This is a genomic window from Advenella alkanexedens (assembly GCF_019132845.1).
GTDB classification, from domain to species: domain Bacteria; phylum Pseudomonadota; class Gammaproteobacteria; order Burkholderiales; family Burkholderiaceae_B; genus Advenella; species Advenella alkanexedens.
In genome coordinates this window covers 1-115,343 of the sequence record NZ_JAHSPR010000006.1, presented here as the reverse complement: position 1 = coordinate 115,343, position 115,343 = coordinate 1, and the positions used below count along the sequence as shown (strand labels likewise).

100 protein-coding genes and 5 tRNA genes (1 of these 105 running past the window's edge) are annotated in these 115,343 nt (G+C 51.6%); 62 read left to right on the top strand and 43 right to left on the bottom strand.

What is annotated here, in order from left to right:
• Positions 1–610, bottom strand: partial view of a class I SAM-dependent methyltransferase gene (locus KU392_RS09570; RefSeq protein WP_217735163.1) — the 5' portion only. It extends 692 nt beyond the left edge of the window; 610 of the gene's 1,302 nt are visible here — the first part of the coding sequence; it begins with the start codon at positions 608–610; its stop codon lies off the left edge, out of view.
• A 104-nt stretch (positions 611–714) separates the two neighbouring features.
• On the bottom strand, positions 715–2,796 hold the full coding sequence (locus tag KU392_RS09565) for a TonB-dependent receptor domain-containing protein (RefSeq protein WP_217735162.1): 2,082 nt from the start codon (positions 2,794–2,796) through the stop codon (positions 715–717).
• A 244-nt stretch (positions 2,797–3,040) separates the two neighbouring features.
• On the opposite strand from KU392_RS09565, the gene KU392_RS09560 reads away from it, so the two are divergent.
• Both KU392_RS09560 and KU392_RS09555 read left to right on the top strand, forming a co-directional pair.
• Positions 3,041–3,331 (top strand): hypothetical protein, encoded by a 291-nt coding sequence (locus tag KU392_RS09560; RefSeq protein WP_169293742.1) that lies wholly within the window; start codon positions 3,041–3,043, stop codon positions 3,329–3,331.
• A gap of 51 nt (positions 3,332–3,382) precedes the next feature.
• A complete protein-coding gene (locus KU392_RS09555) occupies positions 3,383–3,598 on the top strand; it encodes a hypothetical protein (protein WP_169293743.1) in 216 nt (71 codons plus the stop codon).
• An 18-nt stretch (positions 3,599–3,616) separates the two neighbouring features.
• On the opposite strand, the gene rnhA is transcribed toward KU392_RS09555, so the two are convergent.
• Both rnhA and KU392_RS09545 read right to left on the bottom strand, forming a co-directional pair.
• Entirely contained in the window at positions 3,617–4,075 is a 459-nt protein-coding gene (gene rnhA / locus KU392_RS09550; RefSeq protein ID WP_169293744.1) for a ribonuclease HI, read from the bottom strand.
• Positions 4,068–4,862 carry a class I SAM-dependent methyltransferase gene (locus tag KU392_RS09545; RefSeq protein ID WP_217735161.1) on the bottom strand — a complete coding sequence of 265 codons (795 nt, stop codon included), beginning with the start codon at positions 4,860–4,862 and terminating at the stop codon, positions 4,068–4,070. The genes rnhA and KU392_RS09545 overlap by 8 nt, the downstream gene beginning before the upstream one ends.
• 51 nt (positions 4,863–4,913) lie before the next feature.
• Here KU392_RS09545 and gloB point away from each other — a divergent pair, with 51 nt between their 5' ends.
• The 4 genes from gloB (at position 4,914) to dnaQ (ending at position 8,983) form a co-directional block, all read left to right on the top strand.
• Positions 4,914–5,696: a hydroxyacylglutathione hydrolase gene (gloB, locus tag KU392_RS09540; RefSeq protein WP_169293746.1), complete on the top strand. Its 783-nt coding sequence runs from the start codon at positions 4,914–4,916 to the stop codon at positions 5,694–5,696.
• 8 nt (positions 5,697–5,704) lie between these two features.
• On the top strand, positions 5,705–7,366 hold the full coding sequence (locus KU392_RS09535) for a lytic transglycosylase (protein ID WP_246587412.1): 1,662 nt from the start codon (positions 5,705–5,707) through the stop codon (positions 7,364–7,366).
• Between the two features lie 103 nt (positions 7,367–7,469).
• Entirely contained in the window at positions 7,470–8,252 is a 783-nt protein-coding gene (fabI, locus tag KU392_RS09530) for an enoyl-ACP reductase FabI (RefSeq protein WP_169293747.1), read from the top strand.
• 26 nt (positions 8,253–8,278) lie between these two features.
• Positions 8,279–8,983 (top strand): DNA polymerase III subunit epsilon, encoded by a 705-nt coding sequence (gene dnaQ / locus KU392_RS09525; RefSeq protein WP_169293748.1) that lies wholly within the window; start codon positions 8,279–8,281, stop codon positions 8,981–8,983.
• On the opposite strand, the gene KU392_RS09520 is transcribed toward dnaQ, so the two are convergent.
• Positions 8,980–9,522, bottom strand: a complete 543-nt coding sequence (locus tag KU392_RS09520; protein ID WP_169293749.1) for a GNAT family N-acetyltransferase — start codon at positions 9,520–9,522, stop codon at positions 8,980–8,982. The genes dnaQ and KU392_RS09520 overlap by 4 nt on opposite strands.
• Before the next feature lie 130 nt (positions 9,523–9,652).
• Here KU392_RS09520 and KU392_RS09515 point away from each other — a divergent pair, with 130 nt between their 5' ends.
• The 4 genes from KU392_RS09515 (at position 9,653) to KU392_RS09500 (ending at position 12,606) form a co-directional block, all read left to right on the top strand.
• Positions 9,653–9,997, top strand: a complete 345-nt coding sequence (locus tag KU392_RS09515) for a protein tyrosine phosphatase family protein (RefSeq protein ID WP_169293750.1) — start codon at positions 9,653–9,655, stop codon at positions 9,995–9,997.
• An 18-nt stretch (positions 9,998–10,015) separates the two neighbouring features.
• On the top strand, positions 10,016–10,477 hold the full coding sequence (locus KU392_RS09510) for a universal stress protein (RefSeq protein ID WP_169293751.1): 462 nt from the start codon (positions 10,016–10,018) through the stop codon (positions 10,475–10,477).
• A 145-nt stretch (positions 10,478–10,622) separates the two neighbouring features.
• Positions 10,623–11,129, top strand: coding sequence for a peroxiredoxin (locus KU392_RS09505; RefSeq protein WP_169293752.1), 507 nt, complete (start codon positions 10,623–10,625; stop codon positions 11,127–11,129).
• A gap of 79 nt (positions 11,130–11,208) precedes the next feature.
• Positions 11,209–12,606, top strand: coding sequence for an MFS transporter (locus KU392_RS09500; RefSeq protein ID WP_217735160.1), 1,398 nt, complete (start codon positions 11,209–11,211; stop codon positions 12,604–12,606).
• A 139-nt stretch (positions 12,607–12,745) separates the two neighbouring features.
• Here the strand turns inward: KU392_RS09500 and KU392_RS09495 are convergent, their stop codons facing one another.
• Together KU392_RS09495 and bioB are read right to left on the bottom strand one after the other, a co-directional pair.
• Complete coding sequence (locus KU392_RS09495; protein WP_169293754.1) at positions 12,746–13,603, bottom strand: DMT family transporter; 858 nt, start codon at positions 13,601–13,603, stop codon at positions 12,746–12,748.
• 29 nt (positions 13,604–13,632) lie between these two features.
• Positions 13,633–14,619, bottom strand: a complete 987-nt coding sequence (gene bioB / locus KU392_RS09490) for a biotin synthase BioB (RefSeq protein ID WP_217735159.1) — start codon at positions 14,617–14,619, stop codon at positions 13,633–13,635.
• Between the two features lie 213 nt (positions 14,620–14,832).
• Here bioB and KU392_RS09485 point away from each other — a divergent pair, with 213 nt between their 5' ends.
• The 4 genes from KU392_RS09485 to KU392_RS09470 all read left to right on the top strand — a co-directional run bounded on the left by KU392_RS09485 (position 14,833) and on the right by KU392_RS09470 (position 18,785).
• Positions 14,833–15,645: a YoaK family protein gene (locus tag KU392_RS09485; protein WP_217735158.1), complete on the top strand. Its 813-nt coding sequence runs from the start codon at positions 14,833–14,835 to the stop codon at positions 15,643–15,645.
• A 139-nt stretch (positions 15,646–15,784) separates the two neighbouring features.
• Positions 15,785–17,242: a cardiolipin synthase gene (gene cls / locus KU392_RS09480; RefSeq protein WP_343212437.1), complete on the top strand. Its 1,458-nt coding sequence runs from the start codon at positions 15,785–15,787 to the stop codon at positions 17,240–17,242.
• A 23-nt stretch (positions 17,243–17,265) separates the two neighbouring features.
• A complete protein-coding gene (locus tag KU392_RS09475; protein WP_169293757.1) occupies positions 17,266–17,814 on the top strand; it encodes an NUDIX hydrolase in 549 nt (182 codons plus the stop codon).
• On the top strand, positions 17,814–18,785 hold the full coding sequence (locus tag KU392_RS09470; protein ID WP_169293758.1) for an adenosine deaminase: 972 nt from the start codon (positions 17,814–17,816) through the stop codon (positions 18,783–18,785). Before KU392_RS09475 ends, KU392_RS09470 begins: the two co-directional genes overlap by 1 nt.
• Positions 18,786–19,017: 232 nt before the next feature.
• Here the strand turns inward: KU392_RS09470 and KU392_RS09465 are convergent.
• From KU392_RS09465 to queA, 15 genes are all read right to left on the bottom strand, one after another.
• Positions 19,018–19,094, bottom strand: a tRNA-Asp gene (locus KU392_RS09465).
• A 39-nt stretch (positions 19,095–19,133) separates the two neighbouring features.
• Positions 19,134–19,209 (bottom strand) — tRNA-Glu (locus KU392_RS09460).
• 82 nt (positions 19,210–19,291) lie between these two features.
• Positions 19,292–19,368: transfer RNA gene (locus tag KU392_RS09455), tRNA-Asp, on the bottom strand.
• A gap of 39 nt (positions 19,369–19,407) precedes the next feature.
• Positions 19,408–19,483 (bottom strand) — tRNA-Glu (locus tag KU392_RS09450).
• An 89-nt stretch (positions 19,484–19,572) separates the two neighbouring features.
• Positions 19,573–19,648 (bottom strand) — tRNA-Ala (locus KU392_RS09445).
• 174 nt (positions 19,649–19,822) lie between these two features.
• Positions 19,823–21,391: an apolipoprotein N-acyltransferase gene (lnt, locus tag KU392_RS09440; RefSeq protein WP_169293759.1), complete on the bottom strand. Its 1,569-nt coding sequence runs from the start codon at positions 21,389–21,391 to the stop codon at positions 19,823–19,825.
• Between the two features lie 3 nt (positions 21,392–21,394).
• Positions 21,395–22,291 (bottom strand): CorC family transporter, encoded by an 897-nt coding sequence (locus tag KU392_RS09435; protein WP_169293760.1) that lies wholly within the window; start codon positions 22,289–22,291, stop codon positions 21,395–21,397.
• 123 nt (positions 22,292–22,414) lie between these two features.
• Positions 22,415–22,891, bottom strand: a complete 477-nt coding sequence (gene ybeY / locus KU392_RS09430) for an rRNA maturation RNase YbeY (protein WP_169293761.1) — start codon at positions 22,889–22,891, stop codon at positions 22,415–22,417.
• Between the two features lie 23 nt (positions 22,892–22,914).
• A complete protein-coding gene (locus KU392_RS09425) occupies positions 22,915–23,940 on the bottom strand; it encodes a PhoH family protein (protein WP_169293762.1) in 1,026 nt (341 codons plus the stop codon).
• The gene (gene miaB, locus KU392_RS09420; RefSeq protein ID WP_169293763.1) at positions 23,940–25,376 is read right to left on the bottom strand and encodes a tRNA (N6-isopentenyl adenosine(37)-C2)-methylthiotransferase MiaB; all 1,437 of its coding nucleotides are present in this window, start codon (positions 25,374–25,376) and stop codon (positions 23,940–23,942) included. The genes KU392_RS09425 and miaB overlap by 1 nt, the downstream gene beginning before the upstream one ends.
• A 221-nt stretch (positions 25,377–25,597) precedes the next feature.
• Positions 25,598–26,539, bottom strand: coding sequence for a protein translocase subunit SecF (gene secF / locus KU392_RS09415; protein WP_217735157.1), 942 nt, complete (start codon positions 26,537–26,539; stop codon positions 25,598–25,600).
• A gap of 77 nt (positions 26,540–26,616) precedes the next feature.
• Positions 26,617–28,491, bottom strand: a complete 1,875-nt coding sequence (gene secD, locus KU392_RS09410) for a protein translocase subunit SecD (RefSeq protein ID WP_217735156.1) — start codon at positions 28,489–28,491, stop codon at positions 26,617–26,619.
• A gap of 66 nt (positions 28,492–28,557) precedes the next feature.
• Positions 28,558–28,905 (bottom strand): preprotein translocase subunit YajC, encoded by a 348-nt coding sequence (yajC, locus tag KU392_RS09405; protein WP_169293766.1) that lies wholly within the window; start codon positions 28,903–28,905, stop codon positions 28,558–28,560.
• A gap of 53 nt (positions 28,906–28,958) precedes the next feature.
• Positions 28,959–30,098, bottom strand: a complete 1,140-nt coding sequence (gene tgt / locus KU392_RS09400) for a tRNA guanosine(34) transglycosylase Tgt (RefSeq protein ID WP_169293767.1) — start codon at positions 30,096–30,098, stop codon at positions 28,959–28,961.
• 50 nt (positions 30,099–30,148) lie between these two features.
• Complete coding sequence (gene queA, locus KU392_RS09395; RefSeq protein WP_217735155.1) at positions 30,149–31,207, bottom strand: tRNA preQ1(34) S-adenosylmethionine ribosyltransferase-isomerase QueA; 1,059 nt, start codon at positions 31,205–31,207, stop codon at positions 30,149–30,151.
• 190 nt (positions 31,208–31,397) lie between these two features.
• Between queA and upp the strand changes: the two genes are divergently transcribed.
• The 4 genes from upp to KU392_RS09375 all read left to right on the top strand — a co-directional run bounded on the left by upp (position 31,398) and on the right by KU392_RS09375 (position 33,333).
• Positions 31,398–32,033, top strand: coding sequence for a uracil phosphoribosyltransferase (gene upp, locus KU392_RS09390; protein ID WP_217735154.1), 636 nt, complete (start codon positions 31,398–31,400; stop codon positions 32,031–32,033).
• A 164-nt stretch (positions 32,034–32,197) separates the two neighbouring features.
• Positions 32,198–32,515, top strand: a complete 318-nt coding sequence (locus KU392_RS09385; RefSeq protein ID WP_169293770.1) for an ElaB/YgaM/YqjD family protein — start codon at positions 32,198–32,200, stop codon at positions 32,513–32,515.
• Positions 32,516–32,539: 24 nt separating this feature from the next.
• Positions 32,540–32,932, top strand: coding sequence for a phage holin family protein (locus tag KU392_RS09380; protein ID WP_169293771.1), 393 nt, complete (start codon positions 32,540–32,542; stop codon positions 32,930–32,932).
• Entirely contained in the window at positions 32,929–33,333 is a 405-nt protein-coding gene (locus KU392_RS09375; RefSeq protein ID WP_169293772.1) for a hypothetical protein, read from the top strand. The genes KU392_RS09380 and KU392_RS09375 overlap by 4 nt, the downstream gene beginning before the upstream one ends.
• On the opposite strand, the gene ubiD is transcribed toward KU392_RS09375, so the two are convergent.
• Entirely contained in the window at positions 33,290–34,834 is a 1,545-nt protein-coding gene (ubiD, locus tag KU392_RS09370; RefSeq protein WP_169293952.1) for a 4-hydroxy-3-polyprenylbenzoate decarboxylase, read from the bottom strand. The two genes, KU392_RS09375 and ubiD, sit on opposite strands and share 44 nt — an antisense overlap.
• Positions 34,835–34,997: 163 nt before the next feature.
• On the opposite strand from ubiD, the gene KU392_RS09365 reads away from it, so the two are divergent.
• A complete protein-coding gene (locus tag KU392_RS09365; RefSeq protein ID WP_169293773.1) occupies positions 34,998–35,852 on the top strand; it encodes a lytic transglycosylase domain-containing protein in 855 nt (284 codons plus the stop codon).
• Here KU392_RS09365 and KU392_RS09360 read toward each other — a convergent pair.
• Positions 35,846–37,036 (bottom strand): pyridoxal phosphate-dependent aminotransferase, encoded by a 1,191-nt coding sequence (locus KU392_RS09360; RefSeq protein WP_169293774.1) that lies wholly within the window; start codon positions 37,034–37,036, stop codon positions 35,846–35,848. The genes KU392_RS09365 and KU392_RS09360 overlap by 7 nt on opposite strands.
• A 169-nt stretch (positions 37,037–37,205) precedes the next feature.
• Here KU392_RS09360 and KU392_RS09355 point away from each other — a divergent pair, with 169 nt between their 5' ends.
• The 4 genes from KU392_RS09355 (at position 37,206) to KU392_RS09340 (ending at position 42,252) form a co-directional block, all read left to right on the top strand.
• Positions 37,206–38,117 (top strand): hypothetical protein, encoded by a 912-nt coding sequence (locus tag KU392_RS09355; protein WP_217735153.1) that lies wholly within the window; start codon positions 37,206–37,208, stop codon positions 38,115–38,117.
• 136 nt (positions 38,118–38,253) lie between these two features.
• Positions 38,254–40,560 (top strand): NADP-dependent malic enzyme, encoded by a 2,307-nt coding sequence (locus tag KU392_RS09350; protein WP_169293776.1) that lies wholly within the window; start codon positions 38,254–38,256, stop codon positions 40,558–40,560.
• Positions 40,561–40,582: 22 nt separating this feature from the next.
• Positions 40,583–41,767 (top strand): patatin-like phospholipase family protein, encoded by a 1,185-nt coding sequence (locus KU392_RS09345; protein WP_217735152.1) that lies wholly within the window; start codon positions 40,583–40,585, stop codon positions 41,765–41,767.
• On the top strand, positions 41,764–42,252 hold the full coding sequence (locus KU392_RS09340) for a barstar family protein (protein WP_169293778.1): 489 nt from the start codon (positions 41,764–41,766) through the stop codon (positions 42,250–42,252). The genes KU392_RS09345 and KU392_RS09340 overlap by 4 nt, the downstream gene beginning before the upstream one ends.
• 54 nt (positions 42,253–42,306) lie before the next feature.
• Here the strand turns inward: KU392_RS09340 and KU392_RS09335 are convergent, their stop codons facing one another.
• Positions 42,307–43,044 (bottom strand): 16S rRNA (uracil(1498)-N(3))-methyltransferase, encoded by a 738-nt coding sequence (locus KU392_RS09335; RefSeq protein WP_217735151.1) that lies wholly within the window; start codon positions 43,042–43,044, stop codon positions 42,307–42,309.
• Positions 43,045–43,261: 217 nt separating this feature from the next.
• Between KU392_RS09335 and tkt the strand changes: the two genes are divergently transcribed.
• The 5 genes from tkt to pbpC all read left to right on the top strand — a co-directional run bounded on the left by tkt (position 43,262) and on the right by pbpC (position 55,940).
• Complete coding sequence (tkt, locus tag KU392_RS09330) at positions 43,262–45,316, top strand: transketolase (RefSeq protein ID WP_169293780.1); 2,055 nt, start codon at positions 43,262–43,264, stop codon at positions 45,314–45,316.
• Positions 45,317–45,332: 16 nt separating this feature from the next.
• Entirely contained in the window at positions 45,333–46,343 is a 1,011-nt protein-coding gene (gene gap / locus KU392_RS09325; RefSeq protein WP_169293781.1) for a type I glyceraldehyde-3-phosphate dehydrogenase, read from the top strand.
• Between the two features lie 164 nt (positions 46,344–46,507).
• The gene (locus KU392_RS09320; RefSeq protein WP_217735150.1) at positions 46,508–47,707 is read left to right on the top strand and encodes a phosphoglycerate kinase; all 1,200 of its coding nucleotides are present in this window, start codon (positions 46,508–46,510) and stop codon (positions 47,705–47,707) included.
• A gap of 121 nt (positions 47,708–47,828) precedes the next feature.
• Positions 47,829–53,690, top strand: a complete 5,862-nt coding sequence (locus KU392_RS09315; protein ID WP_217735149.1) for an alpha-2-macroglobulin family protein — start codon at positions 47,829–47,831, stop codon at positions 53,688–53,690.
• A 3-nt stretch (positions 53,691–53,693) separates the two neighbouring features.
• Positions 53,694–55,940, top strand: a complete 2,247-nt coding sequence (pbpC, locus tag KU392_RS09310) for a penicillin-binding protein 1C (protein ID WP_246587411.1) — start codon at positions 53,694–53,696, stop codon at positions 55,938–55,940.
• 26 nt (positions 55,941–55,966) lie between these two features.
• Here the strand turns inward: pbpC and KU392_RS09305 are convergent, their stop codons facing one another.
• Positions 55,967–56,839, bottom strand: coding sequence for an NAD-dependent epimerase/dehydratase family protein (locus tag KU392_RS09305; RefSeq protein ID WP_246587410.1), 873 nt, complete (start codon positions 56,837–56,839; stop codon positions 55,967–55,969).
• Positions 56,840–56,942: 103 nt separating this feature from the next.
• Between KU392_RS09305 and KU392_RS09300 the strand changes: the two genes are divergently transcribed.
• A complete protein-coding gene (locus KU392_RS09300) occupies positions 56,943–57,767 on the top strand; it encodes a carbon-nitrogen hydrolase family protein (RefSeq protein ID WP_169293785.1) in 825 nt (274 codons plus the stop codon).
• A 96-nt stretch (positions 57,768–57,863) separates the two neighbouring features.
• Here the strand turns inward: KU392_RS09300 and cydX are convergent, their stop codons facing one another.
• From cydX to KU392_RS09280, 4 genes are all read right to left on the bottom strand, one after another.
• Positions 57,864–57,977 (bottom strand): cytochrome bd-I oxidase subunit CydX, encoded by a 114-nt coding sequence (cydX, locus tag KU392_RS09295; protein ID WP_217735147.1) that lies wholly within the window; start codon positions 57,975–57,977, stop codon positions 57,864–57,866.
• Positions 57,978–58,001: 24 nt separating this feature from the next.
• Positions 58,002–59,138: a cytochrome d ubiquinol oxidase subunit II gene (gene cydB / locus KU392_RS09290; RefSeq protein ID WP_217735185.1), complete on the bottom strand. Its 1,137-nt coding sequence runs from the start codon at positions 59,136–59,138 to the stop codon at positions 58,002–58,004.
• A 23-nt stretch (positions 59,139–59,161) separates the two neighbouring features.
• Complete coding sequence (locus KU392_RS09285; RefSeq protein ID WP_169293954.1) at positions 59,162–60,715, bottom strand: cytochrome ubiquinol oxidase subunit I; 1,554 nt, start codon at positions 60,713–60,715, stop codon at positions 59,162–59,164.
• A gap of 91 nt (positions 60,716–60,806) precedes the next feature.
• Positions 60,807–61,223, bottom strand: coding sequence for a DUF2946 family protein (locus KU392_RS09280; protein ID WP_302890966.1), 417 nt, complete (start codon positions 61,221–61,223; stop codon positions 60,807–60,809).
• A gap of 284 nt (positions 61,224–61,507) precedes the next feature.
• Between KU392_RS09280 and fba the strand changes: the two genes are divergently transcribed.
• The 7 genes from fba (at position 61,508) to KU392_RS09245 (ending at position 68,592) form a co-directional block, all read left to right on the top strand.
• A complete protein-coding gene (fba, locus tag KU392_RS09275) occupies positions 61,508–62,572 on the top strand; it encodes a class II fructose-bisphosphate aldolase (protein WP_169293789.1) in 1,065 nt (354 codons plus the stop codon).
• 160 nt (positions 62,573–62,732) lie between these two features.
• On the top strand, positions 62,733–63,614 hold the full coding sequence (locus KU392_RS09270) for a phosphoribosylaminoimidazolesuccinocarboxamide synthase (RefSeq protein WP_169293790.1): 882 nt from the start codon (positions 62,733–62,735) through the stop codon (positions 63,612–63,614).
• A gap of 13 nt (positions 63,615–63,627) precedes the next feature.
• A complete protein-coding gene (gene purE / locus KU392_RS09265) occupies positions 63,628–64,131 on the top strand; it encodes a 5-(carboxyamino)imidazole ribonucleotide mutase (protein WP_217735146.1) in 504 nt (167 codons plus the stop codon).
• Positions 64,132–64,161: 30 nt separating this feature from the next.
• On the top strand, positions 64,162–65,346 hold the full coding sequence (locus KU392_RS09260; RefSeq protein WP_217735145.1) for a 5-(carboxyamino)imidazole ribonucleotide synthase: 1,185 nt from the start codon (positions 64,162–64,164) through the stop codon (positions 65,344–65,346).
• The gene (locus KU392_RS09255; protein ID WP_169293793.1) at positions 65,347–66,369 is read left to right on the top strand and encodes an L-threonylcarbamoyladenylate synthase; all 1,023 of its coding nucleotides are present in this window, start codon (positions 65,347–65,349) and stop codon (positions 66,367–66,369) included.
• Between the two features lie 54 nt (positions 66,370–66,423).
• Complete coding sequence (locus tag KU392_RS09250) at positions 66,424–67,611, top strand: M20 aminoacylase family protein (RefSeq protein ID WP_169293794.1); 1,188 nt, start codon at positions 66,424–66,426, stop codon at positions 67,609–67,611.
• A 42-nt stretch (positions 67,612–67,653) separates the two neighbouring features.
• The gene (locus tag KU392_RS09245) at positions 67,654–68,592 is read left to right on the top strand and encodes a 2-hydroxyacid dehydrogenase (protein ID WP_217735144.1); all 939 of its coding nucleotides are present in this window, start codon (positions 67,654–67,656) and stop codon (positions 68,590–68,592) included.
• A gap of 57 nt (positions 68,593–68,649) precedes the next feature.
• Here KU392_RS09245 and KU392_RS09240 read toward each other — a convergent pair whose 3' ends face one another.
• The 3 genes from KU392_RS09240 to KU392_RS09230 all read right to left on the bottom strand — a co-directional run bounded on the left by KU392_RS09240 (position 68,650) and on the right by KU392_RS09230 (position 71,047).
• On the bottom strand, positions 68,650–69,498 hold the full coding sequence (locus tag KU392_RS09240; protein WP_217735143.1) for a hypothetical protein: 849 nt from the start codon (positions 69,496–69,498) through the stop codon (positions 68,650–68,652).
• An 18-nt stretch (positions 69,499–69,516) separates the two neighbouring features.
• Entirely contained in the window at positions 69,517–69,867 is a 351-nt protein-coding gene (locus KU392_RS09235; RefSeq protein ID WP_169293797.1) for a nucleotide pyrophosphohydrolase, read from the bottom strand.
• Positions 69,868–69,952: 85 nt separating this feature from the next.
• Positions 69,953–71,047 (bottom strand): NAD(P)-dependent alcohol dehydrogenase, encoded by a 1,095-nt coding sequence (locus KU392_RS09230; RefSeq protein ID WP_169293798.1) that lies wholly within the window; start codon positions 71,045–71,047, stop codon positions 69,953–69,955.
• 210 nt (positions 71,048–71,257) lie between these two features.
• Here KU392_RS09230 and queE point away from each other — a divergent pair, with 210 nt between their 5' ends.
• The 12 genes from queE (at position 71,258) to KU392_RS09170 (ending at position 82,088) form a co-directional block, all read left to right on the top strand.
• Positions 71,258–71,890 carry a 7-carboxy-7-deazaguanine synthase gene (queE, locus tag KU392_RS09225; RefSeq protein ID WP_217735142.1) on the top strand — a complete coding sequence of 211 codons (633 nt, stop codon included), beginning with the start codon at positions 71,258–71,260 and terminating at the stop codon, positions 71,888–71,890.
• Positions 71,890–72,603 (top strand): 7-cyano-7-deazaguanine synthase QueC, encoded by a 714-nt coding sequence (gene queC / locus KU392_RS09220; protein WP_217735141.1) that lies wholly within the window; start codon positions 71,890–71,892, stop codon positions 72,601–72,603. The genes queE and queC overlap by 1 nt, the downstream gene beginning before the upstream one ends.
• The gene (gene queD / locus KU392_RS09215; RefSeq protein WP_169293801.1) at positions 72,603–73,061 is read left to right on the top strand and encodes a 6-carboxytetrahydropterin synthase QueD; all 459 of its coding nucleotides are present in this window, start codon (positions 72,603–72,605) and stop codon (positions 73,059–73,061) included. The genes queC and queD overlap by 1 nt, the downstream gene beginning before the upstream one ends.
• A gap of 66 nt (positions 73,062–73,127) precedes the next feature.
• Positions 73,128–73,547, top strand: coding sequence for a GNAT family acetyltransferase (locus KU392_RS09210; protein ID WP_217735140.1), 420 nt, complete (start codon positions 73,128–73,130; stop codon positions 73,545–73,547).
• 89 nt (positions 73,548–73,636) lie between these two features.
• Positions 73,637–74,590, top strand: coding sequence for a 3-hydroxyacyl-CoA dehydrogenase family protein (locus tag KU392_RS09205; RefSeq protein ID WP_217735139.1), 954 nt, complete (start codon positions 73,637–73,639; stop codon positions 74,588–74,590).
• A 263-nt stretch (positions 74,591–74,853) separates the two neighbouring features.
• Positions 74,854–75,657: an OmpA family protein gene (locus KU392_RS09200; protein ID WP_217735138.1), complete on the top strand. Its 804-nt coding sequence runs from the start codon at positions 74,854–74,856 to the stop codon at positions 75,655–75,657.
• Positions 75,658–76,046: 389 nt separating this feature from the next.
• A complete protein-coding gene (locus KU392_RS09195; protein WP_169293955.1) occupies positions 76,047–77,024 on the top strand; it encodes a cytochrome-c peroxidase in 978 nt (325 codons plus the stop codon).
• A 276-nt stretch (positions 77,025–77,300) separates the two neighbouring features.
• Positions 77,301–77,903 (top strand): glutathione S-transferase, encoded by a 603-nt coding sequence (locus KU392_RS09190; protein WP_169293805.1) that lies wholly within the window; start codon positions 77,301–77,303, stop codon positions 77,901–77,903.
• Positions 77,903–78,838: a LysR family transcriptional regulator gene (locus tag KU392_RS09185; protein WP_169293956.1), complete on the top strand. Its 936-nt coding sequence runs from the start codon at positions 77,903–77,905 to the stop codon at positions 78,836–78,838. The genes KU392_RS09190 and KU392_RS09185 overlap by 1 nt, the downstream gene beginning before the upstream one ends.
• 95 nt (positions 78,839–78,933) lie before the next feature.
• Positions 78,934–80,124 (top strand): CaiB/BaiF CoA transferase family protein, encoded by a 1,191-nt coding sequence (locus tag KU392_RS09180; protein ID WP_217735137.1) that lies wholly within the window; start codon positions 78,934–78,936, stop codon positions 80,122–80,124.
• A gap of 15 nt (positions 80,125–80,139) precedes the next feature.
• Positions 80,140–81,075: a hydroxymethylglutaryl-CoA lyase gene (locus tag KU392_RS09175; protein ID WP_217735136.1), complete on the top strand. Its 936-nt coding sequence runs from the start codon at positions 80,140–80,142 to the stop codon at positions 81,073–81,075.
• A 29-nt stretch (positions 81,076–81,104) separates the two neighbouring features.
• Positions 81,105–82,088 carry a Bug family tripartite tricarboxylate transporter substrate binding protein gene (locus KU392_RS09170; RefSeq protein ID WP_371808391.1) on the top strand — a complete coding sequence of 328 codons (984 nt, stop codon included), beginning with the start codon at positions 81,105–81,107 and terminating at the stop codon, positions 82,086–82,088.
• 84 nt (positions 82,089–82,172) lie between these two features.
• On the opposite strand, the gene KU392_RS09165 is transcribed toward KU392_RS09170, so the two are convergent.
• Both KU392_RS09165 and KU392_RS09160 read right to left on the bottom strand, forming a co-directional pair.
• Positions 82,173–83,666, bottom strand: a complete 1,494-nt coding sequence (locus KU392_RS09165; protein ID WP_169293808.1) for a CoA-acylating methylmalonate-semialdehyde dehydrogenase — start codon at positions 83,664–83,666, stop codon at positions 82,173–82,175.
• Between the two features lie 16 nt (positions 83,667–83,682).
• On the bottom strand, positions 83,683–84,891 hold the full coding sequence (locus KU392_RS09160; RefSeq protein ID WP_169293809.1) for an ABC transporter substrate-binding protein: 1,209 nt from the start codon (positions 84,889–84,891) through the stop codon (positions 83,683–83,685).
• Positions 84,892–85,011: 120 nt separating this feature from the next.
• On the opposite strand from KU392_RS09160, the gene KU392_RS09155 reads away from it, so the two are divergent.
• The 6 genes from KU392_RS09155 to KU392_RS09130 all read left to right on the top strand — a co-directional run bounded on the left by KU392_RS09155 (position 85,012) and on the right by KU392_RS09130 (position 90,286).
• The gene (locus KU392_RS09155; RefSeq protein WP_169293810.1) at positions 85,012–85,935 is read left to right on the top strand and encodes a LysR family transcriptional regulator; all 924 of its coding nucleotides are present in this window, start codon (positions 85,012–85,014) and stop codon (positions 85,933–85,935) included.
• A gap of 18 nt (positions 85,936–85,953) precedes the next feature.
• Positions 85,954–86,613 carry a dienelactone hydrolase family protein gene (locus KU392_RS09150; protein WP_343212436.1) on the top strand — a complete coding sequence of 220 codons (660 nt, stop codon included), beginning with the start codon at positions 85,954–85,956 and terminating at the stop codon, positions 86,611–86,613.
• Between the two features lie 22 nt (positions 86,614–86,635).
• The gene (locus KU392_RS09145) at positions 86,636–88,291 is read left to right on the top strand and encodes a L,D-transpeptidase family protein (protein ID WP_246587408.1); all 1,656 of its coding nucleotides are present in this window, start codon (positions 86,636–86,638) and stop codon (positions 88,289–88,291) included.
• A gap of 22 nt (positions 88,292–88,313) precedes the next feature.
• The gene (mepK, locus tag KU392_RS09140) at positions 88,314–88,880 is read left to right on the top strand and encodes a peptidoglycan L,D-endopeptidase MepK (RefSeq protein ID WP_169293812.1); all 567 of its coding nucleotides are present in this window, start codon (positions 88,314–88,316) and stop codon (positions 88,878–88,880) included.
• A 24-nt stretch (positions 88,881–88,904) separates the two neighbouring features.
• Positions 88,905–89,477, top strand: coding sequence for a GNAT family N-acetyltransferase (locus tag KU392_RS09135; protein ID WP_217735134.1), 573 nt, complete (start codon positions 88,905–88,907; stop codon positions 89,475–89,477).
• Positions 89,478–89,830: 353 nt separating this feature from the next.
• Positions 89,831–90,286, top strand: a complete 456-nt coding sequence (locus KU392_RS09130) for a MaoC family dehydratase (protein ID WP_169293814.1) — start codon at positions 89,831–89,833, stop codon at positions 90,284–90,286.
• Positions 90,287–90,466: 180 nt separating this feature from the next.
• On the opposite strand, the gene KU392_RS09125 is transcribed toward KU392_RS09130, so the two are convergent.
• Complete coding sequence (locus tag KU392_RS09125; protein ID WP_169293815.1) at positions 90,467–91,660, bottom strand: acyl-CoA dehydrogenase; 1,194 nt, start codon at positions 91,658–91,660, stop codon at positions 90,467–90,469.
• A 145-nt stretch (positions 91,661–91,805) separates the two neighbouring features.
• On the opposite strand from KU392_RS09125, the gene KU392_RS09120 reads away from it, so the two are divergent.
• Complete coding sequence (locus KU392_RS09120) at positions 91,806–92,705, top strand: LysR substrate-binding domain-containing protein (protein WP_169293816.1); 900 nt, start codon at positions 91,806–91,808, stop codon at positions 92,703–92,705.
• A gap of 22 nt (positions 92,706–92,727) precedes the next feature.
• On the opposite strand, the gene purU is transcribed toward KU392_RS09120, so the two are convergent.
• Genes purU through KU392_RS09095 form a run of 5 tightly spaced genes read right to left on the bottom strand, consistent with a single transcriptional unit; the run spans position 92,728 to position 96,505 of the window.
• Positions 92,728–93,579, bottom strand: a complete 852-nt coding sequence (gene purU, locus KU392_RS09115) for a formyltetrahydrofolate deformylase (RefSeq protein ID WP_169293817.1) — start codon at positions 93,577–93,579, stop codon at positions 92,728–92,730.
• A 1-nt stretch (position 93,580) separates the two neighbouring features.
• Positions 93,581–94,699: an NAD(P)/FAD-dependent oxidoreductase gene (locus KU392_RS09110; protein ID WP_169293818.1), complete on the bottom strand. Its 1,119-nt coding sequence runs from the start codon at positions 94,697–94,699 to the stop codon at positions 93,581–93,583.
• Positions 94,700–94,701: 2 nt separating this feature from the next.
• The gene (locus tag KU392_RS09105) at positions 94,702–95,223 is read right to left on the bottom strand and encodes a flavin reductase family protein (RefSeq protein ID WP_169293819.1); all 522 of its coding nucleotides are present in this window, start codon (positions 95,221–95,223) and stop codon (positions 94,702–94,704) included.
• A 34-nt stretch (positions 95,224–95,257) separates the two neighbouring features.
• Positions 95,258–95,890 carry a pyridoxamine 5'-phosphate oxidase gene (gene pdxH / locus KU392_RS09100; RefSeq protein ID WP_169293820.1) on the bottom strand — a complete coding sequence of 211 codons (633 nt, stop codon included), beginning with the start codon at positions 95,888–95,890 and terminating at the stop codon, positions 95,258–95,260.
• 54 nt (positions 95,891–95,944) lie between these two features.
• A complete protein-coding gene (locus KU392_RS09095; protein ID WP_169293959.1) occupies positions 95,945–96,505 on the bottom strand; it encodes a gamma-glutamylcyclotransferase in 561 nt (186 codons plus the stop codon).
• A 162-nt stretch (positions 96,506–96,667) separates the two neighbouring features.
• Between KU392_RS09095 and KU392_RS09090 the strand changes: the two genes are divergently transcribed.
• Positions 96,668–97,489: a tRNA threonylcarbamoyladenosine dehydratase gene (locus tag KU392_RS09090; protein WP_169293960.1), complete on the top strand. Its 822-nt coding sequence runs from the start codon at positions 96,668–96,670 to the stop codon at positions 97,487–97,489.
• Here KU392_RS09090 and uvrA read toward each other — a convergent pair.
• Positions 97,486–103,188 carry an excinuclease ABC subunit UvrA gene (gene uvrA / locus KU392_RS09085; protein WP_217735133.1) on the bottom strand — a complete coding sequence of 1,901 codons (5,703 nt, stop codon included), beginning with the start codon at positions 103,186–103,188 and terminating at the stop codon, positions 97,486–97,488. The genes KU392_RS09090 and uvrA overlap by 4 nt on opposite strands.
• A gap of 240 nt (positions 103,189–103,428) precedes the next feature.
• On the opposite strand from uvrA, the gene pdxA reads away from it, so the two are divergent.
• The 3 genes from pdxA (at position 103,429) to KU392_RS09075 (ending at position 105,878) form a co-directional block, all read left to right on the top strand.
• Positions 103,429–104,478 (top strand): 4-hydroxythreonine-4-phosphate dehydrogenase PdxA, encoded by a 1,050-nt coding sequence (gene pdxA / locus KU392_RS09080; RefSeq protein ID WP_246587407.1) that lies wholly within the window; start codon positions 103,429–103,431, stop codon positions 104,476–104,478.
• A 125-nt stretch (positions 104,479–104,603) separates the two neighbouring features.
• Complete coding sequence (locus tag KU392_RS14380; protein WP_256368576.1) at positions 104,604–104,732, top strand: hypothetical protein; 129 nt, start codon at positions 104,604–104,606, stop codon at positions 104,730–104,732.
• 216 nt (positions 104,733–104,948) lie between these two features.
• The gene (locus tag KU392_RS09075) at positions 104,949–105,878 is read left to right on the top strand and encodes a glycosyltransferase family 2 protein (protein WP_169293822.1); all 930 of its coding nucleotides are present in this window, start codon (positions 104,949–104,951) and stop codon (positions 105,876–105,878) included.
• Here KU392_RS09075 and KU392_RS09070 read toward each other — a convergent pair.
• Positions 105,875–106,354: a hypothetical protein gene (locus KU392_RS09070; protein WP_169293823.1), complete on the bottom strand. Its 480-nt coding sequence runs from the start codon at positions 106,352–106,354 to the stop codon at positions 105,875–105,877. The two genes, KU392_RS09075 and KU392_RS09070, sit on opposite strands and share 4 nt — an antisense overlap.
• A 146-nt stretch (positions 106,355–106,500) precedes the next feature.
• Between KU392_RS09070 and ettA the strand changes: the two genes are divergently transcribed.
• The 3 genes from ettA to KU392_RS09055 form a co-directional block, all read left to right on the top strand.
• Entirely contained in the window at positions 106,501–108,174 is a 1,674-nt protein-coding gene (gene ettA / locus KU392_RS09065; protein ID WP_169293824.1) for an energy-dependent translational throttle protein EttA, read from the top strand.
• A gap of 154 nt (positions 108,175–108,328) precedes the next feature.
• A complete protein-coding gene (locus tag KU392_RS09060) occupies positions 108,329–108,541 on the top strand; it encodes a glycine zipper 2TM domain-containing protein (protein WP_169293825.1) in 213 nt (70 codons plus the stop codon).
• A gap of 564 nt (positions 108,542–109,105) precedes the next feature.
• On the top strand, positions 109,106–115,343 hold a 6,238-nt coding region (locus tag KU392_RS09055; protein WP_217735132.1), incomplete at its 3' end, for an ESPR-type extended signal peptide-containing protein.

Sequence of the window (115,343 nt, the reverse complement as noted above, 5' to 3'; positions counted from 1 at the left end):
CGGGGTTGTCCACGAACAGGCCTGCCCCTTTGTTGGCCAATGTGCGCAGCAGTGTCATGCCGTTCTGGATGCCTTGTACCGAATCGCCCTTGGTTATTTTGGCGGCCTCATAAAGCACTTTTTGCAGGGCAGTCAGGCGGGCGGCACCGGGGTAACACATGTAGTGCAGGTACACCAGGCCTTGCGGCTCAAGTGATTGGTAAATCAGTTGAAGAATGCCGGCCTGGGCCTTGGGTGGCAGCCATGACCATGTGCCGTGGCTGACGATAAAATCAAATTTTCCGCTATTGTTTGCGGCAAAATCATCGAAACTGGCTTCAATAAAACGGATGTTTTCAATGTTCAGCGTTTTTGCCAATGCCTGGGCGCTGGCAATATGCTTTTTGTTGAAATCAATGCCGGTGAATTGTCCGGCAGGGTTGCAGGCCGCGGCAACCAGCAGGTTGAGGCCAGGCCCACAGCCCAACTCGCAATAGCGGTAAGGTTTACTGATATCCGGAACGGCACAGCCTAATGTCTGTATGGTGTGGCATAGCCATATCGGCTGCATTTCCTTGTGAAAATGAAGAGGATAGGAAACATCAATGATATAACCGTCACGGTGTTGCATTATTGGCTTCTTGATGGGTTGTGAAGTAGGAAAACATATCGCTAAAAACAAGGGGAACCTCGGGGGCATATCCGAAGTTCCCGGTTGTAAAAGCGGTTTTAAGGTTAGAAGCGGGCAGTCACACCCATGTAGTAGGTACGACCATTTCCGTCACCGTAATCGTCATCGGTTCTGGCGATATTATTGGTCAGGTTTTGAATGCCGGCACGCAAAGTCAGGTTTTTGTTAACGGCATAGTTAACGCCGATATCAAGTGTGGTGTTTGCATAGGCAAAATGGTTGCTCCCTGTATAGTCTACGGGTGGGGTATAAAGTTGTTTGCCAATATACTGTACCGATGCATAGGTGGACAGTTTTTCTGTGGCTTGCCAGTCAAGCAGGGCATTGGCGGTCCATTTGGGTGTCATGTTCAGCCAGCTACCGGTGGTTTTGTTTTTGGACTTGATCATGTAAGTGGCATTGCCGCTCAGTCTTAAGCCGTCTGTAATGGGAAGGCCAAATGAGGCTTCCAGGCCGGCGGTTTCTCCTTCTTCAATATTGAATTGCTGGGTGTACCAGGTGCCGTTGATATTACCCAGAAAGCCATTTTGGATCATATCTTTGATTTTGCTGTGGAAGTAGGTCAGGTCAAACGAGTAACCGGCTTGGTCAAAAGCAATACCCAGCTCATAGTTGGTGCTGACTTCAGGTTTCAGGTCTGGATTGCCAATCATGTAGCACTGGCCGCCGGTATAGCCCAAAGGACGCAGTGAAGTACAACCCATGCCCATGGAAGAGGTGCCAGAGGTGAGAGAACGCTCTTTCAGGTTGGGGGCACGAAAGCCTTTTGAAACGCCACCTTTGATGGTCCATGACTCGGTAGGATGATAAACCAGGTATCCGCGCGGGCTGACATGCAAATCAAATTCGTCTGACTTGTCACCACGTACCCCCAAGGTCAGGATCAGGTCGTCCCGCAGGAAAATCTGGTCTTCAACAAACAGTGACCATGCCCAGCCTTTGGGGTGTTTATCGGCGGTGATGGTATCACCACCCGGCAGCAGGACGCTAAGGATATTGCCAATATTGCTGGGGTTTTCAACTTCTTCCCGTTTGTATTGGGCACCTACGGTTAGCCAGTGTTCCACGCCAGCCGTGCTAAAGGGCATGTCAACCTTGAAATCGGCAACATGTTCTTTGGATTTTGCGCCCAATTGATCGCCTTCGCCCTTGTTCTCATAGCTGTTGGCGTACAGATCCAGTTTAGTGCGGATTTCACCGAAACGGCCTTCGTGCCCAATGCCAAAATAGGTGTGGCGCATGTCAGAGCCAAAAATTTCACTGGTAACGCCGTCTTGGGCTTCACGTTGCGTCAGGTCGGGGAACTCTTCAGCCTTGTTGCGCCCTACGGAGCCATCCAGATAGAAGCTGTGATTTTCATTCAGTTGCCAGTTGAGTTTGGCATTCATGTTCTGGTTGGCCGAGCCACTGGAACCACGGGGACCTGTATCGGGTTCACGGTTGGTATAGCTGCCGCCCAGCCGGATGCCCAGGCTTTCTGTAATCGGGCCGCCAATATTAAAGCTGTGAGAGTTGGTGTCGCCGGATTTGCCAGAGTCGGGCACGCTCAGGCTGTTCGTGAGTGAACCGCTCCAGACGTTATCGATTTTGCGGGTAATAATGTTAATGACCCCGCCCATGGCTTCAGAACCGTACAGGGTGGACATGGCGCCGCGCACGACTTCGATTCTGTCAATGGCATCGGGCGACAGCCAGTCAAGGTCCTGGGGAATGGTGTCAGGGCGATGTCCAAGCAGGTTGGAGCCGCCGATACGTTTGCCGTCAACCAGAATCAGGGTGTATTTGTCGGGCATGCCGCGAAAAGCGATTTTTGAACCTGCACCGGCAGGGGCAAAACCACCGGTTACACCGGGAATCGTGCCAAGCACTTCGGCAATACTGGCAGTGGGTTTACGGTCCAGTTCCTTACGGGTAATCACACTGACGCTGGCAGGCGCATCACGAATTTCGCTTTCAACACTGCTGGCAGAGGCGAAGATGGTCTCAAGCTCAACAGCAGCCATGTCATCAATGGTGCTGTTGTCCTGTGCGTAAGAAGAGGTGGCGGCCGTTGCCAACAAAATGGCACTGGCCAAACGGTTCAGTTTGAAAGAGGCGGACAGCCTGGAGTTTTGTGTATGACTCATGTTATGAATGCGGAAGCTCAATGTATTTAAGATTAATATTGATAATGATTATCATTAATTATATAACATAGTAATTAAAAAAGTGTAAAGATTTATCTGGAAAATGGTTTGCAGGATGTTGTTATTAGCCAAGGATGATGAGTGGCCCGGCCTGTTAAAATTTGTTTTGGCTGAACAGAAAGATCGTATTGTGCAAGCAGTTTTGCTACACTTGATGGCAGTCTAACCAGTTGAAAGGCATTTCATGAAACTAGCGTTGTTGCTAACGGTTCCCGTTCTGTTTGTGGCGGCAGGTTGCGCCAATCCGGTTAAAATTGTTCCTGCACTTACTGAAGATGAAAAACAAACCCTGACGTGCAAGGAAATAGGCAGGGAGTCCGACCGCCTGAATATTTTGCTGAATCAATTGCGTCATGGCAATGAGCCGCTGTTTGGTAATGATCCAGCCCAAATTCAACAGGCAGAACAGGCTGCGCAATGGCGCCTGAACCAGATTCGTGAGTTAAGTGTCCAAAAACTGTGTGTTTTTGGTTAAAGTTAAACCCGTTCGGATTAATTAATCCATTTGCCTTTTAAGGTTAAGTTAATGAAAAAAATGATTCTTCTTCCATGCCTGTTGTTGGCAGCCTGTGCCAATGGTCCGGTTGATGACAGTAAGGCTGCAGAATGTGCGCAGGTCCAGTCCCGGATTATCCAGCAGCCTGGTATTCCTGGGACCAGCAATTTCCTGTCACGAGCCCATGACAATGTCCGTGCGGATGCCGAGCGTGAACGTGCCCGACGCATGGGATGCCTTAAATAGGCCGGTGTCTGTTCAAAATCACTCTGCGGAGTGATTTTTTTTGGCCATCAGGACGCCCTCATTGGCCAGTTGGTCTGCGCGTTCATTGCCCGGGTCACCGGCATGGCCTTTGACCCATTTCCAGGTAATGTCATGCCGGGCCACCAGTTCGTTCAGTTCAAGCCATAAATCCATGTTTTTTACTGGTTTTTTATCGGCAGTTTTCCAGTCACGCCTGATCCAGCCGTCCATCCATTCGGTAATGCCTTTTTGCACATATTGTGAATCAATGTGAAGCAGGACCTTGCAGGGGCGCTTCAGTGCTTTAAGTGCCTGGATGACTGCGGTCATTTCCATTCGGTTATTGGTGGTTTCGGATTCCCCTCCGCAAAGTGTTTTTTCATGGTGTCCCTGTTTTAGCAATACGCCCCACCCACCAATGCCGGGATTGCCCTTGCAGGCACCGTCAGTCCATATTTCAACTATTTTTTTATCCATTTTCCGTATTGAACAATTGAGTGATATCTCTTTGGGTAATAATGGCAGGACGTCTGCTGGCCAGACTTTTTCTGCGTTGCTTTTTCTTGAGCAAGGGCCCGACAAGGTGCATGCCGCGAGCCCGTTTTTCGGCTGAAAGCACGTAGACGCCTCCGGTCACGGGCCACCAGCGGTCACCGGCCCTGTTCATGAAATCCCAGCGCTTAAGCCACTTCTCGGTTTGACAGGCAGGAGTATAGCAGCCGAAATGACCCCGATTGATGTCGAGGGATAATAATTTGAACCAGTCTTTCAGGCGACGGACCGAGACCATGTTGCGGTTGGGAATGGGGATCCATGGATTCATGAATGGCATGCCATTGCGAAGGCCCCACAGGCTGTTGGGATTGAAGCCGGAAATAACCACCCGGCCCTCGTAAACCAGTACCCGCTCCACTTCCCGTAGAATTTGATGCGGGTCTTGCGAGCACTCTAGAATATGTGGAAGAATAACCAGATCCAGGCTGCAGTTGGGGAAAGGCAGTTGGTCCAGGCGGCCGTGAATGATTTTTGGCTGATCGGTCGATGTTACATTTTTTTTGGATTCATCCGTTAAAATCGCTTTTGACCTGATCCGGTTGTTTCGCAGAAAATCCCATGCCGGCAAGCCAATTTGCAATGCATGGAAGCCAAATGCGTTGGCAACGATCTGATCAAATTTATCTGTTTCCCAGCGGATAACAGTTTGACCGGGATCAGTATTGAGCCATTGCGTAAGGTTTAAAATCTGCGGGTTGGTTTGTGTCACGCCTGCCTCGGGGTAAGTGTAGATATTTCTTGGAGCATTTAAGTATTGGATATGACCTGTAAAATTCAGCCCATCAGTGCCTTTAACGATAATTATATCTGGATAATTGTACAGGGGAACAATGCCGTGGTGATTGATCCCGGTCAGGCCGAACCGGTGCTGGAAGTGCTGCGGGCTCAAAACCTGGATTTGCGGGCCATTCTGGTCACCCATCACCATGCCGATCATGTGGGAGGAATTGCCGGTTTGCGTGAACACACGGGAGCCAAAGTGTTTGGTCCTGCCACAGAGTCCATTCCTTTTTGCGATGTGCCCTTGCAGGAAGGCGACAGGGTCGGCATAGACGGTTTTTCCTGGTCGCTCTCTGTCCTTGAGGTGCCCGGTCATACATTGGGTCATATTGCCTATTATGGCGATATCAATCCCAACGAACCCGTGCTTTTTTGTGGTGATACCCTGTTTGCGACCGGTTGCGGAAGAATTTTTGAAGGGAATCCCACGCAAATGTACCAGAGCATTGATAAATTCAGAAAACTGCCGCAAAATACGCGGGTATTTTGCGCTCATGAGTATACATTGAGCAATATTGAATGGGCGCTTGCAGTAGAGGGGAGTAATCCTGATTTGCAGCAGTGGTCACAAGAAGCACGCTTGATCAGGAACCAGCAAAAACCAACCGTTCCCACTACGGTCGGTCACGAACTTAAGACCAATCCGTTTATGCGGGTTGAGTGCGAGTCTGTTATTAATGCCGCACAGGACAAAGCCGGGCGCAGTTTGAATGCCCCCGATGAGGTATTTGCCGTGTTGCGCGATTGGAAGAATTCATTCTAGGGATACTCATGAAATTAGTTAAGCTTGCCGTTATAGCTTCAGTTGTTGTTTTAACCGGGTGTGCATCCTCCGGTAATTCTTCCAAAAATTATTCTTCCTCAAATGGGCAGCAAAAAGATGTTTGGGAAAGAATCCGCAAAGGGCTCAAGATGCCCGATCTGCAAGATGACAGGGTTGAATACTGGACCAATTACTATGCGGCCCGTCCTGCGTCCGTGCAAATAATGGCGCAGCGCTCAAGCAAGTATATTCACTATATTACCCAGGAACTGGAAAGACGCAATATGCCCACTGAACTGGCTTTGTTGCCGTTTGTTGAAAGTGCCTATAATGCGAAAGCGGTTTCCAGTGCCAAAGCGGCCGGTCTGTGGCAATTCATTCCAAGTACGGGCACGCATTACAACTTGACGCAAGACTGGTGGAAAGATGAAAGACGGGATCCTGTCCAGTCTACCCATGCCGCGCTTAATTATCTGTCATATCTGCACGGTTTTCAGGATAATGACTGGCATTTGGCTCTCGCCTCTTACAACTGGGGAGAGGGTGCGGTTAAGCGTGCCCGTGAGCGTAATGCCAGTACGGGGCTCGGTACCGATTACCTGTCCCTTAAGATGCCCAAGGAAACACGTGATTATGTTCCCAAGTTACAGGCTTTCGAAAACATCATAAGGAATCCCGCCCGTTATGGCATTAAACTGCCTCATGTGCCAGACCAGCCTTATTTCGAGAAAGTCAGCAACACGCATGACATTGATCTGGACGTTGCGGCCCGATTGGCCGAGATTTCCGTTGAGGAATTTCGTGAACTGAATCCATCGTTCCAGCGAAGTGTACTGCTTGATGAGCACGCTTCGCAAATTCTGCTGCCCAAGCATAAAGTGACTGCCTTCAAGCGTAACCTTAAAAATTACCAGGGAGAACTCTCGGCGTGGGAAGGCTATACCCCTGCTCCGGGCGAGTCCCTGGCAAGTATTGCAGACAAACACGGCATTTCCCTGGACAAGTTGAAGTCGCTGAATGGTTATGGATCAAAGCAGTCGGTTGCCCTGTCTTCCAGAACCCTGATGGTGCCACGCAATTCGGGTGCATCGGCGGGTATTACACCTAATGACATCATGGCGCCTGCCATTAACACGGCGGCACCGGCCATGCTGGCCAGCAACGATAATGTGGCAAGGCCCTCAGCCATGTCCCCAACGGTACCCGCCCGGGCTTCGGCACCCGTTCCTTCAGCCGTTTATACCAAAAAACCCGATGTGGCAGCGGCTTTGGCAGCAAGAAATATAGATCCTTTGGTTGATATTATCAATTCAGGTAATAATGCCAGCTTAACGGCGGGTGTACGTGCCGTACCCGTAGCCGCTTCAAAGGCCGCCATTCCTGCCACCGTTTCACGGCCGGCCGTGTATACACGGCCTGCGGTGGCCGCTGTCGCCCAAACCCCTGCCAAGCCTGCCGTGCGTACGGCTTCTTTAACCAAGCCGGCTCCAAAAGCCGAGGCGAAGAAAAAGGTATCGGCTCATAAAGTGGTCAAGGGAGACACACTTTACTCTTTGGCAAAACGTTATAATACATCGGTTCAAGATTTGAAAGCGTTGAATAACATGAGTAACACAGACCTGAAACCAGGGGCATCGTTACGTATTCCCGGAGCCGGAAGCCGCGGTTAGGCCCGGCCGAACCGCTAAATTTTCAAGATGAAAATTGCGTAATACTTTCAGGTTACGCAATTTTTTTATAATGATTCCATTTTGCAAAATAGGATAAGAAACAATGGGTTTTCTTGCAAATAAAAGAGTCCTGGTCACAGGCGTCATTTCCAATCGTTCCATTGCTTATGGCATTGCACGTGCCTGTCATCAGCAAGGTGCCGAGTTGGCATTCACCTACGTCGGCGACCGCTTCAAAGACCGTGTCACGGAATTTGCCGCTGATTTTGGCAGCAATATCGTGATTCCCTGCGATGTTTCCTCTGATGAAAACATTGATGCCGCGTTTGCCGAGCTGGCAAAGCACTGGGACGGCCTGGATGGCCTTGTGCACTCCATTGGTTTTGCACCCCGGGAAGCCATTGCCGGCAATTTCCTGGATGGCGTTACCCGTGAGAATTTCCGTATTGCCCATGATATTTCGGCTTACAGTTTTCCAGCCATGGCAAAGGCGGCATTGCCGTTGCTGCAGGCACGCAAAGGCTCTGTCCTTACCATGACTTACCTGGGTGCAGAAAAATCCATCCCCAATTACAATACCATGGGCCTGGCTAAAGCTTCTCTTGAAGCCAGTGTCCGTTATCTGGCCAGCGCACTGGGCGAGCAGGGTATCCGTTCTAATGCGATTTCCGCAGGCCCCATCAAGACATTGGCAGCCAGTGGCATCAAGGATTTTTCGGTTATTCTGAATTTTGTTGAAAAACATGCTCCCTTGCGTCGTAATGTGACTATTGATGACGTGGGCAATACTGCAGCCTTCCTGTTGTCAGAGTTGGCGGCAGGAATTACCGGCCAGGTGGTGCATGTCGATGCCGGCTTCTCGGCTGTTGTGCCAGGTATGGCTTAATTGTTTTTTCCGGGGTTGTATAAATAATGCGTCAGATTATTCTTGATACCGAAACTACAGGCCTTGATCCGGATCAGGGCGACCGGGTTATTGAGCTGGGGTGTGTCGAGGTCATTAATCGGGAGTTAACCGGGAATAACCTGCATCTTTATTTCAACCCCGACCGGGACAGCTCCCCCGAGGCTTTGGCGGTTCATGGCCTGACCACCGAGTTTCTGTCCCAACACAATCGATTCAGCGATGAGGCGCAACGCATTGCCGCTTATCTGGAAGGCGCTGAAATTATCATTCATAATGCCGCGTTCGATACTAAATTCCTGAATGCCGAGTTTGCCCGGGTAGGCATGCCTACGCTTAACAGCATTGCCGGTCTTATTACCGATACCCTGGCCATGGCGCGGGAACGATTCCCTGGCAAGCGCAATAACCTTGACGTGCTTTGCGAGCGTTTTGATATTTCCAACAAGCATCGTGTCTTGCATGGCGCCTTGCTGGACGCCGAGCTGCTGGCTGAAGTCTGGTTGGCCATGACACGAGGTCAGTTTGGTCTGCTGATAGATGAAACGGGTGAGCAGGGTACACAAAAAAAAATGACAGACATATTGGCACTGGATACCTTGATATTGCCGGTTATCAGGCCGTCAGATCCAGAGCTGCAGGCGCACCAGGAGTACCTGGATGCCCTGGATAAAGTAGCCGGAAAAACCTGTTTATGGCGTGAGCTCGCCTAATTCTCCTGTTGGGGCAGTGTGTGGCTGCCCTCGCCAATTTCACGTTGCATCAAGACTGTATCAATCCATCTGTTATGTTTGAAACCCGTGTTGGGCTGTATGCCTGTCAGGGTGAAGCCGTGACGCTTGTGCAGATTGATGGATGCCAGGTTTTCGGTGCCACCAATCACCGCGATCATCTGGCGCCAGGGGCCTAGTTCACAATGTCTGATGAGCGCCGCTAACAGTTGGCTGCCAATCCCTTTTTGTCCCATGTCATGGCGCAGATAAATGCTGTTTTCTACCGTAAAGCGATAGGCAATGCGCGGGCGGTATGCGGAGGCATAACAATAGCCAACCACTTCATTGTTGTAAAGGGCAACCAGATAGGGGTATCCGGCCGTAATGACTTTGTCATAACGCTGGCGCATTTCATTCACATCGGGAACTGTTTCTTCGAAGGTGGCCATGCCGTAAAGGACGTGATGTGCATAAATGGATTGAATGGCGGTTATGTCACTGGGCTGTGCGGGACGGATATGGCAGGTATCGGCTTGCATGATGAATCTGGCGGGAAAAGTGAAAAATAATTGTTTACAATCAAATAAACTAGCATAAAATCAGATAACCGGAAAGGATAAAGAGTACGATACTTCTATATCCTTCAAATAGTTGATTGAAGAGGAATTCATGTCTACACCATTTACACCGTTAAGTGATACCGTTGCCGTTGCACCCCAATTAAGCGCGAGTGATATGGCTGCCGTCAAGGCGGCCGGTTTCAATAGTGTTATTATCAATCGTCCCGATCTGGAAGGTGGCGACACCCAGCCGCTTTCAGCCGAGATCATCAAGGCCGGGCAAGAGGTCGGTCTTACCGTGGTGTACCAGCCTGTGGTGAGTGGTGCAATGACACAGGAAAACGTCAATCAGTTTCAAGAGTATCTGAAAACCTTGCCAACACCTATTTTGGCTTTTTGTCGTACCGGAACCCGTTGTACGCATCTGTACAATGCCGCCAAACAAACATCCTAGTTCAAAGGAGCTCACTTTATGTATAAAAAAATATTGCTGCCTATCGATGGTTCAGAAATTTCTGCTCAAGCTGCCAATTCCGGTATTTGTTTTGCCCGCCAAATTGGCGCTGAGATCGTTACCATTAATGTCACCCAGCCTTTTTCAACATTGATTGGTTTTGATGGTATGGCGGCTTCATATGCCATTTCCGATGGCGATTACGAAGAGGCTGCCAAAAAAGAAGCACAGGAGTATCTGAAGCCGGTCCTGGAGCGGGCTGAAACGGCAGGGGTTAAGGCAACATCAGTCATTACCTCCAATTACAGTGTGGCCGATGGCATTGTAGAGGCTGCCAAAGAGCATAATTGTGACCTCATATATATAGCCAGTCATGGCCGCAGCGGTTTGTCCCGGCTGTTGCTGGGTAGCGTAACGATCAAGGTGCTGTCTTTGGCGCATACCTCGGTTCTGGTCTATCGTGTCAAGGAAAGCAGCTAGTCCTTAAGTGGTCTTTTTGCAAATAAAACCGCCTTAAACCCTTAACCGGGATAAGGCGGTTTTTGTTTTCAGGGGCATTTGTTTTTTTTCAAGGCAGGTAGTGATACACTTTCCTTTCATATAGACTTTATTTCAAGGAGAAGTCATGATGATTAAAATTGGCGATAAAGTGCCAGACGGTACATTAACAGAGTTTATTGAAACCGCTTCCGAAGGTTGTTCTTTGGGGCCCAATGCATTTCAAGTATCGGACCTGGTCAAAGGCAAAAAAATTGCCCTGTTTGCAGTACCCGGTGCCTTTACGCCAACCTGCTCTGCCCAGCATCTGCCAGGATATATTGAACTGGAAAGCCAGCTCAAAGCCAAGGGGGTTGATGAAATCTGGTGTGTTGCCGTCAATGATGCTTTTGTGATGGGTGCCTGGGGTCGGGAACAGAATGCACAGGGTAAAGTACGCATGCTTGCTGATGGATCGGCAACATGGACCAAAGCCATGGGTCTTGAGCTTGATTTGACTGCCCGGGGTATGGGCGTGCGTTCACGCCGCTATTCCGCTGTATTGGAGGATGGTGTGGTTACGCTTCTGAACCTTGAGGAAGGCGGTGCTTATGAAGTGAGTGATGCAAAGACATTATTGTCCCAGTTAGGCTAGTTTATTGGTAATTTTTTAAGGTCCCTGCGTTGGCAGGGACCTTTTACTGTTCTGGATTGCGGATTGCAGGTGTCTGGGTATGATTTCACTGTTTTTGTCCTTTTTGTCGCTTTACACTGCAATTCTTTTCTTGTCTCTTGGTACGGGTTTATTCAACACGTACATTGCGCTCTTTCTTACGCAGAACCATGTCAGTGAGGTTTGGGTAGGCCTGCTGATGGCGGCCTATTATACGGGACTTGTTCTGGGGGCCCGCACCGGGCACCGGCTGATTGTTTATGTGGGACATATCCGGGCTTATGCCATTGCCGCTGCCATTGTGACAGTGATGGTTTTATTGCAGACCATTGTGTCAAATATTACGTTGTGGCTGCTTTTCCGGGTCATCGTGGGTATGGCCATGGTCACACAGTACATGATTCTTGAGAGCTGGCTGAGCGATCAGTCTGACTCGACAACGCGTGGCAGTATTTTTGCTTTTTACATGATTATGTCCAGTTCCGGGCTGGTATTGGGTCAGGCTTCAATTTCCATTTTTCCGTCATTGGATCATACGCCACTTATTGTGGTTGCCATTGCAATGGCTCTTTGCCTGATTCCTGTGGCCATGACACGCCGGGTTCATCCGGTTATTCAGTCTCAGGCACCTATCAAGTTGCCGGTGTTTATCAGATTGGTGCCCATGTCCTTGTTTATTCTATTCATGGCGGGTTGTATTACCGGTACGTTTTACAGTCTGGCACCGGTATATGGTATTAAATTGGGCCTGGATACCGACCAGATTGCCTTGTACCTGTCTGTCTGTGTAATGGCGGGCGTGTTGTTCCAGTGGCCAATGGGATGGCTGTCTGACCGGATTGATCGGGTCAAACTGATTGGCATTAATGTTTTCCTGCTAACCCTGGTGACGATTCCCCTGTATGGATATTGGTCGATACCCTTTCCGTTGCTACTGCTGTTGGCGGCTATTGTGGGGGTTTTGCAATTTACCATTTATCCACTGGCTACCGCTTTTGCCAATGATCATGTGGAGCCTGGTCTGCGGGTGGGCTTAAGTGGCGTCCTGTTGATGGTCTACGGGGTTGGTGCGGGTCTGGGGCCTGTTGTGGCCGGTAAGCTGATGGATGAAATGGGCTCGGGGATGTTCTACATTTTCACCTCCATTTGTGCATTTATCCTGACATTATTTATCAGTCGTCAAAAAGTATCCGGGAAATACCGGGTGCAGCCAGAGCCTTTTGTGCCCATGCCGGTTGATATTCAGCCTGCCCCGGCCGTCTTGGAACTTGATCCACGCGTCGATCTCAGTATTGATATTTCCGCTGATAAAGAGAAAATGGAAGAAGTTATCGAGCAGCTAAAAGCCGATGAGGAGCAGGAAAAGCTTGAGCAGGAACGACTTGAACAGGAACGACTTGAACAGGAACGACTTGAACAGGAACGACTTGAACAGGAACGACTTGAGGCGCTTGATTAAAAAAGTAAATCCCGCGGGTTGGCGGGGTTTGCCGGATTGTGTGAGAAGCCTTGCCGTTCAGGGCGGGAGATGCACGGTTAGCCTGTGCAGATCCCTGGCCTGTTGGTGGGGCGTCGGGCCAAGAACCTACTGAAGCGACTCAGGCAATAATCCAGTAATAAAGGCAGAATACGGCCAGGATGGCCAGCACAATGCCGATGGCATTGACCAGGCTGATCTTTTCCCTGAAAACCAGGGCGCCAACCAGCGTACCCAGGCTGATGACACCAATGTTCATGGTGGTAAAAACCAGGGTGGGGTTTTCGCTGAAGTGTTGGTGGGCCTTGATATAAAAAAGGATATTCCCAAAATTCAGGCAACCCAGCACCAGACCGCCAACAGCATGGCGCAGGTGCCATTGTGCCTTGCTGGCGAATAAGTAAAAAAACATAAGTAAGCCCGCCATGGCAAAGGCAATAAACAGTCCGGTAGGGAACGCAGTACCGGTTTTAGCCATTTGCTTGAACAGGATATCAATTACGCCGTAACCGAGCCACACCATTAACAGATACAGGACACTGCTGCGGGTTTGCCGCGCGGAGGCACCTGAGGCAGGTTTCCAGAGCAGACAAAACAGGGCAATGAAGGCGATGACCAGGCTGACGCCCCGTGGCAGCGACAGCGTTTCTCCAAAAATCGTGAATGAAGCGATAATCGGCAGGAACAGGGAAAGCCTTTGTGCGGCATCGGCACGTACAATGCCGGCAAATTCAACAGCCTTGAACATGGCCAGGAAAATCAGTGGCAACAATACGCCCAAGATGGCAAACAGCCCCCAGGGTAATGCTTGTATGCTGTCGCCCGAGAGCTTGGGTTGTAAAAGCAGCCAGCATAACGTAATGGCGGTTACATAGTTGAAGGCAATGGCCTGTTTGATGTCAACCGCGTGTTGGCGGGCTATTTTCAACAGGACGGATACCGTCACGCTGCATAAAATGCTTAGAAGTAGATAAATCATAATGTTTTCTGCTTGGGTGTGGCTTAATCTTAATGATGGTTTTGGGCGCCTGTCGCTTTCAGATTAAGCCGTTCCAGTAACTGTTGATCGGCCAGTGCCTGGGGGTTGCCACTGGTCAGCAGTTTTTCGCCGTAGAAAATAGAATTTGCACCAGCCAGAAAACAAAGTGCCTGAATGCCGTCACTCATTTGCTCGCGCCCGGCAGACAGGCGAACATAGGCTTTAGGCATGGTAATGCGGGCCACGGCAATCGTGCGGATGAATTCAAACGGGTCCAGGTCTTCATTATCAAATAATGGCGTGCCCTTGATTTTGACCAGGTTGTTCACGGGCACCGATTCCGGGTAAGGATCCAGATTGGCCAGTTGGGCAATCAGGCCTGCGCGTTCCCGGCGGGATTCTCCCAGCCCCACAATACCACCGCAGCACACATTGAGTCCGGCATTACGTACTCTTTCCAGGGTTTCCAGGCGGTCTTCATAAGTGCGGGTGGTAATGATTTCACCATAGAACTCGGGGGAAGTGTCAAGGTTATGGTTGTAATAGTCCAGACCTGCGTCACGTAATTGTTCTGCCTGACCTTCCTGCAGCATGCCCAGAGTGACACAGGTTTCCATACCCAGTTCCTTGACGGCCGTGATCATTTTGGCGATTTCGTCCAGTTGGTGGGGTTTGGGATTGCGCCATGCCGCACCCATGCAAAAGCGCTGGGCACCATTATCACGGGCCGATTTTGCTGCATTGACGACCTCTTCAAGTGGCATCAGTTTTTCAGCCTTCACTTCCGTGTTGTAACGCGCCGACTGGGGGCAGTAGGAGCAGTCTTCGGCACAGCCACCGGTTTTGATGGACAGCAGACTGGATAACTGGATCTCATTGGGCTTGTGGTGAGCGCGATGAATTTGCTGGGCCTGAAATAACAGGTCCATGAAAGGCAGTTCAAATAAACCGACAATTGATGTGACATTCCATACGGTATTTTGATGGGATGTGCCTGGTTGTGTTAATGTATCCATTTGCAGTTTTTCGCTTAAGTAATGATTCAAATTTACTTATCGTAAAGTCGCAAAGATAAATAAGCAATAATGTTAAATGGGTGTTGTTTTTGATATTTAACGTAAATTAGCTGCTTTATTATGTGTTTTGTCGTGTTTTAGTGTAATTTTGCGGTCTGGGCAAGACACGGTCAATATTTTTCAGTTTGTTTTTAAAAATTGTGTTTGTGGAACATGTCGTTCAAAGACTATTCGCGTCGTTTAAGTGGAAAAATAAGAACTAAAGATGCAAATTCATCACTTGCTTATTATTTGACATTTATTGCCGGGGCAATCAATGCTGGGGGTTTTTTGGCGATCGGGCAGTATACGTCGCATATGTCGGGTATTGTCTCGGGCATGGCAGACTCCCTGGCTTTGTGGAACTGGACGATCGTGCTCTCTGGCCTGGGGGCGTTCATGGCTTTTACGGCCGGAGCGGGTACGACGGCAATCATTATTAACTGGGCTCGGCATTCTTATTTGCGAAGCGAATATGCGCTGCCGATTTTGCTGGAAGCCATGATGCTGATCCTGTTTGGTGCCCTTGATGGCATGCAGTGGTATTACGATTGGCTCTGGACCTCGGTAACCGTTGCCGTGTTGTGTTATATCATGGGGCTTCAAAATGCCATCATTACCAAAATGTCCCACTCTGAATTCAGAACCACGCATGTGACCGGCATGGTGACCGATATTGGCATTGAATTGGGCAAGCTGTTTTATTGGAATCCCAATAAGAATGATCCCAAAAAACCCATTGTCAGGGGAGACCGGGCCAAGCTCAAATTGTTAAGCAAGCTGGTGTTTCTGTTTTTTCTGGGAGGGGTAACCGGTGCTTTCGGTTTCAAGCATTTGGGATTTACATTTACAGTGGTGTTGGCGTCCATCCTGGTTCTGATTGCCAGTGCGCCCATACTGGATGATCTTCATGCGGCAAGGGTTTTGTTGATGCGCAGGCGGCGTACAGAGCATGAACTGGGTAAAGGTGAAAAGCGTTCTGAATAAACCGCATGTGGCTTAATGGGTATGTACCCGTGGGCTTGATTGGATTATTCTGACCTTTGCACATGCAGGTGCAGTCGTCAATGCCTGTTAAACAAGGGAAAGCAGGAAGAAATCGAGTTGCCATCATAAGGGTGTCTAAGTGTCTTTGATTCCTCAGGAATTTCATGCTTTTATTATATACACGGTCTGGACCTTGTATATTGTCGCCATGGGCGGCTGGATTCTATTGCAGAAAAGATCACCGGTATCCACACTGACCTGGATTCTTACCCTTAGCTTTATTCCTGTCCTGGGATTCTTTATTTATTATCTGTTTGGTCCTAAAAAAATAATCAGGCACCGACTCAGCCGTAGTCGAAGCCGGCAGATTGTCGAACGGAATTATGCCATTTGGTCTCCTTTTATCCAGACCGAAGATTTTCCTGATGCCTATAAGTCAATGGCCCGGCTTATTTTCAATATTACGAATATCCCTTTGTGCCACTCCATGGATTACCGCCTGTTATCTGGCGGCGAAAAAACCTATGATGTGATTTTTGAGGCTATTGACAAGGCGGAAAAATATATTCTGCTTGAGTATTATATTTTTGAGAATGATCAAACCGGTCGGGCTTTGCGGGATTTGCTGACGAAAAAAGTCAAAGAGGGCGTAAAGGTATATTTGCTGGTGGATGCCCTGGGCTCTTCCCGGCTTACCCGTCGTTTCATGCGTGATTTTACCGAGGCGGGCGGAGCGTTGGGTTTTTTTCATAACATCACCTGGCGTCGCCTGTTTTCTCTGATCAATTTCCGCAATCACCGGAAAATCGTGATTTGTGATGGCCTGAGCGGTTTTACCGGTGGGGTCAATATTGCCGATATGCAGGACTTGAGAAAAACCCCCCACGCCTACCATGATGTGCATATCCAGGTGGATGGTCCGGTCGTAGCCTGGCTTGAAAGTGTTTTTATTGAAGACTGGCATTACTCAACCGGGGATCTTTCTTTGGTCAGGATCTTAAGAAAAACCGGGGAGAACGAGCCTGATGTAGAACGTGTGGTGACAGAACCATCCCAGGCTTATCGCATGCAGGTCATACCTTCGGGGCCCGACTCTGATTTTGCCCCCATTTTGCGGGTGATGCTGTCAGCCATGTACCGGGCCCGCAAACGGATTTATTTAACCACTCCTTATTTTGTGCCCGATGAAGCCTCGCTGTTTGCCCTGACATCCGCGGCCCTTAAAGGGGTGGATGTGCGTTTGCTGGTGCCTCGCAAAAGTGATAATCTGGTGGTCACACTGGCAACCCGATCCTGGTATGATGATCTTGTCAGGGCGGGGGTCCGGATATACGAATACACGCCGCGCATGCTGCATACCAAAACCCTGGTCATTGATGATGACCTGTCTTTTATTGGCAGCGCCAATTTTGATTATCGCAGTTTTTACCTTAACTTTGAGGTTTCGGTATTGTGTTATGAACCCAAGGCCAATGAGTTGCTGGCCCGTGAGTTTCATGAGTCCCTGCAGTCTTCAGAGGAAGTGGTGCTCAGGAAACAAAGTGTTGCCTATCGCCTTTTGATCTCTACCGCCCGTTTATTTTCTCCCTTGCTTTAATTTGAATTGAAAGAGTATTTTTTATGTCTGATATTGGTCTTGTGGAAACCCTGAAAGAAAGTCGTCCGGTATTTTCCGGGGCGGTGGTCAAGCTGTCGGTTGACACCGTTGAGTTGCCCAATGGCAAGCAGGCCACCCGTGAGGTGGTGCGTCATTGCGGTGCCGTGTGCGTACTGGCGGTGACTGCGCAAGATCAAGTGGTATTGGTCAGGCAATTCCGGCATCCTGTTGGTGATGTGCTGCTGGAAATTCCGGCCGGCAAGCTGGACATGGACGGTGAAAGCCCCGAACAATGCGCCTATCGGGAACTGGCCGAAGAAACGCCTTATACGGCACAATCCATGACCCTGATCCATAAGTTCTATACCGCACCCGGGTTTTGTGATGAGTTGATGTACCTGTACGAAGCCAGGAGTCTTACTGAAAACAGTGAATTGAAAGCGGATGAGGATGAGTTTGTGCAAACCGTTTTGTTAGGCCGGGAACAAATCAAGCAGGCTATTAAAGACAGGAGCATTCAGGATGCCAAAACCCTGATTGCCCTGCAAAGCTGGTTGCTGGGGGGCGAATAGTGAATACACAGGAACTCCGTTCATTTATCCGGGATCTGCCCAAGGCGGAATTGCATTTGCATATAGAAGGCACGCTTGAGGCCGACATGATTTTTGCCCTCGCCGAGCGTAACAAGGTTCGTTTGCCTTATGCGGATATCGACTCATTAAAAAAGGCCTACCAGTTTACCGATCTGCAGTCTTTTCTGGATCTGTATTATGCCGGTGCCGCTGTTCTGCAAACCGAACAGGATTTTCATGACATGACCTGGGCTTATTTGCAGCGTGCCGCGGCCGATGGGGTGGTGCATGCGGAAATCATGTTTGACCCGCAAACCCATACAAGCAGGGGGGTGGCCATTGAAACGGTGTTTGCCGGCTTGGCCAGCGCCTTGCGGCAGGGGCAAAAAGAACTGGGTATCAACAGCAGCCTGATCTTCAGCTTCCTGCGTCATTTAAGCCAGGCTGATGCTTTTGCCGCACTGGAGCAGGCTTTGCCCTTGCGTGAGCAATACGCTGATCTGTGGGTATCGGTGGGGCTTGATTCTTCTGAAGTTGGCAATCCGCCAGAAAAATTCCAGGAGGTTTTTGCCCACTGTAAAGCGCTGGGTTTCAGGTCGGTGGCGCATGCCGGTGAAGAGGGGCCGGCCTCTTATGTGCGCGACGCCCTTGACCTGTTGCAGGCCGAGCGTATTGATCATGGCGTGCGCAGTGAAGAAGACCCGATTCTGATGCAGCGCTTGCGGCAAGAACAGGTTCCCTTGACCGTATGCCCACTGTCCAATCTAAAGCTCTGTGTGGTGGATGACTTGAAAGAGCATAACCTGAAACGCCTGCTTGAACAGGGCCTTTGTGTCACTATCAACTCAGATGATCCGGCCTATTTTGGCGGTTATATACTGGATAACTACGTTGCCACGGCCCAGGCTCTTGATTTGTCTAAAGAGCAGCTGGTACAGCTTGCCGCCAATAGCATGGCAGCGCGTTTTTGAGTGGTGGATATGTGCTTCTAATATGCATTCCCACGTTAAATGGACTGAGTCCGGTACAATACCGGACTCAGGTTTTAGCTGCCTAGTTTTTAATTGTCCAACATTTGGGGGGCACTTCACTTATGCTTTATTGTTATGTGAACCGAGCGTGCTACTGAGATAGTGAAGAATTATTGCCGGACATGAAAAAAGCCCTTAGCTTAATCAAAGCTAAGGGCTTTTTGAAATTTTGTGGCGGAGCGGACGGGACTCGAACCCGCGACCCCCGGCGTGACAGGCCGGTATTCTAACCAACTGAACTACCGCTCCGCAGCGGTATGTGTAAAGTCAACATCAAACTAAAAAGTTTGGCGTCCCCTAGGGGATTCGAACCCCTGTACCCACCGTGAAAGGGTGGTGTCCTAGGCCTCTAGACGAAGGGGACAGGACTTTGTCTAACTGTTCTTAATGCTTCATATCGTGTAGCATTAAAAAGGCCCTGAAAAAGTCAGGGCTTTTGAATCTTTTGGCGGAGCGGACGGGACTCGAACCCGCGACCCCCGGCGTGACAGGCCGGTATTCTAACCAACTGAACTACCGCTCCGCAGCGGTATGTGTAAAGTCAACATCAAACTAAAAAGTTTGGCGTCCCCTAGGGGATTCGAACCCCTGTACCCACCGTGAAAGGGTGGTGTCCTAGGCCTCTAGACGAAGGGGACAGGACTTTAACTTAAAACTTACTACATTTTGATTGTGAGCGATAAAAACTGTTTCACAACCTGCTTCGCTAAACCTTTCCAAAGAAAGTTGGTGGAGATAAGCGGGATCGAACCGCTGACCTCTTGCATGCCATGCAAGCGCTCTCCCAGCTGAGCTATACCCCCAATTGAGTGACTAGCGAAGAATTAGAATTATGCCTATGTTTCTATCTTTGTGCAAGACCTTTTTGTTGCTTATGTACAAAAAAGCCACATTTTAATGATTGGCCTCTGAAAATGATGTTTTTTTGCCAAAAAATATTGTTTTTGTGCTTGCCAGAAAAATTTCTTGAGAAAAAATCAGGCTTTTTTTCTGATAAGCACACCCAAGGCAATGCAAAGCAGTGACAGAATAATAACCAGGCTATTGCCGGTACGAGCATAAAGCGTATAGCCTTGCGTTCCCTGTACCTGTACATCCAACACACCTGGAATGGCGGTAGGCAGCGCGGCAATCAAGTTGCCGTTGGCATCTATGGCTGCGGTGGTACCCGTATTGGTCGCGCGTACCATGGGACGCGCGGTTTCCATGCTGCGCATGCGTGCTATTTGCAAATGTTGTCCCAGGGCAAAGGTATTGCCAAACCAGGCCAGGTTACTGACGTTAAACATAATGCTGGCACCCGGGGAGCCGTCGGGCCGTGCAAACAGGGCGGGCAACAGCTCTTCGCCAAAAACGTCTTCATAGCAGATATTGGGTGCAAAAACCTGCTCTTCTACCACGAAGTTGTGTTGAAAAGCGGTGCCTCGGTCAAAATCGCCAAGCGGTATGCCAAGGGCGTGAACAAACCAGCGAAATCCGTAGGGGATGAATTCACCAAAAGGAACCAGGTGTTGTTTATCATAAACCGGCAGCTCCAGGCCGGACATCAAGGCCTCGGTGCTGGTGTTGCCATCAAGGGCGATGACACTATTGGTGAAGCGTTCACCGCGATGATCCAGGGTGCGCAAAGGAACGCCCATGAAAAAAACGCTTTGGGTGTGTTCGGCTATTTGGGTGACTGATTGCCAGAATTCCGGGCTCATCCGGTTTTGGAAGCCGGGGATGATGGTTTCCGGGAAAATGATGACTTTGGCGGGCGCTTCAGGGTCGGCGGGTTCCAGCAAGGCCAGGTCAAAATTTTCATACATGCTTTCCATCATCGTGTCGGGATGGAATTTGCGGTCTTGGGAAATATTCCCCTGGACCAGCCTGATTGAAATGGGGTTGCCATGAGGCTGGTGCCAGGATAGTTGTTTCAGTCCAACGCTGAGCATGAACAACCCGACGATAAATGCCAGGCAAAGAATTGATTTTTTTTGTTGCTGTTTGTGCAGGTAAACAAGGCCGGCAGCCAAGAGTGCGGATACCAGTGCTGCCATGAAACCGACACCGTAAACACCCAGGACGGGGGCCCAGCCGGACAGGGCACCGTCGGTGTGAGCATAACCCGTGCTGTTCCAGGGAAAGCCGGTAAAAATAAAACTGCGCAGCCATTCGGATAAGGCCTGGCAACCGGCCCAGACAAGTATGAAACTGGACAGATTACGGTTTGACAGGTAGCGGGTGACGCTGGCGGCCAGTATGGGATACAGGCTTAAATAGGCGGACAGCAGGAAGACGGCGGCAGCGGCCAGTGGCGCTGCCAGCGCGCCGTAGGTGTTCATGCTGATGAACAGCCAGTAAATACCCACGCAGAAATTGCTGATGCTGAACCAGGCGGCGGAGCCGGCCGCCTGACGTACGTTAGCCGCCCTGAAGACATGCCAGGCCAGCAGGGCCAGGGTGATGATTTGTATTGATGACAGGCTCCATGCAGGAAGCGGGGAGGCGGAAAAGCTCAGGGCATGCAAGGCGCCCGCGGCAAGCAATAAAAGCCGGTGCATCATGGTTTAGTTGTCTTTGTTGGTAACAGCGGAGGAGGTGGAGCGCCTGACATGCAGCCACAAGGCGCGTCGCGCATCGGCCCGCAAGACCCGGAACCTCAGGTTTTCGTAGTCGTGCGTGTCGCCACGTTGGGGAATGTGATCCAGTTCTGCTGCCAGCCAGCCACCAATGGTGTCATAGTCATCTTCGGGGATATGGCTGTGGATGGTTTGGTTGAAGTCGCTGATATCGGTGATGGCCATGACCCGCCAGGCATTTTCCGATTCAGGGAAAATGGTTTGCTCGGCTTCTTCATCGTATTCATCTTCAATATCACCCACAATTTGCTCAAGGACATCTTCCATGGTGATAAGGCCGGTAATGCTGCCATATTCATCGATGGCGATGGCAAGATGATTGCGGTTTTCCTTGAAGTCGCGCAACAGTTGATTGAGTTTTTTGGTTTCGGGCACAAAATAGGCAGGCCTGATCAGGTTGCGGATTTTAAGCTCGGGGTCATTGAAAAAGCGCAGTAAATCTTTGGCCAGCAAAATGCCAATGATATTGTCACGCTCATTTTCGTAGACGGGAAAGCGAGAGTGAGCCGTGTCGATAATGATGGGCAGCAGTTCCTGCACGGATAGCGAGGCATCAAGCATATCCATGCGTGAGCGGGGAACCATGATGTCGCTGACATTTTTTTCGGTGACCGAAATGGAGCCCAGAATCATCGTGTAAGAGTCATCGTCCAGGATTTCCCTGTCATGTGCGGCGCACAGGATTTCCTGGATATCTTCACGGTCTTCAGGCTCGTTTTGGCCAATGAAAGTTTTAAAACGCTGCAATAAAGAGCGTGCGGTTGATTTTTTGGCTGACTTCGATTCCGAGTCAGCCTCGCTGGAAGGATATGGATCTGTTGACATCTCTGGACGTCTAGTTAATGGGAATTTAAGCATAACTCAAAATGAAGATTTTTTGATGAAATTTCATCTTGTTCATTGAAAATGCCGGGATTCTCTTTTAAACGTCTTGTTTTTTGCCCCTTATCAACGTTCCAGATAAGGGTTTTCGATATGTAAACGCGTCAGGATGGCAACTTCCATGGCCTCCATGTGTTCGGCCTCATCGTGGTTGAGATGGTCGTAACCCAGCGCGTGAAGGGTGCCGTGAATCACCAGGTGGGCGGCATGGTGTTTGAATGGTTTGCCCTGTTCTTCAGCTTCTTTTTTCAATACATCAAGGCACAGGATAATGTCTCCGCGTGCCGTGCCTTCCGGGTCAACGCCGTATTCAAAAGTCAGGACGTTGGTGGCATAATCTTTGTCGCGGTAGCTGGCATTCAGGGATCGGCCTTCAGCGGTGTTTACCAGGCGCAGGGTCAGTTCGGCACGCTGGAATGCATCAGGGCAATCCTGGTTGGCGGCCTGGACGGCCTTCAGGGCCCAGGCACGCAGTTGCTGGCGTGACAGTTCCGGCGCATCCACGGCGTATTGGACGGTAAAGCTGAGAACGGGTTCTGGCATGATGGCTTTTAACGGTAAGAGGATTAACGGAGAGTGTGGCCGGAGAGCGCCTCTGATTCATCATAGGCATCAATAATGCGAGCCACCAGCGGATGACGGACCACGTCTTTACTGGAAAAGCGTGAAAAAGCAATACCTTCGACCGATTGCAAAACCTGCAGGGCATGGGACAGGCCGCTTTTTTGCCCTTTGGGCAGGTCAACCTGTGTCGGGTCACCGGTAATAATGGCCTTGCTGCCAAAACCAATGCGGGTCAGAAACATTTTCATCTGTTCCGGTGTGGTGTTCTGGGCTTCGTCAAGGATGACAAAGGCATGGTTCAGGGTGCGACCGCGCATATAGGCCAGCGGTGCGATTTCAATCGTTTGTTTTTCGAACAGGCGCTGTACTTTTTCAAAGCCCATCAGGTCGTAAAGCGCGTCATACAAGGGGCGCAGGTATGGATCCACTTTCTGGGCCAGATCGCCGGGCAGAAAACCCAAACGCTCGCCAGCCTCTACCGCGGGACGCGTCAGGATGATGCGTTGGACGTTTTCACGTTCCAGGGCATCAATCGCGCAGGCCACGGCCAGCCAGGTCTTGCCCGTGCCGGCAGGGCCGGTGCCAAAGGTAATGTCATTGCGCAGGACATTATTCAGGTACTGGCGCTGGCTGGGCGTTCTGGGACGCAGGTCACTGCGTCGCGTGCGCAGGATAATGGTGTCGCTTTCATCATCCAGTGGTGGCAGATCGTCTTCTTCTTTGGCTCGGGTTGATGAAGCGGGGGCCGCTTTGTGTGGAGAGGCTTTCTGTTCTACCAGGCCCAGCTGGATATCATCAATGGAGAGGTCTTTATGGCGGGCCCGCCGATGAAAAATCTCGATGCTATTGCCCGCCTTCAGGGCCTGCTCGCCTTCCAGGGTAATACGGTTGCCGTTACGGCCCAGTTTGACCCCCCATGCTTGGGCGATTTGCCGCAGGTTTTCATCCAGGGGGCCACATAGGTTGGCCAGTTGCATATTGTCACCATCAAGGGTGATGATGACCGGTTGGTTGCGTTTGACAGCCATTAGCTAACCTGCTCGCTGGTTACCACCTCGCCACGCAGTGAGTTGGTGTAGACATCGGTGATGCGTACATTGACGATTTGGCCAATGAGGCGTTTGGGTGCGGAAAAATTGACGATCCGGTTGTTTTCGGTACGTCCGGTCAGTTCATTTTTATCGCGGCGCGATTCGCCTTCGACCAGGACGGGCTGAATCGTGTTGAGCATGGCATGGCTGATGGCCTTGGCCTGTTTGTTGATTTGGGCCTGCAGGCGTTGCAGGCGCTTGAGTTTGACATCGTAAGGGGTGTCATCATGCAGGTCGGCGGCTGGCGTGCCGGGACGACGCGAATAGATGAAAGAAAATGAAGTGTCAAAATTGACATCTTCAATCAGTTTCATGGTGGTTTCGAAGTCGGCATCGGTTTCACCGGGAAAACCCACGATGAAATCGGAAGACAGGGTCAGGCCGGGACGTGCCGCATACAGTTTGCGGGCAATGGCCTTGAACTCAAGCCCGGTATAGCCGCGCTTCATGGCGGCCAGGATGCGGTCGCTGCCGGTCTGGATGGGCAGGTGCAGGAAAGGCACCAGCTTGGGCAGGGCGCCGTGCGCCTCAATCAGGCGGTTGGTCATTTCCTTGGGATGGGAGGTGGTATAGCGGATGCGCTCAATGCCCGGGATTTCATGAACGTATTCGAGCAACATGGCAAAGTCGGCGATTTCACCGCTGTCTCCCATGGTGCCACGGTAAGCATTGACGTTCTGGCCCAGCAGATTGACTTCCTTCACGCCCTGGTCTGCCAGGTCGGCCACTTCCTGCAGGACGTCTTCAAACGGACGGGAAATTTCTTCGCCACGGGTATAGGGAACCACGCAAAAACTGCAGTATTTGCTACAGCCTTCCATAATGGAGACGAATGCCGATGGGCCTTCGACGCGGGCGGGTGGCAAGGCATCGAATTTTTCAATTTCGGGGAAGCTGATATCGACTTGCGAGCGGCCGGTTTCGTGGCGTTTATTGATCAGGTCTGGCAGACGGTGCAGGGTCTGGGGACCAAAAACGACGTCAACGTAAGGGGCGCGGCGAATGATGGTGGCGCCTTCCTGGCTGGCCACGCAACCGCCTACGCCAATGACCAGATTGGGTTTTTTCTGTTTAAGCTGATTGGCGCGTCCCAGGTCGGAAAAAACTTTTTCCTGGGCTTTTTCACGGATTGAACAGGTGTTGAACAGGATGACGTCGGCATCTTCCGGATCGTTAGTCAATTCCAGACCCTGGTTTTCACGCAGGACATCGGCCATTTTGTCTGAGTCATATTCATTCATCTGGCAGCCGAACGTCTTGATGTAAAGCTTGCGGGTGCTGCCATCGGGGGCGGCCAGGGAAGACAGGGGGGATTCAACAGGCTTAACCGTTTCGGAGTTAAGGCCGGAGCGTTTGATATTGGTTTCTTGCATAGTTGGATACCGGTGCGGGTTTGAGCCCGGGGGCAAAAAAAGGAAAAGCAGATTGTACTCTTATTGTCGCCCTTTTTTCTATCTGTTTGTTTTTGCATTGAAAAATGAGCGCTAATTAAATTGCCCCCAAGAAACCGGTGATATGCGGTTGTTGGGGGCAATTTAACGGCTAAGTCTTTAGCTAACCCTTTTATTGAAGGGCAACTTAATGAAGCCTGGGCTTAGCCTTCCATGATTTCGGCAGCCGGGTCTTCTTTTTTGGGTACTTTCAGCATGTCTTCACGTTTGACGCCCAACCACATGGCAATGGAAGCGGCCACAAAGACTGAGGAATAAATGCCAAACCAGATGCCAATGGTTAAGGCCAGTGAGAAGTAATGCAGGGTGGGGCCGCCAAAAAAGAACATGGACAGCACCATCATTTGGGTAGAGCCGTGGGTAATAATGGTCCGGGAGATGGTTTGGGTAATGGAACTGTCAATGACTTCGCGAACGCTGGTTTTGCGCTGTTTGCGGAAGTTTTCACGGATCCGGTCCATGATAACCACCGATTCGTTGACCGAATAGCCCAGTACCGCCAGCACGCCGGCCAGTACGGGTAAAGAGAACTCCCATTGGAAAAAGGCAAAAAAGCCCAGAATGATCACCACGTCGTGCAGGTTGGCAATCATGCCGGCGATGGCGAATTTCCACTCAAAGCGGAAACCCAGGTACACAATAATGCCCAGGACCACAAAGAAAAACGCCTTCAGGCCATTGCTGAACAATTCACTGCCCACCTGTGGCCCGACGAACTCAACCCGGCGCAATTCGACACCGGGGTCAATCTGTTGGAGGGCTTGCATGACTTTTTCACTTTGTGCAGCTGAAGTGACACCTTCCTGAATGGGAAGACGGATCATGACGTCTTGTGACGTGCCAAAGTTTTGTACCTGGAAGTCGGTATAGCCCAGGGACGCGACCGATTGGCGGATCGAATCCAGTTCGGCGGGTTGCTGGTAATTGACTTCCATGACGGTTCCACCGGTAAATTCGATTGACAGGTGAAAACCGCGGGTAACGATGAAAAATACCGCCAGTACGAAAGTAATGGCACTGATCACGTTAAGGATCAGGGCATACTTCATGAACGGTATGGTTTTACGGATTCTGAATAATTCCATTTTAATTCCCGGCTCCTGAACCGCTCGGGTTCAGGAACATTGTTTACGTGTTAAGCCTTGCTTGCGGGTGAATGCCTTTATTTCTCTGCATTCGGTTTCCAGACAGTACCGATGGCCAGGGTCTTGAGCTTTTTACGGCTGCCATACCAAAGGTTGACCAATGCCCGGACACCCACGACGGAAGAGAACATGGAGGTCAGGATGCCAAGGGTATGCACCACGGCAAAGCCACGGATGGGACCACTGCCGAAGGCCAGCAATGCCAGGCCAACAATCAGGGAGGTCAGGTTTGAGTCAAGAATGGTTCCCCATGCCCGGTCAAAACCGGTATTGATGGCCTGTTGAGGTGACGCACCGCCTCGCAGCTCCTCGCGGATCCGTTCGTTGATCAGCACGTTCGCGTCAATCGCCATACCCAGGGTAAGGGCCAGCGCTGCAATACCTGGCAGGGTAAGCGTGGCCTGCAGCATGGAGAGCAGCGCCAGCAGCAGCAAGACGTTGAAGATCAGGCCCAGGGTGGAGAAAATACCAAAGAGATGATAGTAAATAATCATGAACACGGCAATCATGATGAAGCCGTACAGGGTGGAATCAAACCCTTTCTTGATGTTTTCCGCACCCAGGCTTGGACCAATTGTGCGTTCCTCGATAATGCTCATGGGGGCGGCCAGTGAGCCGGCACGAAGCAACAGGGATACGTCAGCGGCCTGCTGGGCAGTCATGCTGCCTGAAATCTCAACCTGTCCGTTGGGAATTTCACTGCGGATAACCGGAGCAGTCACAACTTGTCCACGATTGTTTTCAAACAGGATAATGGCCAGTCGTTTACCTATGTTGTCACGGGTGGTGTCGCGGAAAATACGGGCACCCTTATTGTCCAGGGTCAGGTTGACGGTGGGCTCCTGGGTTTGCTGGTTGCGGCCGGCCTGGGCGTTTTCCAGGTTTTCACCGGTCAGCAGAACCTGGCGACGAACCAGAATGGGACGGCCATCGCTATCCTTGAAAGACTCCAGTCCGAATGGCACTGTGCCACTGGCCAGGGCAGACAAGGCCGCGGGGGAATCGTCGACCATACGCAATTGCAGGGTGGCGGTGCGGCCAAGGATTTCCTTGGCCTTGGCCACATCCTGAATGCCGGGCAACTGGACAACAATACGGTCGTTGCCCTGCTGCTGGATAACCGGTTCGGCAACGCCCAATTCATTAATGCGGTTATGCAGGGTAAGAATGTTTTGTTTGAGGGCGGTTTGTTCTACCCGGGTGATCTCGCTTGGGCTGATTTGTCCGGTCAGGATGAATTTGCCATTGTCGACAGATTCGGTAAAGGTCAGTTCATTGATGCGGCTACGGAACGCGCCGATGGCTTTGTTGCGGTCGTTCTCGGATGCAAAAGTGGAGACAATGCTGGCGCCTGACTTGTTGACGGACTCAACCTCTATTTTCTGGTCGCGCAGAATGCTGCGGATGTCGGTGGTCAGGGTATCGTAGCGCGATTCCAGTGCGCCTTTCATGTCAACCTGCAGCAGGAAGTGAACGCCACCGCGCAAGTCAAGACCCAGGTACATGGGGTTTGCGCCAAGGCTGGTCAGCCAGTCGGGTGACCCGGACAGCAGGTTCAGGGCAACCGTATAATCGGGCTCTTGTGTATTGGTATTCAGACTGCGCTCAAGGATGTCTTTGGCCTTGAGTTGGTTGTCGGTGGAATCAAAGCGGATGCGGATGGTGCCAACCGGACCATTTTGCTGAAAATAAGAGCCCGTGTAAGGAATGTTATTCTGTTTGAGGATGCTGTCAACGCGGCTTAACAGCTGTTGATCGACCTTGAGTGTAACGTTTGCGCTAGAAACCTGGACAGCAGGTGATTCCCCGAAAAAATTCGGGATGGTGTAAATAATACCGATTACCAATGCAACCAGTACCATTAGGTATTTCCAGAGAGGATAGCGGTTCATGCCGTAGCCGTATAAATAGGTTGATTAAAAAAAGAAAGCCCTTAAAAAATTAAGGGCAGGGCAGCCTTACAGGGATTTGATGGTGCCTTTGGGCAGAATATTGGTAACGGCTCCGCGTTGCAGCAGGACTTCAACGGGTTTCTCGGCCAGTTCAGCCACTTCAATGGTAATGTAGTTATCGGTGACTTTGCTGACTTTACCCAGCAGACCACCCGAAGTAATGACCTCATCGCCTTTGGTCAGTGCTTCGACCATGGCTTTATGTTCTTTCTGACGCTTCATTTGTGGACGGATCATCATGAAATAAAGCACCACAAACATGAGGATGATTGGCAGAAAACTTGCCAATCCACCTGCAGCACCCTCGGGGGCGGCTTGAGCAATAATGAGTTGTGATAAATCTGTTGCCAGCATGGGGTAACTCCAAAAAAATAATTATATTAACGGGATATTGTAGCGGAACTTGATTATTCGATGCCTCTTGCGCGATCTTTTGCGAATTGTTCTTTCCATTGTGTAAACGTGCCGTTTTCCAGTGCCGTGCGTATTTCTTTCATCAGGTTAAGATAGTAATGCAGGTTGTGAAGGGTGTTCAGGCGGGCGCCGGTAATTTCATTGGCTTTTTGCATGTGGTGCAAATAGGCGCGGGAAAAATGGCTGCAGGTGTGGCAGTGGCAGCCCGGATCCAGTGGACGGGTATCATCCTTGTAACGGGCGTTACGGATCTTGATGTCGCCAAAGCGGGTAAACAGCCAGCCATTGCGGGCATTGCGTGAAGGCATGACGCAATCGAACATGTCCACGCCGTTGGCAACACCGTCAACCAGGTCTTCGGGGGTACCTACGCCCATCAGGTAACGGGGGGCATTTTCAGGCAGTTTGTGGGTGATGTGCTGCAAAATGCGCAGCATGTCTTCCTTGGGTTCACCCACCGACAGGCCTCCAATCGCATAGCCATGGAAACCGATATCGGTCAGGCCGGCCAGGGATTCGTCACGCAGGGATTCATACATGCCGCCCTGGACAATGCCAAACAGGGCATTGGGGTTTTCCAGTTGATTGAAGGTGTCCTTGGAGCGCTTGGCCCAGCGCAGTGACATGCGCATTGAGCGGGCCGCCTCTTCCAGGGTGGCCGGGCGGCCATCAATCATGTAGGGCGTACACTCATCAAACACCATGACGATATCCGAGTTCAGGGAGCGTTGGATGCGCATGGACTCTTCGGGCGTCAGCAGCAGTTTGGCGCCATCAATGGGCGAAGAGAATTTGACGCCTTCTTCGGTGATTTTACTGCGCAGATCGCTGAGGCTGAATACCTGAAAACCACCCGAATCGGTCAGAATGGGCTTGTTCCATTGCATGAACTGATGCAGTCCGCCATGCTTTTCAATGACTTCAGTGCCCGGACGCAGCCAAAGGTGGAAGGTGTTGCCCAGAATAACCTGGGAACCGATTTCCTCCAGTTCATGCGGCAACATGGCCTTGACGCTGCCGTAGGTGCCAACCGGCATGAACATGGGTGTTTGCACGGTACCATGATTCAGTGTAATGCTGGCGCGGCGGGCCTTGCCTTCGGTTTTTAACAGTTCAAACTTGAGTCCTGACATATCTTTTCAATATAAATAATTTTGATCGGGGTGGTGGGTGGGCCTTGGCTTCAGGCGCGGGGCGCAATGAACATGGCGTCGCCATAGCTGAAGAAACGGTATTGTTGAGCGATGGCATGTTGATAGGCCTGGCGCATGGTGTCAAGGCCGCACAGCGCTGAAACCAGCATAAGCAGGGTGGATTGGGGCAGGTGGAAATTGGTGAGGAGCCCGTCGATGACCTGGAATTCGTAGCCAGGGGTAATGAACAGACGGGTATCCGCCGAGTGGGCGATTGGGCATTTGGTCCCCGCGAGACCGCCCTGATGGGCGGCCGATTCCAGTGCCCGCACGCTGGTGGTGCCCACCGCAATCACACGCCCGCCCCTGGCCCGGGTTTGTAATATGGCATCAACGGTTTCCTGCCCGACGGTATACCATTCGGCATGCATGGTGTGGTCTTTTAATTGTTCAACCCGTACGGGCTGAAAGGTGCCGGCACCCACATGGAGGGTGACAAAGGAACAATTAATACCTGCGGCTTTTATTTGCTGTAATAGGGTATCGTCAAAATGCAGGCCGGCGGTTGGAGCGGCAACGGCCCCAGGTTCCCGGGCATATACGGTTTGATAGCGCTGCTCATCGGATGAGTCGGCCTCGTGCTGGATATAGGGGGGCAAGGGTGTTGCACCGTATTGATCCAGCAGGTCCAGCACATTGCCCGGAAAACGAATGTCAAACAGCTCACCCTCGCGGCCCAGCACCTCTGCCTTAAAGGCGTTCTCAAAGACCAGACGGGTTCCTGCCTTGGGGGATTTACTGGATTTGAGATGCGCCAGGGCACGGGTGGGTTCGGTAATACGCTCGATCAGGGCCTCGACTTTTCCTCCGCTTTGTTTTTGGCCATACAGGCGGGCCTTGATGACCTTGGTGTTGTTGAAAACAAGCAGGTCATCGGGTTTTAGCAGATTCACGATATCGGGAAAGGCAAGGTCGTGTAACCGGTCTTGCGGATCGATGTGCAACAGGCGGCTTTGTCCGCGGGAGGCAGGAGGTGTCTGGGCGATAAGCGCTTGTGGCAACTCATAATTGAAGTCGGCAACGGTAAGCGTATTGTTGATCTGATACATGAAAACAGCGAAGGTAGTTGGAAAAATATCGAAGGGCGTATTATCATTTCGGCATGGTTGCTGCCGGGTAAGGGGTTATTATAAAGCGAGTTTAACCCTGCGCCATTGAAATGAATGACCCGGCAAAGTTATGCCCTTTTTCAATACTGGCAGACTGAATATATTGTATTGTGAATCCATCGGAGAAATTATGGCCATCCACGAGATCCGGCACCCCCTTATCAGACATAAACTGGGCATTATGCGCAGTGCAGATCTGAGTACAAAAAGTTTTCGCGAACTGGCCCAGGAAATTTCAGCGTTGCTTACTTATGAGGCCACCAAAGACTTCCCGCTTGAAAACACCACCATCCATGGGTGGTGCGGTCAGGTTGTGGTAGAAAAAATTGCCGGCAAGAAAGTGACCGTCGTACCCATCTTGCGTGCCGGTATTGGCATGCTGGAAGGCGTTCTTTCTTTGATTCCGGGCGCCAAGGTCAGCGCGGTAGGCATTGCCCGCAATGAAGAAACCCTTGAGGCCGCCACCTATCTTAAAAAGCTGGTGGATGATCTGGATCAGCGGATTGCCCTGATTATCGACCCGATGCTGGCGACCGGTGGTTCCATGGTGGCTACCATCGACATGCTGAAGGCGGCCGGTTGCCGCGAGATTCGGGCGCTGGTGCTGGTGGCGGCTCCGGTGGGGATTGAGAAAGTGCTTGGCAAGCATCCTGATGTGGATATTTACACTGCCTCGGTGGATGAGGGCCTGAATGAAAATGGTTATATCATTCCCGGGTTGGGTGATGCCGGTGACCGTATTTTCGGTACCCGGCAGAAAGATTAAGGCCTCATCGGGCAAGCGGCTTTTATGGCGGGACGATGCGCCTGTTGCCTTGTTATTATTACAATGAAGCAATAAGTTGACACTTTTTTAAGTATTTTATATAGGGTGATGCCCAAAAAATCATATATGATGTTCCGAACCCCTTAACTTTTTGGAGAAAGCAAATGGCCGTACGAAAAAGTCTGGAGCAAACCGAAGAGCAATTGCTGGAAAGCTTGCGTAAAAGTATTGAAGATGCCGAATCCTTGCTGAAGGAGGCTGCAGGTGCCGGTGAAGAAAAAGCGCATGAGTTACGCGCAAGGGCGATGAATGCCATTCACAGGGCTACTGACAGTTTCAGGGAAACCCAGGAAAAAGCGATTGTCCAAAGCAAGGAAGCCGTACGGGTGACCGATGAGTACGTGCATGAAAATCCATGGCGCTCAATCGGCATGGTGGGTCTGGCCGGCTTGTTGTTGGGTGTTATCATTGGTCGTCGTTAAGCATTATTGAAGGGTATCGCCTTTATGACCGTCAGGCATGATCTGAAAAATGCGGTTGGCAGCCTGTTTAAAATCGCCGCCACCCGCATGGAGTTGTTTGGGCTTGAAGTGGCCGAGGAAAAAGAGCGTATGCTGGGCATGCTGTGGTTGAGCATGTTTGGTTTCGTTTTTTTTATCTTGGCCCTCATGAGCGCAACCGTATTGGTTGGCCTGTATTTTTGGGGTACCGAATACCGTTTTGTCGTGTTGCTGGGCTTGGTATTGTTTCATACCATGGCGTCACTGGCCTGCTTTTTCTATGTCCGTTCCCGTCTCATCAGGAAACACCTGCCATTTTCCGCAACGGTCAAGGCCTTGCAAGATGATGCGCAGTGTATGCGGGGCAGCACGGCAGTGGCCACAGAGGATCGTCCATGAACCGAAAAGAACGGGAATTGCACAAACAGTTGCTGGTTGCCCGGATAGACGTCGAGCGGGAAATTGCTAGCTTGAGTTTCAGGAAACTGAGCCTTTCGGCTTCTCCACGTGCGCTGAGGCAGCAATTGTTGCAAAGCGGCAGCCTGGGCTTATCCCGCATGACGGGCATTCCTTCTGGTTTGTTTGCTTACCTGGAAAAGAATCCACGTCTTAGCCTGTTGGTGGGTCGGTTTTTGTTGCGTTCCAGCAAAACCCGTTCAAAAGTGCTTAAGCCGGTGGTGCTGGCAGCGGTTTCCTGGTTTGTATACCATAAATTCCAGAGTCGGGAAAGCAGGGCGCCTTCCCGTCAACCGGCTTCTACAAGCCCAGATCCTTCCATAGAGAATCCACCCGGGTTTTGATATCCTCATCCATCTTGATGGGCGTGCCCCATTCGCGCTGGGTTTCACCAGGCCATTTATTGGTGGCATCCAGCCCCATCTTGCCACCCAGACCTGATACCGGAGAGGCAAAGTCCAGGTAATCAATGGGGGTGTTTTCCACCAGTAAGGTATCCCGGACCGGATCCATCCGGGTGGTTATGGCCCAGACGACCTCTTTCCAGTCGCGGGTGTCCACATCATCATCCACTACGATAATGAATTTGGTGTACATGAACTGACGCAGAATGCTCCAGACGCCAAACATGACGCGTTTGGCATGGCCAGCGTATTGCTTGCGGATGGAAACCACCGCCAAGCGATAACTGCAGCCTTCGGGGGGCAGATAAAAGTCGACGATTTCAGGCAGTTGTTTTTTGAGCAGGGGAACAAATACCTCGTTCAGGGCCACCCCCAATACAGCAGGTTCATCGGGTGGTTTTCCGGTATAGGTGGAGTGGTAAATGGGGTTCTTGCGCATGGTAATGCGTTCAACCGTAAAGACCGGGAACCAGTCCTGCTCGTTGTAGTAACCGGTGTGGTCGCCATAGGGGCCTTCCAATGCCATTTCATAAGCGGATTGTTTGGGGGGCGTCATGCCTTCGGGTACCGTGGGAGCCAGAACCCGTGGGTCGGATGAAGGAAGGATATGCCCTTCAAGCACGATTTCTGCCGAAGCGGGAATGGATAAATCACTGCCAATGGCCTTGACCAGCTCGGTGCGTGAACCACGTAGCAGGCCGGCAAACTGGTATTCGGACAGGCTGTCGGGAACGGGGGTTACGGCCCCCAGGATGGTAGCCGGATCTGCACCCAGGGCTACGGCAATCGGAAACGGTTTGCCCGGATTGGCCAGGGCGAAATCACGGAAATCAAGAGCGCCACCACGATGGGACAGCCAGCGCATGATGAGTTTGTTGCGGCCGATAAGTTGCTGGCGGTAAATGCCCAGGTTCTGGCGTTTGGCCAGCGGGCCTTTGGTAATGACCAGGCCCCAGGTAATCAGGGGGGCTACATCGCCAGGCCAGCAGGTCTGGATGGGCAGGCGGTTAAGGTCAACGTCATCGCCCTCAAGAATGATTTCCTGGCAGGGGGCGTGACGATGCATTTTCGGAGCCATGTCCCAAAGTGCGGATTTCAGCATGGAGACCTTGCCAAAAGCATCTTTCAGGCTTTTGGGTGCCTCGGGCTCACGCAGGGTGGCCAGTAGTTCACCAATCTCCCTCAGGGCACTGGTGCTGTCGGCCCCCATGCCCCAGGCAACCCGCTGGGGCGTGCCAAACAGATTGGTCAGCACCGGGATGTCCGATTTCTGGCCATTGTGCAGGGCATGATTGAAAAGCAGGGCGGGCCCTTCCTTGCGTAATACGCGATCGCTGATTTCCGTCATTTCAAGATGGGTGGAAACCGGTGTTTGAATGGCTTTCAGGTTGTTCAGTTTTTCGAGCTGACTGAGGAAGTCACGCAGGTCACGGTATTTCAATTTATTCGGCCTATCAGAATTTGGAAGACTTTTCATTATAGGATATCCGACGACGGTCGGTATGGGTGTTTGTCGGGTTTGGGATGCCGTGATATGGATATTTCATGAATGAATGAATTTTCGGGTTATATTTGGGGTTTTTCCCACTTGTTGGAAATGAAAGATGGCTTTGTTTGATCTCAGTCCTGAAACCCGCTCGGTTCGTCAGGGCATCGTTTCTTTTTTTCATGATTTTTTTCGCTTAATGGTCATGTATCTGGGCATTGCCGCAACGGTGCTGGTTGCGGCCATATTCATTTTGCCGTCAGCGCAAGACCGTTTTCAGCAGGTGCGGCTGGCGGTGCTGGCTGCACTTGAGCCGGATAACTCCATGGTGTCCGAGCAGGATTTCCGGAATTTGTTTGCGGTCAATGATCAATATGAACGCTCCAGGAAAGAGGTTTCTTCGGCTGTCGTCAGTGGAGAAGAGGCTGCCACCGAGAAGGGCTTTTTTGCCAATTTGACCATTGACCAGCCGCAGTTCAGCCTGCCGGGCGTGTCGGCCGAGCAGGCGCAGTTGTTAAGGGATTACATCGCCCGCAAATTCAAGGTGGCCCGTAACGTGACCGGTTCGCTGATCCTGACTGTTTATGAGGCGGCCCGGGAAAAAGACCTTGACCCCCTGCTGGTGCTGGGTGTCATCGCGGTAGAGTCACGATATAACCCTTTTGCCGAGAGTCATGTGGGCGCACAGGGGCTGATGCAGGTGCTGACACGGGTGCATGCCGAAAAATTCGATGAGTTTTACGGTGGCAGGCTGTCAGCCTTGAACCCGGTGGCCAATGTCCGGGTGGGTACCCGGATCTTGCGTGACTGTATCAAGCGTCGGGGCTCGGTAGATGGGGGGCTGGCCTGTTACGTTGGGGCAACCGGTCCGAATGGGGGGAGCGGTTATGCCGCCAGGGTGCAGGACGAGCGTAAACGGATAGCGCTTGAGTCCGGGATTCCCTTAGGAAAGAACCTGGGTCAGTTCTATTGATGCGCGATTGATTTTCTTGCCGCCAGTTTCTGCAGGAAAGGCGCCATGCGGGCAATCGCCTCTTTCAGTCGATCCAGCCCCGTGGCATAAGAGATCCGAATCATGCGGCGGGCGTGTTCCGGCCCGAAATCCAGGCCTGGAACAACCGCTACACCGGTTTCATTCAGCAGATCCCGGGCAAATGTTTCGCTGTCGTGCGCGTAATGACTGATATCGGCATAAATATAGAAGGCGCCATCGGGGACGACCGGCACTTGCAGATTCAGCCGTTCAAGTTCGGGAAGCAGATAATCCCTGCGCTCTTTAAAGGCCAGCCTGCGTTTTTCATAGATGGCCATAGCTTCGTCGGTAAAGCAGGTAATCGCGGCATGCTGGGCCAGGGTTGATGGGCAAATGCACAGGCTGCTGGCCAGTTTTTCCACGGCGGGTACGATGTCTTCAGGGGCGATCATCCAGCCCAGGCGCCAGCCTGTCATATGAAAATACTTTGAAAAGCTGTTAATAACGATGATGTCAGGGTCAATGGTCAGGGCTGAAACCGGATCATGATCATAGCTCAGGCCAAGGTAAATTTCATCCATGATGACCAGGCCATTGCGCGCTTTGACCGCCTGGATGATTTTTTTCAACTCCTGGTTGTCGACGGACGTGCCGGTGGGGTTGCTGGGTGAGGCAATCAGGACGCCACGGGTATTAGGGGTCCAGTTGGCCATGATTTTTTCAGCAGATAGCTGGAACCGTTCTTCTGCGGTACAGGGAATCAGGCGGGGGATGGCGCCGGCACAGATAATAAAGTTGCTGTTGGCCGGGTAAGCCGGATCTGGCATGAGTATTTCATCGCCGGGATTCAACGTGCTTAAACAGGCCAACGAAAGGGCGCCCGAAGCCCCAGACGTGATAATGACTTGTTCGGGTTTAACGCTGGCACCAAAACTTTTTTTGTAATAGTTGGCGATTTCCGCCCGCAATGGCGCAATGCCCAGTGCCGGGCTGTAACCGCTTAAACCGGCCTCTGCTGCATGGTTAAGGGTTTCCACAACGATGGCGGGGGCGGTGAAGTCGGGCTCACCGATTCCAAGACTGATAATGTCTTTTCCCTGTTCCTTCAGGGTTTGGGCTATTTTGGTGACTTCCATCGCCTGAAAAGTCAGGGCTTTTTCAACTCGTTTGGCAATACGTGACATGGCAAGCTCGGGGGTAAAAATAAAACTGCAGACACAAGCCGAAAAAGCGTGATTCGGCTGAATATAATAGTGGATTGTAGTTTGTGGGCGGCATTCCGTCATTCGTATCGATGGAATGGCACTTAAAATGTACGGGTTTATTTAATTGTTTTTAGGTGGCAATATCATTATGACCATGAATCGTCGTGCGTTTTTGAGTTTTGGCAAAAGGGCGGTCAGCCAGAGTCCGTGGCAGAATTTCTGTCAACGGGTTGCCCGTTCAGTCAAAGGGTCAATCCGGGATGAGGGGCAAGTGGATGGTTACGGGGCCGCTTCGGTCACCATCACCCGGTTGGCTGATGCGCTCCATTTGCAGGCCTTGTGTGCCGAGTATGATGTGGCCATGGTGCTTGATGGTATTGCCGTGCGGGAGAACGTGATTGGCCGTTCCTGCCTAAGCGTCAGGATTGATCCATCTCTGTCCCGGGTGGAGCCATTGGGTGATAACGCCTGCCTGGCTCAGCCGGCTGCCACCGCCGGCCAACTGCTGTCGTTGGGTTACCGGCAGTTTGAACAGGTGCCGGCTGATGTGACACTGGTACACTGGCTGGCAAGTCCCGAATATCATGATGTCAGGCCTGGTTATACTCATACCTCGGGGCTGGAGCGGATGCATGTCATGTTTGCGGACGGAAAAACGGCTGTTTTGGGTGGTTTTGGCGTCAATGATGAGTCCCCGCTGGCCATCCCGGTCTTGCAAAGAATTATTCCCAACCTGTTTGAGCTGTTGCGTGAAGATGATGTTGAGTGGAGTCTGGGTCTGGCAAGCTGGCCTTTCTCGTACAGGCTGGATGCGCTCAAGGCCTTGCATGCGGATATCAACCTGGCCCGTCTGTTTTTGGGGCATCGGGCAACGCTGGTTTGGGCCCAGGAAATGGTCCTTCGTAAAATGCCCGGGCCACCGGCAGCCATGCCGGGTAGCGTAATGTTAAGTGAGTCAGAGCGTGAGCGGTTGGTTCACTCGATTACCCATGTGGAGGGCAGGGTCAAGGGATTATTTGATCCATCCGGTGTGTTTTTGTATTTGGACGAGTGTCTTTGAACGAGCCAGAACCCGGCAGACGGGCATCTTTGGAGAATAGGCGCACAAATTGTATGATTCATCGTGCAATTCAGGCGTATTTTTCGTATGATAGAGTGCTCAATACTCATACACTAAGTCAGTACAGGATTCAAACATGGATGAAAGATTACGCGCGGCTGCTTTGGAATATCACAAAAAAGGCCGTCCGGGCAAGGTTTCCGTAACGCCAACCAAACAATTGTCAAACCAGCGCGATTTGGCGCTGGCATATTCGCCAGGCGTGGCGGCTGCTTGCGATGAAATCGTCAGCAATCCGGTCAATGCCATTCAATATACGGCCCGTGGCAATCTGGTTGGTGTTATCACGAATGGAACCGCCGTGCTGGGCTTGGGTAACATCGGCCCCCTGGCCTCCAAACCTGTCATGGAAGGCAAGGCTGTACTTTTCAAGAAATTTGCCGGTATCGATGTCTTTGATATTGAAATCAACGAGAATGACCCGGAAAAACTGGTCGAGATCATTGCCGGTCTGGAGCCCACTTTTGGGGGTATCAACCTCGAGGACATCAAGGCCCCTGAATGTTTTCTGGTAGAGAAAAAACTGCGTGAACGCCTGAAAATCCCGGTTTTTCATGATGACCAGCATGGCACTGCCATTACGGTAGTCTCGGCTTTTTTGAATGGCCTGAAGGTGGTTGGCAAGGATATCAAGAAGATTAAACTGGTTACGTCAGGCGCCGGAGCTGCAGCGCTTGCCTGCCTTGATTTGCTGGTTGATATGGGCTTGCCGGTTGAAAATATCTGGGTCTCGGACATTGAGGGCGTGGTTTACAAGGGACGCAAGGAGTTGATGGATCCTGCCAAGGAACGCTTTGCGCAAGAGACGCCATTGCGGACATTGGCTGAAATCATTGACGGTGCGGATGCTTTCCTGGGGCTGTCCGCCGGTGGTGTACTCAAGCCCGAAATGCTGTTGAAAATGAAAGAAAATCCGCTGATTCTGGCTTTGGCTAACCCCAACCCCGAAATCCTGCCCGAAGACGCGCATGCCGTCCGTGATGATGTGGTGATGGCAACCGGTCGTTCCGATTATCCCAATCAGGTCAATAACGTGCTTTGTTTCCCCTATATTTTCAGGGGAGCCCTTGATGTGGGGGCCACCACGATTACCCGTGGCATGGAAAAGGCAGTGGTGCAGGCCATTTGCAAACTGGCCCAGGAAGAGCCCAACGATGTTGTGGCTGCTGCCTATGGGGGTAACCAGCTTGACTTTGGTCCCGGCTACCTCATTCCCAAGCCTTTTGATCCCCGTCTGATCGTCAGGATTGCGCCTGCCGTGGCCAAGGCGGCCATGGAAGATGGCGTTGCCACCCGTCCCATTGAGGATCTCGAGGCCTACGCTGAACAGTTGCAGCAGTTTGTTTATCATTCCGGCTCTTTCATGAAGCCCATGTTCTCGCTGGCACGCTCCTATGTCCGTGACGGCGGTAAATCCCGTATCGTATTTACCGAGGGTGAAGATGAGCGGGTTTTGCGGGCGGTACAGGTTCTGATCGACGAAAAAATCTGCCGACCCATTCTGGTTGGCCGTCCTGCCGTGCTTGAACATCGCATCCGTCAATTTGGCCTGCGTATTCGTCTTGGTGAAGATGTTGATGTCACCAACTCTGAAAATGATCCCCGTTTCAAACAGTACTGGACAACTTACTGGGAAATGATGAATCGCAAAGGGGTCACCCAGGAATTTGCCCGGGTTGAAATGCGTCGCCGTTTGACCTTGATTGGTGCCATGATGGTCAAGCTGGGCGATGCCGATGGCATGATATGCGGTACGGTCGGTACTTATGCCAACCACCTGCGCCTGGTTGATCAGGTCATTGGCAAGGCACCGGGTGTCACGACTTACGGTGCCATGAATATCCTGCTGATGTCAGAGCGCACGGTAGCGGTGGCCGATACTCACGTTAATGCAGATCCTTCTGCGGCTGAAGTGGCTGAAATCACACGGATGGCGGCTGAAGAAATGCGTCATTTGCAAATCGAGCCCAAGGTTGCCTTGCTGTCCAGTTCCAACTTTGGCACCGATAACCCGATGTCCGGCTCCAAGATGCGTGAAGCCCTTGATATTATTCGTGAGCAGGAGCCCGGGTTGGAAATCGATGGTGAAATGCATGCGGATGCGGCGTTGGATGAAGACGTACGCAAGCGTCTGCTGCCTTCAAGCACTCTGTCGGGCAGTGCCAACCTGTTGATTTGTCCGAATTTGGATGCCGGCAATATTGCCTATAACCTGCTTAAGACATGTGCCGGTGGTAACGTGGCTGTGGGGCCGTTCCTGTTGGGGGTTAACGCGCCTATCCATATTCTGACCGCCAGCTCAACAGTGCGTCGTATTGTCAACATGGCGGCGCTAACGGTTGTTGATGCCAATACTCCCGGAAATAAATTCTCCAGCCTCTGATCATGCCGCCTCACCTCGGAAAATGCCGGTTGGACTGGTGTTTACCGGTGGCGGGGCCAAGGCAGCTTATCAAATAGGGGTGCTTTGGGCTTTGCTTGATATTCTTGATCCCCATCGCAGTCCCGGTTTCCGTAATCCGTTCCAGATCATCTGCGGCTCTTCTGCTGGCGCCATCAATGCCACTGGGTATGCCTGTCGGGCTGCTTTTCCGCACGCCTCAGTCAGGCGCCTGCGTCATATCTGGAGCAATATCAAAACCAGTCAGGTATACCGTTCCGACCCGGTGGGGGTTTTTGGGAATGCAAGCCGCTGGCTGTCTCTCTTGATGTTTGGCTGGGCCAGCCCGTTTATCAGGGCGCAAAGCCCCAAGTCTTTGCTTGATAACCGGCCTTTGGCGCATTTGCTGGGCCGGTTCATGCACTTTGACAATCTCAGGCATAATCTGCGCAATCATGACCTGTCGGCGCTGGCGATTACCGCAACCAGTTACACCACGGGGACTCATTTAACGTTTTACCAGTCCAAGCATACCATGCAGGAATGGCAGGGCTTCAGGCGAAAATCGGTTGCCTGTGAAATTGAGTTGCGTCATTTGATGGCCTCCAGCGCCATTCCGTTTGTGTTTCCGGCGCAATGCCTGTCTGTTCAGGCGCATACCGAGTGGTGTGGCGATGGTTCCATGCGACAGTTGGCTCCCATCAGCCCGGCCATTCATCTTGGGGCGGAAAAAGTGGTGGTCATCAGCACGACGGATCACAATATACAGGAAGCGGTTTCTTTTGAGCATTGCTCGGAGAACTATCCAACCCTGGCCCAATTGGGTGGGCATGCCCTGTCGGATATTTTTGTGGATGGGCTTTCGATTGATCTGGAACGCATTCACCGTATAAACTCCCTGTTAAAGGTGATTCCCGAACAGACCGAGCTTAGCCCGGCCCTGAAAACCATTGACGTTCTCACGCTGGGCCCGAGCAAATCTATTGACGAAATCGCCATGATGCATTTAAAGTGCATGCCACAGACCGTACGTGCGTTTTTGCGCGTTTTGGGGGTTTCTTCCAAGGGTGGCGTTCATACAGGTAGTATAGTTGCCTCTCATTTATTATTTGAGGCGGAATTTACAACAGAGTTGATAAATCTCGCTTATGTGGATACGATGCAGCGAATAGATGAAATTAAGGCGTTTTTTAATGAGGGCGCATCATGAGTAAAAAATCAGAAACGATATTAACGAAGATCCTGTCTTCCGGCGGGGAAATCAAGGCTGAGTCCCAGAAGCAGGAAGAAGTTGCCGCTTTGGCAGAAGAGCTGGGTCTGACATTTTTTTCCGCTGATTGTGACAAGGCCAGGAATCGCTCCGCCATTTTAAGGGCATTGGCCAAAGCTGTCGATTATCCGGTTTTCTTTGGCAACAATATGGATGCCTTGTTGGACTGCCTGGGAGAAACCCTGCTGGACCAGAAAAAAGGTATGGTGCTCTGGATTAAAAACCTGCATTCGGGTGATCCAACTCTGGCTGAAGATGCCCGGGATATTCAGGGTATTCTGAATGATACGCTTGAGTTTGCCGCTGACAAGGACCGGATTTTTGTGTATTCAATAGAACATGTGGGCAAGCATTCCGACCCCGAGCCTGGTGTGGCGCCTGCACCCTATGCCGAGAGTCAGGGCGCTGAAAGCCAGAGCAAATAAATACTCATCAAATGTGCAGAAAACGGCCTGTTCCCGGTGTGGCCGTTCTTTACTTCAAACCCAGTTCATTAATGCCGAGCAGGCTGCCGTGAGTGCCAGGCCTGCCGTTTCGGTACGCAAAACCCTTGATCCATACGTAATTTGACAGGCGCCATTTTTCTTGAGTAAATCCAGCTCCCGGTCAGACCATCCTCCTTCAGGGCCAACAATCAGGCAGATTTCTTTGGCATCGGCTTGTGCTTTCAGGTAAGTGGCCAGATCGGTACCGCCTTCAGGGTGACACAGTAGCTTGTGATCCAGTTGGGGATGATTTGATACAAACCGGGCCAGTGTTTGCAGGGGTTCTATTTGCAATATCCGGTTTCTGCCGCATTGTTCACCGGCTGATATGGCTACTTTTTCCCAATGATCCTGGCGCTTTTCAAGACGGTTGCCGGTTAGATTCAAGACGCTGCGCTCTGCCTGTATGGGTATCAGGTGCTGTACGCCCAGTTCGCTGGCTTTTTCGATGATCCAGTCCATTTTATCGCCTGAAGGCAAGCCCTGGACCAGAGTGATTTTGCCTTTGAGTTCATGCTCTTGTGCATTGAAATACTTGATGGCAGCCATGGCCTTGCCGTTCATGAAGCGCAGTTCGGCATGGTATTGCCCCTGTTTTCCGTCAAACAGGACGATCTCATCCCCTTCACGCAGGCGCAGCGCGCGCGAGGCGTGGTGGGCGACATTATCGGGCAGGGCGATGGTTTCGTTAAGGGGCAGTGGAATGGGACAATAAAACCGGGGAGTAGCCATTGAAAATAAACAATATGAATAAACAGGTTAATCCTGATTGACAGGGGCAGGGCAAAAGCCTGCAGGTAAATTTTCCCTTGCGGACAAGGCAAATCACATGGATAAATTTTACTTTATACAGGCAGTCGACAAAGAGCAAGGTTTAGAGTGCTAAAATTATAGGTTATTGAAAAAATTTGTTCGCAAGATTGTATATATATCGCAAGATAGGACACACATGAAGAATACTGCCACAAGCAATAATCCGCCACTTCTTTCAAATGCAATCCGTGCGCTCGCCATGGATGCCGTTCAAAAGGCAAATTCCGGTCATCCCGGTGCCCCTATGGGGATGGCGGAAATTGCACAGGCTTTATGGACACGGCATTTGCGTCATAATCCGCAAAATCCGGCCTGGTTCGACCGTGACCGCTTCGTGCTGTCCAATGGTCATGGCTCCATGCTCTTGTATGCTTTACTGCACCTTACCGGCTATGATCTTTCCATCGAGGAACTGAAAAACTTCCGCCAGCTGCACTCCAAAACACCGGGGCACCCCGAGGTGGGTATTACCGCTGGCGTCGAAACCACCACCGGTCCCCTCGGACAGGGTATTGCCAATGCGGTCGGTTTTGCCCTGGCAGAGCGCTTGCTGGCGTTGGAATTCAACAAGCCTGGCCTGCCTGTCATTGATCATTTCACCTACGCGTTTGTCGGCGATGGTTGCCTGATGGAAGGCATTTCCCACGAAGTGGCTTCATTGGCCGGCACACTCAGACTTTCCCGTTTAATTGTACTGTACGATGACAATGGCATTTCCATCGACGGCCAGGTACAAAACTGGTTTGCCGATGATACCCCCAAACGCTTTGAGGCCTATGGCTGGAATGTGATTCGCGATGTGGACGGCCACGACGTAAACGCTGTTGATCGTGCCATTGCCCAGGCCAAAGAAGCGGCGCTTGGTGACAATGCCGGTCCTACCCTTATTTGCTGCAAAACGGTAATCGGTAAAGGCGCGCCCAATATGGCCGGCTCTGAAAAAGTGCACGGTTCACCCCTGGGTGCCGTCGAGATCGAGGCAACCCGTGCCGCGATTGGCTGGGATCTGCCCGCCTTTGAAATTTCCAGCGAAATTTACCAGGGCTGGAACCAGGTAGAGCGTGGCATTCAGCTGCAAGACGAATGGCAAGCCCGCTTTGACCGATACGCACAAGAATTCCCCGAGCAGGCCAAGGAACTGGCCCGTCGCATGAATGGCGAACTGCCTGCCGATTTTGCCGCTCAGTTCAATGCTTACCTGCAAGAAACCGTGAATAAAGCTGAAACGGTTGCCTCACGTAAGGCTTCCCAGTTTGCCATTGCTGCTTTGGCTGAAATCCTGCCCGAGTTTTTGGGTGGTTCGGCCGACTTGACCGGCTCCAACTTTACTGACTGGAAAGGGGTTGCTCCGGTTCGTGCCACTGGCAATGGCCTGCAGTTTGGCCGTCACATCAACTATGGTGTACGTGAATTCGGTATGGCCGGCATCATGAATGGTATTGCCCTGCATGGCGGTTACCTGCCATTTGGCGGCACCTTCCTGACCTTTTCCGATTATTCCCGCAATGCGATTCGCATGGCCGCGCTCATGAAGCAGCGTGTGGTGCATGTTTTTACCCATGATTCCATCGGTTTGGGTGAAGACGGCCCTACTCACCAGTCTGTCGAGCATGCTGCCAGCTTGCGTCTGATTCCCAACCTGGATGTCTGGCGTCCCTGCGATACAGTGGAAACCGCCATTGCCTGGAAATCAGCCGTCAGCCGTCCGGCCAGCCTGGGTACAAACGTACAGCAGGGTGGTCCCAGTGCCTTGCTGTTGTCGCGTCAAAACCTGCCTTTTGTCGAGCGCAGCCCTGAAGCTGTCGCCAATATTGAAAAGGGTGGTTACGTATTGCGTGATGCCGAGCAGGCCAAGGCCATTATTATCGCCACGGGTTCTGAAATTGAAATCGCCCTGAAAGCCCAGGAAGCCCTTGCCAGTGAAAATATTCCGGTGCGTGTGGTTTCCATGCCAAGCACCAATGTATTTGACCGTCAGTCAAAAGAATGGAAAGATTCTGTTTTGCCAAAAGAATTGCCTTGTGTGGCCGTCGAGGCAGGCGTGTCTTCCATCTGGTATAAATACACCGGACGTGACGGTGTTGTGGTGGGCCTTGATACCTACGGTGAATCAGCACCCGCCGGTGTTTTATTCAAGCATTTTGGCCTGACTTCAGAAAAAGTGGCCGACGCAGTCAAGCAAGTTTTATAAACCAGGAGAGAATGTAATGACCATTCGTGTTGCAATCAATGGATACGGTCGTATCGGCCGCAATGTATTACGTGCCCACTACGAAAGTGGCAAATCCCATGATATCGAAATTGTCGCTATCAATGACTTGGGCGACCCTAAAACCAACGCTCATTTAACCCAATACGATACTGCCCACGGCAAGTTCCCCGGTACGGTAACGGTTGATGGCGATTACATGGTGGTTAACGGTGATAGGATCCGTGTGCTGGCCAACCGTAATCCGGCAGAATTGCCATGGGGTGAACTCAATGTTGACGTCGTGCTGGAATGTACCGGCTTTTTCACCAGCAAGGAAAAAGCCAGCGCCCACCTGAAAGGCGGTGCCAAAAAAGTCATTATTTCCGCACCCGGCGGTAAAGACGTTGACGCTACTATCGTATACGGTGTTAACCACCAGGTTCTGAAAGCAAGCGACACCGTTATTTCCAACGCATCCTGCACCACCAACTGTCTGGCTCCGCTGGTTCAGCCCCTGCACGAAGCCCTGGGCGTTGAAACCGGTTTGATGACTACCGTTCATGCGTACACCAATGACCAGGTATTGACCGACGTCTACCACGAAGACCTGCGTCGTGCACGTTCTGCCACCATGAGCATGATCCCGACCAAAACCGGTGCTGCAGCGGCTGTTGGCCTGGTATTACCCGAATTGAATGGCAAACTCGATGGCTACGCGATCCGTGTTCCGACCATCAATGTTTCCATGGTTGATCTGTCTTTCATCGCCAGCCGTGAAACAACCGTTGAGGAAGTGAACGCCATCCTGAAAACCGCGTCTGAAGGTTCCCTGAAAGGTATTCTGGATTACAACGAAGCACCGCTGGTTTCCATCGACTTCAACCATAACCCGGCCTCCAGCTCATTTGACGCTACCTTAACCAAAGTTTCTGGCAAACTGGTTAAAGTGGCATCCTGGTACGACAACGAGTGGGGCTTTTCCAATCGTATGCTTGATACCACTGTTGCCTTGATGAACGCCAAATAATCAGTTCATTTCGCAATTCACGAAAAACGGCATCCTGTTACTTAAGATGCCGTTTTTCCTTATTACAATCAATATTGTCAAATCACCATGAATGGATGCGCGGTCTGCATGAAATGGCCTGCTCCATGCAGTCGATAATCATACATTAAGGACATGCAAAAATAATGTTAAACGTTCAAACGCTTTCTGCACTGGCCAAGGCGGATCAACTCAAGGGTAAACGTGTGTTTATCCGTTCCGATTTAAATGTCCCCCTGAATGATCAGGGAATTATTACCGAAGACACCCGTGTACGGGCTTCGGTGCCAGCCATTAAAATGGCACTTGAGGCAGGCGCTGCCGTCCTGCTTACGTCTCATCTGGGGCGTCCCACCGAAGGCACCCTGACCGACAAAGACAGTCTGGCACCCGTGGCCGCCCGTTTGTCCGAATTGCTGGGCCAGCCGGTTGAGCTGGTGCAGAACTGGGTGGATGGCGGCTTTGAGGTAGCGCCCGGCCAGGTTGTATTGCTGGAAAATTGCCGCGTGAATGTGGGCGAGAAAAAAAATGATGAAGCGCTGTCCCGTAAAATGGCCGCGCTTTGTGATGTTTATGTGAACGATGCATTCGGTACAGCGCACCGTGCCGAAGCCACCACGCATGGTATGGCCCGGTTTGCACCGATTGTTTGTGCCGGACCGCTTCTTGAGGCAGAACTGGCCGCTTTGGGCCGTGTATTGCAAAATCCCAAGCGTCCAATGGTGGCGATTGTAGGCGGCTCCAAGGTCTCCAGCAAACTGTCCATTTTGCAGGCCCTGGCTGAACGCGTCGACCAGCTTGTTGTGGGCGGTGGTATTGCGAACACCTTCATGCTGGCCAGTGGCCTGAATATTGGCAAGTCCCTGGCAGAACCCGATCAGGTAGAACAGGCCAAAACCGTGATTGATATCATGGCCAAGCGGGGTGCCGGTGTGCCCATTCCTGTTGATGTGGTTTGTGGCAAGTCCTTTTCTGCCGATACACCGGCTACTGAAAAAGCCGCGACTGAAGTGGCCGATGACGATATGATTTTTGATATTGGTGAACAAACTGCCAATACCCTGGCCGAAATTCTGAAAAAAGCCGGAACCATCGTCTGGAACGGTCCGGTGGGTGTGTTCGAGTTCGACGCATTTGCCAATGGCACGAAAAAAATTGCCGAAGCGATTGCCGAGTCCGAAGGCTTTTCCATTGCCGGTGGTGGCGATACCCTGGCTGCAATTGCCAAGTTTGGCATTGCCGACAAGGTTGGCTATATCTCTACCGGCGGCGGTGCTTTCCTGGAGTTCCTCGAAGGCAAGACATTGCCTGCCGTCGATATCCTGCAACAACGTTTTGCCCAATAATTTTATATCATATAAGTAAAACTTTATTACATTTCAAAGTGATGCCATAATAAGCGTTCAGAATAGAACGTAAAATTATGGCATCAGCCGATGCCCTTCAGGAAAAATAGGGGTAGGGGAAATGTATAAAAGACATTTTGTGTCCTTGGGGTTTGTGTTGCTGGCGGGTACGGCTTCTGTCGTACAGGCGGCACAAATAGCGTCGCTGATACCCACCGGGCGCATTAACGAGGTCAGCAGCGTCAAGGCTCGTTTCAGTGAGCCGGTAATTCGTCTTGGACGTGCCGACAGTCCCGATCCCCTCTTGGTTAAATGCGATCACCCTACGCTGACAGGCCATGGGAAATGGAGTGATGTTTCCAACTGGTCTTATGATTTTGAAGGCAGGGTGCCCTCTGGTGTGACCTGCACCGTTTCCCCCAATCCCGCGTTTCGTGACCTGCAGGGCAAGGTCGTGCAGTCAGAACCTCAATACACCTTCAATACGGGCGGTCCCCGGGTGGATTATGTCGTGCCCTACGGTGACCAGGTCGATGAAGACCAGGCCTTTGTGATTAATTTCACGGCACCGGTCAATCCCCAATCCCTGGCCCGGAAAGCCGTTTGCACGGTGACCGGCTATGGTGAGCAAATCCCGGTGCGGGTATTGGGGCAGCAGGAAAAACTTGAGCTGTTAAGTCAGTCTTTGGACTATCTGTCAGACCGTGCCGGGCAGGTTGAAGTCGTGCAATGCAGCCGACGCCTTCCTGCCAGTGGCAAAATGCAGCTGTTTATTAACAAAGGTCTTGAAGGTGCCGGCGGTTTGTTGTCTGAACTGCCCTATGAACGAAATTATGAGGTCAGGGAGCCCTTCAAGGTCAGTTTCAGCTGTCTGCGTGAAAACCAGAATGCCGCCTGCATGCCCGTCAAGCCCATTACCTTAAACTTTAGCGCCCCGGTTTCGCTTGAACTGGCCAAGGCGATTACCCTGGAAGTGGATGGCAAAACGTATTCCCCTTCCTGGGCGGATGAGTCGCCTGATAATCTGGTTGAAAGTGTCAGGTTTGCGGCTCCATTTCCGGAAAATGCGGAAATGCGGGTGGTGTTGCCCGCTGATTTTCGGGATGACGCGGGCAGGCAGTTATCCAATGCCAGTCAGTTTCCGTTAAAGAGTGCTTTCGGGCGTACTCCACCGTTGGTGAAATTTGCCTCATCCACTTTCGGCATTATAGAAAAACACGCCGAAACCGAGCCGGGCAAAACATTGAAAGAGCAACCTGCCCTGGTCCCCCTGACGGTACGCAATGTGGAAAGCCATTTGCAGGCGGGTGATCACTTCATTTCTCCGGGACAGGTCAGTGATTTTGTACCGCAAACCGACCAGGATGTACTTAACTGGTTTCACCGGGTGCGTCGTCTTGATGACGTTCGTTACAGTCCTGCCAATATCCGTGCCATCATGAATGACCTGGCCATTGACTGGGACCGGGAAGACCCGAAAACAGAGGTGGATAGCCGCTCGGTGTCCATCCTGGCCAATAATGAAAAAATCTCCAAAATCAATTTGCCTGCTTCAGGTGGCAATAACGAGCGTGATTTTGAAGTGATCGGCTTGCCATTGCAGCAAACCGGCTTTCATGTACTTGAAGTCAAGTCTGCCCATTTGGGACAGTCCTTGCTGAAAGACCGTAACCCCATGTATGTGCGAACGGCAGTATTGGTAACCAACCTGGGCGTGCACGTTAAAAAGGGCAAGGATGATTTTCTGGTTTGGGTTACTACCCTGGATGATGCCAAGCCGGTGCCTGATGCGCAGGTGAATGTCTTGGCTTGCGATGGTCAGGTGGTGGCGGGCGGCCAAACCGGTGAACACGGTATCTGGCATTTGAAAAAGCCCGTCAGTGGCAAGGATTATTGCGAAAACAATGGCATGAGCGGTTATTTTGTCTCTGTGCGTATTCCCGAAACCCATCCCATGGCCAACGGGATGTCGGATTATTCATTTGCCTTGACCAGCTGGGACCGGGGTATCGAACCCTGGCGCTTTAACGTGCCCATGGGGTACAGCAGTGATCAGCTTGACCTGAAAACCCACACGGTGTTTGATCGCAGCCTGTTCAGGGCCGGTGAAACCGTGTCCATGAAGCACTTTATCCGTACTGAAACCCGTGATGGTTTTGGTTTGCCTGATGCCGGGCGACGGCCCGTGCAATTGACCATTTCGCATATGGGCTCTTCTGACACATACGAAATTCCCGTCGAGTGGCAGCCAAGTCCCAGTGGTGGCCTCAGTGCCATCACGAACTGGACGATTCCGAAATCGGCCAAGCTTGGTGAATATGAAGCACGGTTTGACAGTGTGGGCAGTGATTATTTTGGCAGCGCTTCTTTCAGGGTCGAGGCTTTCAAATTGCCACTGCTCACGGGTAGCCTGAAAATTGCCCAGCCCGGGCAGGAAGGGGGGGCCATTGTTGCACCGCATGCGCTTGATCTGGATTTGCAACTTAATTACATAGCCGGTGGTGCGGCGGGTCAGTTGCCTGTGACCATTTCGGCCATGGCACGGGACCGCTCAGTGTCTTTTGCCGATTACAGCGATTTTTCTTTTGAGCCGCCTCGCACGATAAAGGATGAAGATGACTATGAGCAGTCTGATTCTGCGACACGACTGTTTGTGGATAAAAAACGGTTGGAGCTGGATGACAAAGGAGGGGCACGGCTGGAAATTACCCCTGTTCCAGAGGTTAAACAAGCCAAAACCTTTACCTTTGAAGCCAGCTTCCTGGATCCGAACGGTGAAATCCAAACCCTGAGCCAGCAGGTTGCGGCCTGGCCGGCCAATATCGTGGCAGGCATTCGTACCGGTTACTATCTTGAAAAGGGTAAAAATGCCAAAATCACCGCGCTGGCCCTGACGCCGTCTGGCAAACCGCTTGGGCAAACCCCCATTCAGGTTCAGGCCGTCAAATACACCTCTCATACCGTACGCAAACGTTTGGTAGGCGGTTTTTACAGTTATGACACGCAGCGCGTGAGTCAGGATATGGGTACGGTTTGTGAGGGTCGTACCGATCATGACGGCCGGCTTGAATGCGATGTTTCCCTGACGGAAACCGGGCGTGTCAGCCTGGTAGCCCAAGTCCGGGATGAGCAGGGGAACCTGTCCCGGGCGGAATCTTCTGTCTGGGTTGTCGGGCAGGAAGAACTCTGGTTTGCCGGTGAGAATAATGACCGCATCGATATCATCCCTGAGCGTAAGGAATATGCGGCCGGTGAACAGGCCCGTTTCCAGGTGAGAATGCCGTTTCGGCAGGCAACCGCACTGCTGGCTGTCGAGCGTGAAGGGGTGCTGGAAGCCAGAGTGGTGGATATCGATGGCAAAGATCCAACCGTCAGTCTTGACATCAAACCCGAATGGGGGCCCAATGTGTATGTATCCGTATTGGCTGTGCGTGGACGGGTCCGTCAGTCACTTGGCCTGTCCCTGTTCAACTGGGGCAAAGATAGCGAAGAAGTGGCAGCGCCCACGGCCATGATTGACCTGGCCAAGCCCGCTTTCCGTTTTGGCCTGACCGATATCCGGGTACAAAGTCCGGCGCATAAAATCAATATACAGTTAACACCCGACAAGGAACAGTACAAGATCCGGGAAACCGCCAAGGCTACCATTAAGGCCGTCTTACCCGATGGCAGGCCGGCCGCCGGGGCTACCGTGGCGGTTGCCGTGGTGGATCAGGCACTGCTTGAACTGGCCGATAACCCCAGCTGGAAACTGCTTGAGGGCATGATGGGCGTGCGTCCTTACAGTGTTGAAACGGCCACGGCACAATTGGAAATAATCGGGCGTCGGCATTATGGCCGTAAAGCCTTGCCACCGGGCGGTGGGGGCGGCATTGGCGCGCCCACCCGCGAGTTGCTCGATACGCTCTTGTTGTGGAAGCCCAATGTGGAGCTGGACGGGCAGGGGCAGGCCACCATTGATATCCCGCTTAACGACGTGATTTCCCGTTTCAAGGTGCTGGTGGCGGCCGATCATGGTACGCAGCTGTTTGGTGACGGGGCTGTTTTCATTCATACCACGCAGGACCTGCAAATTATTCCGGGCTTGCCACAGGTGGTGCGCGAAGGCGACCGTTATCAGGCCATGGTCACCGTACGCAATGCCAGTGCCCGAGCCATGAAAACACGGGTACAGGCCAGCTTTACCGGTACAGCGGTGGCACCACAGTCATTGCCGGCGCAAGAGCTTGAACTGGCAGCGGGGTCTTCAGGGCAATTGAGCTGGGATGTCCAGGTGCCCGTTTCGGGTTCGATCCTTGACCGTCAAACGCTCAACTGGACGTTGCGGGTTGCCGAGACTGGCTCCGGTGATGCGCAGGATCAACTGCGCTTCATCCAGGAAGTATCACCGGCAACGCCCGTCACGGTGCGCCAGGCTGCCCTGTTATCGGTCAGCCCTGAAACGCCGGTCAGTGATTTTCCTTTGCAGGTGCCCCCCGAGTCGCTGCAGAAAGCGGGGCGGTTTGTGGGGGGCGTGCAGGTCCAGTTGCAGCCTACGTTGGCTGGCGGGCTGCAGAATGTGCGTAAATGGTTCAACAACTATCCTTATACCTGCCTTGAACAGGTCTCTTCCATTGCGGTTGGCTTGAGCAGCCCCGAAAAATGGAATGCCATCATGGAGCAATTGCCCGCTTATCTGGATCAGGATGGTCTGGCCATGTATTTTCCCAGTGCTGTCCTGAATGGTGATGTGGTATTGACGGCCTACCTGATTTCCATGGCCGATGAGGCGCAAAAACAGGGAGTGGTTGATGGCATTCCTGCAGCCTACCGGGATCGTATGCTTGATGGCTTGCACAATTATGTATTGGGCAAGTTGCGGCGCAATACCTGGGCACCCGTCAATGACAATGTTGAGCGTCGTGTGATTGCCCTTGAAGCGCTTTCCCGTTATGGCCGGGTCACGCCTTCCCTGTTGTCATCGGTCAAGCTGGATACCCAGAACTGGTCAACTGCTGCGCTCATTGACTGGATGAATATTGTTACCCGGGTCAAGGGCATCCCGAACCGCAGCCAGATGCTGGAACGGATTCGTCATGCCTTGGTCGCGCGCATGGACCGTCAGGGTACGGCGATGGTTTTTGCCGATACCGGTCGCAACTCGTCCTGGTGGCTCATGCTTAATCCAGAGGCGAATATGGGCAAGCTGTTGCTGGCTGCCATGAATCAGAAAGCATGGGAAAACGATATCCCCTATATGTTGCAGGGTCTGCTGCAGATGCAGCAGAAAGGGGCGTGGTCGACCACCACCGCCAACTTGTGGGGAACCCTGGCCGTGGGTCAGTTTGCCCGGCAGTTTGAAAAAACACCGGCCAAGGGTAGTGTCAATATGATGCTGATGCCACCCAATGGTGAAGCCCAGACCTGGGAGAATATGAGCCTTAACCAGAAAGTCTTGTCCCCTTGGGCAGGTACCGACAGGGAATCGCTGTCTCTGAGCAAACAGGGACCGGGCAGGGTGTGGGCGACTGTCAGTGCGCTGGCAGCCGTGCCGGTTACCCGGCCCGCTTATGCCGGTTATGTGATAGAGAAAACCATTGAGCCGGTCAGTCGGGCTTCAGACACCCAATGGACCCAGGGTGATGTGTACCGGGTCAGGTTGCTGGTCAAGGCCAAGTCGGCCATGAACTGGGTGATTGTTTCGGATCCGGTGCCTGCGGGTGCCACCATTCTTGGCAGTGGGCTGGGCCGTGATTCGCTAATCAGCACGGCTGGTGAACAAAATGATGGCTGGGATGGCCCCAGTTTTGTTGAACGCTACCCCGATGTTTACCGTGCTTACTACCAATATCTGCCAGCCGGTGAATCGGTGGTCGAGTATACCGTTCGTTTGAATACACCTGGTCAGTATGTGTTGCCACCCACACGAGTGGAGGCCATGTATGCACCCAATGTTTATGGGGAGTTGCCGAATACGGCCGGCTTCGAGGTGAAAGGGCCATAAGGCATGGGTTTGCAATCGGGGCGGTGTGGCTGGCGCATTCTGGGCTGGTGCGCCATGAGCGCAGTAGGGGTGATGGCGCTGGCCTTTTTCCTGATGCGCCTTATGGTGGCGCAGCAGGAAGTGCCTTCTTTTGAAACGGTCAAGGCCGCTTATCGCTCGTCGTATGTAGCGTTGCTGGATGCTCAGGGTCATCTGTTGCAGCAGCAGCGACAGGATTTTCAGGAACGGCGGGGTGAATGGACCGTCATTGATGATGTTTCCCCAGCCATGCTGGATGCCTTGCTGGTTTCTGAAGACAAGCGGTTTTATGCGCATCACGGGGTAGATCCCCAGGCCTTGTTGGGGGCGGCTTATAAACGCCTGTTTGAAGGTCATAGTGGTGGGGCTTCAACATTAAGCATGCAGCTGGTGGGTCTTCTGGATGAACGTCTTTTCCGGCAAAAACGAACCCGTACCTATCGGCAAAAAGCCCGGCAGATCATCATGGCCCAGGCACTTGAACTAAGCTGGAGCAAAGCCCAGATACTTGAAGCTTATCTGAATCTGGTTTCATTTCGTGGAGAACTGACGGGTATTGACAGCGCGTCCCGTGCCTTGTTGCAGAAATATCCTGCGGGTATCGATTACCGTGAAGGTGCCATGCTGGCTGCCCTTTTGCGGGCGCCCAATGCATCGGCTAAAACGGTTGCCTTGCGTGCCTGTGGCATTTTGCAGCGGCAGGCTTTCACGCGGGATTGTGATCATTTAGAACGTTTTGTTGGATATTACCTGGCCAATCAACAACATGCCCATCTGGATGATCCAGTGCTGGCTCCGCATTATGCCAGTCATTTGCTGAGCCTGTATAAAGCGAGTGGACAAGCGGTTGCGGACACCATTACCAGTACGTTAAACCGCGATTTGCAGGTGTATGCCTTGCAAAGCATCCGGCGCAATCTCAAGCCTTTGCAAAAGCAGAATGCCAATGATGCCGCAGTTGTCGTGCTGGACAACCGTACGGGTCACATACTGAGCTATATTGGTTCTTCCGCGGACCTGGCCAGTGCGGCCCATGTGGATCATGTACGTGCCCTGCGTCAGGCGGGCTCAACCCTCAAACCGTTTCTGTATGCGCAGGCTATCGACCAGGGCCGTCTGACCGCCGCTTCCCTGCTTGATGACCGCCCGGTCAATCTGGCTACCGGTTCGGGCCTGTATGTGCCGCAAAATTATGATCGGCAGTATTCCGGTTGGGTCAGTGTCAGGGTGGCCCTGGCTTCTTCCCTGAATATTCCTGCCGTGCGCACGTTGACCATGGTGACGCCGGACGCCTTCCAGCATTTGTTAAGCCGTCTTGGCCTGCCGCTGGCGCAGTCGGGTGATTACTACGGCTACAGTCTTGCGCTGGGCAGTGCAGAGGTATCTTTGCTGAGCCTGACCAATGCGTTTCGGGCCTTGGCCAATGGTGGGCGGTACAGTGACGTAAACTGGGCCGTACCGGGGGAGGAGTACTTGTCGCCTGCTTCAGGTGAGCCGCTTATTTCCGCTTCAACGGCCTGGATTGTGGGGCATATGCTGTCGGATCGCCAGGCGCGGGCCCGCACCTTTGGGTTGGATAGCGCCCTGAGTACGCCTTTCTGGAGCGCCGTTAAAACGGGTACCAGCAAAGACATGCGTGACAATTGGACAATTGGCTGGTCGCAGGATTATACCGTTGGGGTTTGGGTGGGCAATAGCAGTGGTGCCAGCATGTATGACATTACCGGTGTTTCAGGTGCAGGGCCGATTTGGCATGATGTGATGGGATATTTGCATCAGAACCGGCCTGGCAAGGCGCCTGCCATACCGGCGGGGGTGGTGGCCGAACAGGTGGTGTTTGAACAGGATCTGGAGCCTTCACGTACCGAATACTTTCTGCCGGGTACCGAACTTTCCCGGGTTGCCCTGGCGAGCTCATTGCCGGCGGTGCAGGATCAGTCCCTGTTTATCAGTCATCCGGCTCATGACACCATTATCGCCCTTGATCCTGACATTCCGGCCGATAGCCAGCGTCTGCTGCTGCGTGCCGGCAATACGGCCGGACGGGTCACGCAAACGGTGAACTGGTATGTGAATGGCCAGTATCTGGGCAGTGCCAATCCTTATGCCTGGTTACCCTTGCCGGGCCGTCATCGGCTGGAAATCAGGGACGGGCAAAACCGGGTGCTTGATGCGGTTGTCATACAGGTACGAGGTGCCCGCCTTGCCAAGCCGGATGATCAGACAGGCTGATTTATTTTAAAAAATACTTTTTAATTTTAAATTTGTATTGGCGGATCTTTTAACAAGGCCAAGTACCCCTGTTTGGTATCGGGCCAGCGCAAGCGAAAGCCGCTTTCCAGCAGCAATGCATTGCTGAGTCTTTTGTTGCCAATGCCAGCCGGTGGAGCGCCCTCTGGCGGGCAGGGAACCTGCATGGCGTTTGCCAGCCAGTCGTACAGTTCGTCAATGGGCAGGGGGGTGTTGTCATTAACCAGGTAACAGGGGGCTGGTGTTGGCAAGGCCAGGCAATGAACAATGGCAGCGGCAGCGTCTTCAATGTGAATCCGGTTGGCATAATGCGTTTCATGGCGAGGCACCCGGGTCTGGCTGGCCCGAATCCTGGCCAGAAGCTGTTGCTTTTCAGGGCCATAAAGACCGGACAGCCGCAAGACGATAGTTTCATAAGGTAGTGCATGTACATGCTGTTCCGCTGCTTGCAAAACCTGGCCATTCACCCCCAGCGGCAACAGGGGCGTGTTCTCATCCACCCAATTGCCGTGATGTTCACCATAAACCGCGCTGGAAGAAATGAAAACAAGGCGTTTAAGCCAGGTGGTGTCCAATGCGCCCAGCAAATTATTCAGACCCTGGATAAAAATGGCCCGATAGGCGGTTTCGGTTCTTTGTGGGGGCGTGGGGCAATAAATAATATCGCTGATTTTTTCAGGCAAGGCTTGCATGCTGTCTGGCTGGCACAGGTCTGCCTGGATCCATTGTATTTGTGGCGACGTTGTTTGGGCATTCATGGGCTGCCCGGGAGGATTTCTTTTTAAACCGTAAACCACATGCCCTTGTTGCAGTAGCAGATGCGCGGCACGCAGGCCAAGATTACCGCATCCGGCAATTAAAATGTGTTTAGTGGTATTCAATGCATGTATTCCGTTAAGAGGGCGGTTCAAGGGGGAAGTTGGCTTCATTTTAGGTATTCTGGGGCATAATTAGTGCATTGATATCTGACTATTTGTGAGAAATATGAATTTAGCGTCTGATTTTTCCCGCCTGAAAGTGGCGGTGGCCCAATTTCCTGCCGTGAATGATATTGCGGCGAATAAAAAATACATTCATGACTTGACACTGCAGGCGGTTGCGGAGGGTGTTGAGCTGCTGGTGTTTCCCGAGGCGGCCATGTGTTCATTTGGGTCTGATTTGCCAACCTTAAGGGAAATTGCCCAACAGCATTCTCCGGCATTTATTGAGTATATGCAGGGCCTGGCACGCAGCCACCAAATGAATATTATTGTGGGCGTGCTCAGCTTAAGCGATGATCCGGCAGAAGAGCGGGTTACCAACCGGTTACTGGTGATGAATGCCCAGGGTGAAGTGATTGTCCGCTATACCAAATTACATGTGTATGATGCTTTCAACTTCAAGGAATCTGACAAGGTCAAGCCGGGAGACATTAAAGCGGACGGCTCAGAACTTGGTTTATTCAAGATTAAAGATTTTATGATTGGCCTGGTCAATTGCTATGACCTTCGTTTTCCCGAGCTGTCCCGTGCCCTGGCGGTCAAGGGGGCGGATGTCATTTCAGTGAGCGCGGCCTGGATTGCCGGGCCTTACAAGGAAAATCACTGGGAAATCCTGCTTAGGGCACGGGCTATTGAAAATACCAGTTATGTGCTGGCTTCAGGGCAGACAGCGCCGCGTTGTGCCGGAAACAGCATGATTATTGACCCAATGGGCAGTATTGTTGCCGGCTGTGCCGACCAGCCGGGGCTGGCGGTAAAGGTATTGGAAAAAGAAAGAATACAACAGGTCAGAAATATTCTGCCTTGTCTTGAAAACAGGCGCTATTAAAAACAGCCTCAACTTTAGTTGAAATTGAAAATGGCCGGTCTTGAACCGGCCATTTTGCTGGCAGTGGCCTTTTCGGCCTGGCCTGCCACGATTTGTTTAACCTTCCTGTTTGCGTTCCAGGCGATCGGGTTCGTATTCACCCCAAAGCGCATTCAGAATGGCCAGGGCGATGGCAAAGCCAATCCCTAATGTCCAGGCAAAATACCACATATCAAACTCCAGTAAAAATATGGTTTAGTAAACGGAATGTTCATTTTCACGAATATAAGCCGTGGTGACTTTTCCTCTCATGATGCTGTAGGCCCAACGGGTATACAAAATAATGATGGGCATGAAGATGACAACCGCAATCAGCATGACGAACAGGGTGAAATGGCTGGATGAGCTGTCCCAGACGGTAAGGCTGGATGCCAGATGGCTTGATGAGGGCATCATGAACGGGAACATGGAAACGCCGGCGGTACCGATAATGCCGGTAATGCCAAGCGCGGAAACAAAGAACGCGGCAAAAGTTTTCCCGCTTTTGGCCAGCCACAGGGCGCCCAGGATACCCACATAACCCAGGACAGGCACCAGGATGGTTAACGGCCAGCGCTGGTAATTGGCCAGCCATGCGCCGGCTTCACGCACCACTTCCTTGGTTAAGGGGTCGGGGCTGGCAGCCAGGTTGATGGCCGATGTAATACGGTAGCCGTCAATGCCAAATGCGACCCAGATTCCGGCCAGGGTAAAACCGATCACCGTTACCAGGCCACTGATGGTCATCCATGTCTTGGCCCGGGATTGGATCGGGTCTTCGGTGCGGTGCATCAGGTAAATGGCGCCGTGGAAGGTGACCATGCCGCTGGCAACCACACCGCAAAGCAGGGCGAAGGGATTGAGCAAGGCCCAGAAACTGCCTGAATAGGTGGGGTTAAGGATGCTGTCATATTGGAAAGGCACGCCAAGCAGCAGATTGCCAAAGGCCACGCCAAAAATGACCGGTGGAACGAAGCTGCCCACAAACAGGCCCCAGTCCCAGGTTTTGCGCCAGGTGGTATTGTTGATTTTGCTGCGATAGTCAAAGCCGACAGGACGGAAGAACAGCGCCCATAATACGGCCATCATGGCCCAGTAAAAGCCCGAGAATGCGGTGGCATAAATCATGGGCCAGGCAGCAAAAATGGCACCGCCAGCCGTAATGAACCAGACCTGGTTGCCATCCCAGTGAGGAGCAACCGTGTTGATGACGACACGGCGCTCTTCATCGTTTTTGCCGACAAAGGGAAGCAGCGTGGCGACACCCATGTCATGGCCGTCCATGACGGTAAACCCGATCAGCAGGACGCCTATCAGCAGCCACCAGATGAATTTCAGTATTTCATAATCAATGATGTTTTCCATAATCTGGCTCCTTAGTGTTTGGGCTCATGAACATAGCGACCGGTACCCAGGCTGCCGGGGCCCTGCCTGGAGAAACGGATCATGAGATACATTTCCACAACGAACAAAATGGTGTAGAAAGCGATGAATCCGGCCAGCGAACCCCATAAGGAGCTGGTGCTAAGTGTGGAAACGGACAGATGGGTAGGCAGAACGCCATACACGGTCCAGGGTTGGCGTCCGAATTCGGCCACGAACCAGCCCACTTCGCAGGCAATCCAGGGCAATGGCAGAGAGTACAGGGCCAGTTTCAGCAACCATTTTTTTTCGGTAAAGTTGCCTTTGATGGAAGCCCAGAAAGAGGCCGTAAAGAGAAACAACATGAAGAAACCAAGACCCACCATGGCACGGAATGACCAGAACAGCGGTTTGACGGCAGGAATGGTATCTCTGGCAGCCTGGGCAATCATTTCAGGCGTGGCCTGGCCGACATCGGCGCTGTAGCGTTTAAGCAGCAGGCCAAAACCCAGGTCTTCCTTGTGTTTCAGGAAAGTATCCATGGCTTGCTGGTCATTGCGGTTTGCACGCAGTTTGTCAAGGGCGACTACCGCTTGCTGGCCAGACTCGATGCGAGCATGGTTTTCCTTAATGATATCGTGAATGCCGGGTATGACTTCGGTGGTGGAACGGGTGCCGATCAGGCCCATGAGCCATGGGATCTTGACTTCCCAGTTGTTTTTCATTTCCGCGTCATTGACCGAGGCAATCAGGGTAAATGGGGCAGGGGCCGGTTCGGTTTCCCACATGCCTTCAATGGCGGCAAGCTTGGTTTTTTGGGCTTTGCCAATCGAGTAGCCGGATTCGTCACCCAGAACAATCACGGACAGAATGGAGGCAATGCCAAAAGCTGCGGCAATGCGAAAACTGCGTTTGGCAAATTCAACGTCCTGTTTTTTCAGCAGATACCAGCTGGAAATCGAAAGGACGAACATGGCGGCTGTTACATAACCGGCAGAAACCGTATGCACGAATTTGTTCTGGGCCTCGGGGTTGAGAACAACAGTCCAGAAATTGTCCATTTCCATCCGCATGCTTTCAAAGTTGAATTCGGCTCCGATGGGATTTTGCATCCAGCCATTGGCCACCAGAATCCACAAAGCGGACAGGTTGGTGCCGACAGCCATTAAAATGGTCACGACCAGATGCTGCCTGCGTGACATGCGTTCCCAGCCAAAAAAGAACAGGCCGACAAAGGTGGACTCGAGAAAGAAAGCCATTAAGCCCTCAATCGCCAGTGGGGCACCGAAAATGTCCCCCATGTAGTGGGAATAATAGGCCCAGTTGGTACCGAACTGGAACTCCAGTGTGATACCGGTTGTGACGCCAAGGGCGAAGTTGATGCCAAAGAGCTTGCCCCAGAATTGGGTCATGTCTTTATAAATAACCTTGCCTGTCATGACATAGGCGGATTCCATGATAACAAGAATCCAGACCATGCCAAGCGTGAGCGGCACGAACAGGAAATGGTATAGGGCTGTCAAACCAAATTGCAGCCGGGATAGGTCAACTAATTCATCCATGCGGATTTACTCCTTGAGACTTTTTCTGGAATGAAAGGGGGGCGTATGTCAGCAGACGTGACATTCACCTTGATAAATGCAATGAAAAATTTTCTGGTTAGGAAAACAGGGGAAACTGAGGAGGAGCCTGGCTGCGGTTAGGTCGCCAGCGGATAGTGCGAATGAGCAGTTGCCATTCGTGGTAAACAATCGTGATGACTTGACGGGCGATAAATCCGAGGAGCAGGATACAGGCCAGCGTGACAATGGCTGCCTGGGATTCGGAAAGAATGCAGAGCAGGCAGTGGATATCGGAGGTGTGGGCGGCAGAGTCCGGACCGAGTGATGCATTGCTGCTGATGGTTAAGGTTTTACTGTTGCCGGATGAATCGCAGATTTCGAGGGTGAAGGGTAAGGGTGTGATGGAGTCTGTGCCCAAAAGCGATGAGACGGAAGGTGAAACCGCAGCCAGGGTCATCACAATGAGGATGACCCATAAAGTACAGTGGAGAGAGCGGTTTTTATAACGGTTCACAATATTGAGTACTAGAATAGATTAAACAAATTGTAAGTCCGATGTGCAAAAATTACTTTGCTAAATCTCAAAAGTTTCTTGATTTGGATTGATTTTGTTCATCGTGCGTTTTCAGTTGATCAGAGGCGTGGCAAACCTGGCCTTTCAGGCATGATTCATATTACAAAAAACGTACTCGTTTGCAAAATTTGCCGGTAGGGGGGAAACTTGGGTAAAAAAACACAAACCCACGTAAAATATGGGCAATTCGGAAATTTGACATAGATCCTCTAGGAGAATATCACATGGCATTAGTTTCAATGCGTCAGTTGCTCGACCATGCGGCCGAAAACGGTTACGGCATTCCTGCTTTTAACGTTAACAATCTTGAGCAGGTCCAGGCCATCATGGAAGCGGCCAAGGAAACCAATAGTCCGGTTATCATGCAAGCCTCTGCCGGTGCCCGCAAATATGCAGGCGAAGGCTTTCTGAAGTATTTGATCCAGGCTGCGGTTGAAAGCTACCCTGAAATTCCGGTCGTTATGCACCAGGACCACGGGCAGTCTCCCGAAATTTGCCAGGGCGCCATTAATCTGGGTTTTTCCAGCGTCATGATGGACGGATCCCTGATGTCAGATGGCAAAACCATTGCCGATTATGAATACAATGTGGAAGTGACCAAAAAAGTGGTGGACATGGCCCATAAACTGGGTGTGACCGTTGAAGGTGAACTGGGCTGCCTGGGTTCACTGGAAACCATGGAAGGTGACAAGGAAGACGGCCACGGTGCCGACGGTAAACTCACGATTGACCAGTTGCTGACCGATCCCGAGCAGGCTGCCGATTTTGTGCGTAAAACCCAGCTTGACGCCCTGGCGATTGCGATTGGCACCAGCCATGGTGCGTATAAATTTACCCGCAAGCCAACAGGCGATATCCTGTCTATCCAGCGCATCAAGGAAATTCACGCTCGCCTGCCCAATACCCACCTGGTCATGCATGGCAGCTCAAGCGTGCCACAAGAGTTGTTGGCTGAAATTCGCGAATTTGGTGGCGACATGAAAGAAACCTATGGTGTACCGGTTGAAGAAATCCAGGAAGCCATTAAATATGGTGTGCGCAAAATCAATATCGATACCGATATCCGTCTTGCCATGACGGGCGCGATTCGTCGCTTTTTGGCTGAAAATCCGTCCAAATTCGATCCGCGTGAATACAACAAACCTGCCCGTGAAGCAGCGAAAAAAATCTGTATTGCCCGTTACGAAGCCTTTGGTACGGCAGGTAATGCCAGCAAAATCAAACCGGTCAGCCTGTCTGAAATGGCTTCCCTGTATGCGGCCGGCAAGCTCGATCAGCAGGTTAAATAAATTCCTGTTTGCATAAAAGGCAAATGCCGGTATTAAAAATCCCGTCTTCTATTCATTTGGGGCGGGATTTTTTATTTAAAGCGTTAAAATATCGGGTTTGATCCGTTATGGTTTTTGTCATAACGCACATATCCATTCCAACCAAACTTAAGGGTTACAAGTGGCTACTGCACTTCATCAATCAACCATCAAATCATTACCATTGCTGGCACGCGGTAAAGTACGTGACATGTATGCCGTGGGTGATGATAAGCTGCTTATCATTGCCAGCGACCGCATTTCCGCGTTTGACGTCATTCTTGATGATCCGATTCCGGGCAAAGGCAAGGTACTTACCGAATTAACCGGGTTCTGGCTGAAAAAACTGGCGCACATTATTCCCAATCACTCGACCAATATGAGGCCTGAAGATGTGGTGGCCCCTGATGAGGTTGATCAGGTTATAGGCCGTGCTGTCGTTGTCAAACGCTTAAAGCCTGTGTTGGTTGAAGCGGTGGCCCGTGGTTATCTTATTGGTTCCGGTTGGAAGGATTACCAGGAAACCGGTACGGTTTGCGGCGTGAAGTTACCGGAAGGCTTGAAACTGGCCAGCAAACTGCCTGAACCTCTTTTCACGCCAGCTGCCAAGGCCGAGTTCGGCTCACACGATGAAAACGTGGATTTTTCCCATGTGGTGAAAGAAGTGGGGCAGGAACTGGCAGAGAAAATCCGTGACATTACCCTGAAACTGTATGCGGAAGCGGCCAGTTTTGCCGCGGAAAAAGGTATTATCATCGCCGACACCAAGTTCGAGTTTGGTCTGGATGAAAATAATCAGCTGTATTTGATGGATGAAGTGCTAACCCCCGACTCCTCCCGTTTCTGGCCAGCTGACAGCTATCAGGAAGGTATCAGTCCTCCTTCATTTGACAAGCAGTTTGTGCGTGACTGGCTTGAAACCCAGCCTTGGGACAAAACCCCGCCAGCTCCCCGTCTGCCACAAGATGTACTTGAAAAAACAGCCGCCAAATATCGTGAGGCGGTAGACCGTCTGCTGGCATAAGAAAAGGAATATCATGAGCGACAATATCAAGCCGGTTGTGGGCGTTATAATGGGCTCCTCCAGTGACTGGGAGGTCATGCAGCATGCAACCCGGATGCTGGAAGAGTTTGGTGTGCCTTACCAGGCGCAGGTTATTTCAGCGCATCGCATGCCACACGATATGGTGGCTTACGGTGCCCGTGCTTACAATGACGGTATTCGTGCGATTATTGCCGGTGCCGGGGGCGCTGCCCACCTGCCGGGCATGATGGCGGCCTTGACTGAAGTTCCGGTGTTTGGGGTGCCGGTTCCTTCCCGTTACCTGAAAGGTGAAGATTCCCTGCTTTCCATTGTGCAAATGCCCAAGGGCGTCCCGGTGGCCACGTTTGCCATTGGCGAGGCCGGTGCGGCCAATGCGGCCCTGCATGCCATTGCCACCCTGGCCATGACCAATCCCCAGTTGCGTGAAAAATTGCTGGCCTTTCGTGAAAAACAAACGGCTGCCGCGCGCGCCATGACCTTGCCACCTTCGGCTTAGTGTTTTTGCAAACCAAAATTTTTATCTCTTATGAATAATACTGTATTGACTTCTGCTGTTGTTTATCCCGGCCAGTGGCTTGGCATGTTGGGTGGGGGGCAACTGGGCCGCATGTTTTGTCATGCAGCACAAAGCATGGGGTATAAAGTCGTGGTGCTTGACCCGGCCCAGGACAGTCCTGCCGGCACTGTTGCCGAAAAACAGGTGTTTGCGGCCTACGATGATGTAAAAGGGCTGGATGAATTGGCCGCCCTTACGCGGGTGGTTACCACTGAATTTGAAAACGTGCCCGCTGCCAGTCTGAAACAGTTGTCAGAAAATTGCCGGGTCAGTCCTGGTGCGGCGGCAGTAGCCGTGGTGCAGGATCGCATTGCGGAAAAGGCCTTTATTGCCTCGCAAGGCATCCCGGTTGCCCCTTATGCCGAAGTCCGCTCGGCTGCCGATCTGGAAAAGGCCGGGCAACATCTGTTCCCGGGCATTCTCAAGGCTGCCCGGTTGGGTTATGACGGCAAAGGACAGGCGCGTGTTGCCAATGTCCAGGAAGCGCTTGCCGCTTTTGAGTCCTTCGGTAATGTGCCTTGTGTACTGGAAGCGATGCTGCCCCTGAAAGAAGAAATTTCGGTGGTGATGGCGCGTGGTTTCGATGGAGAGGTGGCGGTTTTCCCGATTGGTCAAAATACCCATGTCAATGGCATTCTGGCTACTACCGTGGTGAATCCGGGGCTTATCGCTGAAAGTATCCAGCATCAGGCCAAACAGGCGGCCATTAAGATTGCCGAAGGCCTGAATTATTTTGGTGTGCTGTGCATCGAGTTTTTCATTCTGGACGATAACAGCCTGGTGGCCAATGAGGTGGCACCGCGTCCGCATAACAGTGGTCACTACACCATGAATGCCTGTGCCAGCAGCCAGTTCGAGCAGCAGGTACGTGTCATGGCCGGCATGCCACTGGGTTCCACTCAATTACGGGCACCCGCCATCATGCTTAATATTTTGGGTGACAGCTGGTTCCACCCCGAGACGGGGGCGTTTGCCGAACCGGTCTGGGAAAAGGTATTGGCCTTGCCGGGCGTGTCCCTGCATCTGTATGGCAAAAGCGAAGCCCGCAAGGGGCGTAAGATGGGGCATGTAAACGTGGTTCACGAAAATTTTGATACTGCACTTGCCCATGCCCGTCAGATCAGTAAGATCCTTAATTTAAGCCAGGTACTGTAAATGCAAGCAGACCAGGAGCAGGAAATTCTCAGGGCAGCCAGGCGTTTGGCACAGGGTGAGCTGGTGGCCTTCCCTACCGAAACGGTTTACGGTTTGGGAGCCGATGCCGAAAACCCGCAGGCCGTTGAAAAAATCTATCAGGCCAAGGGTCGGCCTTCCAATCATCCGGTTATTGTACATGTGGCCCCCGAGGCCGATTTGTCTTATTGGGCGACCGATATTCCCGAAGAAGCACATCAGTTGATCAAGGCATTCTGGCCAGGCCCGCTAACCCTTATCTTGCAACGGGCTAGTCATATACCCGATACTGTCAGTGGTGGTCAGGATAGTGTGGGCATTCGTTGCCCGTCCCATCCCGTGGCCCAGGCCCTGCTGCAGCAGTTTGCCCGGCTCAAGCCTTCGGGACAAGGCGGCGTTGCCGCGCCATCGGCCAATAAATTTGGCCAGGTATCACCCACTTTGGCAGAACATGTCATAAGCGAATTTCCTGAAGAGGTGGCCAAGGGGATGCCTGTCCTTGAAGGAGGAGCAGCCGATATTGGTATTGAATCCACGATTGTTGACTTGTCTCGGATCCGTCAGGGTGTAGGGGCCGTTTTGCTGCGGCCAGGGCATATCAGTGCCAGCCAGATAGCTAAGGTACTGGGTTATGCACCGCAGTTGCCCGATCATCATGCGCCACGGGCATCGGGCACGCTCAAGGCGCATTATGCGCCACGTACTCCCCTGATGTTGTTGACGGCCCAAGAGTTGGTGCAAGGCAAGCTGCAGGATCGGGTGCCGGCAGGAGAAAAATGGGCGGTTTGTGTCTTTGATGCGGGTCGACAAGCTGACATTGAAGGGATAGATTGGTTTGAGGTTTCCAATGAACCGGTGCAATATGCGCATGATTTATACGCTTTTTTGCGTCGGGTAGACCAGCTGGGCTATCAGCGCATCTGCATCCAGGCCTTGCCTGAAGACCAGCGCTGGGAAGCGGTCAATGACCGTCTTCAAAGGGCGGCTGCGGCTTTCCCTAGGTGACATTTTTACCAAACGAGACTATGATTGTCCGGTTACGAATCACCGGAAATTCTTATGATCAAGTTTACCGGCATTGATGAAATCATCGCTATCCGGCGAGACATCCATGCGCATCCCGAACTGTGTTATGAAGAGCACCGTACCGCCGCACTGGTAGAGCAAAAATTAAAAAAGTGGGGCATCGCGTGCACAACAGGTATCGGGAAAACCGGTGTGGTGGGCAGCATCAAGGCGGGAACTTCAAATAAATCCATTGGTTTGCGGGCAGATATGGATGCCTTGCCCATTCAGGAAGAAAACAATTTTGCCCACCGGTCCCTACATGACGGAAAAATGCATGGCTGCGGGCATGACGGGCATACGGCCATCTTGCTGGCCGCTGCGAAATATTTAAGTGAAAATCGCAATTTTGACGGTACGGTCCGGTTTATTTTCCAGCCCGCCGAAGAAGGGGGGGCCGGAGCCAAAGCCATGATCGAAGACGGTCTGTTTGAGCGCTTTCCCTGCGATGCCGTATTTGGCCTGCATAACTGGCCCGGCATGCCTGAAGGTAGTTTTGGCTATCGTGCCGGGCCGTTAATGGCATCCAGCAATATTTTTCGGATCAATATACGGGGCAAGGGTGGACATGCCGCAGCACCGCAAGACAGTGCCGATCCGGTTCCGGTCATTGCGCAACTGGTGCAGGCTTTGCAAACTGTGGTGTCACGAAATATCCGTCCCATTGATGCCGCGGTGCTGTCCATTACCCAAATCCATGCCGGTACGGCAAGCAATGTGATTCCCGATCATGGCTGGATTGGCGGGGCAGTACGTGCCTTTTCCGATGAAGTGGTTGATTTGATTGAGGCCCGCATGAAACAGCTTGCCGCACAAATTGCCAATGCGTTTGGTTGTACCAGCGAAGTCACCTTCGAGCGGCGTTATCCGGCTTTGGTTAACAGTGAGGCGGAAACTGAACTGTGTGCCGAGGTCATGCGAGAGCTGTATGGGGCAGAAAAAAGTGTGGAATATGTTTTCGAGCACGAGCCGGTCATGCCCTCGGAGGACTTTGCCTTTATGCTGCAGAAAAGGCCTGGCAGTTATATCTTCCTGGGTAATGGCGATGGTTCCCACCGACAACCTGACCATGGCCTGGGTCCTTGCCTGTTGCATAATCCCAGTTATGATTTCAATGACAATCTGCTTGGCATAGGCGCTTCTTTTTGGGTCAGGCTGACGGAAAAATATTTGAGTAAATAAAATATCCGGACAAATAAACCATACGACTGTAAAGGGTATAAATTGAATATTATTCTGGCTTCCGAGTCACACGAATATACCGATAACTGGTTGAAAATCATCAAGGCGCATTATCCTCATTGGCATGCTATTGTATACCAGCCAGGCATCAGTCAACCCGATGCGGGGGTTAGCAGGGCCATCGTCTGGAAGCCACCCGTTTCGTTGTTTGAAGATTATCCTGCTCTTCAATACCTGTTCAATATGGGCGCCGGGGTGGATGCCATTTTGCGTCAACCGGGTTTACCGGATCAGGTCCAGATTGTCCGGCTTGAGGATGCGGGCCTGGCTGATAAAATGCTGGAGTATGTCATTCACTACCTGTCAAAAATAACCCGTCCGTTTGACCGGTATGCCTTGTTTCAGCAACAGCAGCAATGGAAGCCCTTGCCCGAGCCGTCAGCCAGTCAGATTGCCGTGGGCGTGATGGGGTTGGGGGTGATTGGACAAAAAATTGCACAGGCTCTGACAGGGTTGGGATATACAGTACATGGCTGGTCGCGCACCGAACGCAAACTGCAGGGTGTACACACTTATGCAGGAGAAAACGGCTTGCCCGATTTTTTGCGAAGCACACAGGTTTTGATTAATGTCTTGCCACTTACGCAGCAAACCAGGGCTATCCTTAACCAACAAACCCTGTCTCAATTGCAGGCACCGGCCAGCCTTATTAATATTGGCCGTGGTGAACATCTTCAAGAAGATGATCTGCTTGAACTGATGAAATCGGGTCATATTGGCAAGGCGGTGCTGGATGTTTTCTGTACCGAACCTTTGCCCCAGGGACATCCTTTCTGGATACATCCCAATATTATCGTGACACCGCATATTTCCGGTCCTACCAATGACGAGCTTGCCCTGGCACAGATCAATCAGAAAATCACCGATCTGGAAAATGGCCGGGATATTGGCGGCATTGTTTCACGGGAAGTGGGTTATTAAGCTGGGTGTATCCGCTATTATGCCGACAACACATTATTGTATTTGCCGTGGATGAGCTCAGGTTAGCGCAAAGTAGGCGGCAAAAATAATCAGCAAAATAACAATGAACCGGAATACTGAAACATTGTTTTTGGGACCGCTTGTGTCGGGGATCTGTTCGGGAATATTGGCAACAGGCTCAGTGCTGACAGGCTCTTCTGCCGGGGCTTTATGAGGGCTGGCTGAAGCGGCTTCGGGGGCTGGTGTTTCGTCAGCTTCGGGTACCAGTTTTTCCAGATACTGCTTTTGGTTGGTCTTGATGGTGGCTTCCAGATCAGGCAGGGGCCAGATATTTGTGGCCCGTCCGCTCAAGATCGGGAAAGGGTCGACATTGGGTGCCTCAAGTTCCTCCAGAAGACCTTTGATTTCGAATTTCAGGTCGCTGTCGGCACCCAGTTTATTCAGCGGCATGCCATCCTTGAGTTTTTGCCAGTCGCGGGCGCGGCTTCTTAGCATGAAGCGCCAGTCTTCACCCGTGGCATTGGTAATGTCAGGTAAATAAGTGGTTCGTATGATCATAAAAGCCCCAGTCATCTTTTCTTTCAGTAAAGTATCAAAGGCTTTCAGAATGGGTTGCCAGGGCTCGGGCAGGATTTTTTCAAGTGCTTCGAAGCGGTTGGCCCAGTGCTTGAGCGCTTCGGCAGTGGGGGCACTGAGATAAGGGTAAACAACTTTTGGGTCATCGCCAAGACGGGCAGTACGGATATGGGTATCGTCAAACAGGGCCCACCAGAACAGCGCAGGCCAATGACGGGCCTGAAGCTCCAGGATGACATCTTGTTGAAAATCATTGTGCAATTCAACATTCTTTCCATCAGGAATGGAGTCCTGGCTTAACAGGTTGGAAAGATAGACAACGTCCTGCATATTGGGTTCCTTTCGCTTTTAGAGTTCGGTGTATTTTTTTGCATTACCCCGCGCTTTATCAAGCGGGTATTTAATTTCATTAAGTGCCAGCTTTTCTGCCGCAGCTTCAAGGATATCAATATTCAGCACACGACTAATTGTTAATAAATACAGGAAAACATCGGCTATTTCATGCTTTGCCGCCTGTAATTTCTGCTTGTTGAGCTGCAAGGACTCTTCCTCTGTCATCCATTGGAAAATTTCCTGCAATTCGGCCGCTTCCACGGTAAGGGCCATGGCGATGTTTTTGGGAGAGTGGTAGTTGTCCCATTTTCTGTCATGGGCAAACTGCGCCAGCTTTTGCTTGATATGGTCAAGATCGGCAGCCATTTCTTTCCTTGAATACCAATAATTACATAGCCATAAAAGCCGCAGGGAGTTGCCAGGCGGTTTTTATGGCTTGAAGGCAGAGATGTTATGGTTTGATGGCGATTTTCAGAACGCCATCACGCTGGTTGGCAAAAAGATCGTAAGCCTCGACAATGTCGTCCAGTTTGTATTCGTGAGTCACCAGCGCTTCCAGGTTGACCCGGCCTGATTCGACGATTTTGAGCAGGCGACGCATTCTTTCCTTGCCACCGGGACACAGGGCGGTCACGATTTTATGATCGCCAAGACCTGCTGCAAAGGCATTGACCGGAATGGTCAGATCTTCCGAGTAGACGCCCAGGCTGGACAGCGTACCACCCGGTTTCAATACGCGCAGGGCCTGTTCAAAGGTGGTTTGGGTACCCAGGGCTTCGATGCTGACATCGACCCCGCGACCGCCTGTCAGCTTCATGATTTCGTCAACCACATCGACTTTTTTGAAGTTCAGGGTGACATCAGCGCCCATTTGGCGGGAAATTTCCAAGCGTTCGTCAACGCCATCGACGGCGATGATGGTGGCTGCACCGCGCAGTTTGGCACCAGCGGTGGCACACAGGCCAATGGGCCCCTGGGCAAAGATGACTACGGTATCGCCAATTTTGATATTGCCATTTTCGGCACCCACAAAGCCGGTGGACATGATGTCGGGACACATGAGCACCTGTTCGTCTGTCAGTGCATCGGGAACGGGTGCCAGGTTGGCCTGGGCATCGGGAACCAGCACGTATTCGGCCTGGGTGCCATCAATAATGTTGCCAAAGCGCCAGCCACCGGTTGCCTTGTAACCATGGCAGGAACAAGTGCCGTTGGCCGTCAGATAACCGCCATCCTGGGAAGGGAAGCCATCCTGGCAGGCGTAAGAGGTAAAGCTGGGGCAAATGGCGCCGGCAATGACCCGCTGGCCTTCCTGATAGCCGGTGACGTTACTGCCCAGTTTTTCGATAATGCCTACTGGTTCGTGGCCAACGGTCAGTCCTGGTGCGACCGGGTATTCACCTTTCAGGATATGCACGTCGGTGCCGCAGATGGTGGTGGTGGTAATGCGCAAAAGTGCGTCGTTGGGACCCACATCGGGGATACGTTTTTCCTGGATTTCGATACGACCGGGAGCAACAAAAACAGCAGCTTTCATGGTAGACATGGCAGATCTCCTGAGTAAGATGACGAATGGGAAAGGGGAAAGGGCAATATGCTTAATTCCACTGTGTATAACTATACATCCATACAATTTCAAAATGACAGGATTTTTAGCAATTGTAATGTTTTGTTGTGAGAGCATGGGTTGATTCGGCTCAACAGAAGGGTGCAAGCAAGTTAGAATACGGTATTATCAATTCAAGTAGATGCTGGCGTGGTTTATTCAGTCAAGGAAATATTCAAGACATTGCAGGGTGAAGGGTCGCAGGCCGGGCGTACGGCCGTATTCTGCCGCTTCTCGGGCTGCAATTTGTGGTCGGGTCGCGAACAGGACCGTGCCGGTGCGCAATGCACTTTCTGTGATACCGATTTTGTCGGTACCAACGGCACCGATGGTGGCAAGTATGCCTCGGCACAGGCGCTGGCAGCAACGCTGGCCAGGGTTTGGGGGCCAGGTAAGGAAAACCGCTTTGTGGTTTTTACGGGGGGAGAACCCCTGTTGCAACTGGATGCTGCCCTGGTGAGCGCGGTTCACGAACAGGGCTTTGAAATCGCCCTGGAAACCAACGGCACCCTGCCTGCGCCTGAAGGCATAGACTGGATCTGCGTCAGTCCCAAAGCGGGTAACACATTGGTCCAGACCCGGGGTAACGAGCTTAAACTGGTGTACCCGCAACCGGGTATTCATCCTTCCCAATTCGAACACCTTGATTTCGAGCAATTCTGGCTGCAGCCCATGGATAACCCATTGCAACGCGCCAATACGGAACAGGCGATCGCTTATTGCCTTGAACACCCACGCTGGCGGCTAAGCACACAAACCCATAAAATGATAGGAATACGATAGTGGCAAGCAATGCACTTGTGCTTTTTTCCGGTGGACAGGATTCAACGGCCTGTCTGGCCTGGGCCTTAAACTGTTTTGACCGTGTGGAAACGATTGGTTTTGATTATGGCCAGCGTCATCATGTAGAGCTGGCATGTCGGCAAAATGTGATTGAGCAAATTCGTCGGCAGTTCCCTGAATGGGATAAAAAACTGGGTCAGGACCATTTACTGGATTTGGGCTTGCTGGGGCAGATCTCGGATTGCGCCTTAACCGGTGAAACTGAAATCCTGTTTGCGGAAAGTGGTTTGCCCAATACCTTTGTGCCGGGCCGCAACCTTATTTTTCTGACCTTTGCCGCCACGCTGGCTTATCGGCGTCATCTTGATGTATTGGTAACCGGTGTGTGTGAAACCGATTACTCCGGTTATCCGGACTGCCGCAGCAATACCATGCAGGCACTTCAAGTGGCCCTGAATCTGGGTATGGAACAACAATTCCGGATAGAAACACCCTTAATGTGGCTGGACAAGGCCCAAACCTGGCAACTCGCCCGTGATCTGGGGGGCGAGGCCTTGCTGGATATTACCCGTGAACACAGCCATACCTGCTATTTGGGCGAGCGCAAGCAGCGCTTTGATTGGGGCTATGGTTGCGGCACTTGCCCGGCCTGTGAGCTTAGGGCAAAAGGATACGAAGCATTCATGAAAACACAGCAGGATGGGGCTCAGTGATGATACGCATTACACGAAAAATGGAATTTGACGCGGGTCATCGCATTCCTGATCACCGTAGCCAGTGCCGCAATTTGCACGGCCATCGTTATGTGCTTGAAATTACGCTTGAAGGTGAAGTCCATGACGCGCCAGGACAGTCTGATAATGGCATGGTGCTGGATTTTTCGGATATCAAGGCGATTGCCAGGGAAAAAATCGTGGACCCATGGGACCATGCTTTCCTGGTTTGCCAAAGTGATACGGCAGTCCTGGAGTTTCTCAAGTCAATGCCCGGACATAAAACGGTTGTCACCACTAAAGTACCCACGGCAGAAAACCTGGCACAACTGGCTTTTGATGTGCTGGCCCCCGCTTTTACCCAGCGCTATGGCAAAGACCTGGTCCTGCATCGGGTGCGTCTATATGAAACCCCCAACTGCTGGGCCGATGCGACCCGGGAGACAGAAAGCTGTTAATTCGGGTTCTTCAAGGGGATGTGCTGCTGGATGCATGTGCAGGGCGGTTTGAAAGTGGAATCAAAAATGAAAATCAGGTCTTTTTTACAGCAAGATGAAGGTGCTGTCATTCGGTTATGGAATGAGTGCGGTCTGGTCAGGCCATGGAATGATCCCAAAAAAGATATTGCGCGTAAACTGACAACTCAGCCAGAACTGTTTTTAGTGGTTGAGAAAGAGGATCGTGTGGTTGGGTCGGCGATGATTGGTTATGAAGGGCATCGGGGCTGGGTATATTATCTGGCCGTCGATCCTTCCTGTCAGGGGCAGGGCATTGGGCAGGCCCTTATGCGAGAAGCCGAGCATTTGTTGATCGAAAGAGGTTGCCCCAAGATTCAGTTGCTGGTACGCAGCAATAATGTCCAGGTGCTGGATTTCTACGCAAAACTGGGCTATGAAACAGGCGATGTGCTTATGCTGGGTAAACGTTTGATTCCCGATGCATAGGCTTGCAAATTGGCAGCCGGTTTAAAGTGCAGAGAATAAGCTTGTATATTAAACTGATGGGGATATGATCAACATTCAGGAGAGATAACATGGCTTATAAGCTGCAGTCCCCATCAGAAACCCATAGCGTCATTGTGGGTGGCGGCACGATGGGTACCGATATTGCGACTGTTTTATTGCGTGCCCGGTCCCGTTGCGTTGTTGTCGAACCGGATTCATCGTTGCATGAAGGCATATTCAAACGGATTGCACAAAACCTGCAGGCCATTGGGCGGCAAGAGAATCATGCTCTGCTGAAGGTGGTCAGTGCCCTTGAAAAGATTGATTGGTCTGTTGTCCATCTTGTCATTGAGGCCATTCCGGAAAACCTTGAGTTGAAGCAGGCCTTATTCAAGGATCTTGAACAATTGGCGGGTGCAGAAACCATTTTATGCAGTAACAGCTCAAGTTTTCCAATCAGTGATATTTCTGAAGGCCTGCAAACGGCTGAAAGAATGGCAGGCCTGCATTTTTTCATGCCGGCGCATATTGTGCCACTGGTTGAGGTGGTGTTGGGTAAGCGAACCGATCCCGAAGTGGGGGAGAGTCTGGTTGTCTTGATGAAGCGCTGTGGCTCGGTACCTGTGTTGATTCGCAAGGATGTGCCCGGTTTTCTGGCCAATCGTTTGCAGCATGCCATTGGCCGTGAGGCTTATTCGCTCATCCAGTCGGGTATTGTGACACCGGAAGACGTGGATGCTGCCGTGCGTTTTGGGTTCGGGTTCCGTTACCTGGCGGCGGGTCCCATCATGCAAAAGGAAATTGCCGGGTGGGATGTGCATGCCGCAGCGGCAGCAACCATATACCCTGATCTGTCAAATGCGGCAATACCGCCCGATATCCTGACTGAAAAAATAAAAAATGGCAAATACGGCATGAAAACCGGTGAAGGTTTCTATCAATGGACGCCTGAAACCATGCAAGAAGAAAAACAGCGTTATGACAGGGCATTAAGGCAAGGGCTTGAAATCCTGTCGGAAGATCTCCCTGATATTGAGCCTTGACCGGATATTTTGGAGTGAATGAGCCTTTGTTTTTGCCTGTTTGATGGCAATTAGAGGGATAATAGGCATTTTTAGAGTGAATCGTTGCTTGAAAGGGCAGGGATTTGCGGTTTTTTTTCCAATAAATATCTGTTTTTGCTGACAATAATTTGGATTTTCAGATTGTTTGCCATTATCCGAATTAAATTGCCTCAAAATGAATGTGTTGTGTCTGTAAAAGGTGTAACATTCAGCCTGATATTTTATCTTTAGAGGAGTGTAAAATGAAAAAACCAAATTCTGGCAGTCGCCTTAAATTTGGGTTTATTGCGTTAATGGCACTTACGGTTGCAGGATGTTCGTCAATCAGTAACGTCAGTTCAGACGGGGTAACCGAAGATCCGATCTGGCCAAATGTGGAAAGCGTCACATTAAATAACAAGCAGGGTACTTACCCCAACTTTTATAATCTGACGCAGGTCCGTTCTGGCGTAACCAAAGACCAATTGTATTATTTACTGGGTCGTCCTCACTTCAGTGAGGGTATCAGCGCCAAGGAATGGGACTACCTGTTCCACTTCCATACCCCGGATATGGGTGTTGATAATGTAACCACCTGCCAGTTTAAAATTCTTTTCGATACTGACAGTATTGCCCGCAGTTTTTACTGGCGTAGTGTAGGCGAAGGTGCAGGTTGCCCGCCAGGAAGCGCTAAAGAATCATATACACTCAGTGCCGATGCCTTGTTTGAATTTGACAAATCAACATTAAGTTCGATTACTACCGGGCGTCAGGAACTGGATAATCTTGCACAAAGCCTTAACAATGCCAAAAATATCACAGGTATTACCATTGTTGGTCATACGGATATGTTGGGTAGCAGTGCTTACAATATGCGCCTGTCGCAGGCTCGTGCAGAAACCGTTGGCAATTATCTGGTCAGCCAAGGTGTTCCCGCCAATCTGATTCAGGCATATGGTGTCGGCGAAGCACAACCTGTCGTGCAATGTTCGGGCAGTGGTCAAGAGCTGATCAACTGTCTGGCACCTAACCGTCGAGTGGTCATTACCGTCGATAATAAAGAATAAAGCGGACTGTTATTTAAAAAATTACAGTTTGAACCATATTTACACCCGGGCCGTATAATCGTGAGGTTATACGGTTTTTTTTGTAATGAAAAGTTTTGTAAAATATAAGTAAATTATGTTGTTTATTAAAAATATCAACTTAATAGTTTATTGCGATTAAATTTGATTTATAACAATATTGTCTATGTAATCTGCAGTTACCATAGGATTAAGCTTTAAATTAATTTATTAAAAACTCAATACGGGGAATTAATAAGTATCTTATTGAAAAGATTTTTAAAAAAGATACTTATATTTTTTAGAGAGGTTGTATTATGGTGAAAATGAAAAAATCCATTGGTAGCTACGCGCTGGCGTCACTATTATGTCTGGCCGGTAGTGCAAGTGTCATGGCCCAAGACAAAGCGGCAGAGGCCACCAAAACAGAACGCTACAAACCCAATAATGAATTGATTGTTGCCATCGAACCTGCAAGTGGTCAGAATCCTGCAGAAGTCGAGCTGGGTAAAAAACTGTTCTTTGATCCCCGTCTGTCACGGTCAGGATTCATTTCCTGTAACTCTTGCCATAACCTGGGCATGGGCGGCAGCGATAACCTGCCAACCTCAATTGGTCACAACTGGCAAGAAGGACCCATCAACTCACCAACCGTATTGAACTCCAGCCTGAACTTTGTCCAGTTCTGGGACGGTCGTGCGGCAGACTTGCGTGAGCAGGCTGGTGGTCCCATTGCCAACCCGCTGGAAATGGCTTCCTCACATGACCTGGTGGTGAATATTCTTGAGTCCATTCCTCAATACAAGGAAGAGTTCAAAAAAGTATATGGTACCGACACCATCACGATTAATGAAGTGACCAAAGCACTGGCAGTGTTTGAAGAAACCCTGGTAACGCCTAACGCACCTTTTGACCGTTGGTTGAAAGGTGATGAAAATGCGATTAATGATCAGGAACTGCGTGGTTATCTGACCTTTAAGGAAAGCGGTTGCGTTGCCTGTCATAATGGTGCCAACGCTGGCGGATCCTCATTCCAGAAAATGGGTCTGGTCGAGCCGTACGTCACCGATAACGAAGCAGCCGGCCGTGCCGGTGTGACCGGTAAAGACGTTGACCGTATGATGTTCAAGGTGCCTACCCTGCGCAACGTGGAACTAACCTATCCGTACTTCCACGATGGTGCGGCCAACACATTGGCTGAAGCGGTGGACATTATGGGAAGACTGCAGTTGGGCCGCAAGTTTACAGACAATGAAATTGAAGATATTGTCGCCTTCCTGAAAACCCTGACCGGTGATCAGCCACGGTTTGAAATGCCTATTCTGCCACCTTCCAGTGATTTGACACCACGTGCCAAACCCTTTGAATAAGGTATAACGAAATAACAGGTTTTGCATGGCAGTGTTGTGAAAGATGGCCATGCAAAGGCCTGGTTCAAAAACACCTGTATCGCATTTGCGGACAGGTGTTTTTTTGATGCGGGGAAGACGTGAGTCGAAGGGTTTGCAGAGAGCGGTAACAACTTGTGACGGTTTTGATACAACTGCTTTTTGTTTTTAAGACAAGACAATCATTCTGTCAGCATATTCACTTACAATCATTGGTAATACAACTGGAAATGATCAAGATCTATTTGGAGAATATGAATGAAGCTTTATTATTCAACATCATCACCTTTTGTTCGTAAAGTGATGATGGTGGCAGAAGAGCTGGGTTTGCTGGATCAAATTGAAAAAGAACCGGTTCAGGTTCACCCGGTTAACCGCTTGCAAACACTGATAGCGCTTAATCCTTTGGGACAGGTTCCCACCCTGGTGACTGATGATGGCCAGGTGCTTTATGACAGTCGTGTCATTTGCGAGTATTTGAATGAAAAAGCCAATGGTACTCTGTTTGGCGATAAGGACAGCCGCTGGGGTATTTTGTCTGAACTGACGGCCCTGGATGGTTCGCTCAGTGCATTGGTGGCTACCCGTTATGAAATCAGTGTGCGTCCTGTAGAGTTGCAGTGGCTGGCCTGGGTGGATGCGCAAATGGATAAGGCGCGCACCACGCTGGATTATTTTGAAGGCAAGGCAGAATCCCTGGAAGGTCGCGAGGATATTGCCCTGTTGGGGCTGGCCTGCTTGTTGGGTTATCTTGATTTTCGTTTTGCCCACTTCGACTGGCGCAAGTCATATCCCAAGCTGGATGCCTGGCATGCGAAATTTTCTCAAAGGCCTTCCGTGTTAAATACGGTGCCAGTCTGATTTTGAATTTATCCAGGTTTGATCCTCATTCCCTGCGTGTTTTCCTGCTGGCTGCCCAACACTCCAGTCTTACCAAAGCGGCCCAGGGGGCACACCTTACTTTGTCGGCCGCCAGCAAGCGGGTTTCCGAGCTTGAAAAACAGCTTAATTGCACGCTTTTCATCCGGCAGCCCAGGGGGGTGACGCTAACGCCTGCCGGGCACGCACTGGTGGAGCATGCCCAACAGGTCATCAGCACGATTAACCGTATGGCTGCCGATATGGGTGATTATGCCGCAGGCCTGCGTGGTCAGGTCCGGATGTGGGCCAATACCTCTGCGGTGATTCAGTTTTTGCCCGGTGATCTGGCCCGGTTTTCCAGCCAGAATCCGGCGATTCGCTTGAGCCTTGAAGAAAAGTTGAGTCATGAGATTATTTCGGCATTGACCCAGGAAAAAATTGATATTGGCATTTTTGCCGATAATATTCCCAGTGGGCAAGTGCAGAAAAGTCTGTATCGCTTTGATCAGCTGGTGTTGCTGGTACCTTCTTCCCATGCGTTGCGGGGTTCGCCACCGGTATATTTCAGGGATGTGCTGCATTACGATTTTGTGGGCTTGTCCGATGGCAGCTCTTTGCTGGTTCGTATGCAGGAAGCCGCTTTGGCTGCTGAAAAATCATTGCGCCTGCGGGTACAGGTAAGCAGTTTTGATGCCATTTGTCGCATGATAGAGGCCGGGCTGGGTATTGGACTTTTGCCTCGAGCCTCGGTCCGCCCCGAAATTCTGGGTACCGGCCTGCATGCGGTTGATCTGCTGGACAGCTGGGCAGAGCGCACTTTATGGATTGGGGTACGTAATGAACATAGCCTGACCCCCGATGCCTTGCGTCTGTATGCTTTTCTGAAACGGGCCCGGCATGCCAGCCAAAATAACGAGTCTGCGCCGCTGCCTTGAATTTCAGGAAAGGGTGGTTTAGAAAAAATTGATTTTCAAAAAGCCGATTTGCTTTCATCATAGTGTCTTATTGAAAGCAATAAGAGGCAACAGGAATGACAAAACCACTGGACGGCGTCAAGGTACTGGAACTGGGACAACTCATTGCAGGACCTTTTGCCTGCAAAATGCTGGCAGAATTTGGTGCCGAGGTCATAAAGATAGAACCTCCGGAAACCGGAGACCCCTTACGAAAATGGCGTTTGTTGCATGAGGGCACATCGGTCTGGTGGGCTTCGCAGTCCAGGAACAAACAGTCGGTTACCCTGGATTTGCGCCAGAAAGAAGGGCAGGATGTCATTCGCCTTTTAATTAAAGAAGTGGATGTGCTGGTGGAAAACTTCCGTCCCGGAACCCTTGAGAAATGGGGGCTGGGTTGGGAAGAATTGAAGGCCATCAATCCGCGCCTGATTATGCTTCGGGTCTCGGGTTATGGACAAACCGGCCCCTATAAAGATCTTCCCGGCTTTGGTGTGGTGGGTGAGGCCATGGGGGGATTAAGGCACCTGAGCGGTGAGCCGGGCCGTCCACCGGTACGGGTGGGTATCTCGATTGGCGATTCCCTGTCTGCCTTGCATGGCGTGATTGGTGTTTTGCTGGCTTTGCGTCATCGTGACCAGAATGGGGGCGATGGGCAAGTCATTGATGTGGCGCTTTACGAGTCCGTGTTCAATATGATGGAAAGCATGGTCGCCGAGTATTCGGCTTTCAATGAAATCCGGCAACCCGCGGGCAGCAGCTTGCCCGGGATTACCCCCAGCAATGCATATCGCTGCGCCGATGGCAAATATGCCCTGATTGCCGGTAACGGAGACAGTATTTTCAAGCGTCTGATGAGCTTGATCGGGCGTGATGATATTGGCAATGATCCCGAGTTTGCGCATAATGATGGTCGCTCCAGACAGGCTGAATATATTGATGGGGTCATTGGACAATGGGCCGCCCAGCATTCTTTGGAGGACGTGTTGCAGGCCCTGCACGAGTCACGTATTCCGGCCGGAAAAATTTATGACGTGGCCGATATCGTTAACGATCCGCATTACAAAGAGCGGGAAATGCTGCTGCACGGTGAGCTTGAAGATGGCACGCCGGTTATCTTGCCGGGGATTGTTCCCAAACTCAGTGCAACACCGGGCGAGGTGCGTCGCAGGGCGCCCACGCTGGGTCAGGATACGGCAAACGTCCTGGCTGCACTGGGGATCGATGAACAAACGCAGCAGCAATGGCGCGAACAGGGAATCATTTAGGTGGGAACGAAGGCAATGACGAGCAATAAAATTTATATGCAGGAAGTGGCGTGTCGTGATGGGTTTCAGAACGAGGCCGTTTTTATCCCGACCGAAGAAAAGATTGCAATCGTGGACCGGTTAAGTGAATGTGGCTATGCCAAAATTGAAGTCACGTCATTTACGTCACCCAAAGCCATTCCCGCGTTGCGTGATGCCGAAGAGGTCATGCACCGTATTCGACGCAACCCCGATGTGCTGTATACCGTGCTGGTGCCCAATTTGCGTGGTGCGGAAAGGGCCATGTCGTGTGGGGTGGATGAAATCAACTTGGTGATGTCCGTCAGTGAGCAGCATAATCAGTCCAATTTGCGCATGACGCGTGAGCGTTCTTTTGAACAACTGGCCGGTATTATCGGTGAAGTCAAATCAACACCGGTACAGATCAATGTTTCCCTTTCCTGCGCTTTTGGTTGTCCCATGGAAGGGGATGTGGCTCAAGATGAGGTCTTGTCCTGGACAGATCGCTTTGCCGGGTTGGGTGTGCATGGCATCACATTATGCGATACCACCGGCATGGCATATCCCACGCAGGTTGGTGCGCTGTTTGAACGCGTTAAGTCGCAATTTCCCGGGCTTGAGCTAACCGCGCATTTTCACAATACACGCGGGATGGCCCTGGCCAATGCCAATGCGGCAATCGCGGTGGGCATAAACCGTTTTGACGCTTCTCTGGGAGGATTGGGCGGATGTCCTTATGCACCGGGCGCTTCGGGTAATGTATGTACGGAAGATATGGTGCATATGTTTGAGTTGATGGGGCTGGATACCGGTGTTGATTTGCAGGAGATTTTAGCGGTGGCGTCGCTGTTGCCCAAGCTGATCGGTCATGATGTGCCCGGCCAGATCCTGAAAGCGGGTCCACGTTTGAAATTGCATCCGGTCCTGGATTGTGTAGCCAGTACGGTTTGAAAAACTTTAATATTTAACGGAGACGAGTAGTGAAAAAATACATAACATTAAAGCCATTGTGCCAAGCCATCTTATTGGCAGGTCTGGTTAGTAATGCTAACGCCCAGGAAGCATCTTACCCAGACCGTCCAATCTCCCTGATCGTTTCAGCAGCACCGGGTGGAACAACCGATCTTGCTGCCCGCATGATTGCAGAGCCGTTAAGCAAGGCTTTGGGGCAATCAGTTGTCGTGGAAAACAAACCGGGGGCATCGGGGGGGATCGCTGCCTCACAGGTTTTAAGGGCAAAACCGGATGGCTATACTTTATTACTGCAATATTCAGGTTTTCAGGTAATCACGCCGAATATTGATAAGGTCAGTTGGGATCCGGTTAAGTCTTTTGCGCCGGTCGCCAATGTTTTGTCGGCACCACAAGTGCTGGTGGTCAAGAAAGACCTGCCTGTTAATAACCTGAAAGAGTTTGTGGATTATGCAATGAAGAATCCGGGCAAACTCAATTATGCCTCTTCAGGTAACGGCTCACTTCAGCAAGTGGCTACCGAACAGCTGAATCAAATGGCGAATATCGAAACCACTCATGTGCCTTATAAGGGAACAGGCCCTGCCTTGACCGATTTACTTGGAGGGGTGGTGGATTTAACCATTACGACACCGCCTCCTTTGTTGCCTCATATAAAGTCGGGAGCCTTGAAAGCACTGGTGGTGACTGGCAAAGAGCGTCTGGATTCGGCACCTGAGGTACCTACGGCGGCAGAGGCGGGTTATCCTGATTTGCAGGTTTCCTCCTGGTTCGCCATGTATGCGCCAGCAGGGACTCCTAATACGGTTGTACAGAAACTGGCTGGTGAAATTGAAAAAATCATGGCGACCGATGCCTATCGTGAAAAAGCTGAAACATTGGGGGCAATGGCAGAGTTCATGGGGCCTGAAGCACTGGGCAAGTATACGGAAGAAGAGTTGGTACGCTGGAAAAAAGTCATTGATACTGCTGGTATAAAAGGCAATCAATAATACAAAAAGAGATACGCAATAGCGTATCTCTTTTTGCTAGGTTTTTATCTGCCTGCCATTTCTGGCAGACCCGCAAAGCAGATTTTATTCCATTTTAATGGTGGTGTTGACGCCTTGGGCGTGATGAGTCCAGCGCGCCGTGATGGATTTGGTTTGGGTCCAGAAGCTGACAGCCTGTTTGCCGTTCGGTCCCAGGTCGCCCAGTTTTGAGCCGCGTGAGCCGGTGAAACTGAACCAGGCCACGGGTACGGGGATGGGAATATTGATACCAATCTGACCAACATCGACATTGTTCTGGAAATAACGGGCATCGCCACCACTTTGGGTGAAGATGGCCACGCCATTGCCATTGGGGTTGGCATTAATGAAGTCTATCGCTTCGTCCAGGGTGTCCACGCAAACGACACACAATACCGGGCCAAAAATTTCCTCACGGTAAATGCGCATGTCTGCTTTTACATTGGAAAAAATGGTGGGGCCAACGAAGTTGCCGTTTTCATAACCCTCAACGGTAATGTCACGGCCATCCAGCAGGAGGCTGGCGCCTTCATCAATACCGGACTGAATCAGTCCGCGTACCCGTTCACGAGCGGCCGGAGAGACCAGTGGCCCCAGGTCTGCCGCACGGTCTGTACCCACATTGACCTTGAGTTTTTTGCTGCGCTCAACAAAATCATCCAGCCATTCTTTGGTCTTGCCCACCATGACCGCGACGGACGTGGCCATGCAGCGTTGGCCGGCAGCGCCAAAAGCGGCACCCACCAGTTGGTTCAGTGCCACTTCCTTGTCGGCATCCGGCAGAATGACGCAATGGTTTTTGGCACCCATCATGGCCTGGCAGCGTTTGCCGGCATTGGAAGAGCGCCGATAGATTTCCGTGCCCACGCGGGTGGATCCAATAAAAGACACTGCCTTGATGTCCGGGTGCTCGCACAAGCGGTTGGCCACTTCAGGGCCGCCATGCACCACGTTTAGGACACCCGGAGGCAAGCCTGCCTCAAGGGCCAGTTCGGCCAGAAACAAGGATGAACTGGGATCTTGCTCGGAGGGTTTAAGCACAAAGGTATTGCCGCACGCAACGGCAATCGGGAACATGAAGCAGGGCAGCATGATGGGGAAGTTGAAAGCGGTTATACCGGCACAAACGCCCAAAGGTTGGTTCAAAGTATAGACATCAATACCCGATGCCGCATTTTCGGCATATTCACCCAGCTGCAGGCTGACAATCGAGCAGGCGTGTTCAATGACCTCAAGACCCCTGCCCACCTCACCTTCGGCATCGGGCAGGGTCTTGCCATGTTCCAGGGTAATCAGTTCGGCCAGCTTGGTGGCGTTTTCACGCACCAGTTGCTGCAGTTTCAGCATGACCCGCATGCGGGTACCCTGACCGCTATTGCGCCAGGTCTTGAAGGCTTCCTTGGCACTGGCAACGGCCTGATCCACTTCGTCAAGGGTGGCAAAGGGAACCCGAGCAACCACTTCCTGGTTGGCCGGATTCACCACATCTTGCCAGACATCGGACTTGGAACGGATTTTTTCACCATTGATAATCAGGGGAACTTCTGGGATGGAACGCATTATGTAATCCTTTTGCTTATTTAAGAAGAGAGCAGCTTGATTCGGAAAGGGGCTGGAAAGCTTCTGCGGCCGGAATGGTGGCCAGCAGTTTCGAGTAATCCCATTCGCTTTGTTTTTCAGACGGCTTTTTGACTTCATACAGATACATGTCGTGAATCACACGGCCATTGGGCTGAATGGAAGCGTTGTGCATGATGGGGTCTTCAATGGGTATCTCGCGCATTTTGGCGGCTACTTTATCCCCTTCGGTAGACTTGGCGGCAGCGACTGCTTTCAGGTAATGCAAGACACTTGAATACACGCCGGCCTGGGTCATGGTGGGCTTCAGATTGTTGAATTCCTTGGCAAAACGGTTGGACCAGTCACGGGTATTATCATCAAAATCCCAGTAAAAACCGTCAACATAACTGAGCCCCTGGGCGCTTTCATTGCCCAGTGCGCGCAGGTCAGAGAGGAAAATCAGCAGGGATACCAGTCGCTGGCCGCCCTCGCTAACCCCAAATTCCTTGGCCTGCTTGACCGCATTGACCGTATCCTGGCCACCATTGGCCAGCGCGACCACATCGGCTTTGGAGCTTTGTGCCTGCAGCATGAAAGAGGCATAATCGGAGTTGTTCAGAGGGTGACGAACCGCACCATTTACCTTGCCACCCAGCGATTCCACCATTTTTGATGTATCGGCTTCAAGTGAGTGTCCAAAAGCGTAGTCAACCGTGAGGAAGAACCATGATTTGCCACCGGTGGCAATGGTGGCCTTGGCGCCCCCCACTGATTGTGAATAGGTGTCAAACATCCAGTGAAAGCCCACCGGAGAGCATTCTTTATTGGTCAGGGCCGTTGTGGCCGGGCCGGAAAACAGCACCACCTTGTTTTTGTCACGGGCAATGTTCTGGACGGCCAGCGCCACCGCCGAGTTGGTCAGGTCGGCAATGGCGGTCACGCCATCACGGTCAAACCATTCCCTGGCCTTGGCGGCACCCACGTCAGCTTTGTTCTGGTTGTCAGCGGACACCAGATCGATTTGCATACCCTTGCATTCGGCAGCCAGGCAATCATTAATCGCCATTCTGGCGGCTGCCACGGATCCGGGGCCACCCATGGAAGCATAGGTGCCGGACATGTCGGTGAGGACACCGATTTTGACGGGGGGGATGTCACTGGCGCCAGCCGTTGAGCTGAACGCCAATGCGCAACTCAGGGCGAGTGCGTGCACTGGAAATTTCATAATTTGTCTCCGGGTTTTTTCTTGCATTTTCATAAGTCTCTTTGGACCCGATACAGTTTGATGTGTACAAATTAAAATTGCAATATAAAATATGCACATCTATTGTTTAAAAATGCACATATGAAAACACTTGACTGGGATGGGCTGAGATATTTTCTTGAGGTGGCAAGAACCCAGCGTGTCAGCGCAGCCGCCCTGCGTCTGGGTGTTGAGCACACCACCGTGGCAAGAAGGATCCGTCAGCTGGAAACGCAAATGGATACTTTGCTGTTTGACAAGTCCCGTTCCTCAGGGTTTGTCCTGACGGCAGCCGGTCATGAACTGTTGGCCCATGTTGAGCAAATGGAAAGCCATTTGTTTAATGCCCGCGAGAAGGTTACCGGGGTGGGAGAGTCCTTGTCGGGGCATATCAGGGTGGCGGCTACCGAGGGTTTTGGCAGTTACATCATTACCCCCCTGTCCATGCGGTTTCAGCAACAGTATCCTGATATCACCCTTGATGTCTTGCCGGTGCCCCGCTTTGTCAGCCTGACCCGGCGTGAGGCCGATATCGCCATTACGATTGAACGTCCTTTGCGCGGACCTTATGTGTGCAGGAAACTGTGTGATTATTCCCTGAAGCTATATGGAACACGCGAATATTTGCAAAACCATCCTCCCATCCGGCATCAGGATGACCTGAGGCTTCATCCCGGGATCAGTTATGTGGAAGAGCTGATTTACAGCGACCAGCTGCGTTACCTGGAAGATGTGCTGCCTTTGAGCAACGTTGTCTTCAAAAGTACCAGTATCATTGCACAATATTTTGCCTGTTTGCAGGGACAGGCACTGGCTATCCTGCCTTGCTTCATGGCAGCCCAGAATCCGCAGCTGGTCGTCATTTTGCCCGAAGAAATCCATATTCAGCGCAGTTTCTGGATGTATTTTCATGAGGACCTGAAGCGTCTTAAACGCATTACCGCCTTTTGTGATTTTGTAAGAAGTATGGTAGAAAGGAATGCAGGATTAATGAAAGGAACAAGCGGGGCTTTGTTCATATTTTAACGATAACGGAGAATGCTTATGTACATGACTTTGCGGGCGCAAGATGGCCACGTTTTTGATGCTTATGTGGCTGGAGCGGAGACTGCCCGTGCAGGTATTGTGGTTATTCAGGAAATTTTTGGTGTGAATAGCCATATACGTGATGTTGCCGATTTTTTTGCCGGTCAGGGCTATCGTGTGATCGCACCCGCACTGTTTGACAGGGTTCAGGCAAAGGTGGAACTGGGCTATACCCCGAAAGATATACAAAAGGGCCTTGATCTGCGCAGTGAAATCAGCCAGGAACAGGTTTTGCAGGATATTGCCGCTGCCGTTCAGGCATTGGACAGGCAGACCAGTGTGGGTGTTGTGGGCTATTGCTGGGGGGGTACGCTGGCATGGTTGGCTGCGTGTCAAATACCTGGTGTCAAGGCCGCTTCATGCTGGTATGGCGGTGGTTTGGCACAGGTCGCCAATGAGCAAACCACGGTGCCGGTGCAAATGCATTTCGGTGAGCTGGATAAATCCATTCCTGCCAGCGATATCGAACTTATCCGCAGGGCTCAGCCGGGTGTTGAGATGTTTGTGTATGCTGGGGTTGATCACGGTTTTGGCTGCGACCAGCGCGGTTCTTACGATAAAGCGGCAACCGAATTGGCACGCCTTAGAACAATTTCGTTTTTTGCGAAACATTTATAAAAAACAGATTCAGGAGGTGGCTATGAAAATCCATAAAATCTTGTTGGCAGCCTTATTGGCTGCAGGTGCAAGCACTCATGTAGCAGCCAATGTGCCTGTGCTTGCCGTACCCGAAGAGTCCGTGCTTTTTCTGGAGCAGCCGCCGGTTTTTGGCAAGGTGCCTGAAAGTGCCGTGGCCATCTCTGCGCAAACACCATTGTTCTGGTTTTCTGGCAGCCAGCCGCTTAAACAGACACAGCAAGCCATTGTATTGTTAGAGCAAGCAGGGCTACAGGGACTGAATCCGGCCGATTACCCCATAGAAAGCCTGAAACAGTCACTGGCCCAGGCCAATAACGGGCAATTAAGTACCGAACAGGTGGCTCAACTGAATCATCGCATTAGCCAGGTCATGCGGATGTATGTCAAAGATCTGAAGAATGGACGAATTGATCCGGACACTGTGAAACAGAAATTCAACCGGACGCCCATTACCGATGCGCAGGCGGATGTTTTCCTGCAAAATGCCCTGCAACAGGAAGACCTGGCCAGTCTGCCTCAAACCCTTACCAGCCCCATACCTATGTATAACAGCCTGCTCAAGGTGCTGGCCCACTATAAAACCCTGCTGGATAGCCCGGCATGGCAAACACCGTTGCCTGCTCTTAAGGGGGGGAGCCTTAAACCCGGACAACCATATGCGGGCCTGGCGGGAGTCCAGGCGCGACTCGAGGCTTTGGGAGACCTTGCTCCTGGTACTGCGGTGCCGGCTGTGTATGATGCCAGACTGGTGCAAGGCGTGAAAAATTTCCAGGAACGGCACGGACTGGAGCCCGATGGCGTGCTTGGCAAGGGTACGTTGGCCCAGTTGTCAGTCACGCCAGCAGAACGCGTCAGGCAAATTGAAATTAGTCTCGAACGTTTGCGCTGGACACCCTTAACCACACATCCACGCATGATTGTGGTGAATGTGCCCGAGTTCATTTTGCGGGGTTATACCGTTAATAATGGTCAGGTAAATCCAGAAATTGAAATGAAAGTCATTGTGGGCAAGGCCTTTAATACCAGTACCCCTTTGTTTGACGGTGAAATGAAGCACATCGAATTCAGCCCCTACTGGAATATCCCTTATTCCATTGCCCGCAGTGAAACGATTCCGCGCTTGCGCAGGGATCCTGGCTATTTAAGCCGTCAGGGAATGGAGTTTGTGGTGGGCAACAGTGTTTCAACAGCTGTCACCGAAGCAAACATGAATGCGGTATTGGCAGGCCAGGCACGCATTCGCCAGCGTCCCGGCCCACAAAACGCCTTGGGTGACATCAAATTCATCTTTCCCAATAATATGAGTATTTTCCTGCATCATACTCCTTCAGTCGGGCTGTTTGACCGGACCCGTCGCGATTTCAGTCACGGCTGTATTCGTGTAGAGGAACCCGTCGAGCTGGCACAGTTTGTTCTGGTCAACCAGCCCGAATGGACGGCGAAACGCATTAAATCGGCAATGGAATCCCGAAAATCGAATACAATGACACTTAGCGAGCCAATTCCTGTTGTTCTGGCATACAGTACCGTCGTCGTGAAAAATAATAAAACGTACTTCTTCCCCGATATATACGGGCAGGACAAACTGCTGAACCAGGCTCTTCTGCGTCATGCGCAGCAACGGGCCTCACGGCCCTTGTTTGCGTCCAATCCTTAAAATCATCAGGAGAATGTATAGCATGTCGTTGCGTACACCTCATACACGACGCCAGTTTTTGCGAACAACCCATAAACTGGCGCTAACAGGTGCTGTGTTTTCAATCGCCCCATCTGTCAATGCCAGTTTGTCACTAGGCTCCACCAATCATCTTCTCGCCCTTGATCACACCCATACCAATGAAAAACTGTCTTTGGTTTATCGCTTGGGCAATCAATATGTCAATTCGGCACTTACCCGTTTAAACCGTTTTTTACGAGACCATTACTCCGGTACGGTAGGGATCATGGATCCCGCGCTTTATGACATTCTTGATGGCATCAAGGTGGCCTTGCGTGTTGACATGCCTTATCAGATTATTTCCGGTTACCGTGATCCTCATACTAACGAACGTTTGCGTAAAACCCGTGGGGGTGGCGTGGCCAAGAAAAGCCTGCATATGCAGGGGCGGGCGCTGGATATTCGCATGCCCGGCGTACCTCTTGACGAGTTGCGTGACGCTGCGCTGTCGTTAAAAGCCGGTGGTGTTGGTTATTATCCAGACAGCCGGTTTGTACATGTGGATACCGGCGGTATTCGCAGCTGGTAATTCATTTTCAAGAAAATGGTAAATGTGCCCACACCGGTTTTGGTGCGGGCACAGGCTTCCATTCGTAAAAAAATAGCATCAATGTTTTCCTATTCCCTTCGTAAATTATTGCTCCCTGATATTGATGCCATTCTGGATATTCAGCGCCAGGCCTATGTGGCTGAGTTATGTGAAAGAAAAGAGGTGCTGGAAAGCAAGGTGATGGCTGCATCGGTCCCCGGCACCAGCTGGGGTATATTCAGGGAGGCTGAATTATGTGCTTATGCGATTGCTTATCCATGGAGCAATGAGCGGATACCGGTTTGGGATCATCCACATGTTGCCCTGTCGGAACCCTGCAACAGTATTTATATTCATGATATAGCCGTTGCCACTCCTCACCTTCGTCGTGGTCTTGCTGAAAAAATGCTGCTGTGTCTGTTTGATCGGGCCGCTTTTTTGGGCTTGGACAAGGCCTTGCTGATTGCCGTGCAAGGTGCCCATCAGTATTGGCAACGGTTTGGTTTTGAGGTTTGCCCGCAGGTTTCTGCATCAAGTTTTGGTGACGATGCATTATGCATGCGGCGAGATATCCGCGTCCTATGCAGTGAAACCTGAATAAGTCCCGCTGTATCCCCCCTGAACGTCTGGCGTTAGGTGGTGGTAGTTCATAAATACGGTCTATGATTGCCCATTATTTATTTGATAAATTTTTGTGCAGTGCGGTAAAATGAGTGCCTTGAAGATGAAACATTATTTCCATCAAAAGATATTTTGTTGTCCGGGTTATTAAATTTCACAATGGTTTATGTGGGCGTTCATTTAAAAAATGCTTAAAAGTATTTGATTTTTAACATTTTTCCAAAAACAATGATTGTGAGTGACATTTTTTATTAAATCGGATATAACTATCGGTTTATTGGAAATAATAATTGTTTCCAATCGCACAATAAACAATTAGGGTTGATGAAATGAAATTCGCAGATTTCAAGCCGGGACAGGTCTTTGAACAGGGTCCAAGGCGTGTAACTCAGGAAGAAATCCTTGCCTTTGCCAAAACGTATGATCCGCAATGGTTTCATATTAATCCTGAAAAAGCGGCAGATAGTCATTGGGGGGGGTTAATTGCCAGTGGCTGGCATACCTGTGGCATGGCCATGAAAATGGCGGTCGATGCCGTATTGGGAGAGTCTGAATCATTTGCTTCTCCGGGCCTGGATTACGTGAAGTGGTTAAAACCGGTGCGCCCTGGTGATGATCTGTTCTGGAAAGGCATTATCAAGGCAAAGCGTGAGTCCAACTCACGTCCCGGTATTGGCATTATTCTCTGGAGTTGGGAAGTAACCAATCAGAAAGGAGAAACCGTGCTTGAGCTGGATGCCACCAATTTGTTTGATATTTCGAAGCAGGAAAAAGACGAAGCCTGATACCTGAGGGTGAAGAACGCAGGTCAGTGCTTTGAGGCAGTAAGGAGCAAAGAGCGTGGCACGGCATAAGCAAAAAAAGACTGAACCGGGTATTACACCCGCTTCAGTCTTTTTTATTGGGGATTATTGCCACTCGCCACATGCGAGCCTGTTTTCCGGGCCCGCATGCGGATGTCAGGATCAATAAAAAGCTTGCAGACCGGTTTGTGCACGGCCCAGAATCAGGGCGTGAATGTCGTGGGTACCTTCGTAGGTATTAACCACTTCCAGGTTGACCAGGTGGCGGGCCACACCAAACTCGTCGGAAATGCCGTTACCGCCCAGCATGTCACGGGCCATGCGGGCAATGTCCAATGCCTTGCCGCATGAGTTGCGTTTCATGATAGAGGTGATTTCAACGGCAGCGGTACCTTCGTCTTTCATGCGACCCAAACGCAGGCAGCCTTGCAGGCCCATGGTGATTTCGGTCTGCATGTCGGCCAGTTTTTTCTGGATCAGCTGGTTTTGGGCCAGAGGACGGCCAAATTGTTTGCGATCCAGTGTGTACTGGCGAGCTGTATGCCAGCAGGCTTCAGCCGCACCCAGTGCACCCCAGGCAATACCAAAGCGGGCGGAGTTCAGGCAAGTGAAAGGACCACGCAGGCCGCTTACGCCTGGCAGCATCTGGTCGTCAGGCACTTCCACTTCGTCCATCACGATTTCACCGGTAATGGATGAGCGCAGACCCACTTTGCCATGAATGGCGGGGGCGCTTAAGCCTTTCATGCCTTTTTCAAGAATGAAACCACGGATCTTGCCATCGAACTCGCCGCCTACGCAACGGGCCCATACCACGAACACATCGGCAATGGGAGAGTTGGTGATCCACATTTTATTGCCGGTCAGGCTGTAGCCGTTTTCGGTTTTCCTGGCGCGGGTTTCCATACCGTCGGGGTCGGAACCGTGGTTGGGTTCGGTCAAGCCAAAGCAGCCAATCCACTCACCGGTGGCCAGCTTGGGCAGGTATTTCTTTTTCTGGACCTCACTGCCGAATTCATTGATGGGCACCATAACAAGTGAAGACTGCACGCTCATCATGGAGCGGTAGCCGGAGTCAATACGTTCCACTTCACGCGCAACCAGTCCATAGGAAACATAGTTCAGGCCTGAACCACCGTATTCAACCGGAATGGTAACGCCCAGCAGACCCAGTTCACCCATTTCCCTGAAAATGGAAGGATCGGTTTTTTCATGACGGAAAGCTTCCAGCACGCGCGGTGCCAGTTTGTCCTGGCAGTAGGCGTGGGCAGCGTCGCGAATCATGCGCTCTTCATCGGTTAACTGTTCGTTAAGCAATAAAGGATCATCCCAGTGGAAAGAAGGATTTGAAGACATGGTATTGACTCCTGAAAATGAATGATTTTATGGTTTTGCAATGTAATGAGACATATTCTATGTGCCATTTTCTCACAAGGCAATTGATAAAAATGCACAATATGGTGCAATATAGTCACTTCAACCCGTTGAAAAGGAAAAAAACATGCGTAAAGGAGTGCCCAATCTGGGGGCCTTGCAGGCCTTTGAAGCCTCTGCACGGCTGGGATCGTTCTCCCGCGCTGCCGAGGAATTGTCCCTGACTCACAGTGCGGTGTTCAGACAGGTAGCCGGGCTGGAAGAGCGTCTGGGCGTGGAATTGTTTACCCGGGTGCGGCGCCGGATTGTGCTAACCGACCATGGTGCGGAATATGCGGCCAGGGTCCGGCATCATCTGGAGCAATTGCAAAAAGACACGTTTGGACTGATCAGTCGTGCCGGTATTGGCCGCAGCCTGCATCTTGGCACTGTTCCCACCCTGGCCACCACCTGGCTGATACCCCGTCTGGCCGGTTTTCAGCGGCTGTATCCTGATATTGCCATCAGTCTTTCCATCAAGACGACCCCCTTTTTATTCAAGGATTTTCCGGTGGATGCCGCCATTTATCATGCGGAGCAGCCCTGGAACAATACCCGCAGTATTCGTCTGTTTTACGAACAGGAACTGATTCCGGTGTGTTCATCGCAGCTGTTGGCACGGGTTAAACACAAAGGGGTGAAGGCTTTGGCGGAAATGACTCACCTGCATATGATGACGCGGCCCGATGCCTGGATGCAATGGTACGAACACAACCATTATGAGTATGAGCCACATATACTGGCGGGTCCCCGGTACGAGGTTTTCAGCATGTTGCTGGCTGCGGTGGATGCCGGTCTGGGCATGGGACTGTTTCCGGCCTTTATTGCCAGGGAACATATCAAGAGCGGGCGTTTTGTGATGCCGGTGCAGGCCGTCTTGCCGGTGGATAAATCCTATTATTTTGGTTATCCCGATGACCGTAAGGTTTCGGAGGCACTGGACCTGTTTGAGCAATGGCTGGTAACGCAGGCACAGCAGCCGGCCTGAGGAAAGCCGGCTGGGTAAGGTTTTATTTGAAAATAACGGTTTTGTGGCCGTTTAGTAAAATGCGGTGTTCAACATGGAGTTTCACTGCCCGTGACAAGACCAGCGATTCCGTGTCACTGCCCACCTGGGTCAGGTCCTCGGCGGTCATGGTGTGATCCACGTACTGGATATCCTGTTCGATAATCGGACCTTCATCAAGGTCGGCTGTCACATAATGGGCGGTGGCACCAATGATTTTTACGCCGCGGGCATGGGCCTGGTGATAAGGGCGTGCACCTTTGAAGCTGGGCAGGAAGCTGTGGTGAATATTGATGGCACGACCCTGCAGGGCCTGGCACAAATCGTTGGACAGGATCTGCATGTAACGGGCCAGAACCACCAGGTCCACGTTCAGGTCTTCCACCAGCTGGATGATTTGCCGTTCTTGCTCGGATTTGGTCTCGGGCGTAATGGGCAGGTAATGGAAGGGGATGCCGTAAGAGGCCGCCAGGGATTCGTAATCCCGGTGGTTGGAACCAATGCCAACGATATCCACCGGCAAAGAACCGTGATGCGCGCGGAACAGCAGGTCATTCAGGCAATGTCCCTGTTTGCTGACCATGATCAGGACACGGGATTTTTGATGGGCGTTATACAGCTGCCAGTTCATGTTGAACTGTTTACCCAGTGGTGCGAATTTTTGCTTAAGGCTTTCAATGTCCTGTGCGGTTTGCAGGGAAAAATGAACGCGCAGGAAAAATTGGCGGGTCTCTACATCGCCAAATTGCTGCGAATCCAGAATATTGCCATTCAATTCAAGCAGGAGGCCGGAAATGGCATGGACAATGCCGGTACGGTCAGGACAGGAAACGGTAAGGATGTAATCTTTTTGCATGTTAATGGGATGTTGGGTTAAGTGCTTGCCAGACTTCATCGGCCAATGCCAGGCAGGAAGTCAGGCCGGGTGATTCGATGCCAAACAGGTTAACCAGATTGGCAATCCCGTGTTGGGCGGGGGACGAGATCATGAAATCGGCAGCGGCTTCATCGCGCGAAACAATTTTCGGGCGGATGCCGGCATAACCGGGCTCAAGGCTGCCATCGGCCAGTTCGGGCCAGTAGCTGCGTACGGCCGCATAGAATTGTTGGGCCCGGGCGGGATTGACGATATAGTCTTCTTCAGTGACCCACTCGGTATCAGGGCCAAATTTGGCCTGTCCACCCAAATCCAGTGTTAAGTGGACGCCCAGGCCGGATTCGTTGGGCATGGGGTAAATGAGATGGGAAAAAGGCGCCTTGCCGCTTAAGGTAAAGTAATTGCCTTTGCAGTAGTACTCGGGGGGGATAGATGCCGGGTTCAATCCCTTGAACTGGTGTGCCAGGCGGGGGGCGTGCAGGCCGGCCGCATTCACCAGAATGCTGCATCGCAGGCTCATGGCCTCGGCACCGCCAAAGGTACAGTTGAATGTGCCGTCATCTTCTATGATCACACTTTCCAGTGGTGTATGGAAAACACATTGTCCACCCTGATTTTCAAGGTCGCCCTGCAGGGCCAGCATCAGGCCGTGGCTGTCTATAATTCCGGTGGAAGGCGAGAGCAGGGCTGCCTCGCAGTGCAGGCCGGGCTCCAGGGCCAGGACTTCCTGCCGGTTCAGTCTTTGAAGGTCATTCACCTGATTCGCTTTTGCCTGGGCCTGTATTTTGTCCAGTTGGTGCAGCTGCTCGCTGGAGGTGGCCACCAGCAGCTTGCCAATACGTTGGTGGGCAATACCGCGTTCTTCGCAATATCGGTACAGCATTTCTTTGCCCTGTACGCATAAGCGGGCTTTCAGACTGTTGGTGGGATAATAAATGCCGGCATGGATCACTTCCGAGTTGCGCGAGCTGATGCCCATGCCAATGGCTTCCTCGGCCTCAACCAGCAATACTTCCTTGCCGGCCATGGCCAGTTTACGGGCCGCGGCAAGACCGACCACGCCGGCACCAATCACAATACACTCGATATCTACACTCATGGTCATTCCTTGTTGAGAATGGCTTGTGGGGTCAGGTCGAAACTGCCGGCATGGTAAACCAGGGGCAGGCTATGAGTATGACCGCAGCGCTCTACTTCACCAATCAGGATCATGTGATCGCCTTCGTGGTAACGGTTGCGGCTGTAGCATTCAAACCAGGCCGCGCAGCTTTCGTTGGCCAGTTTGGGCAGCCCGTATTCATTAAGCGTGTAATTGGCATCGGCAAAACGTTCTTGGGCTGTGCCTTTGGAAAAGCGGCGGGCCAGTTCAAGCTGATCGGCAGCCAAAACGTGAATGATATAGCGTTCGGTTTGCTCAAATGCCCTGAGATTGGAAGAGTCCTGGGTAAGACTCCACAATACCAGGGGTGGATTGAGCGATACCGAGTTGAAAGAGCTGACGGTTAATCCGACAGGATTGCCCGTTTCGGGATGCGTGGTGGTGACGATGGTAACACCGGTGGCAAAGCGGCCCAATGCCGTTCTAAATGCGGGAGAATCAAAATCGGGAGCGCGTAAGCTCATGGGTAAACCTTGTGAATCAGAAAAAAACGGTACTTCAGGGTGACAGGCGTGTGAACGTCCAGTTTCCATCATTGCCTTTGCTGTATTTGATGCGATCGTGCAGGCGTGAAGGCCGGCCTTGCCAGAATTCGATGGTTTCAGGAACAATCAGGTACCCGCCCCAGTAGGGAGGCTTGGGAATATCACTGCCGAACTTTTCCTTGAAATGCAGTTCCCGGGCCTCGAGTTCGGCACGGGTAATGGGCTGGCTTTGAATGGAGGCCCAGGCGCCAATGCGTGAATCTTCCGGACGGCTGTTGAAATACTCGGTGGATGCCTCTTCGGACAGCTTGACGACATGACCGTTGATATGGACCTGCCTTTGAAGGGGAAGCCAGCAGAAAAGGGCACTGATATTGGGGTTGCCGCTTAAGTCTTTGCCTTTGCGGGATTCGTAGCTGGTGAAAAACACCAGGCCCTCTTGGTCAAAACCCTTTAACAGGACGGTGCGGGAAGATGGCTTGCCTTCTGCCGAAACCGTGGAAACGATCATGGCATTGGGCTCGAGGATTTCCCCCTGGCGCGCCTCTTCAAACCAGTTTGAAAACTGGGTTATGGGGTCGGAGGCCAGCTGGGATTCGAGTAAAACGTTTCTTTCGTACTTTTGGCGCAAATCGGCAATAGACATGGCAGTGAAATGGATACGTAAAAGGGTTAGTTTACAGCACGGCAGTCACCGTGCTTACGGTTTGGCAATGCGTTGCTTAATAAGTTCGGCCAGTTCAAACAGGTTTTCATCTTTGATGCTTGCCTGGGCCAGTGCATTGGCGGTTTCCAGCACGTATTCGGGGCAGGGGCCACAAGAGCCGGTGGCATTAAGCACGATATCAACCGTTTCTTCCCGGGTAAGCCCTTGCACGTAGGCATGGCTGTTGATGTCCATGACGAAGGCAAGCGCAGTAATGGGGCCCATCATGGTTTCACACCTGATCCATTTGGGAATGTAGGCACCAGAGGGCATTTCGCGTTTCCAGAGCAGACGGAACTGTTCATGGATATTGTCATCATGCAGTTTGTAAACCTTGCCCTGGCAGGTGCCACCCACATCAAGACCGAAAACCAGGCCCGGCTGCTCGGGGGTACCCCGGTTGACACTGGACCACAGGCAGAGGGAGCGGTGATAGCCCTGCAGCGTGGCCAGGCGATCTTCCTGAAAGTTGAATTCGGGGCGCCAGATTAAGGAACCGTAACCAAACACCCAGATTTCTTCGGGGGACGGATGTTCGGCAAGCGTTTGCAACATGGACAGTTCGCGTTCTTCATCGGTCCACAGGCGGAATTTCTGGATATGTTCAATAGCCTTGTGCAAGGCAGTAGGAAGAGGAGTCTTCACTTTGAATTCGATTTAAAAATGTAAGTTAAAATAGCCTGACTTCAGTATAGGACAAAAGAGACACAAATGAGTATGCAGGAAAGTAATAATGAGCGTCGTTTTGGGGGCTTGCGCCGGCTATATGGTGAAAAAGCAACGCAGACCTTTGCCAGTGCTCATGTTATGGTGGCTGGTATCGGTGGTGTCGGATCCTGGGTGGTCGAGGCGTTGGCCCGTTCCGGTATTGGCCAGCTTATGCTGGCTGACCTGGATCATGTGGCCGAGTCCAATGTCAACCGGCAGATTCATGCCTTAAGCCAAACCATGGGCATGGCCAAGGTGCAGGCCATGGCAGAACGGGTGGCAGGCATTAATCCTGAATGTCAGGTATACCCGTTTGATGATTTTGTGGATGCCACCAATATTGATGAATTGCTGGATGGCAGGCGTCCCGATGTTTTTATTGACTGCACCGACCAGGTGTCGGCCAAGGTCGCCATGGTGCTTGCCTGTCGCCAGCGTAAGATCCCTCTGGTCATGTGTGGTGGAGCGGGTGGAAAAACCGATCCTTTAAGTTTGCGGGCCGGTGATTTGTCACAGGCCCGCAATGATGCCTTGCTGGCCCGCCTGCGTAATATCCTGCGCAAGCAGCACGGTTTTGCGAAGGGTTCTGACCATAATGGCAAGGCCCTGAAGCGCGTTCCCAAAATGAATGTGGATTGTTTCTGGTTTGACCAGCCTGCCATTTTGCCCGATTTATGGCTGGCAGGGCGTACTGATGCCGAACCGCAGGGGGCTGCCTTGCAGGGCTTGTCCTGTGCCGGCTATGGCTCCTGTGTCACCGTGACGGCAACAATGGGCATGGCGGTGGCCAATGCAGGTATTGCGCGATTGTTGAAAAAGTCCCGTTACTAGGTGTGAGCCTCCCGTTGCTTTATGCAACTACCCATAAAATCAAACAACACCTGACCGGTATGGGAGTTGTGCCGGGTTGCCATCAAGTCTTCAGGGGTACCGGCAGCCACCACTTCACCTCCTTCGGTACCCCCTTCAGGGCCCATATCCACAATCCAGTCGGCTTCGGCCATGATATCCAGGTTGTGCTCAATCACGACCACGGTATTGCCGGCCTCTACCAGACGGTGTAAAACGTGGATCAGCTTTTCCACATCGGCCATGGACAGTCCTACCGTGGGCTCGTCCAGCACATACAGGGTATGCGGGCGACTTGAGGCACGGCCGGTTTTAATGACGCCTTCGTCCATGCGTGCCTTGACCAATTCGGTTACCAGCTTGATGCGCTGTGCCTCTCCACCCGACAGGGTGGGTGAAGGCTGTCCCAGGGTCAGGTAGCCCAGGCCAACGTCCTGCAGCAATTGCAGGCTGCGGAACACCTTGGGATGGGCGGCAAAATAGGGCAGTGCATCATCGACTTCCATGCGCAGCACGTCGCCCACGGTTTTATCACGCAGGCGTATGCCCAGGGTGTCGCTATTGAAGCGGTTGCCGTTGCAGGCTTCGCAGTGTACTTTGACATCAGGCAGAAAGCTCATTTCAATGGTGCGCATGCCCTGGCCTTCACAAATCGGGCAGCGACCTTCACCTGTATTGAAGGAGAAGCGCGAGGCGTTCCAGCCGCGGATTTTGGCATCCCGGGTTTCGGCAAACTGTTTGCGCACGTCGTCCCAGAAACCCACATAGGTGGCAGGGCAGGAGCGGGGTGTTTTGCCAATCGGGGTCTGGTCCACTTCCAGTACCCGATCCAGTGATTCCCAGCCTTCAATTTGTTCACAGCCCCTCCATTGTGGTTCGTTTTTGGTGCCAATGAAGGTTTTCAGGTTGTCCAGCAGGACATCCCGGGCCAGGGTGGACTTGCCAGAACCGGATACTCCGGTAATCACCGTCAACCGGTTTAGCGGAACGGCTGCCGTGACGTTCTTCAGGTTATGCAGACGGGCATTTTTAACGGTAAGGAAAGCGCTGTCTTCGTTGACTGGACGGCGTGCCTGCATGGGGTGCGCAATGGGGTGGGCCAGGTATTGGCCGGTTAATGAAGCCGGGTTGTTGGCAATGTCCTGGTAGCTGCCCTGGACAACCACGGTGCCGCCCCGTACGCCGGCACCGGGACCGATATCAATGATATGGCTGGCGCGGCGAATAGTGTCTTCATCGTGTTCAACCACCACCAGGGTATTGCCATTGCCTTCAAGACGGGACAGGGCATTGAGCAGGATGCGGTTGTCGCGCGGGTGCAGGCCAATGGTGGGTTCGTCCAGGATATAGCACACGCCCTGCAGGTTGGAACCCAGCTGGGCTGCCAGCCGGATGCGCTGGGCCTCGCCACCGGACAGGGTGGGAGCGGCACGGTCCAGACCCAGATAGCCCAGTCCTACTTCTTCCATGAAGGCCAGGCGGTTTCTGATTTCAGACAGGATATCTCTTGAAATATCCGTTTCCCGTTTATTCAAGCTTAAATTGTTGAAGAAGGCCAGGGCTTCTGATACCGGCAGGGTGGTCAGGTCGGTGATGGCCTTGTTCTGCCATTGCACGGCACGGGCATTGCGGTTCAGGCGCAGGCCATGGCAGGAAGGGCAGTCCTGCAAGGCTGCTTCCTCCTCTTGACTGGTGTTGACCCAGCTGCTTTCCTCACCGGTTTGTTCGGCATCAAAACCGGTGATTTTCAGGCCGGTACCAAAGCAATCGGGACACCAGCCATGTTTTGAGTTGAAAGAGAACAGGCGTGGATCGGGTTCGGGAAAGCTGGTGCCACAGCATGGGCAGGCACGTTTGATCGAGAACTGCTGCTGGTTCAGATGGCTGGTTTGGAGGGGATTGTCCCTGTCCAGTTCCCAGATAATGCTCATGCTGCCCTGGCCATGCTCGAGTGCTTTGTGCAGGGCCGCTTTCAGTTCGCTTTCATTGTTGGCGTCCACGATGAAATCGGCAATCGGCAGTTCGATGGTGTGTTCCTTATAGCGATCCAGCCGTGGCCAGGGTTGCACGGGAATGAAGTCGCCATCCACCCGCAAATGGGTGTAGCCTTTGGCTTGTGCCCATTTGGCCAGGTCGGTGTAATAGCCTTTGCGTGCCGTGACCAGGGGGGCCAGAATGCCGATGTGCTGGCCTTTGTGGGCCTGCAGGATACGGGCAAAAATCTGTTCGGGAGTTTGCGGTTCGACCGGTACCTGGCAGTCGGGGCAGAACTGGGTACCCAGCTTGACATACAGCAGGCGCAGGAAATGGTGGGTTTCAGTCATGGTGCCCACGGTGGACTTGCGTCCGCCCCGGCTGGTGCGCTGTTCAATCGCCACAGTGGGTGGAATGCCGTAAATGGCGTCCACATCGGGCTTGCCGGCCGGTTGCACCACGGCACGGGCATAGGCATTAAGCGATTCAAGGTAACGGCGCTGGCCTTCGTTGAACAGGATATCAAAGGCCAGGGTGGATTTGCCCGAACCCGATACGCCCGTAATGACGGTAAAGGTATTGTGAGGGATATGGACATTGATGCCTTTGAGGTTGTGTTCGCGGGCATTCATGATGTCGATGTGATCGGGCCTGACAACGTTGCGGCCGGCTGGCTGGCGCAGGGCGGTTCCCAAATAGGACGCAGAGGCCTCGTTCAGCTTGCCTGGCACCGTGCTGAGTATGTTTTGTTCATACTCGCGCAGGGCATGGCCGGTATGGGAGCTGGCATGTTGCATGATCTCGGCGGGAGAGCCCCGGGCCACAATCTGGCCACCGGCTTCACCCCCTTCGGGACCCAGATCAATGATCCAGTCGGCCGCCCTGATCACATCCAGATTATGTTCAATAATCAACAGGGAATGGCCGGCAGCCAGCAGCTTGCGGAAGGCGCGCATCAGGCGGGCCACATCATCAAAATGCAGCCCGGTGGTGGGTTCGTCAAACAGGAAGAGGCTGCCTTTTTTGGCCACCTTGGCACTTGAAATGCCACTGCGGGCGGCCGTGGCCAGGTGACCGGCCAGCTTCAGACGCTGGGCTTCGCCGCCCGAAAGGGTGGGTACCGGCTGACCCAGTGCCAGGTATTCCAGCCCCACATCCGACAGCGGCATCAGGCTGGTTTGTACATCTCGCAAGCCCTTAAAAAATTCCAGGGCCTCGTGCACGGTCATGGCCAGCACTTCATCAATGGAAGCCTGGCGTCCCAGGTGCTCAACCTTGACTTCCAGTATTTCAGGCCTGAAACGTTTGCCATCGCAATCGGGGCAGCGCAGATAAACGTCGGACAGGAACTGCATTTCCACATGCTCGAAACCGGTGCCGCCGCAGGTGGGGCAGCGTCCGTCACCGCTATTGAAACTGAACGTGCCTGCCGTGTAACCACGCTCGCGGGAGACCACGGCCTGGGCAAACAGCTTGCGGATGGCATCAAAAGCCCCGACGTAACTGGCCGGGTTGGAGCGGGCGGTTTTGCCTATGGGAGACTGGTCCACCATGACGACATCGGCCAGTTGCTCGGCGCCCAGCAGGCGGGTAAACGGCCCGGGCGCTTCGGTGGGTTTGCCAAAATGCTTGAGCAGGGCCGGATGCAGCACATCCTGGATCAGGGTGGATTTACCGGAACCGGATACTCCGGTAATGCAGACCAGTCGGCCCAGTGGAAATGACACATCGCAGTGCTTGAGGTTATTGGCTGTCACGCCTTCAAGAATCAGCCGGGGCGTATTGCCACTGACCGGCATGGGACGGGGTGACTCCACTTTCAGTTTGCCGCCCAGGTATTGGCCGGTCAGCGAAGAGGCCGAGCGCAATTGCCCGGGAGTACCGTCAAAAATGATTTCACCGCCCCGTTCGCCCGGGCCCGGGCCAATATCCAGAATCCGGTCGGCCGCCACCATCACTTGCGGGTCGTGTTCAACCACCACCAGGGTATTGCCGGCATCGCGCAGGCGCAGCATGACCTCGATAATGCGGTGCATGTCACGCGGATGCAGGCCAATGGAGGGTTCATCCAGCACAAACAGCGTATTCACCAGCGAAGTACCCAGGGCCGTGGTCAGGTTGATGCGCTGCACTTCGCCACCCGACAGGGTGCGGCTTTGACGGTCCAGGCTTAAATAACCCAGCCCGACATCGCACAGGAATTTCAGGCGCGTGCGGATTTCGGTCAGTACCAGGGTCATCGCGGCATCGTTGTCTGTCCCCAGCTCCAGTTGCTGGAACAGGGCATGTACCCGTTCGATAGGTAGCTGCATCAGGTCATGAATGGCCAGGCCGCCCAGCTGGTTCAGTTGTGCTTCGCGCCAGGTGGCTCCTACTGGCTTGAAGCGTTTGTAATTGCCAGTAATCGGGTCGTTCTGGCGGGTATTGCCCAGGCGCCACAGGTTGGCATCGGGTTTCAGGCGTGAGCCATGGCAGGCCGGGCAGGGCGTGTAGCTGCGGTACTTGGACAGCAGCACGCGCACGTGCATTTTGTAGGACTTGGTTTCCAGCCAGTCAAAAAACCGTTGCACCCCGTACCACTGGTGTTTCCAGGCCGAGGCGCCGCCCTTCCATTCGGGGTCGCCATACAGGACCCAGTTTTTTTCGGCCTGGTTGAGGCTGTTCCAGGGAGTTGCCGTGCGGATGCCAATTTTTTTTGCATATTGCATCATTTCGGTTTGGCATTCTTTGTAGCTGGGCGTTTGCCAGGGTTTGACAGCACCTTCTTCCAGGGACTTGCTTTCATCGGGAATCACCAGGCCAAAATCAATCCCCATGGCCCGGCCAAAGCCCCTGCAGGTTTCGCAGGCTCCCAGGGGGGAGTTGAATGAAAACGTGCTGGGCAAGGGGGCGGAGTAGCTGATATCGCAGTGGGCGCAATGCAGCTGGTCACTGAATTTCCAGGTATGCAGGGGGGTGTTTTCAGTGTCAAGCACGTAAACCGAACAGTGTCCGTTGCCATATTTCAGACAGGCCTCAAGCGCCTCCATCACGCGGGATTTTTCCGCATTTGAAAAGCGCAGCCGGTCTTGCACCACATACAGTACGCGCTGGGTTTCAGAAACCGGCTTTTCTTTCTTTTTCTTGTCTTTCACCAGGCGGGTGACCGTGCGGGTTTCCTCGACATGAATTCGCGTGTAGCCCTGTTGCTCAAGATAGCTTTTGATTTCTTCTTCGGAGTAATTAAGGGGCACAATCACCGGGAAGGTAATAATCAAACGGGGATCAGCAGTGGCGGACAGGCTGGCCAGTGATTGGTAGATGCTTTCCGGATTGTCTTTTTTGACTTCACGCGCGCAACAGCGGCAGTACAGGCGGGCGGCACGGGCATACAGCAGTTTCAGATGGTCGTTCAACTCGGTCATGGTGCCTACCGAGCTGCGCGAATTGCGGACCGGATTGGTCTGGTCAATCGCAATGGCGGGCAAAATGCCTTCGATGCGTTCCACCTGGGGCTTGTCCATGCGGTCCAGGAACTGGCGCGCGTAAGGGGAAAAGGTTTCCACATACTTGCGTTGGCCTTCGGCATAAAGGGTATCAAACGCCAGGGAGCTTTTGCCGGACCCGGACACCCCGGTAATGACCGTGAACTCACCGGTGTTGAAAGTGACATCGAGGTTTTTAAGGTTGTTTTGTCGGGCGCCGACGATCTTGATTTGAGAGCTCATGTGTATGGATACCGTTATGCTTGAAGGCTTTTGGACGGGTGGAAAAAAATAAGGGGAAAGGGGAATACTGTTCAAACATCCAGATTCATTATATGACGGCTTTGCCACCAAAGCCATGAAACCCTGCCATTAATAGGTGTGAATTTGTGCCTGAATGGCAGGGCTGAACTGTTAAACTTGGAAGACGGAAATCTTATTAATATGTAATACTGGCAATCTTGTTTATTGGAAGGGCGGAGTATGTCAGGCGAATCATTACAACAGGCGGCTTTGCCGCTGGGCATTACCATGGGGGATGCGGCCGGCATTGGCCCCGAACTGGTTGTGAAACTGTTTGCAAACGGCTTGCCGGCACCGGCGGTGGTGTATGGTGATACGGGCAGTCTGGTCAGGGCGGCGGGTTTTCTGGCACTGTCGCAGGTGCATATCCGGGAATTTGCCAGCATGAATAATTATCTTCAGGAAAGTCTGACGGGACATGTTGCAACGCCAGCCACATCGGATGCTGTTGTTATTCCTGTCATTAACTGCGCACCGCCCATTCCGGCCAGCCTGCCTCTGGGGCAGGTTAGCAAAGAAGCCGGGCAGGGGGCTTATGCCTATCTTTGCCAGGCTATTGATGATGCCATGGCGGGGCAAATTGTCGCCATTGTGACCGCACCCTTGCACAAGGTTTCTTTGAAAATGGCGGGGGTGGATCATCCCGGCCATACTGAAATCCTGGCGCAACGTTCGGGTGCGGGGCAGGTGGGCATGATGCTGTTAAACGACGAATTGCGGGTGTTGCTGGTGACGATTCATATCCCGTTGTCGGCGGTGCCGCAACAGGTTACGTATGAAAATGAATGCACGGCCATCCGGCTGGCACACCAGGCCTGTCGCCAGCTGGGCATTGAGCATCCGCGTGTTGCCGTGGCAGGTTTAAACCCGCATGCCGGTGAAGAAGGGCGTTTTGGGCTGGAAGATGTCAATATTATTGCCCCCGCCATTGAGTATATGCGTGAACAGGGCGTGAACGTCAGCGGCCCTTATCCCGGCGACACCATATTCATGCGCGCCCGCAAGGGAGAGTTTGATATTGTCGTGGCCCAATACCATGACCAGGGCTTGATACCCGTGAAATACCTGGGCGTGGATAACGGGATTAACGTAACCGTTGGCCTTCCTTTCATTCGCACCAGCGTTGACCATGGCACTGCTTTTGACATTGCCGGGCAGGGGGTTGCCGACGAATCTTCTTTGCGGGTGGCGTTTGAGCTGGCCATGAAAATGAGGGTGGTCCCTGAGTAAACAAGTGGGGCTGCGTGAGAATGCATGGAGATTTATTTAATTTCTGCATGATGGGCTATCGATTGATAAGCAGGCATATTTCAAGTACACTAACGGGCTAACCAATTTATTATCTGGAGAATCTCATGGCTGAAATCAAGCGCGTACGTCGCAATACTCTTGAGCGCCGTTGCTTGGGTAAAGCTTTCAAACGTTTGTTTGTTAGCTCACCAAAAGGCGTGTTCAAAATGCTGGAAAAAGTGAAACGTGTTTAATGCCGTCATGGCATTAACCGTGCTTTGCCCGTATGGCAAAAATTTAAGGCCGTTGTCCCAGACAGCGGCCTTTTTCATGTAAAGCTCTGGCTTTTAATGTCAATTACGCATTTTACGATTCACTACATGTTAAGCATTATTAACATGGCAAACTAACCATGTTGTTTGTGGGTTTAGCGGCCATTAATAAAGCAAAATCGTTATTTACTTTCAGCCATGACAGATAATCAGTTTTCTTTTACTGTATTGACTCCGACTTATAACCGTGCACATACCTTGTTGCGCGCTTATGAGTCGTTGTGCAATCAGCAATTCAGCGATTTTGAGTGGCTCATTATTGATGACGGCTCTACCGACAACACCCGTGAGTTGATAGAGAAATGGCAAGAGGACTCTCCCTTTCCCATTCGTTATGTCTGGCAAAGAAACCAGCACAAAAAAACGGCCTTCAATAATGGTGTGAATAATGCCTGGGGGCGCTTGCTGGTTGTCCTTGATAGCGATGATACGCTGACCCCGGATGCCCTTAACCAGATGTGGGCCTGCTGGCGCTCCATTCCTGCCGAGCAGCGTGAAGGCTATATCGCCGTAACCGGTCTGTGTGCCCGTCCTGATGGCAGTATCGTTGGCGATAAATATCCCGAAGATGTCATGGATATGACGTCCATGGATATGACTTTCCGGCATTCGGTCAAAGGTGAAAAATTTGGCTGTATGCAAACGGAAGTGCTGAAGTACTTTCCATTCCCCGAGAATATAGATGGGTTTGTACCGGAAAGCCTTGTTTGGCGTGCCATTGCCCGAGAAGGATATTTAACGCGTTTCGTAAATCAGGTGTTTCGGGTTTATCATGAAACCGAAGGGTCCTTGTCCGAAGAAGGAGCGCAAACAGGAAGAAAACATGCGTTGGGCTTATTGTTGCTGGCACGGGATACCGTAGTGGAATGCCTGCCATGGTTCAGGTTCCAGCCAGTGTCTTTTTTAATGGCTGCCGCACGTTATACCCGTTTTCGTCTGCATTTGCGGGCAAGGGGCGTTAAGCTGCCCGGACTGGCTCAATTGCGCGGGTTGATGCCAACCCTGTTGGTGGCATCCATGTATCCCGTGGGTTTATTGCTTTATCTGCGCGATAAAAAACAGCATTAGTGCAGGGTTGGGGGTGGAGGTGTGATGTCGGGTTCGTCATCATCACCATCCTCATCATCCCAAATCTCTTCATCGTTGGATAAGGCTTCATCGTTAATCGCAAACGGCAGCATTTCTTCCAGTGTTTCAGTCCATTGCACTTCTTCGCCCGTATAGTCAATACGAATAAAACGGATGTTGTCCTGGTCGGTTAGCTGGATGCCCCACAGAAACTCACAGGCATAAACCTCTTTTTGTCCATCATCAAGGCCACCGGCATTGCCCAGCAAGCGTGCGGATGGGCCACCCATCTGGATGTGAACGATCTCTTCATCCCCGGCTTCATCGTTGATGTCCAGTGGAATGCCGAACATCACCCATTCAAAGCCGTCTTCAGAGGTATCCACTTCGGCCAGAACCGGCTTGCCCATATAGGCACTAAGGGCATCGGCAGTTTTTCCAAGGAGTTCCAGTTCGTGTTCAGTAAAGGTAAGCATGTTTATCACTATAGGGTAAGCGTAGAGTCAATCGTTTGATTGTACTGGATTTTTAATGTGTGCCCGAGTGCCTGCCCAATTCCACAAACGGACAATACGGCAGGAAATGGCTACAATGAGTCCTTTTCATATTTACACATATAAAAATGGCCCAATACGTATATACCATGAACCGAGTCGGTAAAATCGTGCCCCCCAAGCGGCAGATTTTGCGTGATATTTCCCTGTCTTTTTTTCCGGGCGCAAAAATTGGCGTCCTTGGCCTGAACGGCTCTGGCAAATCAACCCTGCTTAAAATCATGGCCGGTGTTGATAAGGATATCGAAGGCGAAGCCATTCCCATGCCTGGGCTGAATATTGGCTATTTGCCGCAAGAACCCCAGCTGAATCCCGGGCACACCGTGCGTGAGTCGGTGGAAGAAGGCCTGGGCGAGGTGTTTACCGCCCGTAAACGCCTTGATGAGGTGTATGCTGAATATGCCGAGCCTGATGCCGACTTTGACAAACTGGCAGCTGAACAGGCCGAGCTGGAAGCGATTATCGCGGCAGCGGCAACCAGTGGTGCCGATGATATCGAGCATCAGATGGAGATCGCGGCCGATGCGTTGCGTTTACCTGCCTGGGATGCCATGGTTGGCCATTTGTCAGGCGGTGAAAAACGCCGTGTTGCGTTGTGTCGCCTGTTGCTGTCCAAGCCCGATATGCTTTTGCTTGATGAGCCGACCAACCATCTGGATGCGGAAAGTGTGGAGTGGCTGGAACAGTTCCTGCAGAAATTCCCCGGCACCGTTGTGGCCGTTACCCACGACCGTTATTTTCTGGATAACGCTGCGGAATGGATTCTGGAGCTTGACCGTGGTCATGGCATTCCGTGGAAAGGCAACTACAGCTCCTGGCTGGAACAAAAAGGCAATCGCCTGCAGCAGGAAGAAGCCGCCGAGTCCGCTCGTCAGAAAACCATTAAAAAAGAACTGGAATGGGTACGTCAGAATCCCAAGGGACGTCAGGCAAAATCCAAGGCACGTCTGGCCCGTTTCGAGGAATTGTCGTCGCATGAATACCAGAAACGCAATGAAACCCAGGAAATCTTTATTCCCGTGGCAGAGCGTTTGGGCAACGAGGTGATTGAATTTGTAAATGTCAGTAAGGCATTTGGTGATCGATTGCTGATTGATGACCTGAGCTTTAAAGTGCCGCCCGGTGCCATTGTGGGTATCATTGGTCCTAACGGGGCCGGTAAATCCACCCTGTTCCGCATGATTGCCGGGCAGGAGCAGCCCGACTCCGGAGAGGTCAAGATTGGCCAGACTGCCAATATTTCTTTTGTGGATCAGTCGCGCGAAGCCCTGAGCAATGATAAAAACGTATTCGACTTTATCTCCAATGGTGCCGACTTGCTAACGGTTGGAAAATTTGAAATGCCGGCCCGTGCCTATCTGGGACGTTTCAATTTCAAGGGTTCAGACCAGAACAAAATGGTTGGACAACTGTCGGGTGGTGAACGCGGACGTTTGCATCTGGCGGCCACGCTGATTAAAGGTGGCAATGTTCTGTTGCTTGACGAGCCCTCCAACGATCTTGACGTGGAAACGTTGCGTGCCCTGGAGGATGCTTTACTGGAATTTGCCGGCAGTATCATGGTGATCAGTCATGACCGTTGGTTCCTGGATCGTATTGCCACTCATATTCTGGCGTTTGAAGGGGATTCACAAGTCGTGTTTTTTGATGGCAACTATCAGGAGTATGAGGCCGATAAAAAACGTCGTTTGGGTGAAGAAGGTGCCAAACCCAAACGGATTCGCTACAAAGCCTTGAAGTAAGTTTCAGTGGATGTCAGAAAGCCTGTATATTTGAATTATTGATACAATTTAAATCGTAAATATATAGCCAAATGAGTGGTATTTTGAGAACCTGTCAGTAACAGGATAATGTTTTAATTGTTGAATCTCTGGCCAATGCCTGAAGGAGTTTAAAATGAAGGTACAAAACGTAAGCAAGGTAATGTTGGTTGCCGTTGTGGCCGCTGCATTAACCGGTTGTGGCAACATGAGCACACGTGATAAAAGCACAATTGGTGGCGCAGCCATTGGTGGTGTGGCAGGTGCCGTGTTAACGGGTGGCAGCGGCTGGGGTACTGTTGGTGGTGCTGCCGTCGGTGGTGTTATTGGTAACCAGGTTGGTAAATAAACGTCCATAAGTGCCCGATGAACAGAACAGGTCAGTTTTGACTTGCCTGTTTCAAATCAGAAACCCGAACATTGATCAATGTTCGGGTTTTTTATGGAAATTTGTTTTGAATAATGTTGTTGATTTATCAAAAATGTTAAGAATTGATAAAAAATTGATATTTTTGTGTAAATAAACAAGTGTATTCGCCTAAAAAAATAACGATATTTAACATTTTTCTTGCGATCTCTTCCTGTTTATTACCTATTGGGTAGGTAATTTTCATTAAATTGGTTTATATAAAAATATTTTTATATTTAACAAAAACAATATAGGTGAAATCAAACGATTATTAAGTGTTAAATTGTAAATAATCTCAAATTGAATAATGTTTTTATATTTAATACATTTGATCCCCAGGCAATGCCGGTAACAGTTTGTTTTCATTAAGAAAGTGCTTCCGGAGCGAGTTGCTAGACAGTCAAGGTGCTGGCTTTTCTTGGGTTTGTGTTTAACTGAAAGATGACTTGCAGTTTTAAGCAACCAATCACCGCCGGCAGATACATCTATTTGAAAGGATCGGTTGTGAATCGTATATATAAAAGCATATGGAATGAACAAACAGGAACTTATGTCGCTGTCTCAGAAAATGTAAAAGCAAAAGGCAAGCGAAGTGGGTCATCAGTATTGGCAAGCGCAATTCTGGCGATTACCGTCGGTGTCTCTGCCCAGGCGCAAACTGTGACTGTGGGCAATGGGTTCAATGTAGAGGATCTGCATAAATTCAGTGGGGACACTATTACCATAGCAGGCGCGGTGGGTGCCCCAGTAACATTGATTACTAATAACAATGTTCAGGTGGGTTCTGATGTGAACCTGAATACTACAGGTTTGGTTATTACAGGCGGTCCCAGTGTGACTCAGTCTGGCATTAATGCAGGGAATAAGAAAATCACCAACGTTGCGGCAGGAGCGCTTAATGCCGGCAGTACAGACGCTGTCAATGGTGCCCAGTTGAATGCAACAAACCAAAACGTAACCACAGCACAAAATGCAGCCAATGCCGCACAGAATACAGCCAATAAAGGTTTAATTGTCCGTGCAAACTCTGGCGCTACAGATACGCTGGCATTGGGTGATACTTTAACGTTCGTTAATGGTACCAATACCACGGTCGCCTATGATGCTGCCAGTAATACGTTTCGAACCAATCTAAATTCAAATCTTACTGGTCTGACAGGCGTAAATACGGCCAGTTTAAATGTCACTAATAATGCAACGGTTGGTGGCACCTTAAATGTGACAGGAAGCAGTACCTTAAGTGGTGGTGCCAATTTGGGTAATAAAAAAATTACCAATCTGGCAGATGGCGCGGTTGAAGCCGGTTCAAAAGATGCCGTAACAGGTGGCCAGATTTTTGATCAATTATTTGGTGATGAGGCAGAAGGTATTAAATACTTCCGTGTAACTTCAGAAAAGGCTGATGCAAAGGCTGAGGGCGTAGACAGTATTGCAATCGGCCCAGAGGCGAACTCTGAGGGCGTAAATAGTATCGCAATTGGTCTTAAGTCTGAAGCATTGGCAAATAACAGTTTCGCAGCGGGTAATGACGCTGTGGTAACTGAAGAAGGCGAAAGTGCGATCGCTTTGGGGAATGGTGCGACTGCCGGTGGTGGAGCGCCAGGAGCTGGCGGTACGGCTGCCATTGCTATTGGACGTGACAGTGCAGCCAGCGGTAGCAGCTCGGTCGCCTTGGGTGATGCTTCAGTGGCATCCGCTTCTAAGGCGACGGCACTCGGCGCAGACTCTCAGGCCACTGCTGCGAATGCAATTGCTATCGGTGGTGGGTCCGCTAACGCAACGGGTTCTTTTGCTGCTGGCTTAGGAGCCACAGTGGCTGCTGGTTCAAACAATAGTATTTCTTTGGGTACTGGTGCCGGTGCTGGAATTAACCCTGGAGATGCTGATGACAGAATCGATCTCATCGCTATTGGTACCAACGCAGGGAGAAATGTAGGTGGTTCTCAAAATATCGCTATTGGTGCCGGTTCTGGTAGTGATGTATCCGGTTATTTCAACTTGGCACTTGGTCAAAATAGCGGGACTGGCTTAGGAGTTGGGAGTGATTCGGTTGTATCAATCGGTCGGGAAGCCAATTACAATGTTGGTAAAACACTTCAACATGCGGTTGCCATTGGCAGTTATACAAAAGCAGCAACGAATGCGGTGTCTATTGGCCATCAGTCCGATGCATTAGCAGCTGGAGTTGCCATTGGCTATGCTGCAGATGCAGCTGAAAATGCTGTTGCTTTAGGTACAAATGCAGATGCGGTTAGTGGAAGCGTTGCTTTAGGTCTAAATTCAGCTGCCAGCGCATTGGATTGGGCAGGGGCGTCCTATCTGACAAATCAGGCAACGCCTGGTTCAGTAGTGTCTGTTGGAAATCGCAACGAAGGTGGTGGTGACGCTACATTACGTCGTATTGTTAACGTTGCCGATGGTGCCGCAACAAGTGATGCAGCAACAGTAGGCCAGTTACAAAAAGCACAGACAGAAGTTGCTGGTTTGATAGGTGGAGGGGTATCAGTCAATGCGGATGGTTCTTTTTCCGATTTTACAGTAAAAGACAAAGCAGGTAATTCGCATACGTTTGGTTCAGTTGCTGAAGGTTTTGCCTTGTTAGCTAATGGTACTATCGAGCTTTTACCTGCGACTGCGGTTACTTTTGTAAGTGACACCGATAAAAGAATTGCTGGCGTTGCTGCCGGTATTAATAACGAAGATGTTGTTAATGTAGGGCAACTGAAGCAAGAGCTTGCTGCAAATAAAGTCCAGTACTTTCATGTTAACTCTAGCATAGATACCAATAAAGTTAGCAATGGTGCGAAAGGTGAAAATGCGATGGCGATTGGTCCTGATGCTGTTGCGGGGGGCGATTCCTCAATCGCATTTGGACATGATGTGACTACATCTGCAGCACAGAGTATTGCTATTGGTAATGATGTAGATGCAATCGGTCTGCGATCGACGGTCATTGGTAACTCAGGCACAATGGCTACCCATGAGGGCGGGGTTGCCATTGGTGAGAATGCACATAGTTATGGTGAAAACTCTATTGTTATTGGCACGGGAGCACGATCTCACTTGGCAGATTCTGTTGTGCCCAATCACAATACCGTTGTTATCGGTACGAGCGCAGAGGCTACAGCCGATAACGGTACTGCGATCGGTATGGATGCTGTGGCTACTGATGAACGCGCAGTGGCACTCGGGACGACAGCACAAGCTCGTGGTGAAGACTCAATGGCTTTTGGCAGCAATGCGCTAGCCACTGGTGTAAGCGCACAGGCCAGCGGTACCAATGCTAATGCCAGTGGTTTAAATGCACAGGCCAGCGGTACGGGAGCCAGCGCCAGCGGCTACAACGCTGTTGCCACGGGTACAGGAGCAGTAGGTTATGCCACGGATGGTATTGCCATGGGTACGGGTGCCATATCAGGTTTTAGCGATCCTTTTAATAACAATGCAGCGCGCAATACAGCCGGAATCGCAATAGGTAAAGCATCATTGGCTGACGAAGAGCATGCCTTGGCATTGGGTGTTGATGCAGAAGCTCGCGCCAAGTTTTCCACCGCTATTGGTGATGGTGCAGAAGCGACAGTAAATGCTGTCAATGGTTTTGCGGCAGGTACTAACGCCCTTGTATCCGCTCAAAATGCAACCGCTATTGGTGCGAACACAGATGCAACCGGTATCAACGCTTCAGCCTTTGGTAACGGTGCACAAGCTACCGCCGGCAGTGCTTTGGCTCTAGGTGACGGTGCAGATGCAGAGGGACTTAATTCTACTGCTATGGGTACCGGTGCCAATGCGCAGAAAGCCAACTCTATGGCTTTAGGTACGAATGCAATTGCCTATCACGAAGGTTCTGTTGCCTTGGGTAGTGGTTCTGTTACTGGTACTGTTAACGTTACGCGTACACCCGAGGCAACTGTGGATGGTGTTAAGTATGATTTTGCCGGTGCGCAACCAGGCGTGACATCTACAGTCAGTGTAGGGTCTGTGGGTAATGAGCGTACGATCAGTAATGTGGCTGCGGGTCAACTGAACGAGAAGAGTACTGATGCTGTTAATGGCAGTCAGTTGCATGCTACAAATAAAGCAGTAACCGCTTTGGGTAATAATCTGGATACTTTTGGTGATTCGGTTGCCAGTGCGTTGGGCGGAACATCTAAATATAACCCAGCCACTCATACTGTGACAGCTGGTTTGTCAGTGAATGGTAACCCTTATACTAACGTCAATGACGCGCTTCAATATGTAGGTCAAGGTTGGGATGTTTCCGGTTCTGGAACGAATCAAGTTAACATTGGGCCGGGTGGTGCTGTTGACTTCAAAGGCGACAGCAATATTAGCGTAGCTCAGACTGGCGAAAAAGATGCAGGTGTGATTGCAATCAACCTGGCGAAAGATGTCGATCTTGGTGCCGATGGTAGCCTGACAACCGGTAACACTAAAGTTAACAATACGGGTGTAACCGTAGGTAGTGGTGGGTTCGCCCCAACTACGACAGTAGAAGCGGGCAAGATTGTGGTCACTTCAGCGGGTGGAACAGGTAATAACAAGAGTATTGTGCTGGATACGTCACCGACCAAGGCAGAGATTACAGGCTTGACCAATACCACCTGGAATCCGGCAGGCACTTACAATGCTGGCCGTGCAGCAACAGAAGAGCAGCTGAAAATGGTTTCCGATGTGGCGCAAAACGCCAACCAGGGCTGGAATGTCACCACCAATGCAGATGACGCGACTTCTGAAAACGTGGCACCGGGTGCAACGGTTGACTTTGATAATACCGATGGCAATATCGTGATTGGTCAAACTGGTACCAAGCTGACCTTTGATCTGGCAGACAACTTGTCAGTCGGTGGTGATGGAGTGGATGGTAAAGTGGGCGTCAAGGGCGCTGACGGTAAAGATGGCGTCAGCATTAATCCTGATGCGATTGTCTTCCATGGCATTGATGGTGTTGACGGAAAAGACGGCAGTCTGACAATGGGTAAGGGTGAGCCAGGCGTTGATGGCGTTGATGGTATTACCCGTATCCAGTACACCGATCCTGATGGTAAGGATTACGAAGTGGCAACACTGAATGACGGTCTGAACTTTGCCGGTGATATTGGAAGTATCTCTCATAAACTGAACGAAACTGTTAGTTTGACTGGCGGTGTAGATGATGCCGACAAACTGTCTGATGACGCCAATATTGGTGTGGTTGCAGGCTCTGCAGGAGGCTTATTGCTTCGGCTCGCCAAAGACCTGACAGGCTTGACCAGCGCCACTTTTAGTGATGGCACCAACACAACGGTAGTTAATGGTGAAGGTTTAACTATTGATGGTGGGCCAAGCGTAACGGTTGATGGCATTGATGGTGGCGATAAGCAGATTACCGGTGTGGCCAGTGGTCTGGGCGGTACCAAGCTGGCGGATGCTACTGGCAATATCCTGACTAACGCCGCCAATATTGGTGACTTGCAGTCTGCCGCCAATAATCTGACGAACGCTGGTCTGAATTTTGTGGGTAACACCGGTGGTGCAATCCATAAAGATCTAGGTGATACCTTGAGTATTGGGGGGGGCTTGGCAGATGGCGCAGCCTCAACAGGTGCCAATCTGCGCGTGGATAGCGATGGTAGCAAGTTGAACCTGGTCATGGCCCGCAATCTGACCGACCTGGAGAGCATTACGATCAATAATGGTGGGCCAGTTATTAATGCAGGTGGCATTAATATGAATGGCAATAAAATCACTGGCTTAGAGGCTGGCACCGCTGATACGGATGCGGTTAATGTAAGTCAGTTGAAAGGTGTTGAAGAAACTGCCAATAAGGGCTGGAATGTCAGCTCTAATGATGGTGGTGAAACTAAAAACGTGGCACCGGGTGCAACGGTTGATTTTGACAATACCGATGGCAATATCGTGATTGCGCAAGAAGGTACTGACCTGACTTTTGATCTGGCTGACGATATTGAAATCGGAAACAGCATCACCGTTGGCGGTACAACGAATCAGACCGTGATTAATGAAGGTAGCGTAACCACCAACAATCTGACGGTTGATGGCAGAACACAGCTGGGTGATAACTTCATCGTGAGTGAAGACAATAGCGTTACTTATAACGGAGCTGAAATCGCCAATCTCGATGATGGTTTGAGCTTTAAAGGTGATGATGGAACCGTGGTTTCGCGCAAGCTGAATGAAACCCTGGACCTGACCGGTGGTGCTACGGGAGCTCTTTCTGACAACAACATTGGCGTGGTGGCTGACGGTACGGGTGCCCTGAGCATTCAGTTGGCTAAAAACATTGACCTGGGTGCCGATGGCAGTCTGACCACCGGAAACACTGTGGTTAATAATGCCGGTGTGAAGGTGGCGGGTGTTAGCCCTAACGATCCAAGCACTAGCGTGGAAGCGGGCAGGATTGTCGTGGCCTCTTCAGGTGGTGCCGGTAACAATCAGAGCATTGTGTTGAACACAACGCCGACGACGGCCGAGATTACCGGTTTAACCAATCGTGACCTGAATGCGGCTGATTTTGCAACAGCAGGCCGTGCAGCTACCGAAGAGCAGCTCCAGCTGGTAAGTGAGAACCTGACTGAGGAAGGCCTGAACTTTGCCGGTAATACTGGTGATGAGATCCACAAAGATCTGGGCGAGACCCTGCGTATTGCAGGCGGTCTGGACAATGCGGCCAGTGCTTCCGATGCCAATCTCCGTGTAGACAGTGAGAATGGTGAGCTGCGCATCAAGCTGGCCACCAGCC

Excerpts from the sequence above, each read along its gene's own strand:
- KU392_RS09200 (WP_217735138.1), top strand. The coding sequence starts at position 74,854 with ATGAAAAAACCAAATTCTGGCAGTCGCCTTAAATTTGGGTTTATTGCG.
- KU392_RS09300 (WP_169293785.1), top strand. The coding sequence starts at position 56,943 with ATGAATTTAGCGTCTGATTTTTCCCGCCTGAAAGTGGCGGTGGCCCAA.
- secD (WP_217735156.1), bottom strand. The coding sequence starts at position 28,491 with ATGAACCGCTATCCTCTCTGGAAATACCTAATGGTACTGGTTGCATTG.
- bioB (WP_217735159.1), bottom strand. The coding sequence starts at position 14,619 with ATGGATACATTAACACAACCAGGCACATCCCATCAAAATACCGTATGG.
- KU392_RS09350 (WP_169293776.1), top strand. The coding sequence starts at position 38,254 with ATGGATGAAAGATTACGCGCGGCTGCTTTGGAATATCACAAAAAAGGC.
- KU392_RS09070 (WP_169293823.1), bottom strand. The coding sequence starts at position 106,354 with ATGCTTACCTTTACTGAACACGAACTGGAACTCCTTGGAAAAACTGCC.
- KU392_RS09120 (WP_169293816.1), top strand. The coding sequence starts at position 91,806 with ATGCGTAAAGGAGTGCCCAATCTGGGGGCCTTGCAGGCCTTTGAAGCC.
- KU392_RS09190 (WP_169293805.1), top strand. The coding sequence starts at position 77,301 with ATGAAGCTTTATTATTCAACATCATCACCTTTTGTTCGTAAAGTGATG.
- dnaQ (WP_169293748.1), top strand. The coding sequence starts at position 8,279 with ATGCGTCAGATTATTCTTGATACCGAAACTACAGGCCTTGATCCGGAT.
- KU392_RS09195 (WP_169293955.1), top strand. The coding sequence starts at position 76,047 with ATGGCCCAAGACAAAGCGGCAGAGGCCACCAAAACAGAACGCTACAAA.
- KU392_RS09380 (WP_169293771.1), top strand. The coding sequence starts at position 32,540 with ATGACCGTCAGGCATGATCTGAAAAATGCGGTTGGCAGCCTGTTTAAA.
- queD (WP_169293801.1), top strand. The coding sequence starts at position 72,603 with ATGATACGCATTACACGAAAAATGGAATTTGACGCGGGTCATCGCATT.
- KU392_RS09385 (WP_169293770.1), top strand. The coding sequence starts at position 32,198 with ATGGCCGTACGAAAAAGTCTGGAGCAAACCGAAGAGCAATTGCTGGAA.
- KU392_RS09475 (WP_169293757.1), top strand. The coding sequence starts at position 17,266 with ATGTCTGATATTGGTCTTGTGGAAACCCTGAAAGAAAGTCGTCCGGTA.
- uvrA (WP_217735133.1), bottom strand. The coding sequence starts at position 103,188 with ATGAGCTCTCAAATCAAGATCGTCGGCGCCCGACAAAACAACCTTAAA.
- KU392_RS09560 (WP_169293742.1), top strand. The coding sequence starts at position 3,041 with ATGAAACTAGCGTTGTTGCTAACGGTTCCCGTTCTGTTTGTGGCGGCA.
- KU392_RS09500 (WP_217735160.1), top strand. The coding sequence starts at position 11,209 with ATGATTTCACTGTTTTTGTCCTTTTTGTCGCTTTACACTGCAATTCTT.
- KU392_RS09125 (WP_169293815.1), bottom strand. The coding sequence starts at position 91,660 with ATGTCTTCAAATCCTTCTTTCCACTGGGATGATCCTTTATTGCTTAAC.
- cydX (WP_217735147.1), bottom strand. The coding sequence starts at position 57,977 with ATGTGGTATTTTGCCTGGACATTAGGGATTGGCTTTGCCATCGCCCTG.
- KU392_RS09150 (WP_343212436.1), top strand. The coding sequence starts at position 85,954 with ATGTACATGACTTTGCGGGCGCAAGATGGCCACGTTTTTGATGCTTAT.
- KU392_RS09425 (WP_169293762.1), bottom strand. The coding sequence starts at position 23,940 with ATGGCTGTCAAACGCAACCAACCGGTCATCATCACCCTTGATGGTGAC.
- pbpC (WP_246587411.1), top strand. The coding sequence starts at position 53,694 with ATGGGTTTGCAATCGGGGCGGTGTGGCTGGCGCATTCTGGGCTGGTGC.
- upp (WP_217735154.1), top strand. The coding sequence starts at position 31,398 with ATGGCCATCCACGAGATCCGGCACCCCCTTATCAGACATAAACTGGGC.
- miaB (WP_169293763.1), bottom strand. The coding sequence starts at position 25,376 with ATGCAAGAAACCAATATCAAACGCTCCGGCCTTAACTCCGAAACGGTT.
- KU392_RS09105 (WP_169293819.1), bottom strand. The coding sequence starts at position 95,223 with ATGAGCTTACGCGCTCCCGATTTTGATTCTCCCGCATTTAGAACGGCA.
- KU392_RS09240 (WP_217735143.1), bottom strand. The coding sequence starts at position 69,498 with ATGCAGGACGTTGTCTATCTTTCCAACCTGTTAAGCCAGGACTCCATT.
- KU392_RS09110 (WP_169293818.1), bottom strand. The coding sequence starts at position 94,699 with ATGAGTGTAGATATCGAGTGTATTGTGATTGGTGCCGGCGTGGTCGGT.
- KU392_RS09175 (WP_217735136.1), top strand. The coding sequence starts at position 80,140 with ATGACGAGCAATAAAATTTATATGCAGGAAGTGGCGTGTCGTGATGGG.
- KU392_RS09235 (WP_169293797.1), bottom strand. The coding sequence starts at position 69,867 with ATGGCTGCCGATCTTGACCATATCAAGCAAAAGCTGGCGCAGTTTGCC.
- KU392_RS09335 (WP_217735151.1), bottom strand. The coding sequence starts at position 43,044 with ATGGCTACTCCCCGGTTTTATTGTCCCATTCCACTGCCCCTTAACGAA.
- purE (WP_217735146.1), top strand. The coding sequence starts at position 63,628 with ATGAGCGACAATATCAAGCCGGTTGTGGGCGTTATAATGGGCTCCTCC.
- ettA (WP_169293824.1), top strand. The coding sequence starts at position 106,501 with ATGGCCCAATACGTATATACCATGAACCGAGTCGGTAAAATCGTGCCC.
- purU (WP_169293817.1), bottom strand. The coding sequence starts at position 93,579 with ATGCAAAAAGATTACATCCTTACCGTTTCCTGTCCTGACCGTACCGGC.
- ybeY (WP_169293761.1), bottom strand. The coding sequence starts at position 22,891 with ATGCCAGAACCCGTTCTCAGCTTTACCGTCCAATACGCCGTGGATGCG.
- KU392_RS09510 (WP_169293751.1), top strand. The coding sequence starts at position 10,016 with ATGTATAAAAAAATATTGCTGCCTATCGATGGTTCAGAAATTTCTGCT.
- KU392_RS09345 (WP_217735152.1), top strand. The coding sequence starts at position 40,583 with ATGCCGGTTGGACTGGTGTTTACCGGTGGCGGGGCCAAGGCAGCTTAT.
- KU392_RS09255 (WP_169293793.1), top strand. The coding sequence starts at position 65,347 with ATGCAAGCAGACCAGGAGCAGGAAATTCTCAGGGCAGCCAGGCGTTTG.
- KU392_RS09095 (WP_169293959.1), bottom strand. The coding sequence starts at position 96,505 with ATGTTGCAAACGCTTGCCGAACATCCGTCCCCCGAAGAAATCTGGGTG.
- KU392_RS09485 (WP_217735158.1), top strand. The coding sequence starts at position 14,833 with ATGTCGTTCAAAGACTATTCGCGTCGTTTAAGTGGAAAAATAAGAACT.
- fba (WP_169293789.1), top strand. The coding sequence starts at position 61,508 with ATGGCATTAGTTTCAATGCGTCAGTTGCTCGACCATGCGGCCGAAAAC.
- KU392_RS09355 (WP_217735153.1), top strand. The coding sequence starts at position 37,206 with ATGACCATGAATCGTCGTGCGTTTTTGAGTTTTGGCAAAAGGGCGGTC.
- KU392_RS09555 (WP_169293743.1), top strand. The coding sequence starts at position 3,383 with ATGAAAAAAATGATTCTTCTTCCATGCCTGTTGTTGGCAGCCTGTGCC.
- KU392_RS09520 (WP_169293749.1), bottom strand. The coding sequence starts at position 9,522 with ATGCAAGCCGATACCTGCCATATCCGTCCCGCACAGCCCAGTGACATA.
- KU392_RS09145 (WP_246587408.1), top strand. The coding sequence starts at position 86,636 with ATGAAAATCCATAAAATCTTGTTGGCAGCCTTATTGGCTGCAGGTGCA.
- KU392_RS09155 (WP_169293810.1), top strand. The coding sequence starts at position 85,012 with ATGAAAACACTTGACTGGGATGGGCTGAGATATTTTCTTGAGGTGGCA.
- KU392_RS09210 (WP_217735140.1), top strand. The coding sequence starts at position 73,128 with ATGAAAATCAGGTCTTTTTTACAGCAAGATGAAGGTGCTGTCATTCGG.
- KU392_RS09130 (WP_169293814.1), top strand. The coding sequence starts at position 89,831 with ATGAAATTCGCAGATTTCAAGCCGGGACAGGTCTTTGAACAGGGTCCA.
- pdxA (WP_246587407.1), top strand. The coding sequence starts at position 103,429 with ATGTCAGGCGAATCATTACAACAGGCGGCTTTGCCGCTGGGCATTACC.
- KU392_RS09165 (WP_169293808.1), bottom strand. The coding sequence starts at position 83,666 with ATGCGTTCCATCCCAGAAGTTCCCCTGATTATCAATGGTGAAAAAATC.
- tgt (WP_169293767.1), bottom strand. The coding sequence starts at position 30,098 with ATGTCAGGACTCAAGTTTGAACTGTTAAAAACCGAAGGCAAGGCCCGC.
- KU392_RS09320 (WP_217735150.1), top strand. The coding sequence starts at position 46,508 with ATGTTAAACGTTCAAACGCTTTCTGCACTGGCCAAGGCGGATCAACTC.
- KU392_RS09435 (WP_169293760.1), bottom strand. The coding sequence starts at position 22,291 with ATGTCAACAGATCCATATCCTTCCAGCGAGGCTGACTCGGAATCGAAG.
- KU392_RS09340 (WP_169293778.1), top strand. The coding sequence starts at position 41,764 with ATGAGTAAAAAATCAGAAACGATATTAACGAAGATCCTGTCTTCCGGC.
- KU392_RS09260 (WP_217735145.1), top strand. The coding sequence starts at position 64,162 with ATGAATAATACTGTATTGACTTCTGCTGTTGTTTATCCCGGCCAGTGG.
- KU392_RS09180 (WP_217735137.1), top strand. The coding sequence starts at position 78,934 with ATGACAAAACCACTGGACGGCGTCAAGGTACTGGAACTGGGACAACTC.
- secF (WP_217735157.1), bottom strand. The coding sequence starts at position 26,539 with ATGGAATTATTCAGAATCCGTAAAACCATACCGTTCATGAAGTATGCC.
- KU392_RS09250 (WP_169293794.1), top strand. The coding sequence starts at position 66,424 with ATGATCAAGTTTACCGGCATTGATGAAATCATCGCTATCCGGCGAGAC.
- KU392_RS09565 (WP_217735162.1), bottom strand. The coding sequence starts at position 2,796 with ATGAGTCATACACAAAACTCCAGGCTGTCCGCCTCTTTCAAACTGAAC.
- rnhA (WP_169293744.1), bottom strand. The coding sequence starts at position 4,075 with ATGGATAAAAAAATAGTTGAAATATGGACTGACGGTGCCTGCAAGGGC.
- KU392_RS09360 (WP_169293774.1), bottom strand. The coding sequence starts at position 37,036 with ATGTCACGTATTGCCAAACGAGTTGAAAAAGCCCTGACTTTTCAGGCG.
- KU392_RS09365 (WP_169293773.1), top strand. The coding sequence starts at position 34,998 with ATGGCTTTGTTTGATCTCAGTCCTGAAACCCGCTCGGTTCGTCAGGGC.
- KU392_RS09315 (WP_217735149.1), top strand. The coding sequence starts at position 47,829 with ATGTATAAAAGACATTTTGTGTCCTTGGGGTTTGTGTTGCTGGCGGGT.
- lnt (WP_169293759.1), bottom strand. The coding sequence starts at position 21,391 with ATGATGCACCGGCTTTTATTGCTTGCCGCGGGCGCCTTGCATGCCCTG.
- KU392_RS09515 (WP_169293750.1), top strand. The coding sequence starts at position 9,653 with ATGTCTACACCATTTACACCGTTAAGTGATACCGTTGCCGTTGCACCC.
- KU392_RS09160 (WP_169293809.1), bottom strand. The coding sequence starts at position 84,891 with ATGAAATTTCCAGTGCACGCACTCGCCCTGAGTTGCGCATTGGCGTTC.
- KU392_RS14380 (WP_256368576.1), top strand. The coding sequence starts at position 104,604 with ATGGCTGAAATCAAGCGCGTACGTCGCAATACTCTTGAGCGCCGTTGC.
- KU392_RS09535 (WP_246587412.1), top strand. The coding sequence starts at position 5,705 with ATGAAATTAGTTAAGCTTGCCGTTATAGCTTCAGTTGTTGTTTTAACC.
- KU392_RS09075 (WP_169293822.1), top strand. The coding sequence starts at position 104,949 with ATGACAGATAATCAGTTTTCTTTTACTGTATTGACTCCGACTTATAAC.
- KU392_RS09375 (WP_169293772.1), top strand. The coding sequence starts at position 32,929 with ATGAACCGAAAAGAACGGGAATTGCACAAACAGTTGCTGGTTGCCCGG.
- fabI (WP_169293747.1), top strand. The coding sequence starts at position 7,470 with ATGGGTTTTCTTGCAAATAAAAGAGTCCTGGTCACAGGCGTCATTTCC.
- KU392_RS09090 (WP_169293960.1), top strand. The coding sequence starts at position 96,668 with ATGCAGGAAAGTAATAATGAGCGTCGTTTTGGGGGCTTGCGCCGGCTA.
- KU392_RS09205 (WP_217735139.1), top strand. The coding sequence starts at position 73,637 with ATGGCTTATAAGCTGCAGTCCCCATCAGAAACCCATAGCGTCATTGTG.
- gloB (WP_169293746.1), top strand. The coding sequence starts at position 4,914 with ATGACCTGTAAAATTCAGCCCATCAGTGCCTTTAACGATAATTATATC.
- KU392_RS09505 (WP_169293752.1), top strand. The coding sequence starts at position 10,623 with ATGATGATTAAAATTGGCGATAAAGTGCCAGACGGTACATTAACAGAG.
- tkt (WP_169293780.1), top strand. The coding sequence starts at position 43,262 with ATGAAGAATACTGCCACAAGCAATAATCCGCCACTTCTTTCAAATGCA.
- pdxH (WP_169293820.1), bottom strand. The coding sequence starts at position 95,890 with ATGTCTATTGCCGATTTGCGCCAAAAGTACGAAAGAAACGTTTTACTC.
- yajC (WP_169293766.1), bottom strand. The coding sequence starts at position 28,905 with ATGCTGGCAACAGATTTATCACAACTCATTATTGCTCAAGCCGCCCCC.
- KU392_RS09495 (WP_169293754.1), bottom strand. The coding sequence starts at position 13,603 with ATGATTTATCTACTTCTAAGCATTTTATGCAGCGTGACGGTATCCGTC.
- KU392_RS09060 (WP_169293825.1), top strand. The coding sequence starts at position 108,329 with ATGAAGGTACAAAACGTAAGCAAGGTAATGTTGGTTGCCGTTGTGGCC.
- queA (WP_217735155.1), bottom strand. The coding sequence starts at position 31,207 with ATGTATCAGATCAACAATACGCTTACCGTTGCCGACTTCAATTATGAG.
- gap (WP_169293781.1), top strand. The coding sequence starts at position 45,333 with ATGACCATTCGTGTTGCAATCAATGGATACGGTCGTATCGGCCGCAAT.
- mepK (WP_169293812.1), top strand. The coding sequence starts at position 88,314 with ATGTCGTTGCGTACACCTCATACACGACGCCAGTTTTTGCGAACAACC.
- KU392_RS09230 (WP_169293798.1), bottom strand. The coding sequence starts at position 71,047 with ATGTCTACCATGAAAGCTGCTGTTTTTGTTGCTCCCGGTCGTATCGAA.